The sequence below is a fragment of the Streptomyces atratus genome, from assembly GCF_900119365.1.
GTDB classification, from domain to species: domain Bacteria; phylum Actinomycetota; class Actinomycetes; order Streptomycetales; family Streptomycetaceae; genus Streptomyces; species Streptomyces atratus_B.
Window position 1 is genome coordinate 1 of the sequence record NZ_FPJO01000003.1, and the last position, 115033, is coordinate 115033.

Annotated in this window: 102 protein-coding genes, 2 rRNA genes and 4 pseudogenes (1 of these 108 cut by a window edge); 78 read left to right on the top strand and 30 right to left on the bottom strand. The window is 71.7% G+C overall.

Translation table 11 applies throughout. From position 1 onward, the window contains the following. The 4 genes from BT364_RS06880 to BT364_RS42220 form a co-directional block, all read left to right on the top strand. Positions 1-306, top strand: a 23S ribosomal RNA gene (locus BT364_RS06880); the annotation flags it as partial. 133 nt (positions 307-439) lie between these two features. Continuing rightward, positions 440-556, top strand: a 5S ribosomal RNA gene (rrf, locus tag BT364_RS06885). Positions 557-823: 267 nt separating this feature from the next. After that, entirely contained in the window at positions 824-1795 is a 972-nt protein-coding gene (locus BT364_RS43935) for a hypothetical protein (protein WP_218172408.1), read from the top strand. Further along, positions 1795-2478 carry a tetratricopeptide repeat protein gene (locus BT364_RS42220; RefSeq protein ID WP_218172409.1) on the top strand — a complete coding sequence of 228 codons (684 nt, stop codon included), beginning with the start codon at positions 1795-1797 and terminating at the stop codon, positions 2476-2478. The genes BT364_RS43935 and BT364_RS42220 overlap by 1 nt, the downstream gene beginning before the upstream one ends. Positions 2479-2553: 75 nt before the next feature. On the opposite strand, the gene BT364_RS06895 is transcribed toward BT364_RS42220, so the two are convergent. Continuing rightward, a complete protein-coding gene (locus BT364_RS06895; RefSeq protein ID WP_072484226.1) occupies positions 2554-3831 on the bottom strand; it encodes a DUF1015 domain-containing protein in 1278 nt (425 codons plus the stop codon). A gap of 72 nt (positions 3832-3903) precedes the next feature. Between BT364_RS06895 and BT364_RS06900 the strand changes: the two genes are divergently transcribed. Both BT364_RS06900 and BT364_RS06905 read left to right on the top strand, forming a co-directional pair. Then, positions 3904-4932 carry an HAD hydrolase-like protein gene (locus BT364_RS06900; RefSeq protein WP_072484227.1) on the top strand — a complete coding sequence of 343 codons (1029 nt, stop codon included), beginning with the start codon at positions 3904-3906 and terminating at the stop codon, positions 4930-4932. 112 nt (positions 4933-5044) lie between these two features. Beyond that, positions 5045-5887: an ABC transporter ATP-binding protein gene (locus tag BT364_RS06905; RefSeq protein ID WP_072484228.1), complete on the top strand. Its 843-nt coding sequence runs from the start codon at positions 5045-5047 to the stop codon at positions 5885-5887. A 32-nt stretch (positions 5888-5919) separates the two neighbouring features. Here BT364_RS06905 and BT364_RS06910 read toward each other — a convergent pair whose 3' ends face one another. Beyond that, positions 5920-6267 carry an SCP2 sterol-binding domain-containing protein gene (locus BT364_RS06910; RefSeq protein WP_072484229.1) on the bottom strand — a complete coding sequence of 116 codons (348 nt, stop codon included), beginning with the start codon at positions 6265-6267 and terminating at the stop codon, positions 5920-5922. A gap of 43 nt (positions 6268-6310) precedes the next feature. Between BT364_RS06910 and BT364_RS06915 the strand changes: the two genes are divergently transcribed. The 6 genes from BT364_RS06915 (at position 6311) to BT364_RS06940 (ending at position 12341) form a co-directional block, all read left to right on the top strand. After that, positions 6311-6649 (top strand): hypothetical protein, encoded by a 339-nt coding sequence (locus tag BT364_RS06915; RefSeq protein WP_177328047.1) that lies wholly within the window; start codon positions 6311-6313, stop codon positions 6647-6649. A gap of 7 nt (positions 6650-6656) precedes the next feature. Beyond that, positions 6657-7472, top strand: a complete 816-nt coding sequence (locus tag BT364_RS06920) for a TlyA family RNA methyltransferase (RefSeq protein WP_072484230.1) — start codon at positions 6657-6659, stop codon at positions 7470-7472. Then, positions 7469-8374: an NAD kinase gene (locus BT364_RS06925; RefSeq protein ID WP_072484231.1), complete on the top strand. Its 906-nt coding sequence runs from the start codon at positions 7469-7471 to the stop codon at positions 8372-8374. Before BT364_RS06920 ends, BT364_RS06925 begins: the two co-directional genes overlap by 4 nt. Before the next feature lie 125 nt (positions 8375-8499). Continuing rightward, positions 8500-10227, top strand: a complete 1728-nt coding sequence (recN, locus tag BT364_RS06930) for a DNA repair protein RecN (RefSeq protein WP_072484567.1) — start codon at positions 8500-8502, stop codon at positions 10225-10227. Positions 10228-10295: 68 nt separating this feature from the next. Further along, on the top strand, positions 10296-11123 hold the full coding sequence (locus BT364_RS06935; RefSeq protein WP_072484232.1) for a hypothetical protein: 828 nt from the start codon (positions 10296-10298) through the stop codon (positions 11121-11123). Between the two features lie 123 nt (positions 11124-11246). Next, positions 11247-12341 (top strand): glycosyltransferase family 4 protein, encoded by a 1095-nt coding sequence (locus BT364_RS06940; RefSeq protein ID WP_072484233.1) that lies wholly within the window; start codon positions 11247-11249, stop codon positions 12339-12341. A 17-nt stretch (positions 12342-12358) separates the two neighbouring features. On the opposite strand, the gene BT364_RS06945 is transcribed toward BT364_RS06940, so the two are convergent. Then, complete coding sequence (locus tag BT364_RS06945) at positions 12359-13984, bottom strand: PucR family transcriptional regulator (RefSeq protein WP_072484234.1); 1626 nt, start codon at positions 13982-13984, stop codon at positions 12359-12361. Between the two features lie 219 nt (positions 13985-14203). Here BT364_RS06945 and BT364_RS06950 point away from each other — a divergent pair, with 219 nt between their 5' ends. Beyond that, the gene (locus BT364_RS06950) at positions 14204-15067 is read left to right on the top strand and encodes a sulfurtransferase (protein WP_072484235.1); all 864 of its coding nucleotides are present in this window, start codon (positions 14204-14206) and stop codon (positions 15065-15067) included. A 46-nt stretch (positions 15068-15113) separates the two neighbouring features. Here the strand turns inward: BT364_RS06950 and BT364_RS06955 are convergent, their stop codons facing one another. Then, on the bottom strand, positions 15114-16940 hold the full coding sequence (locus BT364_RS06955; protein ID WP_177328048.1) for a glycoside hydrolase family 15 protein: 1827 nt from the start codon (positions 16938-16940) through the stop codon (positions 15114-15116). Positions 16941-17320: 380 nt separating this feature from the next. Here BT364_RS06955 and BT364_RS06960 point away from each other — a divergent pair, with 380 nt between their 5' ends. From BT364_RS06960 to BT364_RS07020, 13 genes are all read left to right on the top strand, one after another. Further along, the gene (locus tag BT364_RS06960) at positions 17321-19006 is read left to right on the top strand and encodes a CTP synthase (protein WP_072484236.1); all 1686 of its coding nucleotides are present in this window, start codon (positions 17321-17323) and stop codon (positions 19004-19006) included. A gap of 89 nt (positions 19007-19095) precedes the next feature. Continuing rightward, positions 19096-19722: an NUDIX domain-containing protein gene (locus tag BT364_RS06965; RefSeq protein WP_072484237.1), complete on the top strand. Its 627-nt coding sequence runs from the start codon at positions 19096-19098 to the stop codon at positions 19720-19722. Between the two features lie 216 nt (positions 19723-19938). Further along, a complete protein-coding gene (locus BT364_RS06970; RefSeq protein ID WP_072484238.1) occupies positions 19939-22002 on the top strand; it encodes a tetratricopeptide repeat protein in 2064 nt (687 codons plus the stop codon). A gap of 143 nt (positions 22003-22145) precedes the next feature. Beyond that, positions 22146-23261, top strand: coding sequence for an alanine dehydrogenase (gene ald / locus BT364_RS06975; protein WP_072484569.1), 1116 nt, complete (start codon positions 22146-22148; stop codon positions 23259-23261). Positions 23262-23630: 369 nt separating this feature from the next. Continuing rightward, entirely contained in the window at positions 23631-24749 is a 1119-nt protein-coding gene (locus tag BT364_RS06980) for a ParA family protein (RefSeq protein ID WP_072484239.1), read from the top strand. Next, positions 24746-25351 carry a hypothetical protein gene (locus tag BT364_RS06985; RefSeq protein ID WP_072484240.1) on the top strand — a complete coding sequence of 202 codons (606 nt, stop codon included), beginning with the start codon at positions 24746-24748 and terminating at the stop codon, positions 25349-25351. The genes BT364_RS06980 and BT364_RS06985 overlap by 4 nt, the downstream gene beginning before the upstream one ends. A gap of 109 nt (positions 25352-25460) precedes the next feature. Next, a complete protein-coding gene (locus tag BT364_RS06990; protein WP_072484241.1) occupies positions 25461-26483 on the top strand; it encodes a segregation and condensation protein A in 1023 nt (340 codons plus the stop codon). Beyond that, positions 26480-27127, top strand: coding sequence for an SMC-Scp complex subunit ScpB (scpB, locus tag BT364_RS06995; RefSeq protein WP_072484242.1), 648 nt, complete (start codon positions 26480-26482; stop codon positions 27125-27127). The genes BT364_RS06990 and scpB overlap by 4 nt, the downstream gene beginning before the upstream one ends. Then, positions 27127-28239 carry a pseudouridine synthase gene (locus BT364_RS07000; protein WP_072484243.1) on the top strand — a complete coding sequence of 371 codons (1113 nt, stop codon included), beginning with the start codon at positions 27127-27129 and terminating at the stop codon, positions 28237-28239. Before scpB ends, BT364_RS07000 begins: the two co-directional genes overlap by 1 nt. A gap of 127 nt (positions 28240-28366) precedes the next feature. After that, positions 28367-29020 carry a nicotinamide riboside transporter PnuC gene (pnuC, locus tag BT364_RS07005; protein ID WP_072484244.1) on the top strand — a complete coding sequence of 218 codons (654 nt, stop codon included), beginning with the start codon at positions 28367-28369 and terminating at the stop codon, positions 29018-29020. Beyond that, on the top strand, positions 29017-30096 hold the full coding sequence (locus BT364_RS07010) for an AAA family ATPase (protein WP_072484245.1): 1080 nt from the start codon (positions 29017-29019) through the stop codon (positions 30094-30096). The genes pnuC and BT364_RS07010 overlap by 4 nt, the downstream gene beginning before the upstream one ends. Continuing rightward, positions 30093-30827: an NUDIX hydrolase gene (locus BT364_RS07015; RefSeq protein ID WP_072484246.1), complete on the top strand. Its 735-nt coding sequence runs from the start codon at positions 30093-30095 to the stop codon at positions 30825-30827. Before BT364_RS07010 ends, BT364_RS07015 begins: the two co-directional genes overlap by 4 nt. Beyond that, complete coding sequence (locus tag BT364_RS07020; protein ID WP_072484247.1) at positions 30824-31846, top strand: ADP-ribosylglycohydrolase family protein; 1023 nt, start codon at positions 30824-30826, stop codon at positions 31844-31846. Before BT364_RS07015 ends, BT364_RS07020 begins: the two co-directional genes overlap by 4 nt. A gap of 36 nt (positions 31847-31882) precedes the next feature. Here the strand turns inward: BT364_RS07020 and BT364_RS07025 are convergent, their stop codons facing one another. Further along, on the bottom strand, positions 31883-32587 hold the full coding sequence (locus BT364_RS07025; protein ID WP_072484248.1) for a nucleotidyltransferase domain-containing protein: 705 nt from the start codon (positions 32585-32587) through the stop codon (positions 31883-31885). A 136-nt stretch (positions 32588-32723) separates the two neighbouring features. Here BT364_RS07025 and BT364_RS42590 point away from each other — a divergent pair, with 136 nt between their 5' ends. The 7 genes and pseudogenes from BT364_RS42590 (at position 32724) to der (ending at position 37852) form a co-directional block, all read left to right on the top strand. Then, positions 32724-32942 carry a hypothetical protein gene (locus BT364_RS42590; RefSeq protein WP_256259617.1) on the top strand — a complete coding sequence of 73 codons (219 nt, stop codon included), beginning with the start codon at positions 32724-32726 and terminating at the stop codon, positions 32940-32942. A 19-nt stretch (positions 32943-32961) separates the two neighbouring features. Further along, positions 32962-33150, top strand: a pseudogene (locus BT364_RS42595) (YidB family protein); the annotation flags it as partial. Between the two features lie 194 nt (positions 33151-33344). Then, entirely contained in the window at positions 33345-33707 is a 363-nt protein-coding gene (gene aroH, locus BT364_RS07035; RefSeq protein ID WP_072484249.1) for a chorismate mutase, read from the top strand. Then, on the top strand, positions 33704-34789 hold the full coding sequence (locus BT364_RS07040) for a prephenate dehydrogenase (RefSeq protein WP_072484250.1): 1086 nt from the start codon (positions 33704-33706) through the stop codon (positions 34787-34789). The genes aroH and BT364_RS07040 overlap by 4 nt, the downstream gene beginning before the upstream one ends. Positions 34790-34915: 126 nt before the next feature. Beyond that, positions 34916-35617 (top strand): (d)CMP kinase, encoded by a 702-nt coding sequence (gene cmk, locus BT364_RS07045; protein ID WP_072484251.1) that lies wholly within the window; start codon positions 34916-34918, stop codon positions 35615-35617. Next, positions 35614-36315 carry a lysophospholipid acyltransferase family protein gene (locus tag BT364_RS07050; RefSeq protein WP_072484252.1) on the top strand — a complete coding sequence of 234 codons (702 nt, stop codon included), beginning with the start codon at positions 35614-35616 and terminating at the stop codon, positions 36313-36315. Before cmk ends, BT364_RS07050 begins: the two co-directional genes overlap by 4 nt. A gap of 67 nt (positions 36316-36382) precedes the next feature. Beyond that, positions 36383-37852 (top strand): ribosome biogenesis GTPase Der, encoded by a 1470-nt coding sequence (gene der, locus BT364_RS07055; RefSeq protein WP_072484253.1) that lies wholly within the window; start codon positions 36383-36385, stop codon positions 37850-37852. Between the two features lie 68 nt (positions 37853-37920). Here der and BT364_RS07060 read toward each other — a convergent pair whose 3' ends face one another. Both BT364_RS07060 and BT364_RS07065 read right to left on the bottom strand, forming a co-directional pair. Further along, positions 37921-38295 (bottom strand): hypothetical protein, encoded by a 375-nt coding sequence (locus tag BT364_RS07060; protein WP_072484254.1) that lies wholly within the window; start codon positions 38293-38295, stop codon positions 37921-37923. Positions 38296-38432: 137 nt separating this feature from the next. Continuing rightward, a complete protein-coding gene (locus BT364_RS07065) occupies positions 38433-39227 on the bottom strand; it encodes a hypothetical protein (protein ID WP_072484255.1) in 795 nt (264 codons plus the stop codon). A 357-nt stretch (positions 39228-39584) separates the two neighbouring features. Between BT364_RS07065 and BT364_RS07070 the strand changes: the two genes are divergently transcribed. The 4 genes from BT364_RS07070 (at position 39585) to BT364_RS07085 (ending at position 43353) form a co-directional block, all read left to right on the top strand. Continuing rightward, positions 39585-40868: a glycosyltransferase gene (locus BT364_RS07070; protein WP_072484256.1), complete on the top strand. Its 1284-nt coding sequence runs from the start codon at positions 39585-39587 to the stop codon at positions 40866-40868. Continuing rightward, positions 40865-41704: a transferase gene (locus tag BT364_RS07075; protein WP_072484257.1), complete on the top strand. Its 840-nt coding sequence runs from the start codon at positions 40865-40867 to the stop codon at positions 41702-41704. Before BT364_RS07070 ends, BT364_RS07075 begins: the two co-directional genes overlap by 4 nt. Positions 41705-41765: 61 nt before the next feature. After that, on the top strand, positions 41766-42725 hold the full coding sequence (locus BT364_RS07080; protein WP_072484258.1) for a helix-turn-helix transcriptional regulator: 960 nt from the start codon (positions 41766-41768) through the stop codon (positions 42723-42725). 412 nt (positions 42726-43137) lie between these two features. After that, complete coding sequence (locus BT364_RS07085; protein ID WP_072484259.1) at positions 43138-43353, top strand: I78 family peptidase inhibitor; 216 nt, start codon at positions 43138-43140, stop codon at positions 43351-43353. 124 nt (positions 43354-43477) lie between these two features. On the opposite strand, the gene BT364_RS07090 is transcribed toward BT364_RS07085, so the two are convergent. Then, positions 43478-44482, bottom strand: coding sequence for a phosphatase PAP2 family protein (locus BT364_RS07090; RefSeq protein ID WP_072484260.1), 1005 nt, complete (start codon positions 44480-44482; stop codon positions 43478-43480). Between the two features lie 535 nt (positions 44483-45017). Between BT364_RS07090 and BT364_RS07095 the strand changes: the two genes are divergently transcribed. After that, the gene (locus tag BT364_RS07095; RefSeq protein WP_072484261.1) at positions 45018-46718 is read left to right on the top strand and encodes an MFS transporter; all 1701 of its coding nucleotides are present in this window, start codon (positions 45018-45020) and stop codon (positions 46716-46718) included. Between the two features lie 73 nt (positions 46719-46791). Then, positions 46792-47988, top strand: coding sequence for an acyl-CoA dehydrogenase family protein (locus tag BT364_RS07100; RefSeq protein WP_072484262.1), 1197 nt, complete (start codon positions 46792-46794; stop codon positions 47986-47988). Positions 47989-48016: 28 nt separating this feature from the next. On the opposite strand, the gene BT364_RS07105 is transcribed toward BT364_RS07100, so the two are convergent. Further along, entirely contained in the window at positions 48017-48454 is a 438-nt protein-coding gene (locus BT364_RS07105; protein WP_072484263.1) for a cell division protein SepF, read from the bottom strand. A gap of 308 nt (positions 48455-48762) precedes the next feature. On the opposite strand from BT364_RS07105, the gene BT364_RS07110 reads away from it, so the two are divergent. Beyond that, positions 48763-49992: a DUF5685 family protein gene (locus tag BT364_RS07110; protein ID WP_177328049.1), complete on the top strand. Its 1230-nt coding sequence runs from the start codon at positions 48763-48765 to the stop codon at positions 49990-49992. Positions 49993-50011: 19 nt separating this feature from the next. Here BT364_RS07110 and BT364_RS07115 read toward each other — a convergent pair whose 3' ends face one another. Next, positions 50012-50434 (bottom strand): hypothetical protein, encoded by a 423-nt coding sequence (locus BT364_RS07115; protein ID WP_371268299.1) that lies wholly within the window; start codon positions 50432-50434, stop codon positions 50012-50014. A 473-nt stretch (positions 50435-50907) separates the two neighbouring features. Between BT364_RS07115 and BT364_RS39870 the strand changes: the two genes are divergently transcribed. The 5 genes and pseudogenes from BT364_RS39870 (at position 50908) to BT364_RS07140 (ending at position 54381) form a co-directional block, all read left to right on the top strand. Further along, entirely contained in the window at positions 50908-51165 is a 258-nt protein-coding gene (locus BT364_RS39870; RefSeq protein ID WP_143166460.1) for a hypothetical protein, read from the top strand. Next, positions 51072-51707: pseudogene (locus BT364_RS07125) on the top strand (LLM class flavin-dependent oxidoreductase); the annotation flags it as partial. The gene BT364_RS39870 and the pseudogene BT364_RS07125, both read left to right, overlap by 94 nt. Positions 51708-51711: 4 nt before the next feature. Continuing rightward, positions 51712-52527 carry a DUF1684 domain-containing protein gene (locus BT364_RS07130; RefSeq protein WP_072484265.1) on the top strand — a complete coding sequence of 272 codons (816 nt, stop codon included), beginning with the start codon at positions 51712-51714 and terminating at the stop codon, positions 52525-52527. A gap of 258 nt (positions 52528-52785) precedes the next feature. Further along, the gene (locus BT364_RS07135; RefSeq protein WP_072484266.1) at positions 52786-53691 is read left to right on the top strand and encodes a S1 family peptidase; all 906 of its coding nucleotides are present in this window, start codon (positions 52786-52788) and stop codon (positions 53689-53691) included. 210 nt (positions 53692-53901) lie between these two features. Further along, positions 53902-54381 (top strand): hypothetical protein, encoded by a 480-nt coding sequence (locus BT364_RS07140; protein WP_072484267.1) that lies wholly within the window; start codon positions 53902-53904, stop codon positions 54379-54381. 36 nt (positions 54382-54417) lie between these two features. Here BT364_RS07140 and BT364_RS07145 read toward each other — a convergent pair whose 3' ends face one another. Further along, positions 54418-55344 carry a DUF4231 domain-containing protein gene (locus BT364_RS07145; RefSeq protein ID WP_371268302.1) on the bottom strand — a complete coding sequence of 309 codons (927 nt, stop codon included), beginning with the start codon at positions 55342-55344 and terminating at the stop codon, positions 54418-54420. A 237-nt stretch (positions 55345-55581) separates the two neighbouring features. On the opposite strand from BT364_RS07145, the gene BT364_RS07150 reads away from it, so the two are divergent. From BT364_RS07150 to fxsT, 5 genes are all read left to right on the top strand, one after another. Continuing rightward, positions 55582-56298 carry a hypothetical protein gene (locus tag BT364_RS07150; RefSeq protein ID WP_072484268.1) on the top strand — a complete coding sequence of 239 codons (717 nt, stop codon included), beginning with the start codon at positions 55582-55584 and terminating at the stop codon, positions 56296-56298. Between the two features lie 289 nt (positions 56299-56587). After that, on the top strand, positions 56588-56755 hold the full coding sequence (locus tag BT364_RS39875; protein ID WP_218172410.1) for an FXSXX-COOH protein: 168 nt from the start codon (positions 56588-56590) through the stop codon (positions 56753-56755). A gap of 30 nt (positions 56756-56785) precedes the next feature. Beyond that, positions 56786-59020, top strand: a complete 2235-nt coding sequence (gene fxsBH / locus BT364_RS07155) for a radical SAM/SPASM protein FxsBH, inactivated beta-hydroxylase extension form (protein ID WP_177328050.1) — start codon at positions 56786-56788, stop codon at positions 59018-59020. A 210-nt stretch (positions 59021-59230) separates the two neighbouring features. Then, positions 59231-60586, top strand: coding sequence for an FxsC protein (fsxC, locus tag BT364_RS07160; protein ID WP_256259638.1), 1356 nt, complete (start codon positions 59231-59233; stop codon positions 60584-60586). Further along, positions 60570-64508 (top strand): FxSxx-COOH system tetratricopeptide repeat protein, encoded by a 3939-nt coding sequence (gene fxsT, locus BT364_RS07165; protein ID WP_072484270.1) that lies wholly within the window; start codon positions 60570-60572, stop codon positions 64506-64508. Before fsxC ends, fxsT begins: the two co-directional genes overlap by 17 nt. 54 nt (positions 64509-64562) lie before the next feature. On the opposite strand, the gene BT364_RS07170 is transcribed toward fxsT, so the two are convergent. The 4 genes from BT364_RS07170 to BT364_RS07185 all read right to left on the bottom strand — a co-directional run bounded on the left by BT364_RS07170 (position 64563) and on the right by BT364_RS07185 (position 69778). Then, positions 64563-65438: an alpha/beta fold hydrolase gene (locus BT364_RS07170; protein WP_072484271.1), complete on the bottom strand. Its 876-nt coding sequence runs from the start codon at positions 65436-65438 to the stop codon at positions 64563-64565. Between the two features lie 367 nt (positions 65439-65805). Beyond that, positions 65806-67050 carry a vWA domain-containing protein gene (locus tag BT364_RS07175; protein WP_072484272.1) on the bottom strand — a complete coding sequence of 415 codons (1245 nt, stop codon included), beginning with the start codon at positions 67048-67050 and terminating at the stop codon, positions 65806-65808. Beyond that, entirely contained in the window at positions 67047-68321 is a 1275-nt protein-coding gene (locus tag BT364_RS07180; protein ID WP_072484273.1) for an AAA family ATPase, read from the bottom strand. The genes BT364_RS07175 and BT364_RS07180 overlap by 4 nt, the downstream gene beginning before the upstream one ends. Before the next feature lie 50 nt (positions 68322-68371). After that, a complete protein-coding gene (locus tag BT364_RS07185; RefSeq protein ID WP_072484274.1) occupies positions 68372-69778 on the bottom strand; it encodes a hypothetical protein in 1407 nt (468 codons plus the stop codon). Between the two features lie 215 nt (positions 69779-69993). Here BT364_RS07185 and BT364_RS07190 point away from each other — a divergent pair, with 215 nt between their 5' ends. Further along, entirely contained in the window at positions 69994-71082 is a 1089-nt protein-coding gene (locus BT364_RS07190; protein ID WP_072484275.1) for a hypothetical protein, read from the top strand. An 18-nt stretch (positions 71083-71100) separates the two neighbouring features. Here BT364_RS07190 and BT364_RS07195 read toward each other — a convergent pair whose 3' ends face one another. Then, the gene (locus BT364_RS07195) at positions 71101-72138 is read right to left on the bottom strand and encodes an ABC-2 transporter permease (protein ID WP_072484276.1); all 1038 of its coding nucleotides are present in this window, start codon (positions 72136-72138) and stop codon (positions 71101-71103) included. 190 nt (positions 72139-72328) lie between these two features. On the opposite strand from BT364_RS07195, the gene BT364_RS07200 reads away from it, so the two are divergent. The 4 genes from BT364_RS07200 (at position 72329) to BT364_RS07215 (ending at position 79551) form a co-directional block, all read left to right on the top strand. After that, on the top strand, positions 72329-75802 hold the full coding sequence (locus tag BT364_RS07200) for a DNA polymerase III subunit alpha (RefSeq protein ID WP_072484277.1): 3474 nt from the start codon (positions 72329-72331) through the stop codon (positions 75800-75802). Then, positions 75799-76806, top strand: coding sequence for a DNA polymerase Y family protein (locus BT364_RS07205; RefSeq protein WP_072484278.1), 1008 nt, complete (start codon positions 75799-75801; stop codon positions 76804-76806). Before BT364_RS07200 ends, BT364_RS07205 begins: the two co-directional genes overlap by 4 nt. Positions 76807-76989: 183 nt before the next feature. Continuing rightward, positions 76990-77883 (top strand): esterase/lipase family protein, encoded by an 894-nt coding sequence (locus tag BT364_RS07210; protein ID WP_072484279.1) that lies wholly within the window; start codon positions 76990-76992, stop codon positions 77881-77883. 120 nt (positions 77884-78003) lie between these two features. Beyond that, a complete protein-coding gene (locus BT364_RS07215) occupies positions 78004-79551 on the top strand; it encodes a trifunctional class I SAM-dependent methyltransferase/NUDIX hydrolase/VOC family protein (RefSeq protein ID WP_072484280.1) in 1548 nt (515 codons plus the stop codon). Positions 79552-79566: 15 nt separating this feature from the next. On the opposite strand, the gene BT364_RS07220 is transcribed toward BT364_RS07215, so the two are convergent. Both BT364_RS07220 and BT364_RS07225 read right to left on the bottom strand, forming a co-directional pair. Continuing rightward, positions 79567-80061: a ribonuclease FAU-1 family protein gene (locus BT364_RS07220; protein WP_072484281.1), complete on the bottom strand. Its 495-nt coding sequence runs from the start codon at positions 80059-80061 to the stop codon at positions 79567-79569. Continuing rightward, positions 80042-80962, bottom strand: coding sequence for a GNAT family N-acetyltransferase (locus tag BT364_RS07225; RefSeq protein ID WP_072484282.1), 921 nt, complete (start codon positions 80960-80962; stop codon positions 80042-80044). Before BT364_RS07225 ends, BT364_RS07220 begins: the two co-directional genes overlap by 20 nt. Before the next feature lie 80 nt (positions 80963-81042). Between BT364_RS07225 and BT364_RS07230 the strand changes: the two genes are divergently transcribed. Continuing rightward, entirely contained in the window at positions 81043-81420 is a 378-nt protein-coding gene (locus BT364_RS07230) for a GntR family transcriptional regulator (protein WP_072484283.1), read from the top strand. Between the two features lie 52 nt (positions 81421-81472). Here BT364_RS07230 and BT364_RS07235 read toward each other — a convergent pair whose 3' ends face one another. Continuing rightward, positions 81473-82567, bottom strand: a complete 1095-nt coding sequence (locus tag BT364_RS07235) for a DUF5925 domain-containing protein (RefSeq protein ID WP_256259619.1) — start codon at positions 82565-82567, stop codon at positions 81473-81475. Between the two features lie 228 nt (positions 82568-82795). Between BT364_RS07235 and BT364_RS07240 the strand changes: the two genes are divergently transcribed. The 3 genes from BT364_RS07240 to BT364_RS07250 all read left to right on the top strand — a co-directional run bounded on the left by BT364_RS07240 (position 82796) and on the right by BT364_RS07250 (position 85027). Next, the gene (locus BT364_RS07240) at positions 82796-83605 is read left to right on the top strand and encodes an SGNH/GDSL hydrolase family protein (RefSeq protein WP_072484285.1); all 810 of its coding nucleotides are present in this window, start codon (positions 82796-82798) and stop codon (positions 83603-83605) included. Between the two features lie 299 nt (positions 83606-83904). Beyond that, positions 83905-84168 carry a hypothetical protein gene (locus BT364_RS07245; RefSeq protein WP_177328053.1) on the top strand — a complete coding sequence of 88 codons (264 nt, stop codon included), beginning with the start codon at positions 83905-83907 and terminating at the stop codon, positions 84166-84168. A 250-nt stretch (positions 84169-84418) separates the two neighbouring features. Continuing rightward, positions 84419-85027 carry a TetR/AcrR family transcriptional regulator gene (locus tag BT364_RS07250; protein WP_072484287.1) on the top strand — a complete coding sequence of 203 codons (609 nt, stop codon included), beginning with the start codon at positions 84419-84421 and terminating at the stop codon, positions 85025-85027. An 18-nt stretch (positions 85028-85045) separates the two neighbouring features. On the opposite strand, the gene BT364_RS07255 is transcribed toward BT364_RS07250, so the two are convergent. After that, positions 85046-85873 (bottom strand): ABC transporter permease, encoded by an 828-nt coding sequence (locus tag BT364_RS07255; RefSeq protein ID WP_079179352.1) that lies wholly within the window; start codon positions 85871-85873, stop codon positions 85046-85048. Further along, positions 85870-86847 carry an ATP-binding cassette domain-containing protein gene (locus BT364_RS07260; protein ID WP_072484288.1) on the bottom strand — a complete coding sequence of 326 codons (978 nt, stop codon included), beginning with the start codon at positions 86845-86847 and terminating at the stop codon, positions 85870-85872. The genes BT364_RS07255 and BT364_RS07260 overlap by 4 nt, the downstream gene beginning before the upstream one ends. Before the next feature lie 64 nt (positions 86848-86911). On the opposite strand from BT364_RS07260, the gene BT364_RS07265 reads away from it, so the two are divergent. Further along, positions 86912-87619, top strand: a complete 708-nt coding sequence (locus BT364_RS07265) for a TetR/AcrR family transcriptional regulator (protein WP_072484289.1) — start codon at positions 86912-86914, stop codon at positions 87617-87619. Between the two features lie 13 nt (positions 87620-87632). Here the strand turns inward: BT364_RS07265 and BT364_RS07270 are convergent, their stop codons facing one another. From BT364_RS07270 to hmgA, 3 genes are all read right to left on the bottom strand, one after another. Further along, a complete protein-coding gene (locus BT364_RS07270) occupies positions 87633-88862 on the bottom strand; it encodes a type ISP restriction/modification enzyme (RefSeq protein ID WP_072484290.1) in 1230 nt (409 codons plus the stop codon). A 115-nt stretch (positions 88863-88977) separates the two neighbouring features. Continuing rightward, on the bottom strand, positions 88978-89754 hold the full coding sequence (locus tag BT364_RS07275) for a GntR family transcriptional regulator (RefSeq protein ID WP_072484291.1): 777 nt from the start codon (positions 89752-89754) through the stop codon (positions 88978-88980). Between the two features lie 49 nt (positions 89755-89803). Then, complete coding sequence (gene hmgA, locus BT364_RS07280) at positions 89804-91132, bottom strand: homogentisate 1,2-dioxygenase (RefSeq protein WP_072484292.1); 1329 nt, start codon at positions 91130-91132, stop codon at positions 89804-89806. A 122-nt stretch (positions 91133-91254) separates the two neighbouring features. On the opposite strand from hmgA, the gene BT364_RS07285 reads away from it, so the two are divergent. From BT364_RS07285 to BT364_RS07320, 9 genes and pseudogenes are all read left to right on the top strand, one after another. Further along, positions 91255-93339: a right-handed parallel beta-helix repeat-containing protein gene (locus BT364_RS07285; protein WP_072484293.1), complete on the top strand. Its 2085-nt coding sequence runs from the start codon at positions 91255-91257 to the stop codon at positions 93337-93339. Then, the gene (locus BT364_RS07290; protein ID WP_079179353.1) at positions 93336-94190 is read left to right on the top strand and encodes a cupredoxin domain-containing protein; all 855 of its coding nucleotides are present in this window, start codon (positions 93336-93338) and stop codon (positions 94188-94190) included. Before BT364_RS07285 ends, BT364_RS07290 begins: the two co-directional genes overlap by 4 nt. Continuing rightward, positions 94187-95470 carry a hypothetical protein gene (locus BT364_RS07295; protein ID WP_072484294.1) on the top strand — a complete coding sequence of 428 codons (1284 nt, stop codon included), beginning with the start codon at positions 94187-94189 and terminating at the stop codon, positions 95468-95470. The genes BT364_RS07290 and BT364_RS07295 overlap by 4 nt, the downstream gene beginning before the upstream one ends. 86 nt (positions 95471-95556) lie before the next feature. Next, positions 95557-96177: a TetR/AcrR family transcriptional regulator gene (locus BT364_RS07300; protein WP_072484295.1), complete on the top strand. Its 621-nt coding sequence runs from the start codon at positions 95557-95559 to the stop codon at positions 96175-96177. Between the two features lie 251 nt (positions 96178-96428). Next, a complete protein-coding gene (locus BT364_RS07305; protein ID WP_072484296.1) occupies positions 96429-97877 on the top strand; it encodes a CitMHS family transporter in 1449 nt (482 codons plus the stop codon). 7 nt (positions 97878-97884) lie between these two features. Beyond that, a pseudogene (locus BT364_RS44075) lies at positions 97885-98079 on the top strand (MFS transporter); the annotation flags it as partial. A gap of 50 nt (positions 98080-98129) precedes the next feature. After that, positions 98130-100031: an ABC transporter ATP-binding protein gene (locus BT364_RS07310; protein WP_072484297.1), complete on the top strand. Its 1902-nt coding sequence runs from the start codon at positions 98130-98132 to the stop codon at positions 100029-100031. Positions 100032-100116: 85 nt separating this feature from the next. Further along, a complete protein-coding gene (locus BT364_RS07315) occupies positions 100117-101505 on the top strand; it encodes an aldehyde dehydrogenase family protein (RefSeq protein WP_072484298.1) in 1389 nt (462 codons plus the stop codon). 51 nt (positions 101506-101556) lie between these two features. Next, positions 101557-102639, top strand: coding sequence for a Zn-dependent alcohol dehydrogenase (locus BT364_RS07320; RefSeq protein ID WP_072484299.1), 1083 nt, complete (start codon positions 101557-101559; stop codon positions 102637-102639). Positions 102640-102775: 136 nt separating this feature from the next. Here BT364_RS07320 and BT364_RS07325 read toward each other — a convergent pair. Both BT364_RS07325 and BT364_RS07330 read right to left on the bottom strand, forming a co-directional pair. After that, positions 102776-103063: pseudogene (locus tag BT364_RS07325) on the bottom strand (ArsR/SmtB family transcription factor); the annotation flags it as partial. A gap of 15 nt (positions 103064-103078) precedes the next feature. Beyond that, positions 103079-103753, bottom strand: a complete 675-nt coding sequence (locus tag BT364_RS07330) for a TetR/AcrR family transcriptional regulator (RefSeq protein WP_072484300.1) — start codon at positions 103751-103753, stop codon at positions 103079-103081. 65 nt (positions 103754-103818) lie between these two features. On the opposite strand from BT364_RS07330, the gene BT364_RS07335 reads away from it, so the two are divergent. From BT364_RS07335 to BT364_RS07345, 3 genes are all read left to right on the top strand, one after another. Then, complete coding sequence (locus BT364_RS07335) at positions 103819-104970, top strand: acyl-CoA dehydrogenase family protein (protein ID WP_072484301.1); 1152 nt, start codon at positions 103819-103821, stop codon at positions 104968-104970. A gap of 88 nt (positions 104971-105058) precedes the next feature. After that, entirely contained in the window at positions 105059-105349 is a 291-nt protein-coding gene (locus BT364_RS07340; protein WP_177328054.1) for a YiaA/YiaB family inner membrane protein, read from the top strand. Positions 105350-105430: 81 nt separating this feature from the next. Next, positions 105431-106054 carry a TetR/AcrR family transcriptional regulator gene (locus BT364_RS07345; protein ID WP_072484575.1) on the top strand — a complete coding sequence of 208 codons (624 nt, stop codon included), beginning with the start codon at positions 105431-105433 and terminating at the stop codon, positions 106052-106054. An 18-nt stretch (positions 106055-106072) separates the two neighbouring features. Here the strand turns inward: BT364_RS07345 and BT364_RS07350 are convergent, their stop codons facing one another. Then, positions 106073-106534, bottom strand: coding sequence for a MaoC family dehydratase (locus BT364_RS07350; RefSeq protein WP_072484303.1), 462 nt, complete (start codon positions 106532-106534; stop codon positions 106073-106075). Positions 106535-106666: 132 nt separating this feature from the next. Here BT364_RS07350 and soxR point away from each other — a divergent pair, with 132 nt between their 5' ends. After that, the gene (gene soxR, locus BT364_RS07355; RefSeq protein WP_072484304.1) at positions 106667-107140 is read left to right on the top strand and encodes a redox-sensitive transcriptional activator SoxR; all 474 of its coding nucleotides are present in this window, start codon (positions 106667-106669) and stop codon (positions 107138-107140) included. 63 nt (positions 107141-107203) lie between these two features. Here the strand turns inward: soxR and BT364_RS07360 are convergent, their stop codons facing one another. Continuing rightward, the gene (locus tag BT364_RS07360) at positions 107204-107815 is read right to left on the bottom strand and encodes a hypothetical protein (protein WP_072484305.1); all 612 of its coding nucleotides are present in this window, start codon (positions 107813-107815) and stop codon (positions 107204-107206) included. A gap of 229 nt (positions 107816-108044) precedes the next feature. Here BT364_RS07360 and BT364_RS07365 point away from each other — a divergent pair, with 229 nt between their 5' ends. Next, positions 108045-110867, top strand: a complete 2823-nt coding sequence (locus BT364_RS07365; protein WP_072484306.1) for a penicillin acylase family protein — start codon at positions 108045-108047, stop codon at positions 110865-110867. 58 nt (positions 110868-110925) lie between these two features. On the opposite strand, the gene BT364_RS07370 is transcribed toward BT364_RS07365, so the two are convergent. Further along, entirely contained in the window at positions 110926-112191 is a 1266-nt protein-coding gene (locus BT364_RS07370) for an exo-beta-N-acetylmuramidase NamZ family protein (RefSeq protein ID WP_072484307.1), read from the bottom strand. Positions 112192-112376: 185 nt separating this feature from the next. Between BT364_RS07370 and BT364_RS07375 the strand changes: the two genes are divergently transcribed. After that, positions 112377-113141, top strand: coding sequence for an SDR family oxidoreductase (locus BT364_RS07375; RefSeq protein WP_072484308.1), 765 nt, complete (start codon positions 112377-112379; stop codon positions 113139-113141). A gap of 119 nt (positions 113142-113260) precedes the next feature. Continuing rightward, positions 113261-113854, top strand: a complete 594-nt coding sequence (locus tag BT364_RS07380; RefSeq protein WP_072484309.1) for a TetR/AcrR family transcriptional regulator — start codon at positions 113261-113263, stop codon at positions 113852-113854. Between the two features lie 6 nt (positions 113855-113860). Here the strand turns inward: BT364_RS07380 and BT364_RS07385 are convergent, their stop codons facing one another. Next, positions 113861-114259 (bottom strand): LysR family transcriptional regulator, encoded by a 399-nt coding sequence (locus BT364_RS07385; RefSeq protein WP_256259620.1) that lies wholly within the window; start codon positions 114257-114259, stop codon positions 113861-113863. 74 nt (positions 114260-114333) lie between these two features. On the opposite strand from BT364_RS07385, the gene BT364_RS41375 reads away from it, so the two are divergent. Both BT364_RS41375 and BT364_RS07390 read left to right on the top strand, forming a co-directional pair. Next, positions 114334-114498: a hypothetical protein gene (locus BT364_RS41375; RefSeq protein WP_177328055.1), complete on the top strand. Its 165-nt coding sequence runs from the start codon at positions 114334-114336 to the stop codon at positions 114496-114498. A 66-nt stretch (positions 114499-114564) separates the two neighbouring features. After that, positions 114565-115033: the 5' portion of a HEAT repeat domain-containing protein gene (locus tag BT364_RS07390; protein ID WP_072484310.1), read on the top strand. 4121 nt of this gene lie beyond the right edge of the window; only the first 469 of its 4590 coding nucleotides appear in the window; the start codon lies at positions 114565-114567; the stop codon falls past the right edge of the window.

Genomic DNA, 115033 nt, shown 5'->3' on the forward strand with positions numbered 1-115033 from the left:
GTGAGACAGTTCGGTCCCTATCCGCTGTGCGCGTAGGAATATTGAGAAGGGCTGTCCCTAGTACGAGAGGACCGGGACGGACGAACCTCTGGTGTGCCAGTTGTTCTGCCAAGGGCATGGCTGGTTGGCTACGTTCGGAAAGGATAACCGCTGAAAGCATCTAAGCGGGAAGCCTGCTTCGAGATGAGTATTCCCACCAACTTGATTGGTTAAGGCTCCCAGTAGACGACTGGGTTGATAGGCCAGATGTGGAAGCCCGGTAACGGGTGGAGCTGACTGGTACTAATAGGCCGAGGGCTTGTCCTCAGTTGCTCGCGTCCACTGTGTTGTTCCCGGGTTGCGAACAGTCGCACCGGTTGAACAGCTTCACTACTTAATTGAAAAGTGTGCTTGTTCGCTAAGTGCCGATATCCCGCTTTGCGGGGTGGCCCGATAGTGTTTCGGTGGTCATTGCGTTAGGGAAACGCCCGGTTACATTCCGAACCCGGAAGCTAAGCCTTTCAGCGCCGATGGTACTGCAGGGGGGACCCTGTGGGAGAGTAGGACGCCGCCGAACAATCTTTCAAGGACCCTTGGTCCCAGCGTTCACGCTGGGACCAAGGGTCCTTTTGTTTTTGTCGAAGCGCGTCGGATGTCCGGCTGCGCCAGAATGTCTTGTAGTACCCGATGACAGGAGTCACACCGATGTCCACCAACTCTCCCGACGATCGTTCGGAGCGCGAGCCGCGTCGCCGGGACGGTGGTGACCGAGGCGGCTTCAGCGGCCGTCGTGACGACCGCTCCGGCGGACCGCGCCGGGACAACGACCGTGGTGGCTACCGGCGTGACGACAGCCGGCCCACCGGCGGAAGCGGTGGCGGCGGCTTCCGTCGCGACGACCGCGACCGCGATCGTGACCGAGGGCCGCGCCGTGACGACAGCCGTGGTGGCGGCCCCGCCGCTGGCTTCCAGCGCCATGACGACCGGCCGCGCGGCCCCCGCCGTGATGACGACAGCCGCGGTGGTGGCTACCGGCGCGACGACAGCCGTGGTGGCGGCTCCGGTGGTGGCTTCCGGCGTGACGACAGCCGCGGTGGTTCCGGTGGTGGCTTCCGGCGTGATGACAATCGCGGTGGTGGGTTCCGTCGCGATGACCGCGACCGCGATCGTGATCGTGGGCCGCGTCGGGACGATGAGCGTGGTGGGTTCCGTGGGCCGCGTCGTGATGACGACCGTGGTGGGCGTCCGTCGGCTGGGTTCGAGCGGCGTGACGACCGGCCGCGCGGCCCCCGCCGTGATGACGACAGCCGCGGTGGTGGCTACCGGCGCGACGACAGCCGTGGTGGCGGCTCCGGTGGTGGCTTCCGGCGTGACGACAGTCGCGGTGGTTCCGGTGGTGGCTTCCGGCGTGATGACAATCGCGGTGGTGGGTTCCGTCGCGATGACCGCGACCGCGATCGTGATCGTGGGCCGCGTCGGGACGATGACCGTGGTGGGCGTCCGTCGGCTGGGTTCGAGCGGCGTGACGACCGGCCGCGCGGCCCCCGCCGTGATGACGACAGCCGCGGTGGTGGCTACCGGCGCGACGACAGCCGTGGTGGCGGCTCCGGCGGTGGCTTCCGGCGTGACGACAGCCGGGGCGGGGGATACCGCGGCCAGCGGGACGATCGCGGTGGCCGGGGCGGCTACCGCGGGCGTGACGACCGTGGCGGGTACGAGCGTCGGGACGACCGGGACCGCGAGCCCATCAAGCGGCTTCCGATTCCCGAGGACGTCACCGGTGACGAGATCGACAAGGATGTGCGGCAGGAGCTGATGAGCCTGCCGAAGACCCTGGCCGAGGATGTCTCGCGCAACCTCGTCATGGTGGCCCGGCTGATCGACGAGGACCCGGAGCAGGCGTACGCGTACTCGCGGATCGCGCTCCGGCTGGCCTCGCGGGTGGCCGCGGTGCGTGAGGCGGCCGGGTTCGCCGCGTACGCCACGCAGAAGTACTCGGAGGCGCTGGCCGAGTTCCGGGCCGCCAAGCGGATGACCGGGTCCGTGGAACTGTGGCCCGTCATGGCCGACTGCGAGCGTGGGCTCGGGCGGCCCGAGCGGGCGCTGGCCATGGCCGGCGAGCCCGAGGTGCAGAAGCTCGACAAGGCCGGGCAGGTCGAGATGCGGCTGGTGGCCGCCGGGGCGCGTAGGGACATGGGGCAGCTCGACGCGGCCATCGTCACCCTGCAGAGCTCCGAGCTCGCGTCGAACGCCGTGCACCCGTGGACGGCCCGGCTGCGCTACGCGTACGCCGACGCGCTGCTGGCGGCCGGGCGCGAGGACGAGGCGCGTGAGTGGTTCGGGAAGGCCCTGGAGGCCGACAAGGACGGCTCGACCGATGCGTCCGACCGGCTCGCCGAGATGGACGGTGTCGAGTTCGTCGACGCCCTCGACGAGGATGAGGACGGGGACGAGAACGACGGGGACGACGAGGACAAGGGGCGTACGTCCGAGGCGTAAGGCGTGAAAAAGAGGGCGGCACCCCTTCCGGGGTGCCGCCCTCTTTTTTGTTGGCCGCTTTTTGTCGTCCGCGGGTCAGCCGAGGTCGAGGCTTCGCAGGACCAGGCCGGTGGCCGGCTTGGGGCCGAAGGAGGTCGACTTGCGGGGCATGGTGACGCCCTGCCGGGCGAGGTCCCGGACGACTTCTTCGCGTACCGGATGCATCAGGACCGCCGTCGCGTGGTGACGCTCGGCCTGTTCGACGGCGGCTGCGGTGTCGTGGATGTACGCGATGTGTTCCGGGGTGTCGGGGATCTGCCAGACGTGGTCGAGCAGGGCCGCGTGCAGGACCGTCGCGTCGAGGGTCTGCCAGGCGGCCGGGCGGTCGGTGGGGATCGTGCGGGACAGCAGGCCGGGGTCGGGGCGGTCGACGAGATGGAAGCCGCCGTCGCCGGCGAGCAGGAACGCGTTGCCCTCGGCGGCCGCCTCAGCGAGTGCGTCCAGGGCCCGGGGGAGCGGTCCGTCCAGGTCGCGGATGCGGAAGAGGCCGTCCAGTGCGGCGAGTGCGTCGGCGACCGGGAGGCGGTGCAGCAGTCGGTGTATGGCGCGGACCCGGAGCGGGTAGCGGGCCGTGTCGACGAGGAGGACCAGGCCGAAGTCCCAGGGGCCGGGAGTGGTGTGCTCCTGCTGGAGGCGGAGGTACGTGGCCCAGCGGTGGTGGCCGTCGGCGATCAGCGCCTGGTGGCGGGCGAGATCGGTCTCGATCTCGGCGCGTTCGGCCGGGTCGGTGACCGCCCAGAGCCGGTGGTGGTACCCGTCCTCGGTGGTGGTGGCGAGCAGCGGCGGGCGGTCCGTGGTCCGCTCGATGACGGCGGTCGCGCCCGGGCCGTCGCAGTCGCTGCGGTAGGTGAGCAGCAGGGGTTCGAAGTGGGCGGCCGTGGTGCGCATCAGGTCGGCCCGGTCCTCGACGACATGGGCCATCACGTCCTCGTGCGGCAGGACGATGCCGTCCGCGGGGGCCGAGAGCGCCAGCGCCCCGACGACGCCGCGTTGCAGGATTTCGGCGTCGCGCTGCTCGTAGACGTACAGCGCGGGCTCGCTGTCCGGCGCGAGGACGCCCTCGGCCAGCCAGCGGTTCAGGGTCTGTGCCGCCTGTTCGTGGCGGGCCGCGGCCGTTTCCGCCTGCGGGAGTATGAGCCGGACGATGTTGTACGGATCCGCCGACTCCAGGTGGTGCAGCCCGTCGGGCCGGACGACGACGTCGTACGGCGGTGAGGTCACCGCGGCAAGGCTGCCGACCCGCTCGGGGACGTATCGCAGTCCACGGAACGGAATCAGACGCAGTCCCTGGCCGGCCGGACCTGATGTGTTCATTTCTGCATCGTATGTGCGCGGACGGCATGCGCGATGATCGGAACAGAAAGCATGGGACGAGGAGCGCAAAGAATGAGTCAGGTGAGCAGGACCAGGCCGAGCGGCAGCAGCACCGCGCTGAACGAGGCGTACGACACGGCGCTGCTCGATCTCGACGGGGTGGTGTACGCGGGCGGTCACGCGATCGTCCATGCCGTCGACTCGCTGGCGGCGGCGCGGGACGGCGGGATGCACCTGGCGTACGTGACCAACAATGCCCTGCGGACACCTGCCGCGGTGGCCGGGCACCTGACCGAACTCGGTGTTCCGGCGGAGCCCGCCGATGTGATCACCTCGGCGCAGGCGGTCGCCCGGCTGATGGCCGACCAGCTGCCCGCCGACGCCCGGGTGCTGGTGGTGGGCGGCGAGGGGCTGCGGGTCGCGCTGCGGGAGCGGGGTCTGGTGCCGGTGGAGTCGGCGGACGACGAGCCGGTCGCGGTGGCGCAGGGGTACGGCGGGCCCGACATGGCCTGGGGGCGGTTCGCCGAGGCCGCGTACGCGATCGCGCGCGGGGTGCCGTGGTTCGCGTCCAACACGGATCTGACGATTCCGAGCGCCCGGGGAATCGCACCGGGGAACGGTGCGGCGGTGGAGGTCGTACGGATCGCCACCGGGGCCGAGCCCCAGGTCGCCGGGAAGCCGTTGCCGCCGATGCACCGGGAGACGGTGCTGCGGACCGGGGCCGAACGCCCGTTGGTGGTCGGTGACCGGCTGGACACGGACATCGAGGGCGCGTTCAACGGCGGCGTGGACTCCCTGCTGGTGCTCACCGGGGTGACGGACGCGGCGCAGCTGCTGGCCGCCGTGCCGAAGCACCGGCCGACGTATGTGGACGCGGACCTGCGGGGTCTGCTGACCGGGCAGCCCGGGGTGGCGCAGAGCGGCGAGGGCTTCGTGTGCGGGGGCTGGACGGCGTCGGCGCGCGGGGACGAGCTGGTGCTGGAGGGGGACGGGGACGTACTCGACGGGCTGCGGGCGCTCTGCGGGGCGGCGTGGTCGTACGCCGGGGACGGTTCGTGCGGGCTGGACACCGGGAAAGCGGTCGCCAGGCTGGGGCTGTAGCGGGAGGGCTCCCGGCGACACCCACGCAAAGGAGGGTAGGCTAACCTAACTTTGTCCTGCTCGGTGTGTCGTCGTCCCGCACCCGATCACCTGCGACTCCGGGAGTACGACCATGCAGCGCCTCACCGCGGACTCGGTGACCCTCGGCTACGACCGGCGGGTCATCGCGGAGAATCTCTCGGTCGAGATTCCCGACCACTCGTTCACGGTGATCGTCGGCCCCAACGCCTGTGGCAAGTCGACCCTGTTGCGCGCGCTCTCGCGGATGCTGAAGCCGGAGAGCGGGCGGGTGCTCCTGGATGGGCAGGCGATCCACGGGATGCCGGCGAAGAAGGTCGCCAGAACGCTGGGGCTGCTGCCGCAGTCCTCCATCGCGCCGGACGGCATCACCGTCGCCGACCTCGTCGGGCGCGGCCGGTACCCGCATCAGGGGCTGCTGCGTCAGTGGTCGCCGGACGACGAACGGATTGTCGAGGAATCGATGGCGGCGACCGGAGTCGGCGCGCTCGCCGATCGGTATGTCGACGAATTGTCCGGCGGGCAGCGCCAGCGCGTCTGGATCGCCATGGCGCTCGCCCAGCAGACGCCGCTGCTGCTGCTCGACGAGCCGACGACGTATCTCGACATCCAGCACCAGATCGATGTCCTCGACCTCTGCGCGGAGCTGCACGAGACGCAGGCGCGCACCCTGGTCGCCGTCCTGCACGACCTGAATCACGCGGCGCGCTACGCCACCCACCTGATCGCGATGCGGGAGGGCGAGGTGATCGCCGAGGGCGCACCGGGCGAGGTCGTCACCGCGGAGCTGGTGGAGCGGGTCTTCGGGCTGCGCTGTCAGGTCATCGACGATCCGGAGACCGGGACCCCGCTGGTGGTACCGGCCGCGCGCAGGCCGCGCGGCGACGGGGCGGGCGTACGGGGCAGGGCGCCCGCCGGGGCGTCGGCCGGGGGCTGAGCAGTGGTCGGCGGAAGGCCGGCCCGTACCGCCTACAGCAGCGACCTGAGTCTCAGCAGATCGCGGAAGCCGGCCTCCAGGCGGACCCGGCCCGAACCCCATGCCTTGGCGAAGTTCAGATCGCCGTCCACCATGGCCACCAGGTCGTCACCGGTCATCGCGAGCCGGATCTCGGCCTTCTCGCGGGGCGGGCCCTCGACCGTGTCCAGGACCTGGATCCGGCCATCGGCCAGCCGGCCGGTGAAGGTGATGTCGAGGTCCTTGATGTGGCAGCTCAGCGAGCGGTCGAGGGCAGCCGCGCTGCGCACGTCGCCGTCGGCCCCCGCGAGGCTGTCGGACAGTTTGTCGAGTGCGCTGCGGCACTCCGCCATGGTCGCCATTGTGATCGACGGTACCGCAGCCCTTCGCGGTAGCGTTTCCCGCATGAGCGACTCGACGCCGGAGCCGGGGACGGCAGCCGGAACACTGCCCGGGAGCGAGGCGGAGGACCCGTCCGGCGAGGGCACGGACCCGGCCGCCGGGACCCCGCTCGACCCCGCCGCGCCCGTGCCCCTCGGCGTCGCGCGCACCCCTACCGGCAACGCCGGGGTGGACGCGGGGCTGGAGCGTCTCGCCGATGCGGACCACCTCCCGGCGGACGGACACATCGAGGTGTACGAGGATGTACACCGTGGGCTGCGCGAAACGCTGACCGCGCTGGACGCCGGGCCCACACCCGCACCGGTACCCGCACCGATGCCCTCGTACGACAACAGGAGCTGAACCGAACGTGGCAGGAGTGGCACGTCGCCGCCTCGACGCCGAGCTGGTACGCCGTAAGCTCGCCCGCTCGCGCGAGCATGCGAGCCAGCTGATCGCCGCAGGGCGGGTGACCGTCGGCGGGAACACCGCGACCAAACCCGCCACCCAGGTCGAGACCAGCGCCGCCGTCGTCGTGATCAAGGACGACAGCGACCCCGAGTACGTCTCGCGCGGCGGGCACAAGCTCGCCGGCGCCCTCGCCGCCTTCGTACCCCTCGGACTGAAGGTCGAGGGGCGGCGGGCGCTGGACGCCGGGGCGTCGACCGGTGGCTTCACCGACGTGCTGCTGAGGGCCGGCGCCGGCCATGTCGTCGCCGTCGACGTCGGCTACGGGCAGCTCGCCTGGTCGCTCCGGTCCGATGAGCGCGTCACCGTCAAGGACCGCACCAACGTACGGGAGCTGACGCTGGAGGCGATCGACGGGCAGCCGGTGGACCTGGTGGTCGGCGATCTGTCGTTCATCCCGCTGGGTCTCGTACTGCCCGCCCTGGCGCGCTGCGCCGCCCCCGACGCGGACCTGGTCCTCATGGTCAAGCCGCAGTTCGAGGTGGGCAAGGAACGGCTGGGCAGCGGTGGTGTGGTGCGCAGCCCCGAGCTGCGGGCCGAAGCGGTACGGGAAGTGGCACGCCGGGCCTGGGCGCTGGGGCTCGGGGTGCGGGGGGTGACGGCGAGCCCGCTGCCGGGGCCCTCGGGAAATGTCGAGTACTTTCTCTGGCTGCGGGCAGGAGCACCTGAGCCGGATCCCGCAGATGTCGACCGTGCAGTGGCGGAGGGGCCTCGTTGACGACGAATGCGGCACGAACTGTCTTTCTTCTGGCACATACCGGCCGTCCGGCCGCGATCCGCAGTGCCGAACTGGTTGTACAGGGGCTGCTGCGCAGCGGCCTCGGCGTCCGGGTGCTGGCCACCGAGGCCGCCGATCTGCCGCTGCCGCCGTCCGTCGAGACGGTCACGGACACCACGCCCAAGGCCGTGGACGGCTGTGAACTGCTGATCGTGCTCGGCGGGGACGGGACGCTGCTGCGCGGCGCCGAGTTCTCCCGCGCCTCCGGGGTGCCGATGCTCGGCGTCAACCTCGGCCGGGTCGGCTTCCTCGCCGAGGCCGAGCGGGACGACCTGGACAAGGTCGTCGACCGGGTCGTCACCCGGGCGTACCAGGTCGAGGAGCGCATGACGCTCGACGTCCTCGTGCACAGCAACGGCGACATCGTCCACACCGACTGGGCGCTCAACGAGGCGGCCGTGCAGAAGGTGTCGCCCGAGCGGATGCTGGAGGTCGTCCTGGAGATCGACGGCCGTCCCGTGACCGGATTCGGCTGCGACGGGATCGTCTGCGCGACCCCGACCGGATCGACCGCCTACGCCTTCTCGGCGGGCGGTCCCGTCGTCTGGCCCGAGGTCGAGGCGCTGCTGATGGTGCCGATCAGCGCCCATGCGCTGTTCGCCAAGCCGCTGGTGACCTCCCCGACGTCGGTGCTCGCCGTCGAGGTCCAGCAGCACACCCCGCACGGGGTGCTGTGGTGCGACGGGCGCCGGACCGTGGAGCTGCCCGCGGGAGCGCGGGTCGAGGTGCGGCGCGGCGCGGTGCCCGTACGGCTGGCGCGGCTGCACCACGCCTCGTTCACGGACCGGCTGGTCGCGAAATTCGCACTGCCGGTCTCCGGGTGGCGCGGCGCACCGCACTGACCGGCGGACATTCCCCCGGAGGTGTTGTGGATGCCGGGCGGATACCCGGAAGGGTGAGCCCCGGGGACGGGGTCCGTCGCACATCGGGCTCCGGACCTCGTAAGGTCGTGTCCGTGTTGGAGGAGATGCGGATACGGTCGCTCGGAGTCATCGACGACGCGGTGGTGGAGCTGTCACCCGGCTTCACCGCGGTGACGGGCGAGACCGGCGCGGGCAAGACCATGGTCGTCACCAGTCTGGGGCTGCTGCTCGGCGGGCGCGCCGACCCCGCCCTGGTACGGATCGGGGCCAGGGCAGCCGTCGTCGAGGGGCGGATCACGGTGTCCGACGGCGACACCGTCGCCCTGCGGGCCGAGGAGGCCGGGGCAGAGATCGAGGACGGCGCGCTGCTGATCAGCCGTACCGTCTCCGCGGAGGGGCGCTCCCGGGCGCATCTCGGCGGCCGGTCCGTGCCGGTCGGCGTGCTCGCCGAACTCGCCGACGAACTCGTGGCCGTGCACGGCCAGACCGACCAGCAGGGGCTGCTCAAGCCCGCCCGGCAGCGACAGGCGCTCGACCGGTACGCGGGCGACGGTGTCGCCGTGCCGCACGCCGAGTACGCGGCGGCCTACCGGCGGCTGCGGGCGGTCGTCACGGAGCTCGACGAGCTGACGACGCGGGCCCGTGAACGCGCCCAGGAAGCCGATCTGCTGCGCTTCGGGCTGGGCGAGATCGCCGCGGTCGAACCCCTGGCAGGTGAGGACGGCGAGCTCGCCGCCGAGGCCGAGCGGCTCGGCCACGCGGAGGCGCTGGCCTCCGCCGCGGCCCTCGCGCACACCGCGCTCGCGGGCAATCCGGAGGACCCGGAGGGCGTCGACGCGACGACCGTGGTCGCCGCCGCCGGACGCTCCCTGGACGCCGTGCGCGCCCACGACCCGGCACTGGCGGCGCTCGCCGACCGGATCGGCGAGATCTCGATCCTGCTCTCCGACGTGGCCGGTGAACTGGCCGGGTACGCCGACCAGTTGGACGCCGACCCGCTGCGGCTCGCCGCGGTGGAGGAGCGCCGCGCCGCGCTCACCGCGCTCACCCGGAAGTACGGCGAGGACATCGGCGCCGTGCTCGCCTGGGCCCGGGAGGGCGCCGCCCGGCTCACCGAACTGGAGGGCGACGACGACCGGATCGGTGAGCTGACGGCCGAGCGCGACGCGCTGCGGGCCGAACTCTCCGGCCTAGGACAGGCGTTGACCGACGCGCGCAACCGGGCGGCCGCGCTCTTCGCCGAGGCGGTGACCGCGGAGCTGGCCTCGCTGGCCATGCCGCACGCCCGGGTCTCCTTCGACATCCGGCAGACCGAGGCGGCCGACGAGGCGTCCGGCATCGAGATCGACGGACGGAGCGTGGTCTACGGGCCGTCCGGCGCCGACGAGGTCGAGCTGCTGCTGGCCCCGCACCCCGGCGCCCAGCCCCGGCCGATCGCCAAGGGCGCGTCGGGCGGTGAGCTGTCCCGGGTGATGCTCGCCGTCGAGGTGGTCTTCGCGGGCGCCGACCCCGTACCCACGTACCTCTTCGACGAGGTCGACGCGGGCGTCGGCGGCAAGGCCGCGGTCGAGGTCGGGCGGCGGCTCGCGAAGCTCGCCAGGTCCGCCCAGGTCGTCGTCGTCACGCACCTGCCGCAGGTGGCGGCCTTCGCGGACCGGCAGCTGCTGGTCGAGAAGACCGTCGACGGATCGGTGACCAGCAGCGGGGTCACGGTCCTGGAGGGCGAGGACCGGGTGCGTGAGCTGTCCCGGATGCTCGCGGGCCAGGAGGACTCCCAGACTGCACGGGCCCACGCGCAGGAACTGCTGGCCGCGGCCAGGTCGGACGGGTAGGGCCTACGGGCTACGGGCACGGGCTCCCGCCCGGCCGCAGCGGCGGTCCGCTGCGTAGTCTGGCGCGCATGGGAGCAGCGTTCAGCAGGGCCGTGACGTCCGGTACCGTCGCCGCCGCCGTGGCGGGGGGTGTGTACCGGACGCTGCGGGCCCGGCCCCGCCCGCACCGGCGGCGCGCCAACTACGCGGGCCGCGCCGTCGATCTGTACGCGGGTCCGGCCGCCGTCCTCGGCGCCGCGGCCGGAACGGCCGTTCTGCCGCTGCCGGCCCGTACCCGGTGCGCCACCGCGCTCGCCGTACTGGTGGCCGGTGGCTGCGGTGCGTACGACGACCTCGTCGGTGCGGACGATCCGCGCCGCGGATTCCGCGCCCATCTGGGGGCGCTGCGGGAGGGCGAGGTGACCAGCGGTGCGGTGAAGCTCTTCGGGGTCGGGGCCGCCGGGCTGGCGGCCGGCGTGCTGCTCAAGGAGCGGCCCGTCGACCGGATGCTCGCCGCGGTCGTGATCGCCGGAACCGCCCATCTCGTCAATCTGGTGGACGTGCGGCCCGGCGCGGCCGCCGCCACCGTGCTCGCCCTCGGGGCCCCGGGCCTGCCGCAGGGGGGCCTCGCCGCCGCGCCGATAGGTGCCGTGGCCGCGCTCGTCGCCGACGACCTGGGGGAGCGGACCATGCTCGGGGACACCGGGGTCCATGCCCTGGGGGCCGCGCTCGGGGTCGCGATCGTCGCGGGACGCGGCCGGGCCGGACTTCTCGCGCACGCCGCCGGACTGGCCGCGGCGGCGGCGTACGGGGACCGGATCAGCCGGCTCGTCCGGGTGCTGTCGGAGCGCCGACCGAGAAGGCCGTGGGGCGCGGCGGGCAACAGCGCGCCGGTTTCTCACCCGTGCGAGTGGTAGGCCGCGTCCGGTAGTTGCCGCGCGGGCCGCAACGACGGCCTGATTGTGCCGGAACGTGCGTACGGACTGGCATCCTTGGCGATGCAATCACCGCCGACTCGGGAGCCCCGGGAGCCATTCAACGTGTCACAGCTGCGTACGGTCCAAGTCCTGGGCGGCGGCAGCGCGGGCAGCAGTGCCCACGTCAGCTCGCTGGCCGCGGGACTGGTGGCGAGAGGCGTGCACGTCACCGTCTGCGCCCCGGCCGAACTGGACCACGCCTACGACTACTCCGGTACGGGGGCTCGTTTCGCGCCCGTACCCCGGCGCAGTGACCCCGTCTCCGTCGCCGCCCTGCGCGCCGCCTGCCTGACGGCGGACGTCGTCCACGCGCACGGCCCGCACGCCGCCGTGCGCGCCGCCCTCGCGCTCGGCGGCCGGCGCGTTCCGCTGGTCGTCACCTGGCACGCCCGCGCCCATGTCGAAGGGGCCCGCAGCCGGCTGATCCGGCTGATGGAGCGAAGGGCCGCCCGTGCGGCGGCGGTTGTGCTCGGCACGACATCGGACCTGGTCGACCGGGCACGGCGCCGAGGGGCGCGCGACGCGCGGCTCGCGCCGGTCTCCGCCCCCGTACCCCAGCTGCCCGCCGCCGCCCACGAGGGCAAGGCGCGGGCCGAACTCGGTGCGGTGGAAAGGCCGTTGATCATCGCCTGCGGGAGCCTCGTACCGCATCACGGGTACGGCACCCTGCTCGACGCCGCGCGGCTCTGGCGCGAACTGGACCCCGCACCGCTCCTGGTCGTCGTGGGCGAGGGGCGGGAACGGGCCGCTCTGCAGCGCCGGATCAGGAACGAGGACCTGCCCGTCCGGCTCGTCGGCAGCCGCGACGACCGCGCCGAGCTGCTCGCCGCGGCGGATCTGGCCGTACTGTCCAGCAGCTGGGAGGCGCGTTCGGTGGCGGCGCAGGAAGCGCTGCGGCTCGGCGTCCCGTTGGTCGCCACCGCGGTCGGCGGGGTGCCCGAACTCGTGGGGGACGCCGCGGAACTCGTGCCGTACGGCAACGCGGAGGCGCTGGCGCGGGCGGTGGCCAGGCTGCTCGGGGACCCCCGGCGGCGCGGGGAGATGTCGGCCGCCGGGCTGGCGCAGGCGGCGAGTTGGCCGACCGAGGACGACACGATCGCCCAAGTGCTCAGTGTGTACGACGAGTTGACCCAGCCGCTGGCGGCGCGGGCGCGCTGAGCCGCTCGACCGGCCCGCTACGAGGTGTGGCGGCGGGCCCGGAGAGCCAGGCTCAGCGCCAGCACCGCCTGGGGGTCGTCCAGGTCGGTGCCGAGCAGCTCACCGATCCTGGCCAGCCGGTTGTACAGCGTCTGACGGTTCAGATGCAGCTCCCGCGCAGTCTCCGCCTTGCGGCCCGCGTGAGCCAGATACGTCTCCAGCGTCGGCAGCAGCGCCGGGCGCGAGGTGCGGTCGTGATCGCGCAACGGGCCGATCGCCCGTTCCACGAAGGCCGCCAGATCCGGGTGGTCCCGCAACCGCCACAGCAGCAGGTCGATGTCGAGGCGCCGGGCGTCGTACCAGGGCCGGTCGCTGAGGCCGTGCGCGGCCGTCGCCGTCTCCGCCGCGTGCCGCAGCCCCGCCCCGGCCGCCGCCCAGCCGCCCGCCACGCCCACCACCACGACCGGCGGATGCGAACCGGCCCGCTCCAGCCCGGCCCGCTCCACACCGGCCCGCAGCGCCGCCGCGACCCGGTCCGCGACCGCCGTGCGCTCCGACTCGGACCGCAGCCCGAGGAGCACCGGAACCCGGCCCTCCACGGGCCGTACGCCCAGCAGCACCGGCACACCCACCGACGAGAGCTCCTCCAGCACCGCCCGCGCCAGCAACGCCCAGTTCCCGGACACCGAGAGCTCGGGGGCCAGCCGCATCACGACGGGCAGCAGCGGCATGTCGGCCGGCCTGAACCCCAGCACTCGGGCCTGCGCGGGCGCGTCCTCCGGCGTGATCCGGCCTTCCGCGAGATCGGTCAGGAAGTCGCCCCGGCCGCGCGCCGCGAGCTCCTCCTCCTGGCGGGCCTGCATCAGCACGACGGCGAGGATCCCCGCCGCCCGCTCCGCCGCCATCCGGTGCACGGTCACCAGCGGCCCGGAGACGGCCAGCAGCACCAGCCTGGCCCGTACCGAACCGGTGCCCGGACCGCCGCCCGGCACATCCACCAGCACCGAACCGGTGGGCGGTGTCTCACGGGCCGCCCGGCCGCCGCGCATCCCGTCCCACACCTGGAGCGGATCGGCACAGACCGGACCGGACCCGGGGCCCGCCGCATACAGCAACTGGCCGTCCGCCGTCTCCAGGAAGACCGGGTTGGCCGCGAAGTCCGCCAGGATGCCGAGCACCTGGGGCACCCCGCCACCGCCGAGCAGCGCCTTGGTGCACCGCCGGTGCACGTCCTCGGCCTGCCGCAGCAGCGCGTAGTGACCGTTGACGATCTCGGTGTGGATCTCCTCGGTCACCGTCACGAAGGGCACCTCGCGGTGCAACTGCACCAGCGGCAGCCCCGCGGTGCGGGCGGCGTCCACTATCGACGCCGGCAGCCGGCTGAAGCGCGGCCCGAGCTCCACCACCAGGGCGGCGATCTGGCGGTCGGCGAGCCTGCGGACGAAGGCGCGCTGCTCGGCGGGGCGGGTGCCGAGCCCGAGGCCGGTGGTGAGCAGCAGTTCGCCGCCCTTGAGCAGCGAAGCGATGTTGGGGACCTCGCCCGCGTGCACCCAGCGCACCGTACGGTTCAGCCGGTCCGCGCCGGCCACCACCTCCGGGAGCCCACCGCGCAGCCCCGGCAGCTCAAGGGCTCGCTGCACGGTGATTCCGCCTTGCGTCTCCACTGGCTCTGGCCTCGCGCTTCACTCGGGTCCAACGGGCGGTCGCCCTGATTCAGGAAGGTACCGGCCCCGGACGCCCGAGGCGTCGTCGGGGGAGCCACCGGGGGAGTCCGGGGGCCGCGGAACCGCTGTTGACACGGGACGAGCGCCGCTGCGATCTTGTGGGCGCCGCGCGGTTCGGGCCGAGTGGCCCTCACATCCGGATCAGGAGCTGGAGCAGCCGTGGGCGACGACGTATCGGTGTACGCGAGCAGTCAGGAGCTTCCCGGCCCGCTGGTCGGGGCCGACTGGCTGGCGCGGCGGCTCGGCCGGCCGGGAACGGTCGTCCTCGACGCCTCGGTCGGCGCGCACCGGGGCGGCGAGCTGCGGATTCCCGGAGCGCGGGTCTTCGACATCGACGGGGCGCTGTCCGACCACTCGGGGCCGCTGCCGCACACGATGCCCGACGCCGGCCGGTTCACCGAGGAGCTGCGCTCCCTCGGCGTGAACGGCACCGACACCGTCGTCGCGTACGACGGCGCGGGCATCTACTCCAGCGCGCGGGCCTGGTGGATGCTGCGGGCGATGGGCTTCGACCGGGTCGCGGTCCTCGACGGCGGCCTGCCCGCCTGGGCCGGGGCCGGGCTGCCGCTGGAGAGCGCCGGGCCGGTGCCCGCCGCGACGCCCGGTGACTTCACCGCATCCCCGCGCGCGGGGATGTTCGTCGGCAGCGAGGAGGTGGCGGCGGCCCTGGCCGACCCGGCCGCGGTGGTCCTCGACGCCCGCTCCCGGGACCGGTTCACCGGAGCCGCCGCCGAACCCCGGCCGGGGCTGCGCGGCGGGCACATGCCGGGGGCGGTCAGCCTGCCCTTCGGCGAGCTCCAGCGCGACGGGCGGATGCGCCCGGCCGATGAGCTGCGCACCGTGTTCGCCGCTCTCGCCGGGGAACACGAGCGGCTGGTCGTCAGCTGCGGATCGGGTGTCACCGCGTGCGTTCTGGCACTGGGGGCCGAGCTCGCCGGGTACCGGGGACAGGCCGTGTACGACGGGTCCTGGAGCGAGTGGGGGCTGCCGTCGGAGCTGCCGGTCGTGACCGGGGCGCAGTGAGACCTCACGGGGCGGGCGGCTCTGTGCCCGCCCCGTGACCCGGGGGTCAGCCGACGTACGCCCCGCTCGCCGTCAGGCGCAGCGCCGTGTCGATCAGCGGCACATGGCTGAAGGCCTGCGGGAAGTTCCCCACCTGGCGCTGCAGCCGGGGGTCCCACTCCTCCGCGAGCAGGCCCAGGTCGTTGCGCAGGGCCAGCAGCCGCTCGAAGAGCTGACGCGCCTCGTCGACCCGGCCGATCATCGCCAGGTCGTCCGCCAGCCAGAACGAGCAGGCCAGGAACGCACCCTCGTCGCCCTCCAGGCCGTCGACGCCCGCGTCCTCGCCCGAGGTGGGGTAGCGCAGCACGAAGCCGTCCTCGGTGGACAGCTCGCGCTGGATCGCCTCGATCGTGCCGATCACGCGCTTGTCGTCCGGCGGCAGGAAGCCCATCTGGGGGATCAGCAGCAGCGAGGCGTCCAGTTCCTTCGACCCGTAGGACTGGGTGAAGGTGTTGCGCTCCGGGTCGTAGCCCCGCTCGCAGACATCGCGGTGGATTTCGTCGCGCAGCTCGTGCAACCGCTCCAGCGGCCCTTCCGCGTCCCCGGACTCGATGAGCTTGATGGTGCGGTCGACGGCGACCCAGGCCATCACCTTCGAGTGGACGAAGTGGCGGCGCGGCCCGCGTACCTCCCAGATGCCCTCGTCCGGCTCGTCCCAGTGCTTCTCCAGGTACTCGATCAGCTTGAGCTGGAGGCCCGTCGCGTAGTCGTTGCGGGTCAGACCGGTCATGTGGGCGAGGTGGAGTGCCTCGGTGACCTCGCCGTACACGTCCAGCTGGAGCTGGCCCGCCGCGCCGTTGCCGACCCGGACCGGGCCGGAGTTCTCGTAACCGGGCAGCCAGTCCAGCTCGGCCTCGCCCAGCTCGCGCTCGCCCGCGATGCCGTACATGATCTGCAGGTTCTCCGGGTCGCCGGCGACCGCCCGCAGCAGCCACTCGCGCCAGGCGCGGGCCTCCTCGCGGTAGCCGGTGCGCAGCAGCGAGGAGAGCGTGATCGCGGCATCGCGCAGCCAGGTGTAGCGGTAGTCCCAGTTCCGGGAGCCGCCGATGTCCTCCGGCAGGGAGGTGGTCGGCGCGGCGACGATGCCGCCGGTCGGCGCGTACGTCAGGGCCTTGAGGGTGATCAGGGAGCGGACCACCGCCTCGCGGTAGGGCCCGTGGTACGTGCACTGCTCGACCCATTCGCGCCAGAAGTCCGCGGTCGCGTCCAGCGAACCCTCCGGGTCCGGCAGGGCGGGCGGCTCGTGGTGCGAGGGCTGCCAGCTGATGGTGAACGCGATCCGGTCACCCGGCGCCACCGTGAAGTCGGAGTACGTCGTGAGGTTCTCGCCGTACGTGTCGGCGGGGGTGTCCAGCCAGACGGAGTCCGGGCCCGCGACGGCGACCGTGCGGCCGTCGACCTTGTGCACCCATGGGGTGACCCGGCCGTAGCTGAACCGCATGCGCAGCTCCGAGCGCATCGGCACCCGGCCGCTGATCCCCTCCACGATCCGGATCACCTGCGGCGCGCCGTCACGCGGCGGCATGAAATCGGTCACTCTGACCGTTCCGCGCGGTGTGTCCCACTCCGATTCCAGGATGAGGGAGTCCCCGCGGTAGCGGCGGCGGTCCGCGGACGGCGGCTGTGTCCCGTCGGCCCGCGCGGGTCCCAGGCGCCAGAAGCCGTGCTCCTCGGTACCCAGCAGTCCCGCGAAGACGGCGTGCGAATCGAAGCGGGGAAGGCACAGCCAGTCCACTGTGCCGTCCCGGCAGACCAGGGCGGCGGTCTGCATGTCTCCGATGAGTGCGTAATCCTCGATGCGCCCGGCCACGTGCATCTCCAGTCGAACGGCCATGTCGCCCCGTAGGGCATTACTGCGGGTAAAGAGGTCGTCGCAAGGGGTTGTTGTGGGGGATCCTGCGAACGCGTCACCTCGCCCTGGGCGAGTGTCCGAGCAGGATACGACGCACCCCGATGATCCGCGCGACGGTCTCAGCAACACGTCCGACCCGAACGAGTGTGTGTACGAGTACTCGTGGTGATCATGCGAGGTGGACGTCGGAATGCGGCCGGAAGCGGGCTCCCCTCGGCGCTGATACCCTGGTAGCCCGTGGACCGGTGGTCGTCCGCAACCGCAGACGAGGCCCCCGAACCGCAGCGACGGCGCCTCCGGAGTCTCCGGACGAAACGCCGGTACGCACCTCACGATCGCGACCACGGGAGCCCCCTTTGGCTATGCAGCCCACATCCACGACGACCAAGCACATCTTCGTCACCGGGGGTGTCGCCTCTTCCCTCGGCAAGGGTCTGACTGCCTCCAGCCTCGGTGCCCTGCTCAAGGCGCGCGGCCTTCGGGTCACGATGCAGAAGCTCGACCCGTACCTCAACGTCGACCCGGGCACGATGAACCCCTTCCAGCACGGTGAGGTGTTCGTCACCAACGACGGCGCCGAGACCGACCTGGACATCGGTCACTACGAGCGCTTCCTCGACGTCGACCTCGACGGCTCCGCCAACGTCACCACCGGCCAGGTCTACTCGCAGGTGATCGCCAAGGAGCGGCGCGGCGAGTACCTCGGTGACACCGTGCAGGTCATCCCGCACATCACCAACGAGATCAAGCACCGCATCCGCCGCATGGCCACCGACGACGTCGACGTCGTCATCACCGAGGTCGGCGGCACGGTCGGGGACATCGAGTCGCTGCCGTTCCTGGAGACCGTCCGCCAGGTCCGCCACGAGGTCGGCCGGGACAACGTCTTCGTCGTGCACATCTCGCTGCTGCCCTACATCGGCCCGTCCGGCGAGCTCAAGACCAAGCCGACCCAGCACTCCGTCGCCGCGCTGCGCAACATCGGTATCCAGCCGGACGCCATCGTGCTGCGCGCCGACCGCGACGTACCGACCGCCATCAAGCGCAAGATCTCGCTGATGTGCGACGTCGACGAGGCCGCCGTGGTGGCCTGCGTGGACGCCAAGTCGATCTACGACATCCCGAAGGTGCTGCACACCGAGGGCCTGGACGCCTACGTCGTGCGCAAGCTCGACCTGCCGTTCCGCGACGTCGACTGGACGACGTGGGACGACCTGCTGGACCGCGTCCACAACCCCGACCACGAGATCACCGTCGCGCTCGTCGGCAAGTACATCGACCTGCCCGACGCCTACCTCTCGGTCACCGAGGCCATCCGGGCCGGCGGCTTCGCCAACAAGGCGCGGGTCAAGGTCAAGTGGGTCGCCTCGGACGACTGCAAGACCGCGGCGGGTGCCGCGAAGCAGCTCGGCGACGTCGACGCGATCTGCGTCCCCGGCGGCTTCGGCGACCGCGGTGTCAACGGCAAGATCGGCGCCATCCAGTACGCCCGCGAGAACAAGGTGCCGCTGCTCGGCCTCTGCCTCGGCCTCCAGTGCATCGTGATCGAGGCCGCGCGCAACCTCGCCGAGATCCCCGACGCCAACTCCACCGAGTTCGATGCCGCCACCGCGCACCCCGTCATCTCGACGATGGAGGAGCAGCTGGCGTACGTCGAGGGCGCGGGCGACCTCGGCGGCACCATGCGGCTCGGCCTGTACCCGGCGAAGCTGGCCGAGGGCTCGCTGGTCCGCGAGGCGTACGACGGCCAGCCGTACGTGGAGGAGCGCCACCGCCACCGCTACGAGGTCAACAACGCCTACCGGGCCGAGCTGGAGAAGAAGGCCGGTCTGGTCTTCTCCGGCACCTCCCCGGACAACAAGCTCGTCGAGTACGTCGAGTACCCGCGCGAGATCCACCCCTACCTGGTCGCCACCCAGGCGCACCCGGAGCTCCGCTCCCGCCCGACCCGCCCGCACCCGCTCTTCGCGGGCCTGGTGAAGGCGGCCGTCGAGCGCAAGACGGGCGCCGCGGCCGGTGACGGCAAGGGCAAGCCGTCGGGCAAGTAGTCCGGCGCCGCACAGGCGTTACCGTTGACCGGGGTACGCATCCTTCGAGGATGCGTACCCCGGTTTCTGTTTTTCGTGGGAGGACGTAGATGGGTTTCCAGGACACGCCCGAGGAGTGGCAGGTCACCGCGACCGAGACGCCCTTCACCGGCAACAAGACCAGCGTCCGCACCGACGAAGTGGTGATGCCGGACGGCACGGTCGTCCGCCGCGACTACCAGGTCCACCCGGGCTCGGTCGCCGTGCTCGCGCTCGACGACGACGGCCGGGTCGTCGTGCTGCGGCAGTACCGCCACCCGGTGCGCCACAAGCTCTGGGAGATCCCGGCCGGACTGCTCGACGTCCCCGGCGAGAACCCGCTGCACGCGGCGCAGCGCGAGCTCTACGAGGAGGCGTACGTCAAGGCCGAGGACTGGCGGGTGCTGACCGACGTCTACACCACGCCGGGCGGCTGCGACGAAGCCGTACGGATCTTCCTGGCCCGGAACCTCTCCGAGGCCGACGGGGAGCGCTTCGAGGTCTCCGAGGAGGAGGCCGACATGGAGCTGGCCCGGGTGCCGCTCCAGGAGCTGGTACGGGGTGTGCTCGCGGGGGAGCTGCACAACAACTGCCTGGTGGTGGGCGTCCTCTCGCTGGCGGCGGTCCTCGCCGGTGACGGGATCGAGTCGCTGCGTCCGGCCGAGGCGCCGTGGCCGGCCCGCCCGTTCGAGGCCTGACGGGCCGTAGGGAAGGACCGGCGGTCCGAGGGCCGGCGGTGGCCCGCGGGGCCGCTGAACGGTTCACCGGGGTCCTTCGATCGGAAAAGATGCTGATCCGATCGGGGGACCTCCGCGCCGTGCTCCAGGGAAATCGTCCACACGCCTGAACTACGCTCGGAATGCCCTGACCGGAGTCCCGGCGGGCGACGCGTGCAGCGAAGTGGAGCGTGGCCCGTGACGGATCAGGCGGTGGACACCAGCGGCCCGGCCAAGGCAGCGGGAACCGAGGAGCCGTCCGGCACCGCCCCACCCCAATTCTTCGGCCGCGAGCGCGAGTTGAAGCAGCTGCGGACCGACATCGAAAGAGCCGGCCTGGACACCCTGGCCGGCCGCAAGGCCGCCCGCGCCCGGGTCCTGCTGATCGCCGGACGCCCCGGCTCCGGACGCACCGCACTCGCCGGTGAACTCACCCGCAGGCTGCTCGCCGCCGGCGACCACCCCGACGGACTGCTCCGCGCCCGGCTCACCGATCCCGGCGGCGCGGCGGTGCCCACCGAGCGCACCGCCCGCGAGCTGCTCGACCAGCTGGGTGTCACCGGGCCGCCCGGCGCGGACGGGGACGAACTCTCCGAGATGGTCCGCAAGGAGCTCGCCGGACGCCGCGCCCTGCTGCTCCTGGACGACGCGGCGGACGCGGAGCAGGTCGACCCGCTGTTGCCGGACAACCCGGACTGCCTGGTCGTCGCCACCTCCGGCGGCCCGCTGACCGGCATCCCCGGCGTCCGCCCCTGCACCATCGGCGGCCTGGACGCGGGCTCCGCCGTACGGCTGCTCGCCCCCGTCATCGGAGAGGTCAGGATCACCGTCGACCCGCGGACCGCCGAGACCCTCGCCGAGGAGTGCGCAGGGCTGCCGGCCGCCCTGGTGATGGTCGGGGGCTGGCTCGCCGCCCGCCCCATGGCATCGGTCGCCGATGTCACCAAACGACTGCGCGAACTGCCTGACGACACGGAGCAGTCCACCGGCTCCCGCCCGCTGGCCCGCGCCTTCCGGCTGGCCCACGACTCGCTGCCGCCGACGGCCGCCCGGATACTGCGACTGCTCGCCCTCGCCCCCGCCGGACTCGCCGACGCCCACACCGCGTCCGCGCTGGCCGGCTGCTCCGTCTCGGCCGCCCAGACGACCCTCGACGACTTCGTGGCGCTCGGGCTGCTGCACAGCAACGGCGCGGACCAGCCGCAGTACGAGGTGCCCGGCTGCCTCGCGCCACTGCTGCGGGCGCTGCTGGAGGCCAGGGACAGGCCGGCGGAGATCCAGCTCGCCAGGGCCCGGATGCTGGAGCGGACCGTACGGCTGCTGCAGTCCTGCCGGGCGGTCACCGAACCCGAGGGTTCCCCGGCCCGCCGCAAGCTCGCCGGGCTGCCGCGTTCGCTGCGCTTCCCCGGCCCCGATGCGGCCGCCGAATGGCTGCGGATCCGCCGGCCCGCCCTGCTGGCCTCGGCCCGGATCGCCGTCGAGGACGGTGAACTCGACACCCTGGCAAGGCGGTTGGTGGCCGCGCTGGTGCGGGCGCTGGCCGTGCACCGGGGCACCGAGGCCGCCGCGCCCGAGCTGTACGGACTGCACGGTCTGGTGCTGGCCGTCGCCGAGCGGCGGGAGTTGCCGCGCGAGCGGGCCGCCGCGCTGCTCAACCTCGCCGATCTCGACGCCAGGACCGGCCGCACCCGGGAGGCGCTGGCCCGCTACCGGGCCGCGCTGGACGCCGGACGCGCCGCGAAGGACCCGTACGCCACCGGCCGTGCGATGGAATCCGTAGGTGGCGCCTACGCCGAGCTGGGGGACTTCCAGCGGGCCTCCGACTGGTACGGCCGCGCGCTGGCGCAGCGGCTCACCCAGGGGGAGCGGGCCGACGAGGCGCGGCTGTACGGGCGGCTCGGCGCCGTCCACACCTATGCCGGGCGGTACGGCGAGGCGCTGCGGAACTGGCGCGCCGCGGCGGCCGGGTACCGCAGGCTCGGCGACGTGCCGGCCCAGGCGCGGGCGCTCAGCGAGGCGGCGCGGGTGCAGGAGTACGCGGGCCGGCCGCACGAGTCCCTGCACACCTGCCAGGAGGCCGTCGAGTGGGCCAGGCGGGCGGGGGACGTACGGCTACAGGCGGCACTGGAGCTCCGGCTGGCCGACACCCTCGACAGGCTCGGTGACCCGGCAGCGGCCGGGTTGCACCGGGGTCTGGCCGACAGATTGCTGAACCAAGAGGGCGTGGCCTGCGAAATCCGTAGTACGGCAACAGAAAAATAATGCTTTGTAAGGCTAGACAGCGCGAAACCCTTCATTAGAATGGCTCTGCCGCGTGTGCTCGCGGTGTCTCCATTTACGTAGTGTCTATCCGGGTATGTATAGCTATGTCCGGGTAACCCTCTGAGCCAAGGACCGTGATCGACGTGAAGGTCGGCATCCCCCGCGAAGTCAAGAACAACGAGTTCCGCGTGGCGATCACGCCCGCCGGTGTGCACGAGCTCGTCCGCCACGGCCACCAGGTCGTCATCGAGGAGAACGCCGGTGCCGGCTCCTCCATCACGGACGAGGAGTACGTCGCCGCCGGGGCGCAGATCCTCCCCACCGCCGACGAGGTCTGGGCCACCGCCGACCTGCTGCTCAAGGTCAAGGAGCCGGTCGCCGAGGAGTACCACCGCCTCCGCAAGGACCAGACGCTCTTCACCTACCTCCACCTCGCGGCCTCCCGCGAGTGCACCGACGCGCTGATCGAGTCGGGCACCACGGCCATCGCCTACGAGACGGTCGAGACCGCGAGCCGCGCCCTCCCGCTGCTCGCCCCGATGTCCGAGGTCGCGGGCCGGCTGGCCCCGCAGGTCGGCGCCTACCACCTGATGCGCTCGGTCGGCGGCCGCGGCGTGCTGCCGGGCGGCGTCCCGGGCACGGCGCCCGCCGAGGCCGTCGTCATCGGCGGCGGTGTCTCCGGCTGGAACGCGACGCAGATCGCGGTCGGTCTCGGCTTCCACGTCACGCTGCTCGACAGGGACATCAACAAGCTCCGCGAGGCCGACAAGGTCTTCGGCACCAAGGTGAAGACCGTCGTCTCCAACGCCTTCGAGCTGGAGAAGGCCGTCATCGAGGCCGACCTCGTCGTGGGCGCGGTGCTCATCCCCGGCGCGAAGGCGCCGAAGCTGGTCACCAACGAGCTCGTCGCCAAGATGAAGCCCGGAAGTGTTCTTGTCGACATTGCGATCGACCAGGGCGGCTGCTTCGAGGACTCCCACCCGACGACGCACGCCGAGCCGACCTTCAAGGTCCACAACTCGGTCTTCTACTGCGTCGCGAACATGCCGGGCGCGGTTCCGAACACCTCCACGTACGCCCTCACCAACGCCACGCTGCCGTACATCCTGGAGCTCGCCAACCGCGGCTGGGTCGAGGCGCTGCGCCGCGATGCCGCGCTGGCCAGGGGCCTCAACACCCATGACGGGCAGGTCGTTTACCGCGAGGTGGCCGAGGCGCACGGCCTGGAGCACGTCGAGCTGAGCTCGCTCCTCGGCTGACGGGTCAATTCCTTCCGTCAACCCCATGCGTACGGCCGGACCTTGCCGAGCAAGGTCCGGCCGTACGCATGTCGGGCCCCTTCGGTGGTCCCGTTCAACTCGTCTCGAACGTAACCCTTTAACCGATTCGTACACCCGTTAAATCTGCGCCCCGATGGCCGCACGCCCTTGACAGGGGCGTGTTCGATTGCCGACACATCGGGCCGGGTCCGGCGGATTGTGTTGCTGCGGAGCGGTGACACGCCATAGAGTCGCCAATCGTCGGCATGGTGCCACGCTGACCTATCGATAAGTTTCCTGGTCACGTCCAAGGAGGTAAGACGACTTGTGAATGAGTCGACATTTACTCCCGGGGGTGTTCATCCAGGGATGCCTGCACGGGGCCAGAGCCCGCACGGGCTGGAGGCTGTCGGCTCCGTCGCTGTCCGCACCTTCGCCACCCAACAGCACATGACGACAGCCCCCCAGATGATGGACGGCCTACACGTGAACGCCATGGCCGGCAACGAGAGTGGCCGGGAGACCGCCCGCTTCGCCGACTTCGACGAGGTGCCCCAGGGGCACTTCTACGACCCCGACGCCGAGTACGAGCCCGACCCGGAGTACGCGGCCACTCTCGCGCCCGACGCCGCCCGCCAGCGCCGCGAGCGGATCGGCCCGACCGGTCGCCCCCTGCCCTACTTCCCGATCCCGGGCCCGCTGACCGATCACGGTCCCGCGAAGATCATCGCGATGTGCAACCAGAAGGGCGGCGTCGGCAAGACCACGTCGACCATCAACCTGGGCGCCGCGCTCGCGGAGTACGGGCGGCGCGTCCTGCTCGTCGACTTCGACCCGCAGGGAGCCCTGTCGGTCGGGCTCGGCGTCAACCCGATGGAGCTCGACCTCACGGTCTACAACCTGCTCATGGAGCGGGGCATGTCGGCCGACGAGGTGCTGCTGAAGACCGCGGTCCCGAACATGGACCTGCTGCCCAGCAACATCGACCTGTCGGCCGCCGAGGTGCAGCTGGTGAGCGAGGTGGCCCGGGAGTCCACGCTGCAGCGTGCCCTGAAGCCGCTGATGTCCGACTACGACTACATCGTGATCGACTGTCAGCCCTCGCTCGGCCTGCTCACCGTGAACGCCCTCACGGCTGCCCACAAGGTCATAGTGCCGCTCGAGTGCGAGTTCTTCGCGCTGCGTGGTGTGGCGTTGCTCACCGAGACCATCGAGAAGGTCCAGGAGCGCCTCAACCCCGATCTGGAGCTCGACGGCATCCTCGCCACCATGTACGACTCCCGTACGGTGCACAGCCGTGAGGTCCTCGCGCGCGTCGTCGAGGCATTCGACGACCACGTCTACCACACGGTCATCGGGCGCACCGTGCGCTTCCCGGAGACCACGGTCGCCGGTGAACCCATCACCACGTACGCCTCCAACTCGGTCGGTGCCGCCGCCTATCGCCAGCTCGCCAGGGAGGTGCTCGCCCGGTGTCACGCCGAGTGAGTCTGCCCGGGGCCGACGAACTGTTCCGTACCACCGGAGGAATGGGGCTCCAGGCCTCGTCCCCGGCCGACCGGCGGCGCAAGGCGAACGGTGAGGCCCGGGTGCCCGGTCCGGCCGGCGAGAGCGATTCCGGGGCGGACGGAGCCGGGGCGGACCCGGCGCAGGCCACCGAAGGCTCCTCGCGCGAGGAGCACTCCGCGGCCGACGCCGACGCGGCGGAATCGCGCACCCGCGGCGGCGACCGGGTCGCGATGGCCGCGCAGGCGGGCCGCAGGCCCCAGCAGCTCGCACCGGCGGCCGCCTCACCCGCCGCGCAGGAGGCGGTCCCCGCCCCCGCAGTCCAGCAGCAGCGCGGGCGCGGAGCCGGGCGCGGGGCGAACCGGCGGCCCAGCGGCCGCGAGCGCCACGACGAGAAGATCACCGTCTACGTCTCGGCCGAGGAACTGATGGACCTCGAACACGCCCGCCTCGTACTGCGCGGGGAGCACGGGCTCGCGGTCGACCGTGGACGGATCGTCCGTGAGGCGGTCGCGGTGGTGCTCGCGGATCTGGAGTCGCGGGGCGACGCGAGCATCCTCGTACGGCGGCTGCGCGGCCGCTGACGGGCGAGGCGCCGGTAGCCTGCCCGGTGGGCGACCGCCGAAGGAGCGGCCCGGCCCCTCCCGTACGGGCCTCGGCCCGCCGCCCGTATCCCGCTGCCCCTGGACCTTCATGCCGACGACCGACGAGCCCGCCCGCACCCCCCGCCGCCCCCTGGGGCGCGGTCCGGGCGGCCGGTCCGGGCAGCCGGAGCCGACGGACGGCGGGGGCGCCGACGCAAAGGCCCCTGCCCCGCCGCCCGTCGAGGCGCCGGGCGAAGCGCCCGTGGAAGCGCCCGACGGGGCGCCTGTCGCGGCGCCCGGGCCCGCCGGGCTCTCCGAGCCCTCCGACGGGCGGTTCACCGTCCGGCTGGCGAACTTCGAGGGGCCGTTCGACCTGCTCCTCCAGCTCATCGCCAAGCACAAGCTGGATGTGACCGAAGTCGCGCTGTCGAAGGTCACCGACGAGTTCATGGCGCACATCCGCGCCATGGGGCCGGACTGGGACCTGGACCAGACCACCGAGTTCCTCGTCGTCGCCGCGACCCTGCTCGACCTGAAGGCGGCCCGGCTGCTGCCCGCCGCCGAGGTGGAGGACGAGGCGGATCTGGCGCTGCTCGAAGCGCGGGACCTGCTCTTCGCCCGGCTGCTCCAGTACCGCGCGTACAAGCGCATCGCGGAGATCCTCAGCGACCGGCTGGTGTCGGAGGGGCGGCGGTTCCCGCGGACCGTGGGGCTGGAGCCGCACCACGCCGAGCTGCTGCCCGAGGTCGTGATCAGCATCGGGGCGGAGGGCTTCGCCGCGCTGGCCGTGAAGGCGATGCAGCCGAAGGCCGAGCCGCAGGTGTACGTCGACCACATCCACGCCCCGCTGGTCAGCGTGCGGGAACAGGCCGAGATCGTGGTGGCGCGGCTGCGGGAGGCGGGGGAGGCCAGCTTCCGCACCCTCACCGAGGACGCCCCGGACACCCTCACCGTCGTCGCCCGGTTCCTCGCGCTGCTGGAGCTGTACCGGGAGAAGGCCGTCGCGCTCGACCAGGACGAGGCGCTCGGGGAGCTCCTGGTGCGCTGGGCCGGGGGAGAGGGGGCCGGGCCCGTCGTCACGGACGAGTTCGACCCCGAGACGCAGGACGTCCAGGAGGATGTGAAGGCATGAGTCAGCAGGAGAGCACCGGCTCCACCGTCGCGGATCTCGACCTCGGGCCCGCGCTGGAGGCCGTCCTCATGGTCGTGGACGAACCCGCCACCGAGGAGCACCTCGCCAAGGTGCTGGAGCGGCCCCGCCGGGCCGTCGCCGACGCGCTGCGCGAGCTGGCCGACGAGTACACCGTGCAGCGCCGCGGTTTCGAGCTGCGGCTGGTGGCGGGCGGCTGGCGCTTCTACACCCGCCCCGAGTACGCGGCGGCCGTGGAGGCCTTCGTCCTGGACGGCCAGCAGGCCCGGCTGACCCAGGCGGCGCTGGAGACCCTCGCGGTGGTCGCGTACCGCCAGCCGGTCAGCCGCTCCAGGGTCTCCGCGGTCCGCGGCGTGAACTGTGACGGGGTCATGCGGACCCTGCTCCAGCGGGGTCTGGTGGGGGAAGCGGGCGCGGAACCCGAAACAGGTGCGATCCTGTACAGGACGACGAACTACTTTCTGGAGCGGATGGGCCTGCGTGGCCTGGATGAGCTCCCGGAGCTCGCGCCCTTCCTCCCCGAGGCGGACGCGATCGAGGCTGAGACGCTAGAGGGTGTGCCGTCGTTCGATCCGGACGCACCGGACACCCCGGATACCCACGCAGACGACAAGACGGAATTTTGATGCGAAGCAGTGGCAGGAACAGCGGAAGCGGCAGCGGCGGCGGCAGGAGCGGCGGCAGCCGGAACCCTCGCGGTGCCGGCGCCGGCGCAGGGCGCGACGGCAAGCAGGAGCAGCGTCCCCGCCGGCCCCGGCCCGAGGAGCGCCGCTACGACGTGGGCTCCACCGGGGAGACAGGCGGCGACGGCCCCCGCAAGGGACGCGGCGCGGCGGCCCGCGGCGGTGCCAAGGGCGGCCCGAAGCCCGCACAGGGCGGCAGGAGCGGTGGTCCGCGCCGCCAGGGCGCCCCGTCCCGTCCGCGTGAGCTCGACGCCAAGATCGAGCAGCGCAACCGCGACCGGTACGCGAACAAGCCCGACATCAGGACGCCCAAGACCCACCCGGGCGCCGAGCAGGAGGGCGAGCGGCTGCAGAAGGTCCTCGCCCGGGCCGGCATGGGCTCGCGCCGAGCGTGCGAGGAGCTGATCGAGCAGGCCCGCGTCGAGGTCAACGGCGAGATCGTCCTTGAGCAGGGCATGCGCGTCGATGTGAACCGGGACGAGATCAAGGTCGACGGTCTGACCGTCGCCGCCCAGTCCTACCTCTTCTTCGCGCTGAACAAGCCCGCCGGTGTCGTCTCCTCGATGGAGGACCCGGACGGCCGCCAGTGCCTCGGCGACTACGTCACCAACCGTGAGACGCGGCTCTTCCACGTCGGCCGGCTGGACACCGAGACCGAGGGCATCATCATGCTCACCAACCACGGCGAGCTGGCCCACCGCCTGACCCACCCCAAGTACGGGGTGAAGAAGACCTACCTGGCCGCCATCCAGGGACCGCTCCCGCGCGACCTGGGCAAGCGGCTCAAGGACGGCATCCAGCTGGAGGACGGGTACGCCCGTGCCGACCACTTCCGGGTCGTCGAGAACACCGGCAAGAACTACCTGGTCGAGGTGACCCTCCACGAGGGCCGCAAGCACATCGTCCGCCGGATGCTGGCCGAGGCCGGCTTCCCGGTCGAGCGGCTCGTACGGACGTCCTTCGGGCCGATCCCGCTGGGCGACCAGAAGTCCGGCTGGCTGCGCCGCCTCACCAACACCGAGGTGGGCATGCTGATGCGCGAGGTCGGTCTGTAACCCTCCTCCGTCCGCTCCACGGCCCGCGGCCGGTTCCTGTTCTCGAATCCCGAACAGGAACCGGCCGCGGGTCTTTTGCTGCGCCCGTTCCACCTTTATAGTCAGAGTGACTATTAAGGAGGCGGGCGTGAGTCTCGCGGATTTCCTCGATCCCCTGCAACAACCCCTGGTGACGGTGCTCGACACCCCGGTCAGCTGGACCGAGGTGCTCGGCTTCGGCAGCGGGGCGCTGTGCGTATGGCTCGTGGCCCGCCAGCACCTCGCCAACTGGCCGATCGGCATCGCCAACAACCTCTTCTTCATCCTGCTGTTCACCCAGTCCGGTCTGTACGCCGACGCCGGCCTCCAGATCGTCTTCATCGCCCTCGCCGCGTACGGCTGGTGGACCTGGACCCACGGGGGCGGACCGGGCTCGCCGGAGCTGCCGGTGCGGCGCACCACGCGCGCCGAATGGACCTGGCTGCTCGCGGCGGGGGCGGTGGGGACCCTCGCACTCACCGTCCTGCTCGACCGCGCCACCGACTCGACCGTGCCCTTCTGGGACGCCCTGACGACCGCGCTGTCCCTGACCGCGACGTACGGACAGTGCCGCAAGCTCGTCGAGTCCTGGTGGCTCTGGATCGCCGCCGATGTGGTCTACATCCCGCTGTACGCGTACAAGGAGCTCTATCTGACCTCGCTGCTGTACGTCGGCTTCCTGACGCTCTGCCTGATCGGCCTGCGCAACTGGAAGCGTGATCTCGCCGGGCAGCGGCCGCAGTTGGCGGAGGCGACGGCATGAAGAGCTACGGACACGGGCTGGTCCTCGGCAAGTTCTACCCGCCGCACGCCGGCCACCACCACCTCGTCCGCACCGCGCGGGACCGCTGCGAGCGGCTGACCGTCCTGGTCTGCGCCGCCTCCGTCGAGTCCGTGCCGCTCGCCGACCGGGTGGCCTGGATGCGGGAGGTGCACCCGGACGTACGGGTCGTCGGCGCCGTCGACGACATCCGGATGGACCTCCACGACCCGGTGATCTGGGACGCGCACATGGCCGTCTTCACCGGGGCCGTGCCCGAGCCGGTGGACGCCGTCTTCACCTCGGAGTCGTACGGGGACGAACTCGCCCGCCGGTTCGGCGCCGAGTCCGTCTGCGTCGACCCCGACCGCACGGTCTTCCCGGTCTCCGGCACCGCCGTCCGCAAGGACCCGGTCGGCTGCTGGGACTTCCTGGAGCCGCCCGTACGGGCCGCCCTCGCCCGCCGGATCGTCGTCCTCGGTGCGGAATCCACCGGTACCACGACGATGGCCCGCGCCCTCACCGGCCACTACCGCGGGCGCGGCGGCGTCTGGGCGCGGACCGGATACGTCGCCGAGTACGGGCGGGAGTTCAGCGAACAGAAGCTGGCCGCCCTGCGCGAGCGGTGGCCCGGGGCCCAGTGGGAGGACGTCGCCTTCACCACCGACGAATTCCCGCTGATCGCCGAGACCCAGAACGCCAAGGAGGAGGCGGCCGCGCGCACCGGGTCGCCGGTGCTCTTCTGCGACACCGACTCCTTCGCCACCACCGTCTGGCACGAGCGGTACATCGGCGGACGCAACCCGCTCGTCGAGGAGACCGCCGACCGGGCCGCCCACCACCTGTGGCTGCTCACCGACCACGAGGGCGTCGCCTTCGAGGACGACGGACTGCGCGACGGCGAGGAGCTGCGGCCCTGGATGACCGACCGCTTCCGGGCCGAGCTCACCCGTACCGGAAGGCGGTTCATCGAGCTCACCGGAAGCCATGAGGAGCGCCTGGCCACCGCGGTCGCCGCCGTCGACGCGCTGCTCGCCGACAGTTGGAAGTTCGCCGCGCCCCTGCCGGAGCACCGATGAGCACAGCCGCCCCCGCGGGCTACGACCCGCACGCCTTCGAACCCTTCGCGGTCACCGTCGACCTGGCCGTCTTCACGGTCCGCGGTGGCCGGCTGCACGTCCTGCTCGTCGAACGGGGCGAGGACCCGTACAAGGGGCACTGGGCGCTGCCCGGCGGCTTCGTACTGCCCCGCGAGTCCGCCGAGTCCGCCGCCCGCCGGGAGCTCGCCGAGGAGACCGGACTGACGGAGGACACCGCGGGCGCCCTCCACCTGGAACAGCTGCGCACCTACAGCGACCCGGACCGCGACCCCAGGATGCGGGTGGTCTCCGTCGCGTACGCCGCACTCGTGCCCGACCTGCCCGAGCCGCGCGGCGGCGGCGACGCGGCCGGCGCCCGGTGGTGGGACGCCGGGGCGCTCGGCCCGCTCGCCTTCGACCACGACCGCATCCTCGCCGACGCGCACGACCGGATCGGCGCCAAGCTCGAGTACAGCTGTCTGGCCACCGCCTTCTGCCCGCCCGAATTCACCCTGGGGGAACTCCAGCAGGTGTACGAGACGGTCTGGGGCGTCGAGCTGGACCGCCCCAACTTCCGGCGCAAGGTCCTCACCACGCCCGGCTTCGTCCAGGCCGTGGAGGGATCGCCGCGCCGCACCGGCGGGCGGGGAAAGCCTGCCGCGCTCTACCGGGCGGGTGCCGCCACCGCCCTGCACCCTCCACTGCTGAGACCGGAAGGAAGAAGCACGTGATCGTGACCAGGACCATCACCAAGCAGGCCGCCACCGGCGCGCTGACCGGGCTCGCGCTCGGCGACGCCCTGGGCTTCCCGACCGAGTTCAACAACGTGCCGTCGATCCTCGCCAAGTGCGGGCCGTGGCGCACGATGCGGCTGCCGAAGCCGGCACACGTCACCGACGACACCCAGATGACACTGGCCCTGGGGCGGGGCATCCGCACCGCCATGGACCGCGGGCTGCTCACCCCGCTGCGGCTGACCCGCCCGGTGCGCGAGGAGTTCGTCGACTGGTACCACTCGCCCGACAACAACCGCGCCCCCGGCCGCACCTGCATGACCGCCTGCCGCCTGCTCGACAGCGACCGGCTCTGGCAGGAGGCCAGCCAGACCGGCTCCAAGGGCTGCGGCGCCAACATGCGGGTCGCGCCGGTCGGACTCGTACCCGGACTGAGCGACGAACAGCGCTCCGGCGCCGCCCAGTTGCAGGCGGCCCTCACCCACGGCCATCCGACCGCGCTCGCCGCGTCCGACCTGACGGCCCGCGCGGTGCACCTGCTGGCGCAGGGGGCGGAGCCGATGGGCCTGATCGGGCAGCTGCGTTCGTACGCGTACGAGAACAGCGGCCGCTACCTCACGCGCTGGCTCGGAGACCTCTGGCGGTACGCGGGCGACTCCTCGCCCGAGCTGTACATCCAGCGCGGCTGGGACGAATGCCTCACCGCCCTGGCCCGCGTCCAGGACGCGCTGCGCGACCCGTCCCCGGAGACCGACCCCTGCGAGCTGACCGGCGACGGCTGGATCGCGGAGGAGGCCCTGGCCACGGCCCTGCACTGCTTCCTCCTCTTCCCCGAGGACCCCGTCACCGCACTCCGCCGCGCCGCCTGCACCCGGGGCGACTCGGACTCCCTCGGCTGCCTGACCGGCGCGTTCGCCGGGGCGCACCTGGGAGCCGGGGCCTGGCCCAAGGAGTGGGCGGAGCGGATCGAGTACCGCAGCGATCTGCTGTCGCTGGGGGCGCTCTGGGATTCTTGAGCCATTACGGAGCGGCGAATGCGCCGGACGTGGCGCTCAGCTTGCGTCGGGCCAGGAGACGGACGCCCGGCGGGTGCGGATCAGGAAGTCCTCCACCCTGGCCCGGTCCGGCTCCGCGGGGAGTGGGGAGTCCCTCGCGGCCTCGTCGTTCTCCTCGGCCAGGCGGTTCATCCGGCGTTCGATCTCCGCCCACGGAACCTCGCCCCGCTTCACCGCCAGCAGCTCCTCGCGGGCCGCGCCCACCCCGATCGTGAGCTCGCCAGTGCGCAGCAGGTCCCGGCCGGAGGCCAGCAGCCGCAGCAGGTGCATGGCGTGCTTCCAGCGCGGCGCCCCGTGCAGCCGTACGTCCGCCTCCAGCTTCCTGCGCTGGCCCAACGCGTAGCGCACGAAGGTCCGGTGGGCCAGCCGGGAGAGGAACGCGCCGCGCAGGGAGAGGAGTTCACGGCCCGCGGCGTCGACGTGCTCCACCAGCGGTGAGTACAGGCACTCCAGCACATTGGGGTTGGCGCGCAGCGCCAGCTCGCAGAAGCGCTCCAGCTCCCACGAGAACTGCTCCTGCGCCGGGCCCTCGACATGCGTCGGCGGCTTCTCGAACCGCCAGAACAGCGGGGTCGGTACGAGGAACACGCCGCGCCGGTCGGTGTCGCTCCCCTCCGTGGCGAGCCCGAAGGCGCGTGAGCCCATCACGCAGGAGTAGACCGTGTGGTCGCGTACGAGAGCCTCGGGATCAGGGGTGATCATGCCGGCGAGAGTACGTGAGCGAAAACGGGTTGCACCGGGAATTGCGGGAGCGCCCCCAGGCGCCCCGCTCAAGTGGCAGAAGGCCGGGCTCTGATCGGCATTGTCGATAAATCACTCTCTCCGGAAAAGCGGAACCATGGCAGGAAACGATCTCGGCAGCCTGCTGGGCAGCTTGCTGGGCGGCGGCTCGGGCGGCCCGGGCGGCGCGGGGAACATCCTCGGCGCGCTGCTGGGCGCGCTCGGCGGCGGCCAGGGCGGAACGGGCGGCGGCGGCGACGCGCTCGAAGGGCTGATCGGGATGCTCACCAGGTCCCGGCCTCGTCGACCAGGCGCAGTCCTGGGTCGGCACAGGTGAGAACCAGGCGGTCAGCGGCGCCCAGATCAGTGAGGCGCTGCCGGACGAGACCCTGCAGAAGGTCGCCCGGGAAGCGGGGGTCACCCCGCAGCAGGCGGCCGACGAGATCGCCCGGTCGCTGCCGACGGCGGTCGACAAGCTGACTCCGTCGGGGGAGGTGCCGGAGGGCCGCTCGATCGAGGACCTGGTCCGGGAGCAGCAACTCTGACAGCGCAAGCGGCCCGAGGGGCCCGTCCGGCGGACCAGTGCCGGGCGGGCCCCGGGCCGTGACCGTGTGCCGCCCCGTCTCACGGACAGAGCACCCCGGACCGCCGGCCCCGCCGCCCCTCTAGGCTGACCGGGCAGAGAGATCACGCAGGCGGACAGCAGGCGCGAGACGTACGAAGAACCGAGGAGCACGACGTGGCGGTACGAGCGGTCCGCGGAGCCGTCCAGCTGGAGCAGGACGAGGCCGGGCACATGGACGAGCGGGTCGGCGCCCTGCTCACCGCCGTCCTGGAGCGCAACAGCCTCGTCGCGGACGATCTGATCAGTATCTGGTTCACGGCCACCCCCGACCTGCACAGCGACTTCCCGGCCGCCGCCGCACGCGGGCTCGGTATCGTCGACGTGCCGCTGATCTGTGCCCAGGAGCTGGACATCACGGGGGCCATGCCCCGTGTGGTGCGCATCCTGGCGCACGTCGAGACGTACCTTCCCAAGTCCGAGATCGCCCACGTGTACCTCGGTGCCACCGCCGCACTTCGCAAGGACATCGCCCAGTGAGAACCGTCGTCGTCATCGGAACGGGCCTCGTCGGCACTTCCGCAGCCCTCGCCCTCGCCGGGCGCGGCATCCAGGTCCATCTCGTCGACCACGACCCCCAGTCGGCCCGCACCGCCGCCGCGCTGGGCGCCGGTACGGACGAGGCGCCCGAGGCGCGCGTGGACCTGGCGATCATCGCCGTGCCGCCCGCCCATGTGGCCTCGGTGCTCGCCACCGCCCTGCGGGACGGCATCGCCCGCGGCTACCTGGACGTCGCCAGCGTGAAGGGCGGCCCGCGCCGCGAGCTGGAGGCCCTCGGCCTCGACCTCACGCCGTACATCGGTACGCACCCCATGGCCGGCAAGGAGCGGTCGGGTCCGCTCGCCGCCACCGCGGATCTGTTCGAGGGCCGGCCCTGGGTCCTCACCCCGACCCGTGACACCGACACCGAGGTCCTCAACCTCGCCCTGGAACTGGTCGCGCTCTGCCGTGCCGTCCCGGTCGTCATGGACGCCGACGCGCACGACCGGGCCGTCGCCCTGGTCTCCCACACCCCGCAGCTGATCTCGTCGATGGTCGCCGCCCGCCTGGAGGAGGCCGACGAGACCGCCGTACGCCTCTGCGGCCAGGGCATCAGGGACGTCACCCGGATCGCCGCCTCCGACCCCCGGATGTGGGTGGAGATCCTCTCAGCCAACCCCGGTCCGGTCGCCGACGTGCTGGCCGGGGTCGCCGCCGACCTCGACGAGACGGTACGGGCGCTGCGCGGCCTGCAGTCCGACGACGACGCCAGGCGCCGCGAGGGCACCGAGGGCATCGAGGACGTGCTGCGCCGCGGCAACGCGGGCCGGGTCAGGGTGCCGGGCAAGCACGGGACCGCCCCCACCGCGTACGAGATGGTGTCCGTGCTCATCAGCGACCGGCCGGGCGAACTGGCGGGGATCTTCGCCGACGCCGGACGGGCCGGGGTCAACGTCGAGGACGTGCGCATCGAGCACGCCACCGGACAGCAGGCCGGCCTGGTCCAGCTGATGGTCGAGCCGAGCGCGGCCCCCGCACTGAGCGCGGCGCTGCGCGAGCGGGGCTGGTCGATACGGCAGTAGGCCCGGGGCGGAGAGACCGGGAGGCCGTTGTCCACAGGGGTGCAGAGACCCGCTCCGGCACTCGGTAACCTTGTGCGGGGCGGGTTCGCACGCGCCCCCGTCCCGCCCACCCCGTGTATCAGGAAGGTGTCCACCACCGTGGAAACCCGTACGGCCCCGGCCGCAGTGATCGTCGCCATCGACGGGCCCTCCGGCACCGGCAAGTCGAGCACGTCCAAGGCCGTCGCCGCGCAGCTCGGTCTGAGCTACCTGGACACCGGCGCCCAGTACCGGGCGATCACCTGGTGGATGCTGAACAACGGCATCGACGTGCAGGACGCGATGGAGGTGGCGACCGCGGCCGCCAAGCCGGTCATCGTCTCCGGTACGGACCCCGCCGCCCCGACGATCACCGTCGACGGCGAGGACGCCTCGGGCCCGATCCGCACCCAGGAGGTCACCTCCAAGGTCAGCGCCGTCAGCGCGGTCCCCGAGGTGCGCACCCGGATCACCGAGCTCCAGCGCACCATCGCCGCCGCGGCCGAGCGGGGCATAGTGGTCGAGGGCCGGGACATCGGCACCACCGTGCTGCCCGACGCCGACCTGAAGATCTTCCTCACCGCTTCCCCGGAGGCCCGTGCCGCCCGTCGCAGCGGAGAGGTCAAGGGCTCCGACCTCGCCGCCACCAAGGAGGCGCTGATCAAGCGGGACGCGGCCGACTCCGGCCGCAAGACCTCCCCACTCGCCAAGGCGGACGACGCGGTCGAGGTGGACACCACCGAGCTGACCCTTCAGCAGGTCATCGAGTGTGTCGTCACCCTCGTCGAGGAGAAGCGGGCCACGAAGTGACCCAGGCCACGGGCTCGCCCTCGCCGCGCGGTGCGGCGGTCGGGCGCGGGATCGGCATCGGGCTGATGTATGGGCTGTGGAAGCCCCGCGTCCTCGGTGCGTGGCGGGTTCCCGCCTCCGGACCCGTCATACTCGCGGTGAACCACTCGCACAACATCGACGGTCCGATGCTGATGGGCACCGCGCCCCGGCCCGTCCACTTCCTGATCAAGAAAGAGGCGTTCGTCGGCCCGCTCGACCCGTTCCTGCGCGGAATCGGGCAACTGAAGGTGGACCGTACGACCGCCGACCGCACCGCCATCACCCACGCCCTCGGCGTGCTGGAGAAAGGCGGGGCGCTCGGCATCTTTCCCGAGGGCACCAGGGGCGAGGGCGACTTCGCCTCCCTGCGTGCCGGGCTCGCGTACTTCGCGGTACGCAGCGGCGCGCCGATCGTGCCCGTGGCCGTCCTGGGAAGCACCGAGCGCCGCGGACGGTTGATATCGGCACTGCCCCCGTTGCGCAGCCGGGTCGACGTCGTCTTCGGTGATGCCTTCGAGGCGCAAGAGGGGGCGCGCAGCTCGGACAAGGGCGGTGGTGGGCGACGGGTGGGCGGCAGCGGGCGTCGTACGCGCAAGGCGCTGGACGAGGCGACGGTACGGATCCAGGCGCGGCTGACCGCCCATCTGGACGAGGCCAGGCGTTTCACCGGGCGCTAGGTAAGACTTGAGTAGTGGGCCGCGCAGTCGTGGCCCATCGATGATGATGCAAAGAGGAACGGACTTCATGAACGACCAGATTCACTCCGACGGCTCGGACCACGAGCACGGAGCGCTTGGCGACGCCGAGTACGCGGAGTTCATGGAGCTCGCCGCGGAGGAGGGCTTCGACCTCGAAGAGGTCGAGGGCGCGATCGACGAGGCCGGACACGGCCCGCTGCCCGTGCTCGCCGTCGTCGGCCGCCCCAATGTCGGCAAGTCGACGCTGGTGAACCGGATCATCGGCCGCCGCGAGGCGGTCGTCGAGGACAAGCCCGGCGTCACTCGCGACCGCGTCACCTACGAGGCCGAGTGGGCGGGCCGCCGCTTCAAGGTCGTCGACACCGGCGGCTGGGAGCAGGACGTGCTGGGCATCGACGCCTCCGTCGCCGCCCAGGCCGAGTACGCGATCGAGGCGTCCGACGCGGTCGTCTTCGTGGTCGACTCGACGGTCGGCGCGACCGACACCGACGAAGCCGTCGTCAAGCTGCTGCGCCGGGCCGGCAAGCCGGTCGTGCTGTGCGCCAACAAGGTCGACGGACAGAGCGGCGAGGCGGACGCCACCGCGCTGTGGTCGCTGGGTCTCGGCGAGCCGCACCCGGTCTCCTCGCTGCACGGCCGCGGCACCGGCGACCTGCTCGACGCCGTGCTCGAAGCGCTTCCCGAGGCCCCGGCCCAGCGCTTCGGCACCGCGATCGGCGGCCCGCGCCGAATCGCGCTCATCGGCCGTCCGAACGTCGGCAAGTCCTCGCTGCTGAACAAGGTGGCGAACGAGGACCGCGTCGTCGTCAACGAGCTCGCCGGCACCACCCGCGACCCGGTCGACGAGCTGATCGAGCTCGGCGGCATCACCTGGAAGTTCATCGACACGGCCGGCATCCGCCGCCGCGTCCACCTCCAGGAAGGTGCGGACTACTACGCCTCGCTGCGCACCGCCGCCGCCGTGGAGAAGGCCGAGGTCGCCGTCGTCCTGATCGACGCCGGCGAGTCCATCAGCGTCCAGGACCAGCGCATCATCACCATGGCCGTGGAGGCCGGGCGTGCCCTGGTGATCGCGTACAACAAGTGGGACAAGCTCGACGAGGAGCGCCGCTACTACCTGGAGCGCGAGATCGAGACGGAGCTCGCGCAGATCGCGTGGGCACCGCGGGTCAATGTCTCGGCCGTCACCGGCCGACACATGGAGAAGCTCGTCCCGGCGATCGAGACCGCCCTCGCCAGCTGGGAGACCCGCGTCCCCACCGGCCGGCTGAACGCCTTCCTCGGCGAGATCGTCGCCTCCCACCCGCACCCCGTCCGCGGTGGCAAGCAGCCCCGGATCCTCTTCGGCACCCAGGCCGGCACCAAGCCGCCGCGCTTCGTGCTGTTCGCCTCGGGCTTCCTGGAGCACGGCTACCGGCGGTTCGTCGAGCGCCGGCTGCGTGAGGAGTTCGGCTTCGAGGGCACCCCGATCCATATCTCGGTGCGGGTCCGCGAGAAGCGCGGCCGCAACAAGTAACCGGCAAGGGCGTACGACAGAGCCCCGGACCGTCTCGCATCCGAGACGACCGGGGCTCAGTCGTACGCTCAGGCTCCGCGCGAGCCCGGGGGCAGGGCCGCCGGCTGTGTGCGCCCGGAGTGTCGGCCCACCCGCTGCCAGGAACCGGAACCGCCGGTGTGTGTGCCGGTGCCACTGTCGGCGCCACTGTCGGTACCGCTGCTGTGTCCGGTGGCCCCGCCCGTGACGGCGAGACCGGTGGAGAAACCGGCGGAGTGGCCGGAATGGCCGCTCAGCGGGAGACGGCTGCCGAAGAGCCCGGCGCCGAAGGCCACGAAGCCGAGATTCTCCTCGCCGCTCCGATCACCCGGCAGCGCCCGGAACGAACGGCGGTACTCGCAGTACAGCGCGTCGTAGATCGGGGTGTGGGACGGACCGCCCGAGGGGTCCTGCGAGGGGCGCATGGAAGGGATCGGGCTCGGGCGCTGGTGGGAGGAGTCGTATGAGTGCACGTATGTGCCAACGACCCCAGTGTCCGTCGGATGCGGGCGCGGCGGAGAAATAGCTGTTCGCCGCCGGTGCGAGGGGCCGGCCGTCATGATCAGGTACCGGCCAGCGGCATCGCGGCGGCGACCAGGAGCCCTGCGGCCGCGGCCCGGTCCAGGGCGTCGCGCAGCAGGTCCTCGCGGGGCTGCTGGCCGATCGACCCGGCCGGGGCGGCGAAGACGAGAACGGTCTGGGACTTGTTGGCCGCGGTCCGCCAGCCCTCAGTGACCTGGAGCGGTGCGTGCGCCTGCCACCAGGCGACCGGTGCGCCGCCGCCGGTGCCCGGCTGGAGCACGGCGTGCAGCTGGCCCATGGCGAGCAGGATCGACCAGCCGTGCAGCACGGCGGGCACCTGGTCCATCCGGTGGACGGGATGGAAGCCCTGCTCCAGCAGCAGCTGGAGGAATTCGTCGCCCCGGCTGCCGTCCGTGCCCGGACGGGCGATGGCACCGGTCGGCTCGACGACGAGGGCCGGGTGGAGCTCGTCGTCGATCAGGACGAGGCCGCTGGTGATCCCGAGGACGGCCTGCTCGGTGGACGGGCCCTGCGGCTGCGCCGCGCCGCCGGAGCCGTCGTCGCCGGTGATGCTGCGTACGGCGCCCTGCAGCTGCTCCTCCGCGACCTGGACGACCTGCGAGGGGATGCACGTCGCATGGGCGAAGGCGAGGACGGCGGTCTCGTCGCCGACGAAGAGCACCGTGCTGGTGCGTTCCTGCTCGGAGTGGCCGGGGGTGCGGCAGGAAGTGCAGTCGTAACTGCCCGGGGCGTTGTCGCCGACGAGCAGCCGGTCGGCTTCGGCGTCGCCGATCTCGGCGCGTACGTCCTCGCTGACGTCGAGCATGCGCGGCACGGGTGGCTCCTCGAACTCGGTACGTGCGCCGGGCGGTTCCCGGCTCATGGAAATGACAACGGGCGAGCCGCGGCCGGGGTCACGCGAGAAAGGGAACGTAATCGAACCAACCGGCGCAGAGGGTGAATCTCAGGATCCCGACGACCGATCGGTGGTTGTTTGTCCCGATCTGGCGGGGCGCGATGTGGTCGACTCGATCACGCACCGGTGCACTGATACATCGACAAAGTGGGAAACCGGGCGAGTTTACAGTTGACCGAATTTCGCCCCTACGTGGAGTGAACCGTCGGCGGGCCCGTGCCGTCATGCCAAGTGCAGCCTGCCGCTGATCAGCCGAACCGGGAGATATGGCGTTTCATGCACATTTCTTTCCTGCTCCACAACGCCTACGGAGTCGGGGGCACGATCCGCACGACGTTCAATCTCGCCGGAGAGCTGGCCGGGCACCATGACGTCGAGATCGTGTCGGTCTTCCGGCACCGCGACGTCCCCGCGCTGGGCGCCCCCGAAGGGGTGCGCATGAGCCACCTCGTCGACCTGCGGAAGAAGAGCCCGACGTACGACGGCGACGCGGCCGAATACGCCCGTCCCGCGACCGTGTTCCCGCGCGGCGACAGCCGGTACCGGCAGTACAGCAGGCTGAGCGACGCACGGGTGGCGGACCATCTGCGCTCCCTGGAGGCGGACGTCGTGGTCGGGACCCGGCCGGGGCTCAATGTGCACATCAGCAGGCAGGCCCGCCGCGGCCCGGTCCGGATCGGGCAGGAGCACCTCACCCTCGACAGCCACGGCTACCGGCTCCGCCGCGAGATCGCGCACCGCTACACCCTGCTCGACGCGATCACCACCGTCACCGAGGCCGACGCCCACGCCTACCGGACCGGGTTCAAACTGCCCGGCGTACGGATCGAGGCCATTGCCAACAGCGTGCCCGCGCCGACGGTCCCGCCCGCCGACGGCGACCACAAGTGGGTGATCGCCGCGGGCCGGCTGCACAAGGTCAAGCGGTACGACCTGCTCGTCCGGGCGTTCGCCGACGTGGTTGCGGTCCGCCCGGACTGGCGGCTGCGCATCTACGGCGGCGGCGACGCGACCGGGAACGAACGACAGGCGCTGCTCACGCTCATCGGCGAACTCGGGCTGCACGACCACGTGTTCCTGATGGGGCCGGTCAATCCGCTGGAGGCCGAGTGGCCCAAGGGGTCGATCGCCGCGGTCACTTCGGACCGCGAGTCCTTCGGCATGACCATCGTCGAGGCGATGCGCTGCGGACTGCCCGTCGTCGCCACCGACTGCCCGCACGGCCCCCGCGAGATCATCGACGACGGCACCGACGGACGACTGGTGCCCGTCGGTGACACGGCGGCGGTGGCCGACGCCCTGCTCGCACTGATCCAGGACGACGACGCACGGCACCGCGCGGGGCTCGCCGCACTGGCCGCCTCGCAGCGCTTCGATCCGTCGCGGATCGCCGAACGTCATGAACGGCTCTTCACCGAACTCGCCTCGCGCGGCCCGCGCGACCGCTCGCACGGCGCGATGAGCACCACGCTGCACCGCGCCCGGGGCGCTGTGCTGGACGGGGCGTACGCCCTGCGCTACAAGGCAGCCGCCGCGATCCGCAAGGGGAAGACCGCATGACCGCCTCCGCAGTGCGAAGGACGCCACGGGCCGACTGCACCGTGGGACCCGACGGCGGGATCACCTTCGATCTCGACCTCCGCCGCGAGGACGAGGAGGCGCCCGAACTGCTGCTCCGGCTCCGTGGCGCCAAGAGCCCGGACCGCGACGCCGGGGCCGTACGGCTGTCGCTGAGCCCGCTGCGCGACGGACGGCTGCGCGCGGTGCTGCCGGGGACCACGCGGTCCGCCGAGGGCCGCTGGGACGTGTATCTGCGGGAGCCGGGCGGGGACGACGACGGGGCGGTGGCCGTCGAGCCCGGGATCAGGGACCTGCGCCTGCTCGTCGACCGCGCACCGGCGAGCGGGCCGATCGCGGTCCGCATCCCGTACCCGACCCTCGACGGCCGGCTCGCCGTCCGCTGCTGGCTGCGCGCACCGCACGCCGAGGCCGGACCGGTGACCTTCGACGGGGCCGGGATGACCGTCGAGGGCACGCTGTACGGGACCGGCCTCGGCACCGACGCCCGCGTCGAGGCACGGCTGCCCGGTGCCGACGGCCGGGTCCTGCGGGTGCCGGTCACCGGGCAGGAAGGCACCTTCGCCTTCACGCTCCCGTTCGACCGGCTGGCCGACGGCTCCGTCACCGCACAGCAGCTGTGGACGCTCTGGCTGGTCCCCGGGGCGGCGGAGGGCGAGCCGGCCGGCGGCGTACGGATCTCCCGCATCCTCGACGACGTCTGGGACCGCAAGAAGATCTTCGTCTACCCGGGCCGCAGCGCGGGGGAGGGTGTCCGGGCCACTCCCTGCTACTCCACCGACAACGACCTCTGCGTACGGCTCGAACCGGCACCTTAGAGCCTGTCCGGTGCAGGGCTTGCGGACACAGGCTGTCCGCAAGCCCTGGCAGACTCGCCCCATGTTGGAGACCTCGGCACGACTGCTGCGTCTGCTCTCACTGCTCCAGGCACACCGCGACTGGTCCGGAGCCGATCTCGCCGACCGGCTCGGCGTCACCCCGCGGACCGTCCGGCGCGACGTCGACAAGCTGCGCGAACTGGGCTACCCGGTCAACGCCAGTCCCGGCACCGGCGGCGGGTACCAGCTCGGCGCCGGTGCCCAGCTGCCGCCGCTGCTCCTGGACGACGAGGAGGCCGTCGCCGTCGCGGTCGGCCTGCGCATCGCGGCGGGCAACGGCGTCGAGGGCATCGGCGAGACCTCCGTACGCGCCCTGGCCAAGCTGGAGCAGGTGCTGCCGGACCGGCTCCGGCGCCGGGTGAACGCGCTGAACACCTTCACCGTGCCGTTGCTCCGCGGGCCCGTCGCGTCGGTCGCCGACGCGGGTGTCCTGACCGAACTCGCCGGGGCCTGCCGGGACGCCGAACGGCTGCGCTTCGAGTACCGGGACCACTCCGGCTCCGTCTCGCGGCGGACCGTCGAACCGCACCGGCTGGTGTGCACCGAGCGCCGCTGGTACCTCGTCGCCTGGGACCTGGACCGCGCGGACTGGCGTACGTTCCGGGCCGACCGGATCACCCCCACACCGCCGCACGGCCCGAGGTTCACCCCGCGTGACGCACCTGCGGAGGATCTGGCGGCCTATGTCTCGAAAGGGATCTCCACGTCCGTGTACCCGACGCGGGCGGTGGTCCGGCTGAAGGCGGGGATCGAGCGCGCGGCCGAGCGGATCTCGCCCTCGTCCGGGGTGCTGGAGGCGGTCGACGCCGACACCTGTCTGCTGCGCACCGGGGCGGCCACCCTGGACGTGCTGGTCATCCACGTGATGATGCTGGGATTCGACTTCGAGGTGGTCGAACCACCGGAGCTCCAGGACGCGATCAGGGCATCCAGGGACCGGCTGACCAGGGCCCTGGAGTGAGCCCCGCCTGCGACAACGCCATACGGACGGCCGGGGTCGCCCGCTATACCAGTGACAGCCGACGGCCGTCCCCGTACCGCATCGCGGATATTGTGACCAGAGGATAAGGCTGCCATAAGGAAGCGTGAATTCCTGGCGACCTGCTCATTTACGCAGGTTATTCGGCAAGGGAATTCCATCCGCTCGGCACGGGATATTCCATTCCGATTCCGGGCCTTCCGCGTGATCGCTTTCCGGCTTGTGTGATTACTGTGTGTCCGGTCCCCTGGGGCGTGTTCGAGTGGCGTGATTCATACGGCAGGCGTGTCGTGATCCTGTGACAGAAGTGTGACCGGCGGGGAACGTGAGGATGCCCGGCGGCCGCGGGCGCCCCGGCTTCCGCCGTCGCCCGCGGCCGCCTACGGTGAGGGGCATGGCACCCATACCGACCCCTCCTGTCCAGCCCGACGACGCGCCGGGTGAGTACGTCGGCCTCGCCGCCGACGCCGCCGAACGGCGGGCCCGCAGCCGTGGCTGGAGCACCGTCAGATCCCTGCCGCCGGGCGCGATCATCACCATGGAGTTCCGGAGCGGACGGATCAACTTCGAGGTCGACGCCGCCGTCGTCACCCGCTGCTGGGTGGGCTGAGACTCCCGCGACCGCGATCCGGGCGTCCGGCCCCGGACATGAGTGAAGGCCCCGACCGGAGTCGGGGCCTTCACTCATGTCCGGGGGAGCGGCTGTGCGTACCGGCCCCGTGATCGCCGGGGTCTCAGCCGCCGGCCACCGGGCGGGCGGGGCTCGTGCCGCCGCGCGGTGTGCGGTCGGCGTGCGGCGGCCGCCGGCTGCCGGCCGGGGTGACCGGAGTCCGCTCCGAGCGCACCACATGCGCCGGATGCGAGGCGTGCGCGCGCGAGCGGGTGGCGGTGCCGCCCGCGGCCGCCGCGACGGCCGGCTCCAGCGCCGGGGTGTCGCCGCCGTCCGGCCGCGGCCGCAGCGCGGCCCTGGGGCCGCCGGCCGCGACGGGCATGGAGGGAACGGGGCGGCCGAATCCCCGCAGGTTGTCGCGCTGGGCGAAGATCCAGGCCTCCGCCCGGGTGATCAGCGGCTCGACCCAGGGCAGGCCCAGCATGATCAGCAGCCCCGCCGCCCAGCCCAGCAGGACGTCGCTGAGCCAGTGCGTACCGAGATAGACGGTGGTGAGGCCGACGCCGAGCGAGACGATGGCCGACATGGCCGACAGATAGCGCCGGGCTCGCGGGGTGGTGGCCAGATAGGCGAGGATTCCCCAGGTCACGACCGCGTTGGCGGTGTGGCCGGAGGGGAATATGTCGCCGCCGGCGAAGAGTTCCGCGGAGCCGATCTGGGTCGCGTAGTGCGGGCCGAGGCGCCCCAGGCCGATCTTGACCGCGCCGACCGTCACATTGAGTAGCAGCAGCGCCGCGCCCAGCGTCAGCAGCGGTCGCAGCGTGTGCTGCCGCCAGGAGCGCCAGCCGAGCCAGCAGGCGACCATGGTGGCGGTGGGTCCGCGCTGGCCGAGCACGATGTAGTAGTCGAGGAACGCATGGATTTCCGGCCACTGCTGATAGGGCCGGAAGAGCATGACCTTCCAGTCCAGGGTCACCAGCGAGGACGAGACCAGCACGGCAATGACGATGGCGAGATAGAACGCCAACGTCCCGCCGAAGAGCGCGATGCGGTGACGGCTCATCCGCGGTGGCTCTATCTTCGGCGGCTCCGGCTCCCGGTCCAGCCGGGCAAAGATGTCGGTACGCACCCAATCGACGTTACAGCGAGTTAGTGCGGGACCAGGTCGATCCGGTCTCTTTGTGATGACGATGTGATGTGGACTATGTCTCAGCGGGGCCTTAATTCCCGACCCTCGTGAGCATCTCGAAGCGCCTTCACGCTATTGATTTCGCACGCATTTCGGAAGGGTGTTTGGGAGCGGGCGGAAAAGCGCAGGAGGTGCCGGTATGAATTTATCCGGGCCCGGCAGGAGGTGGAACGGACGGTGCCGGTCCGGTCACCGGCCGCTTTCGGCGCGGGCCCGGCGGGTGCCGCGCGGGGGCGGCCGAGTACCGTCCTGTGCCGGGTGCGGAGCGCGTCCCCGCAGGTCCGGGCGGCGGGTCGGCGTGGCGTACGCCACACCCCGTGGTCCGACCGGGTATGAGGTGGACCACGTGGGAGGGCTCCGAACTCGCGTACGCTGACGGATCACTCGCCCGTCGATGCCGGGCCATGAGGAGCGGCGAACCGCCGCGTCCCCGGTTGGCCCGCCGAGCGCGAGGGACCTTTTGGGAGGTACATGCATGTCCGGGACGACCACAGCCCGAATCCGGCTGCGCTCAGCAGCCGACGGTGCCAATCGATGGGTCGTCCTCGTCGTCCTCTGCCTCAGCCTCCTGCTCGTGGCACTCGACGCGACCGTGCTCCACGTCGCTGTACCCGCCGTCACCGAGGACCTGCGGCCCAGCGCGGTCGGTCTGCTCTGGATCGTCGACGCCTATCCGCTGGTCTGTGCCTCGCTGCTGATTCTCTTCGGCACCCTCGGGGACCGGGTCGGCCGCCGCCGCGTGCTGCTGCTCGGCTACGCCCTCTTCGGTGTCGCCTCCGCGATCGCCGCGCTGGCCGGCAGCCCCGGCGTGCTCATCGCGGCGCGTGCCCTGCTCGGGGTCGGCGGCGCCATGATCATGCCGGCGACGCTGTCGATCCTCCGGCAGGTCTTCCCCGACCGGCGTGAACGGGCCGTGGCGATCGGCGTCTGGACCGCGGTCGCCGCCGTGGGCGCCGCCACCGGTCCGGTCATCGGCGGCTTCCTCGTCGAGCACTTCTGGTGGGGTTCGGTCTTCCTGATCAATGTCCCGCTGATGGCGCTGGTCCTGCCGGTCGGACGGCTGCTCCTGCCCGAGTCGCGCGGCAGCCACGACGGCCCGTGGGACGTGCTGGGCGCGCTGATGGCCGCGGCCGGAGTGCTCGGGATGGTCCTCGGGGTGAAGCGGGCGGGCGCCGGTGAGGTGCTGAGCCCGGCCACGCTCGTCCCGCTGCTGATCGGTGCGGTGCTGCTCATCGTGTTCGTGCGCCGTCAGAAGCGGCGTCCGCATCCGCTGATCGACATCGGGCTGTTCGCCAGGCCCGCCTTCTCCACCGCGGTGGGCTGCATCATCCTCGCCATGCTGGCCCTGGTCGGTCTCGAGCTCATAGCCGTGCAGTACCTCCAGCTCGTCCTCGGCCTGAGCCCGCTCCAGACCGGTCTGCGGCTGCTGCCGCTCACCTTCGCCGCCATGGCCGCGGGCGCCACCGGCTCGTACACCCTGCGCCGCGTCGGACCGCGCCGGATGGTCGGCTGGGGCTTCGTGCTCACGGCCGTCTCGGTGCTGATCCTGACCGCGATGGGACAGCACGACCGGCCCGCACTGCTGACGGCGGCCTTCGTCGCCCTCGGCTTCGGGCTCCAGACCACGCTCTTCGGGGCGTACGAATCCATGCTCAGCGAGGCCCCCGCCGACCAGGCGGGCGGGGCGGCGGCGATCGGCGAGACCTCGTACCAGCTGGGCGCGGGCATGGGGATCGCCCTGCTCGGCAGTGTCATGAACGCCGCCTACGCCCCCGGGCTCTCGAAGCTTTCCGAAGCGGGTGTCCCGGCCGGGGCCCGCGCGGCCGCCGCCCATTCTCTGGGCGAGGCCTACCAGGTGGCGGACCGGCTGGGCGGTCCGCTGGGTGCGGTGCTGCGCTCCACGGCGCGCCACTCCTTCATCACGGGACTGCATGTCACGCTGCTGGTCAGCGCCGCTCTGCTGCTGGTCGGCGCGCTCGCCGCGCTGCGGCTGCCGCGGGCGATGGACTGCCCCGCGCCGGTGCCCGACGACCCCGGCCAGTCCGACGCGAGCGCGGTGCGCGAACACCGCACCGCGCACGAGACCCCCGCCCCGGGCCGTGCGCAGCAGCCCCTGCCGCGGCCGGCCCGGCGCCGACCCGCCGAGGCGACCGGCTCTGGACGGGCGGCACACTGAGCCGTAACGTCGGTGCGAGGCCATAACTAACACTGCTAGTTTTAGCATCGCGCGAGCCGTCGGAGGCATCCTCATGTCCACCACCGAGTCCTCGAAGCTCCCACCGTTCGACCCCGCCGACCCGATCGGCATCGACGATCTGCTCAGCGCCGAGGACCTCGCGATCCGCGGGACCGTACGCGACTGGGCCGCCGACCGCGTCCTGCCGCACATCGCCGAGTGGTACGAGAACGGCGAGCTGCCCGGCATCCGCGAGCTGGCCCGCGAGCTCGGTTCGCTCGGCGCGCTCGGCATGTCCCTCCAGGGATACGGCTGCGCGGGCGCCACCGCCGTCCAGTACGGACTGGCCTGCCTGGAGCTCGAAGCGGCGGACTCGGGGATCCGCTCCCTGGTCTCCGTGCAGGGATCGCTCGCCATGTACGCCATCCACCGCTTCGGCTCCGAGGAGCAGCGCCGGCGCTGGCTGCCGGGCATGGCGGCCGGCGAGATCATCGGCTGCTTCGGCCTCACCGAACCGGACCACGGCTCCGACCCGGCCGGGATGCGCACCTTCGCCAAGCGCGACGGCGGGGACTGGGTGCTCACCGGCCGCAAGATGTGGATCACCAACGGCTCGGTCGCCGGGGTCGCCGTCGTCTGGGCGCAGACCGACGACGGAATCCGCGGATTCGCCGTGCCGACCGACACCCCGGGCTTCTCGGCGCCCGAGATCAAGCACAAGTGGTCGCTGCGCGCCTCGGTCACCAGTGAGCTGGTGCTCGACGAGGTGCGGCTGCCCGCCGACGCGGTGCTCCCGGGCGTCACCGGTCTGCGCGGCCCGCTCGGCTGCCTCAGCCACGCCCGCTACGGGATCGTCTGGGGGGCCATGGGCGCGGCCCGCGCCAGCTTCGAGGCGGCCGTGGAGTACGCGAGGACCAGGGAGCAGTTCGACCGGCCGATCGGCGGCTTCCAGCTCACCCAGGCCAAGCTCGCGGACATGGCCGTGGAACTGCACAAGGGCATCCTGCTCGCCCACCATCTGGGCCGGCGGATGGACGCGGGCAGGCTCCGCCCGGAGCAGGTCAGTTTCGGAAAACTCAATAATGTGCGGGAGGCGATCGACATCTGCCGTACCTCGCGCACCATCCTCGGCGCCAACGGGATTTCGCTGGAGTACCCGGTGATGCGCCATGCGACGAATCTGGAGTCGGTGCTCACCTACGAAGGGACCGTGGAGATGCACCAGCTGGTGCTGGGCAAGGCGCTCACCGGTCTCGACGCGTTCCGCTAGAGGCCAAAACGTCCGGCGAGCGCCCTGCTCAGCTCTGGTTGAAGAAGCCGTCGGTAGGCCGGCCGGCGGCCTCGGTGACCACCTGGGTGTCGGCCGGGGTCAGCAGGAAGACCCGGGTGGCCACGCGCTCGATCGAGCCGCGCAGTCCGAAGATCAGCCCGGCGGCGAAATCCACGACACGCTTCGCGTCGGTGGGGTCCATGGTCGTGAGGTTGACGATCACCGGAACACCGTCCCGGAAGAGCTCTCCGATGGCCCGTGCGTCCCGGAAACTGTCCGGAGTGACGGTGGCGATCCGGCGGCCCGTCTCCTCGGCCGCCTCGGACGCGGTCTGCACCCGGGGGTCGGTCACCCAGGCCTGACCGGTCCCGGTCTGCGGGCCCTCGGCGTACTCGTCGTCGTAGTACCGCTCGTCGTTGTCCTCCACGAGGCCCAGCCAGGCACTCGCCTTGCGCACCGATCCCATGGACGCCTCCTCTCACCGCGGTTCCGTCTTGTTCCGCATCTCTTTCGTCTCCCTATGGTCGTCCATGATGCGGATCGTGCGCCAAGTGGATAGTCGGCGCGCAGGGGATTCGTGACGGTACTGGCACAGAAGATGTGGCGATTCGTCAGGGTTTCTCCCGCATAAGGAGTCTGAAAGAAAGAAAATATGACGCCCCGGGCCGTACGGGTGATGTGGGGGACGTACGGGTGAACGGGGCGCTCGGTACGATGCACCTCGCGCAGCCGTACGAGCCCGGCGCGAAGGTGAACGACTCTCGGGGGATCGTCGTGTTCGGAATAGTCAGGCCCTGTGCCCATCGGTTGTCCGAGGGGCTCAGGACCGAATGGATGGCCCATCTCTGCGGGCTCTGCCTCGCACTTCGCTCCGATCACGGGCAATTCGCCCGGATCGTTACGAACTATGACGGTCTGATTGTTTCTGTTCTGACGGAGGCTCAGTCCGAGCGCACCACCGGATGGCGCCGCACGGCGGGGCCCTGCCCGCTGCGCGCCATGCGGACCGCCCCGGTCGCCCGCGGCGAGGGAGCCAGGCTGGCCGCTGCCGTCTCCCTGGTACTGGCCTCGGCGAAGGTCCGGGACCACGTCGCGGACGGGGACGGCCTGTTGAGGCGCCGCCCGGTCGCCGCCGCCGCGCGCAGGGTTGCCGCGGGCTGGGACCGGGCCGGCGCGCGCACCGGCGCACAGCTCGGCTTCGACACGGCGCTGCTCGTGGACGCCGTCGACCGGCAGACCGGCATCGAGCTGATCGCCGGGCCCGGCACCCCGCTGCTCACGGTCACCGAACCCACAGAGACCGCCACCGCAGCCGCCTTCGCGCACACCGCGGTGCTCGCCGGCAGGCCGCAGAACGCGGCGCCGCTCGCCGAGGCCGGCCGCCTCTTCGGGCGCCTGGCCCATCTGCTGGACGCCGTGGAGGACCAGGAAACTGACGCCGCGTCGGGCGCCTGGAACCCGCTCACCGCGACCGGCACCTCGCGGACGGAGGCCCGGCGGCTGTGCGACGACGCGCTGCACGGCGTACGGCTGGCGCTGCGTGACGCGGAATTCACCGACGGCAAGCTGGCCCATGTGCTGCTGGCGCACGAGCTGCGCCAGTCGGTGGACCGGGCCTTCGGCACCACCTCGTGCTCGCACCAGGCGGGCGGCGTGCTGCTGGACGGAGCCGGCGCCCCGTCGGACTCCCGGCAGACCGGGTCCTTCGGGCCGCCGCCGGGCAATCCGTACGCACCGAGCCCCGGCGGCCCGGCGGGCCCGCCGCAGCCCCCGCCCGAGCCGCCGCGCGACCGGCGTGGTCTGATCGCGGGCTGCCTGGTGTGGGCGGGGCTGGCCTGCACCTGCCAGATGTGCTGCGGCACGTTCGACGACCCGTGGAGCCATCAGCGCCGCGAGGGACTCTGCAACCAATGCGACTGTGGGGACTGCTGCGATGCGTGCGACTGCTGCAGCAACTGCGGGGACTGCTGCGATGGGTGCGACTGCTGCGACTGCAGCTGCTGAGCCGGACGCCCGGCCCGGATCACTTGATCTCGGGCGGCGAGATCTGCGAGGTCCTGATCGCCGAAGCGCCGATGCCCCACTTCTTCAGGATCCGGTCGTAGGTGCCGTCCGCCTTCAGGGCCACCTCGCGGGTGAACCTCAGCCCGAGCTTCCTGGCCACCGCGTCCGCGAAGTCGATGTCCGTACCGGCCACCGTCCTCCCGTCCGCGAGGTAGGTGGCGCCGGGCGGGTTGCTGACGGCGGCGGCGATGTCGAGGGTCCCGGCCAAGCGGACGCCGGCGGGCAGCAGCTTCGCCGCGGCCTCGTCCTTGCGCACCGACGAGACGACATCGGTCGTCGGCACCTTTCCCCTGGCGGCCCCGTCCCCGGCGGCGTCGGCCGGTGCGGACGCCGGATGGCCGGAACCGCACACGGTGAGGGCGAGAGCGGCGACGGTGATCAACGCGAAGGCAGCGGCCGGCGCCGCCGGGGACGGGGCATGAGGCGGTTCTCCGGAGTCGTCGGCCGTGAGCGGGCGCGACCGCGGCAGGGCAGCACACGGCGACCCCGTGGCCGGGGCGAGGAAGGACGGCGGAACGAGGGGAGGGGAGAGCGGCGTTGTGTTTGAAGGCACGCAGGGAGAAATGCTCAGACGCCGGAAACGGCGCGAGGCCAAGACGCGGGGAGACGCAGGGGGTCAGCTCAACAGGAGGAGGACCACACGCGACCGAAGTCGATGTGGGAGCGCTTGACCAGCCACTGCTGCGAATGCATGGCCCAAGTGGAACAGGCATCCGGTGGTCCGTCAACTGAACTGAGACGTAAGGCTCATAGTGTGGACAGGCTTGACAACGCGCGGCGAACAGCGCTTACCGCGGAGGCGGACCGGCGCTGAGGGGCCCGGTCCACGTTGTGTTCCGGCTGAAGGCACGCCCCGTGTTCGATCTCACCATCGGCCACCTCGAAGCCGAACCCGAGCCGGAACAAGTCGAGTTGGCCCACTTCGCCGACCGGCACGGACTCGTCCACCTGCCGCCGGACTTCACCGCCGACACCGATCTGACCGAGGTGCCCGCGGGTGAACCGGTCATCGTACGGGCTTCACCCGGCGCGGCACCCTGGAGGCGGGCCGCACCTTCTACGCCGACGTCAAGGCGCGGCTGGCCAAGTACGGCCGGGAACCCGACGAGCTGAAGATCATGCCCGGGGTCACCTTCGTACTCGGCGACAGCGACGCCGAGGCCCAGGAGCGGGCGGCCGGGATCCGCCTCCAGCAGGTCTCCCCGCAGAACGCGCTGCTGGCCCTGGAACAGATCTGGGGCCGCGACCTGCCCTCCTACGACCCCGACGGACCGCTGCCCGAGATCGACCCGGACCCCGGGTCCTCGCTGGTCCAGGGCCGGGTCAAGCACGGTGATGTCCTCGCCGTCGCGGCGCGCCGGCGTGCGCTGTCGAAGGAGAAGGGGCTGTCCATCCGGCAGACCGTCATCGAGGCGACCGGCCGGCAGTCCTTCATCGGCAGCCCGCGGACGGTCGCGGAGCAGCTCATCGAGTTCGTCGCCGCCGACGCCGCCGACGGATTCATTCTCGTACCGCACCTCACCCCGGGCGGTCTGGACGACTTCGTCGACCGGGTCGTCCCGCTCCTCCAGGAACGCGGGGTGTTCCGCTCCGAATACACCGGTCTCACGCTGCGGTCGCATCTCGGGCTCGCCGAGCCGGTATGGAAAGGTTGATCGCATGAGCACGGACGCACCCCAGCCGCACGGTTTCGAGCAGGCGGCACAGGACTGGAAGCACTGGCACGAGGAGCGCACCGCCACGGTCGCCGGCCCGTACGGACCGCTCTCCCTCACCGGCACCCACTGGCTCTCCGACTACCCGGAGGGCCACATCCCCGAGGTACCCGGGCAGTGGCGGGAGGACGGCGACGAGCTGGTGCTCAGCGCGTCCGCCGCGGACGGGCTGACCGTCGACGGCGAGCCCTTCGCCGGCCAGGTCCGGCTCACCGCCGACCGCGGCCCGATCGACGAGTCCCGCGTCGCGCACGGCGGGCGGCGGCTGGTCGTGCTGAGCCGCGAAGGGCTCTGGGCGGTACGGGACTTCGACCCGGACTCCCCGGCGCGGCGCGCCTTCCGGGCCGTCGAGGCCACCCCGTACGACGCCCGCTGGGTGCTCCCGGGCACCTTCCGCCCGTACGACAGCGCCCGTACGGTCCGGGTCGAGAACGCCGACGGGGTCGAGCGCGGTCTCGGACTCGCCGGTGAGATCGTCTTCGAGCTCGGCGGTACGGAACACACGCTGCAGGTCGCGGTCGAGCCCGACGGCTCGCTCTGGGCGGTCTTCGCCGACGCCACCAGCGGGAACAGCAGCTACCGCTTCCGGTTCCTGCGGCCCGCGGCGCCCGCCGAGGACGGCAGCGTGACGGTCGACCTCAACCGCGCGCTGCTGCCGCCGTGCGCCTTCGCGGACCACTTCATCTGCCCCTTCCCGCCCCCCGGCAACACCCTGTCCGTCGCCGTCGAGGCGGGGGAGCGCAACCGCGTCGACAGCTGACGTTCAGTCACATTTCTCCGGGACGGCGGCCCCGGCAGCCCGTGCGCTGCCGGGGCCGTTCCTGTGACGGCGCGACAAGTTCAGGCCAAAGGGCCCTCTTGCGCCACAAGTTGACGCCCTTGAATACTCCCGATCAGCGCTTGTCAGGAGCACGGCATGCCCGCATTCGCGGGCGCACGGCCGTGTGATCGACTGCGCCTCACGGGTCCGACCACCCCACAGGCGGACCCCCGATTTCCCCTCGGGAGGAATGACAAAGTGAGGATCAAGCGCACCACCCCCCTCAGCGGCACCGCGAGACGTACCAGGGTCGTCGCCATCGCCGCAGGCCTCGTAGCCGTCGCCGCCCTGGCCGTCCCCAGCGCTCAGGCCGACACCAACGCCAACACCACCTTCAGCGCCTCGCAGCTCTCCGCCGCCGGCGACGCCGTGCTCGGAGCCGATGTGGCGGGCACCGCGTGGAACGTCGACCCGGCGTCCGGCAAGCTCGTCGTCACCGTCGACCGCACGGTCTCGCAGGCCGAGATCGAGCAGATCAAGCAGTCCGCCGGAGCCAACGCCGGCGCCCTGAAGATCGAGCGCACCCCCGGGAAGATCAGCAAGCTGCTCTCCGGCGGCGACGCGATCTACGCCCCCGGCTGGCGCTGCTCCCTCGGCTTCAACGTCCGCAGCGGCAGCACCTACTACTTCCTGACCGCCGGTCACTGCACCGACGGCAACCCGCCCTGGTACACCAACTCGTCGAACTCCACCAGCATCGGCCCGACGGTCGGCTCCAGCTTCCCGACCAACGACTACGGCCTGGTCCGGTACGACAACGCCTCGGTCTCCCACGAGGGCGCCGTCGGCAGCGTCGACATCACCAGCGCGGCCGATGCCACGGTCGGCATGTCCGTCACCCGCCGCGGCTCCACCACCGGCACCCACAGCGGCTCCGTCACGGGCCTCAACGCCACCGTCAACTACGGCAACGGCGACATCGTCTACGGCATGATCAAGACCAATGTCTGTGCGGAGCCCGGTGACTCCGGCGGTCCGCTCCACTCCGGTTCCAAGGCGATCGGTCTCACCTCCGGCGGCAGCGGCAACTGCTCCTCCGGCGGCACCACGTTCTTCCAGCCGGTCACCGAGGCGCTCAGCGCGTACGGGGTCAGCGTCTACTGACACCCCGGCCCCCCGGACCGGCCTTCGAACAAGCGACCGACCGAGGCGGAGCCCCTGCCCGAATCCTGGGCGGGGGCTCCCGCTCACCCCGCGGCTTTTGAGAGGATGTGGGGCAGGTCGGTCACGCAGGAGCAACGGGGGCGGGTGCTGCGCCAGCCGGGGGATGCCCCTCCGGGACCCCCGGCAGACACCTCAGGGGGTTCCAGATCCGTGAAACGCATCGGAGTGACCGGTCATCGCACCATCCCGCAGGAGGCCCACGCCCATGTGCTCGCGGGGTTACGGGCGGCGCTGTGCGGCCTCGAGGGCTCCTTGGAGGCCCTCTCCAGTCTGGCGGTGGGGGCGGACCAGCTCTTCGCCGATCTCGCCCTGGCCTGCGGCGCGGACCTGACGGTGGTCATCCCGAGCGGCGACTACGAATCCTGCTTCGCCGACGCGGCCGAACTCGCCCGCTACCGCGCCCTCAAGGACCGGGCGGTGCGGGAGGTCCGGCTGGACTTCCCGCACTCCACCGACGAGGCGTACTACGCGGCGGGCGCGTACATCGCCGACCACTGCGACCGGCTGCTCGCGGTGTGGGACGGCCGGCCGGCCCGTGGCCTCGGCGGCACCGGGGACATCGTGACGTACGCCCGGAGACTGGGCCGCCCGGTCACGGTGATCTGGCGCGAGGGCGTGGAGCGCACCTGACCGCCGACGCGGCCGCCCGTCATCGCTGACTTCACGTCACATCTGGTGCCGGGCCAGCCAGTCGGTGTGCTGGGGCGAGACGATGCGCTCGGTCTCGAACACGGCCCCCGGCCACTGACGCTCGGTCAGCGTGGTCTCCATCGCCACCTGCATGGCCTCCAGGTCCTGCTCCACCAGCGAGTGCGCCGAGATCAGCGGATGGTGACGGCGCATCTCGCTCCACGCCAGACAGGCGGCCGCCGCGGCCGACAGCACCCCCGTCACGGCGAAGGACTGGGTGACGGAGAACGTCCTCAGCAGGGCGAACACCAGGGCGAGCGCGGTCAGCGCGGCAATGGTGGTCGACCAGACCAGGGTGGCCCGCCGGGAGACCTCCTGGCGCCTGCGGTACCAACTTCTCTGCTCGATAAGACGGTCCCGCACGTACGTCTCCTTGCGTACGGTGAACGCCTTCTCCCGTAACTCGCGCATCGATTCGGTGATCAGCCCGCCCGAATCCGCCGTCAGGTCGCGAGGGTCGGCCCACCCCACTTTGCGCAGTTCCTGAAGGCCCTCCTCGAGACGATTCGCGAACACCGCCTCGGGGTGCTGGGTACTGGTGTCGAAAGGTGAGCCGTGCACCGAGTATCGCCAGCACATCGACTTGATGAACTCTGCCGCCGAGCGGTTGAGTTGCCAATGCGACTTTGCTTTGCGCCGGGCGGAGAGGTACGACGTGATCAGGACACCCAGGTAGGCCAACACGGCTGCCGCGTCAGCGAGTTGAAACGAGTCACCCAGCTCGGCTTGCCACGGGAGCGCGGCCGGGACGGTCCCCGTGACCAGGAGAATCAGTTGAATGCGGGTGGTGTTGACGGCCTCGCGCTGCCTGGCGACGGCTATCTCGTCCGTGTGGTGAAAGAGCGCCGGGAGGTCGGCGTTCCTGAAGACCATGCTCTGGAGCGGCCCGGGAATCGCCGTCATGGTCACTCCCGTCTGCGGTTGTAGGCAGGCTCGATCGGTGAGCCGAATGGGGGGCACGAGCGTAGAGGTGCACCCTCGGGCACGCAATGGACCTGGGCCGGCAACGGTGCTTTTCGGTCCCCGGCAAGGCCCCCTCGTGCGATCCGGGACACTGTGGCAATGTGGTCCAACAGACCTTGTGGCGAGGTGTGTTGCTGTCCGGTGCATGTCTCGCGACTTACTGACGGGGGGCCGGGGATGAGTGAGGTATACGGCGAGAACGAGGATCCGCAGTCCGACGCTCAACGTCGGATCCGCCGAAGTCCTCTGCTGTTCACCACGCCGCTCGTGCTCCTCGGCCTGCTGACCGCACTGCTCCTCTGGGAAGCGATCCGGGTCAACGTGTCGCCCGAGGCGCTGGGCGAGTGGCCGTGGCGAATGCAACTGATCGACGGGCAGGTGCTGGGAAGCCTGCTGGCGGTCTCGCTGGGGGCCGTACTGGCACGCGCGCAGTATGCCCGCACGGTCAGACCGTACCTGGGCTGGCGGGCCGCCTGGACGAATGGACTGCTGGCCACCCGGGCGCCTGCGTGGCGCGTCGGCATACTCAACGGCGGCCAGCACATGGCCGTGATCGAGTCGTGGGACGTCAGGGTGGTCATGCAGGACGCGGACGACTCCGACGACGCGCGGTGGAGCAGCGTCTCCGACACCGTGGCCGAGCTGGTCGAGGCCGGATTCGTCGTCGGGGAGGACTTCCGGCTCATCGGGTTCGGCGCCGGATTCCCCCTGATAGGAGCCGTGGGCGGTCATGACACGGTGCTCGTGGGCGCGTTCTCCGAATCCTTCGCCCAACGGGTCCAGTCGGTCTATGTGCGTGTCAGGGTCACGGATGTCGTGGGCGACACCCACGAGCGGACCATGGACTGCCTGAAGGGCGTATGGACGGACAAGGCCGCTCCACCGGCCGGCTGACGCCTGCCGAGATGTGGGCCGCCCGTGCGGGCGGATCCGGGTTCGCCCCCGACGGCCTGCCCCACCTCGTGATTCTCTTGCGTCTCACTCGCGTTTCCCGCGACTCGCATGGCGTGATGAGGGCTGTTCGGGCCGGAGGAGCAAGTCCCGTACTGCATCAGGACGAAGGGAGGATCACCGCGGTGCGTTGGCCGGGTCAGGGGGGTAAAGTCGTGCCGCCGGGCACTGTGGTCATACAGAAACTGGCTGCATTTCTCCATGATCCGGAAAACTCCCCTCAAGGACGGCCGTGAAGATCTCTGAATCCCCTCGCCCCTTCGCTGTTGCGAAGAAGGAATCGGTGCCGCTCTCCAAGATCGACACCCGCACCGCAGAAGCCACCAGGAAGCTCGGCCGGGTATTTTCTGCCTCGGCCGATCGCCACAGCATGGCGTCGACCTTCAGTTCTGCGCTCTGATTCGCGTTGCATGCTGGCTAGACTGAGGGAATGACAGGACCCCTGGTCCCATTCCGCGAAATTGTGCTCAAAGTGCACAGCAGGTGCGATCTTGCCTGCGATCATTGCTACGTCTACGAACATGCAGATCAGAGCTGGCGTACCCGCCCTAAAGCAATCTCTGACGACGTCATCTTCCGGACAGCTCAGCGCCTGGTTGAGCATGCCAAAACGCATGCGTTGCCCTCCGTGTCAGTGATCCTGCACGGAGGGGAGCCCCTGATGGCGGGCCCCGCGCGACTGCGACGCGTCTGTGAAGAACTCACCTCCGCCTTCGAGGGCGTCGCGGAGCTCGACCTCCGCATCCACACCAATGGACTCCAGCTCAGTCCGCGCTATCTCGACCTCTTCGACGAGTTCGGCGTCAGGGTCGGCATCTCCCTCGACGGCGACCGGGCCGCCAACGACCGGCATCGCCGCTACGCCGACGGGCGCAGCAGCCACCCCCTGGTCCTCAAGGCCGTCGAGCTGCTCCGGCAGGAGCGTTACCGCCATCTCTATCTCGGGCTCCTGTGCACCGTCGACATCGAGAACGACCCGCGCGCGGTTCTCGACGCGCTCGCCGAGCTCGACCCGCCGCTCATCGACTTCCTGCTCCCGCACGCCACCTGGGACGATCCGCCACCCCGCCCGAACGGTTCCCCCACTGCCTACGCCGATTGGCTTCTCGCGGTCTTCGACCACTGGCAGGAGCGGGGACGTCCGGTGCCGGTGCGGCTGTTCTCCTCGGTGCTGTCCACGCTGAGCGGCGGCCCCAGCCTCACGGAGTCCCTGGGGCTCGCCCCCACGGACCTCGTCGTCGTCGAGACCGACGGCCAACTGGAGCAGGTCGACTCGCTCAAGAGCGCCTACGAAGGCGCGGCGGCCACCGGGTTCGATGTCTTCACCCATGCCTTCGACGAGGTCGCGTCGCACCCCGGGGTGCGGGCCCGCCAGCTCGGGCTGGCCGGCGTCAGTGAGACCTGTCGGCAATGCCCCGTCGTGCGTTCGTGCGGAGGCGGCCTGTACACGCACCGGTACAGCTCCACGGGGCCGTCCGGCGCATTCGACAACCCGTCCGTGTACTGCGCCGATCTGGCCGCCCTGGTGCGCGGCATCGAGATGCGCACGGCGGCGGCCCTCGTCGCTCCCGCGGTGACCGAGCCCGTCGAAATGGTCGCCGCCCAACAGGATCTCACCCGCACCCTGCTCGCCCTGCTCAACGTCGACATCGGACAGCACGGCGGCGAGCAGTGGGAGGCCGCCTGGGAACTGGCCGCCCGCATCGAGGCGTCCGAGGAGGGCGCCCGCGGCCTGAACGAGGTGCTGGCGCACCCGTACACGCGCACCTGGCTGCTGGATGCGATGGAACGGGTCCACGAGCGGCCCGGGGCCGTGCAGGTGACGCGCCGGATGTCGGCGTACCTCGCGGCCGCCGTCGTAAGGACCGGCCTGGATCTGTCCGTACGGGTGCCGTTCTCGGGGGGCCGTGTTTTCCTCCCCGGCCTCGGTGAGTTGCGGGTCGCGGACGAGGGGGCGGGCGGCACGGCGCTCCTGCGCGCCACCGAGGACGGCTTCCTCGTCCGGCGGGAGGACAGCGCCGCGGCCGAGCGCCGCATCGTACGGCCGGAGGCGGCCGGTCCCGGCTGGCGGCCGCTGCACCGGATCCCGGCACCCGGTTCGGCGGCGGGCTTCGTGCTCGACGACCTCGACCCGTACCGCGACTGCTTCTCCCTGCCCGCCGCGGGCGCGCTCGACGAGCGGGCCGCCGCCGGCCTGGCGGCCAGGGTCGGCGAGGCCTGGGCGCTCATCGGGACGAAGGCTCCCGGGCGCACCGAGGAGATGGCCGGCCGTCTCACCACCCTCACTCCGCTGACCGGCCTGGCCCCGGCGGAGCCCGCCGTGGGGCGGCACGGATACGGCGCGCTGGGGATCGCCCCGGACGGAAGTTCCGAGGAACTGGCATTCGCTCTGTTGCGTGGTTTCCGGCGGGCCGAATTGTGCGCGCTTCGGGATGTCACGGATCTTTACGCGGCGGACGGCTCCTGGGAACATCGGATGCCCTGGCAGGAACAGCCAGTTCCGTTTTCCCGGTTGCTGGCCGACACCTATGAGCGGATGGCGCTGGGGGCTTTCGACCCGCGCTACCTGGAGGACGTACCCCAGGCCCTCGATGCTCTGGAAGGTGCCGCCGAACTGACCATCGATGGGAAACGGCTGCTGGACCGGATGCGAAAAGAGATCTGAGGGTCGCATTCTGGTTCGGCCGGGCCGTCCGTACGCGCAGGACAACCGGGAGGAACAGGCGCAGATCCGATTCGATCAAGGAATGTTCGACGGAATCGGGGAACCTATGACTGAAAAGTGGCGTTGAATGACCGAACGCCATGGGGGTGGAGCAACGTCCGCTCCGGAATGATGAATTCGCTCGCATTCACTATCACTCCTCGGGTGCGGGTGCTCACACAGGACGGGGGTCGTGTGCACGCAACAACGCAGCAGCGAGCGGCGGACCATCGGCCGTACTTCTTCTTGAGTTATGCGCATACACCGGGGTACGGCGGTGGAACGGACCCCGACATGTGGGTCGAGCGGCTCTTCCAGGATCTCTGCGGCCATGTGATGGCCCTGACCGATCTCCCCGCGGGCGCGCCCGCGGGGTTCATCGACCGCGAGATACGCTCCGGCGAAGGCTGGTCGGAACGGCTCGGTGAGGCGCTCGCCACCTGCCGGGTGTTTGTTCCGCTGTTTTCGCCGCGCTACTTCGCGAGCGAGATGTGCGGCAAGGAGTGGTACGCCTTCGCCCAGCGCGCCATCCATCACCGGGCCCGTTCCAACCAGAACGCCGAGGCGATCGTCCCGGCGCTCTGGGTGCCCGTACCACCGATCCAGCTTCCGGGACCGGCCGAGCGATTACAGTTCAACCACCGTGACTTCGGCGACCGTTATGTCAGTGACGGGCTCTATGGGCTGATCAAACTCAAGATCTTCGAGGAAGAGTACGAGCGTGCGGTGTACGAACTCGCCAAGCGCATCGTCACAGTCGCCGACACCATAAGGCTCGGCACCGGCCGTCCCGTCGACTACCGGCTGGCCCCCAGCGCCTTCGGCCCGCCGAACAGCGGAGTGGGCGGACCCCGTCCCATGCAGGTGACCATCGCCGCCCCCACGAGGCACGACCTGCCCGAGGGACGCAACGCCGAGTACTACGGCGACAATCCGCAGGACTGGAACCCCTATCACCCGGCCGCTGCCCGCCCCCTGGCCTATGTTGCCCAGGACCTGGTGCGCTCCCTCAACTACCAGGTCACCGTCTCCTCCTTCGACGAGGAGTCCGGGCACTCGGAGGGCAAACAGCCCCCCAGCAGACCGGAGATCCTGCTCGTCGACCGCTGGGCCCTGCAGGACGAGGAGCGTCGAAGGCGGCTCGCCGCCTTCGACGCCGAGAACCGACCCTGGGTGACGATGGTCGTGCCGTGGAACCGCGATGACCCCGAAAGCAGGGCTTTCGAGGCCGAGTTGACCGAGAAACTCGAACAGACCATGCCGGCCAAGATGCGTCAGGGGCGGGCCTACTGCCGCGTCGCAGCCAAGGGCGTACCCAGCATGGACGCCTTCGGGCGGATCCTGCCGCAGGTGGTCGAAGCAGCGGCCCAGCAGTACTTGAGACATGCGGCGGTCTACCCGCCCGCCACTGGTGGCGGGCACACCGAACGGACACGGTTGATGGGGCCGATGGCGCAGATGAACGACATCCCCGAGACACACGACCCTGCGACGGATGCGGAGGACACGGATGACGGCCAGTCGTGACGGGCGCATCGTCACCTTCTACTCGTACAAGGGCGGCACCGGGCGCACCATGGCCCTGGCCAACACCGCCTGGATACTCGCCGCCAACGGAAAGCGGGTACTGGCCGTCGACTGGGACCTGGAGGCACCGGGGCTCCACCGGTTCTTCCACCCGTTCCTGGACCCGTCGACACTCGGCGCCACCACCGGAGTCATCGATCTGATCACCGAGTACGCGTGGGCCGCGACCAGCCCCGTCCAGCGCGCCGACGACTGGCACCGCGACTACGCCCGCATCCAGCCGCACGCCGTGTCGCTCACGCCCGAGACGCTCGGGTGGGAGTTCCCGCACGGCGGGACCCTCGACTTCGTCTCCGCCGGACGGCAGAACCGCGAGTACTCCGCGACCGTCTCCACCTTCGACTGGGACAACTTCTACGACCGGCTCGGCGGCGGCCACTTCTTCGACGCCCTGCGCGACGACATGAAGGCCAACTACGACTACGTCCTCATCGACAGCCGCACCGGCCTCAGCGACATCGCCGACATCTGCACCGTCCACCTGCCCGACGTCCTTGTCGACTGCTTCACCCTCAGCGACCAGTCGATCGATGGCGCCGCCTCCGTGGCCCGGCAGATCTCCGAGCGCTACACCGGCCGTCCCATCTCCATCTTCCCCGTCCCGATGCGCATCGACGAGGGCGAGAAGGAGAAGGCCGATGCCGGACGGGCACTGGCCCGGCTGAAGTTCGACCGGCTGCCACGCGATCTGTCCGGCGACGAACTCACCGCGTACTGGGGCGCGGTGGAGATTCCGTACCGCCCCTACTACGCGTACGAGGAGACCCTCGCGACCTTCGGCGACGAGGCGGGACTGACCAACTCCCTGCTCTCCGCCTTCGAGCGGCTCACCTCCGTCATCACCGACCAGCAGATCACCTCGATGCCGCCGGTCGGCGAAGAGGTGCGGCTGCGCATCCGTGACGCGTTCACCAGGCGCAGGCCCGCGCTGCCCGCCGATCTCTTCCTCAGCTACGTGGCGGAGAACCGAATGTGGGCCGACTGGATCGAATCCGTGCTCACCCGGGCCGGGTTCCGCGTCGTCCCGCGCGACGTGTCCGCGGAGCGGGAGACCGGGGAACCGGTGGAAATCACCACCGAGAACGCGACCCGCACCGTGGTGCTGCTCTCCAGCGCCTATCTCAAGTCGCAGCGCGCGGTGAACCTCTGGGACCGGGCCGTCGCGGAGGATCCCGGCGGCGGCCGGCGCCATCTGCTGCCGCTCAGGGTGGGTGACGTACGGCTCTCCGCGCCCTACATCGACCGCAACCCCGTCGATCTCTTCCGGCTCGACGAGGTGCACGCCACCGCCGCCCTGCTGCGCGCCCTGGACCGGCCCGTACAGCTCACCGACGCCGTGTCGCCCGGACCGCGCTTCCCGGGCACCGTACCCAGGATCTGGAACGCCCCACCGCGCAACCCCGGCTTCACCGGCCGCTCCCTGGTCCTGGAACGGATGCGCGACCAGCTCGGCGGCGGCATGGCCGTCGTGCTGCCGCAGCCGCAGACCCTGTACGGACTCGGCGGCGTCGGCAAGACCCAGGTCGCCCTGGAGTACGTACACCGCTTCATGGCCGACTACGACCTGGTCTGGTGGATATCGTCCGAGCAGACCGACGACGTGGTGGCCGCGCTCGCCGAGCTCGCGGTCCGGCTGGGCGCCCAGGGCGGCGACGACATGGCGGCATCCTCCCAGGAGGCCGTCGACCTGCTGCGGCGCGGTGTGCCCTCGGACCGCTGGCTGCTGGTCTTCGACAACGCCGACGATCCCGAACGGCTCCGGCGCTACTTCCCGCAGGGGGGTTCCGGCCACATCCTGGTCACTTCGCGGAACCAGGCCTGGTCCCAGCACGGCGACGCGCTGCCCGTCGACGTCTTCCTGCGTGAGGAGTCCATCGAACACCTTCAGCGCAGGGCCCCGGGGCTGAGCGACGAGGACGCCGCCCAGGTGGCCACCGCGGTCGGTGACCTGCCGCTGGCCGTCGAGCAGGCGGCGGCCTGGATCGCGGAGACCGCCACCCCGATCGACACCTATCTGGAACAGCTGGCCCGGCAGGCCCCGGAGGTCCTGGCGCTCAACCAGCCGGCCGGATACCCGGAGCCGGTCGCCGCGACCTGGAACATCTCCATCCAACGGCTCAAGGAGCGCTCGCCCGCCGCGGTGCGGCTGCTCCAGCTCTGCGCCTTCTTCGCCCCCGAGCCGATCTCCGGGAACCTCCTGTACAGCAAGGAGATGATCGATGCGCTGAAGCCGTACGACGCTTCGCTCCAGGAGAAGCTGGTGCTGGGCCGGGTCATCCGGGAGATCGGCCGGTTCGCCCTCGCCAAGGTGGACCAGGTATCCAACTCCATCCAGGTGCACCGGCTCGTCCAGGCCGTCATCCGGGCGCAGCTCACCGAGGAGGAACAGCAGGACGCCCGGCACGCCGTCCACCGCATCCTGGCGGGTGCCCGGCCCGACGACGAGAACGAGCCGATCGACAACCCCGCGAGCTGGCCGCAGTTCGCCACGATCTGGCCGCACCTCGGCCCGTCGGATGCCCGCAACTGCAAGGAGCCCGAGGCCCGCAGGCTGCTGATCGACCGGGTTCGCTATCTCTGGAAGCGAGGTGACTTCAGGACCGCCGCCGCTCTCGGTGAGGAACTGCGTGCCCTCTGGAAGGAGACGCTGGGGGAGCGGGACATCCAGTACCTCTACCTCTGTTTCCACCTCGCCAACGTCTACCGTTCGCGCGGCCGTTACGTGGAAGCGAGGGAGCTCGACGAGATCACCCTGGCGATGCAGCAGGAGGTCCTGGGCCCGGAGCACCCGCACACGTACATGAGCACCAGCAGCCTGGCGACCGACCTCGGCACGCTGGGTGAGTACACCAGGGCGATCGAGCTGGCGACGGAGGCGACCGACGGGTTCAACCAGATCTTCCACGACTCGCACCCGAGGACCCTGGCGGCGGCCAACAACCTGGCGTTCACCCTGCGGTCCATCGGGCAGTACGCCAAGGCCAGGGAGATCGACCAGGACGTCTTCGACAAGCGGGTCGAGGTGCTCGGCGCGGAGCATCCCTACAGCCTCTCCTCGGCCATGAATCTGGCCCGCGACCTGCGTGACGTCGGGCGGTACGAGGACGCGGTCGGCATCCTCAGCCGCACGTACGACAGCTACAAGGCGACGCTCGGCCGGGCCTTCCCCGGCACGCTGAGCGCGGCGAAGAGCCTGGCGGTGTCGCTGCGCCGGGCGGGCAGACTGGAGGACGCCCGCAGGCTCACCGCGGCCACCCGTGCCAGGTACCGGGCCAAGTACACCGCCGCCAACCCGGAGTCACTGGCCTGTGACCTCAACATGGCCGCCGACCTGTACGCGGCAGGCGAGGCGACCGAGGCCAGGGACACCGCGCAGGAGGTCGTCGACCAGTACATGAAGGTGCCGGGGGAGAAACACCCGTACACCTTGGCCGCCCTGAACAACCTCGGCGTGTACCAGCTGGGGGCCGGCGAGGTGGAGGAGTCGGAACGGGTGCTGACCCGGGTGGTCGCTTCGATGCGCGAGGTGTACGGGCCGGAGCACCCCAACACCCTGTTCTGCGTGATGAACCTGGCCAACGCGACGGCCGAGACGGGCAATCTCGACATCGTGCTGGAGACCGAACGGAAGGTGGCCGGACAGCTCAGGCGCGTCCTCGGGGCGCACCACCCGGAGACGCTGGCCATGATGTCGAACATGGCGGTCACGCTCGACGCGATGGGACGCAAGGACGAGGCGATACGGCTGCGGGCGGAAACGGTCGAGGAGCTGTCCCGGCAGCTCGGCGAGGACCACCCGATGAGCCGGATCGCCCGGGACGAGCGCCGGTTCGAGCGTGAACTGGAACCGATGGCGGTATGAGTCCGAGGAGCGTCCGGCCGCCGCCGGACGCTCCTTCGCCTGCCCGCCCGTCGCTCAGCAGGCGGGCGGGTCCAGCAGCCAGTTCAGGATCCTGGGCAGTGCGTGCAGGGCGTCGAAGTGCGCTGCCGCCGGTTCCACCACGACGGTGGAGTTCGGGATGCGTTCGGCCAGCCAGCGGGAGTGGCCCACCGGGGAGAACACGTCCTTCTCGCCGTGCCACAGCATCACGGGACCCGTGATGTCCGCGGGGTCGAACCCCCACGGATTGCTGAACGCGATCGCGTCGTCGATCCAGCCCCAGGCGGAAGTGCGCAGCCCCTCACGGTAGTTGCGCAGCAGCATGGTGCGGACCCCGGCGTCGTTGACCACCATCCGGTCGGATTCGGTCAGCTCCTGGCGCAGATCGTCGATGAGCCGGACCGGGTTCTTCCTGATCACCGCGGACCGCGAGATGAACGACTCCGCGAGCCCGTCCGGATCGGCCGCAGCGGTGGAGTACGCCAGCACATTGGAGGCGGCCATCCCGTCGAACCAGTCGAGACCGTCGGCCCCCCACGGGGCCAGTCCGACCAGCGCGGCGGTACGGGTCACCCGCTCGGGCATCAGCGCCGCGCAGGCCAGGGCGTGCGGGGCGCCACCGGAACGGCCCACCACGGCGAAGCGATCGAGACCGAGGTGGTCCGCGATGGCCCGCACGTCCTGCACGGCATCGGCGACACAGCGGCCCGGCAGCCGGTCGGACTCGCCGTAGCCCGGCCGGTCGTAGGTGATCAGCTGGGTCTTGCGCTGGTACAGGACCATGCCGCGCGGAGCCGGACCGAGCCTGCTGCCGGGCATTCCGTGCAGCAGGAATACCGGTCTGCCACGGGGATCCCCGAGACGCTCCACCACCAGATGCCGCCCGTCCACCGCGCGCACCCGACTACGCACTTGGCGCCTCCTCCGTATGGTGCGGGCACCGCGTGCCCGACTTTTCCCACCCGATGTGATGATGGCTCATCAGAGCCCTTACCGGGATGGTGTGTTGGGAAACCGCAAGAGGTGTTCGGGGCGCGCTCGATATTCCACCGCACCATGTCCGCCGGTGGCTGACCCTGCGGACAGCCGGCTGCGACCTGCGGGGTACTGAGCGCCCACGAGGTGCCGCTGCTCCGGCTGTTCCCGTTGGTGCCGCTGCCGGAGGACCCGCCCTGGGCAGTGGGGGGCGGCAGGGCCGTCGGACGAATCGGCGGAACCCGCAGGCCGACACCAGGGGCAGTCCTGGCAGTACGACCGGTCAGCGGCGTCGGTCGTGGGTTCACCGCCTGCCGGGAGCCGCCCCGATGACCACCGTGCGCGCCCACTCGGGCGGGGAGCCCGGGACGTAGTAGGGATCGTCCTCGTCCCACACCCGGGGGAACAGGCCCACCACCGTCCGGCACGACGGCTGTGCACTCGGCCACGGGGTCTGGCCGTCGGTCAGGACCACGACGACATCGGGTCGCGGCTGCAAGCGGAGGGCCCTGGCGAAGCCCGAGCGCAGGTCCGTGCCCCCGCCGCCGACCAGCGGGATTCCCTCGGCACGGCACAGCGGATGCGCGACCCGGGCCGCCGCGTCGCACGGGAGGACGGTGACCAGGTCGCGGCGGCCGCCGACGGCGCGGGAGATCCCGGCGACCTCCAGGAGCGCGCTGCCCAGTTCGGTGTCACTGACCGAAGCGGACGTGTCGATGACCACGGCGACCCGGGGCGGTGTGCGTCTCAGGCTCGGCAGAACGGCGCCGGGCACACCGGCCGAGCGCCGTGACGGTCGGCCGTACGTGTAGTCATCGCCCGCGCCGGACCCGGAGGCGGCCGAGCGTACCGCCGCGCCCAGCAGCTCCCGCCACGGCTGCGGCGGGTGGAACGCCTCCTCCGCCCACCGCTTCCACCCCTTCGAGGCGTTGCCCGGACGGCCGGTGATGCCCTGCGCCACCCGGAACCGGACCGCGTCCCGTTCCTGCTCGCTGAGGCCGTGTGCGCCGTCCGGCCCGAGGTCCCACTCCCGCTCCAGCCCGTCGGCGCCACTGCCGCAGTCCAGCCAGGCCAGGTCCTGTGTATGCGGCCCGAGCCGGAACTGACGCAGATAGTCCTCCATGAGCTGCCCCTCGGGGAGCCCCAGGGAGGCCGGATCGACGGCGCCCTCCGGCCGGGCCAGGCCCTCGCCGAACACGTCGTCGTTGATCTCGCAGTCGGCGGCGATGTTCATCCGCAGCCGTTCCGCGGGGCCGGTCAGCCCGCGCTCCCGCGCGACCCGGTCGCTGCGCCCGTGGTGGTCGCGCAGCAGGTGCGACACCTCGTGCACCCAGACCCCGGCCAGTTCCTCCACCGGGGTCCTGTCCACGAAACCGGGCGAGACATAGCACCGCCAGTGCCGGTCGACGGCCATCGTCGGTACCCGCCGTGACTCCACGACCCCCAGGGCGAACAGGGCCGTCGCCAAGTAGGGGCGGGCCCGGACGGCTTGCAGCCGGGCGGCGAAGAGCTTGTCGAGGTCGAGCGCCCCCGGCTCGTCGGGTGTCATCGGCCGGCCCTCGCGGCGACCGCTTCCCGGTCCGCCGTCCGGGCCGCCGCCCGGTCCGCCCGCCGGGACAGGGACACCGCTCCGGCGAGCTGCTCGATCGACGCCGGGACGTCCCAGTCCTCCCGGCGCAGCGAGGCGAGCGTGGTCGCGGGGACGACCACCACGTCCGGGGCCCCGGTCTCCAGCGCCCGGACCAGGAGCGCCCATGCCGCGTCCCAGCGGGACTTCTCCGGGCGGTTGCGGACCGCCGCCACCACACCGTCGAGCACGGCCTGCCGCAGATCCCCGCGCTCGGGCAGGTCGGCCCCCGCCGGGTCGGCGAGCAGCGTCTCGGGGTCCGGCAGGTCCATCCGGTCCAGGCTCGCCAGCAGCTCCAGCCCCGGACCGTCCCCCACGGTGCCCCTGACCAGCTGGGAGAGTACGTCTCTGGAGGAGCCGGCCGCGGTCGCGAACGCGATCAGGGACAGCGTCATGTCCCAGCTCCGGGGCGACGGCCAGGGGCCGCCCCGGCGCGTCTCGTTGCCGGGCAGCCGGTGCACGAGCGCCGGGCGGGCGGTGAGGAGCCCGCACACCGCGCGGCGGGCGAAGTCCACGGCCTCCGGCAGCCGTTCGGGGGCGAGCCGGGGCAAGGTCGCCCTGGGCCAGGTCCCGCCGAGGCCGCGCACCACGACCTCGTGGTCGTGGGTCCACTGGAGGTGTACGAACCGGTTGGCCAGCGGCGGACTCAGCTCCCAGCCGTCGGCCGCCGAGGAGCGCGGATTGGCGGCGGCCACGATCCGGACGCCGGGCGGCAGTCGCAGGGCGCCGATCCGCCGTTCCAGTACGAGCCGGAGCAGGGCGGCCTGAACGGCCGGCGGCGCGGTGGACAGCTCGTCCAGGAACAGCAGCCCCCGGCCGGCCCGCACCAGGCGCACCGCCCAGTCCGGCGGCGCCATCGGGACGCCCTGTTCGGCGGGATCGTCCCCGACGATGGGCAGCCCCGAGAAGTCGGACGGCTCATGGACGCTGGCGATGACCGTGGTCAGCGGAAGGTCCAGGGAGGCGGCGAGCTGGGTGAGGGCGGCGGTCTTGCCGATGCCGGGCTCGCCCCACAGGAGTACGGGCAGATCGGCGGCCACGGCCAGGGTCAGGGCCTCCAGCTGGGTGTCGGGGCGGGGTTCGGTGGTGGTGTCGCGCAGCAGAGCCGTCAGCTCACCGGCGATGTCGAGCTGGGAGACGGGGTCCCGGCCGGCGGGAGCTTCGGGCATGACGAAAGGGGTGCGTACAGGCATGGGTGATCACCTTTGGGTCGTGGTGAGCGTGCAGAGGTCGGGGGACCGGGTCAGCGACGGACCGCGTGGCGCGGGTGCGAGCGGCGGTGGGCGGGGCGGCTGCGGTACGGGTGGAGGCGGTCGGGTCCTTCGACCAGGCCGGCCCGGAACAGCCCGTAGGTGATCCGCTGCCGCGCGGCCGCCTCCAGCTCGTCCCGCAGTTCGCCGCTGCGCAGCAGTGCGCCGGGGCCCAGCAGGCCCTCGACGACGGCCAGCGCACCGGCGATGTCGCCGTGGTCCAGGCGTTCGCGTACACCGGTGAGGCAGTCCGGACGGCGGTGCGCCTCGTCGATGGCCTGGAGGCAGGGCAGCGGGGTGCCGGTCAGCGCGACCAGCAGTTCCTCGCGGCGGATCTCGTCCGGGTCGTGGTCGAGCGGGGCCAGCACCCCGTCTACCAGGCCGATCCGGTGCTGGGCGCCCCGGCATTCCACGAGGCGTGGCTGTCCTGCCCGGTCCGGAGGCCGTGCCGGGCCGGCCGGTGGACGGTCCGGTGCCAGCGCCGCGGCGACCAGCGGATGCAGCCGGCCGGCCTCGATCGCACCGGTACGGAGCAGATCGAGGTCCGGCAGCACCCAGGTCGCCGCGTCGGGCAGGACGGGCGGGGCAAAGGTGCCGCCGTCCGTGGCCGAGGAAGCGGACGCGACCCGCAGCGCGGGCGGCCCGGAGCCGTCCCCGTCCGGGGCCAGATCCAGGAGCAGCCGGTGTCCGGCCCCGAACCGCACGGCGACGGTACCGTCGGTCCGTCCCTCGGCCCGGAGCAGGATCCCCGCCTCGGCCGCCCACCGGTCGACGGCGCAGCGGCGCCCCGGCGGCACCGTCTCCAGTACCTCCGAAGGCACCGGGGGACGGCCGTCGGCGGCCGGCCCGTCGGACCCGGACCGGATCCGCAGCTCACCGGCCCTGCGCGCGTCCCACAGATGGCGGTGCAGGTCCAGGCGGAACCGAGAGTTCGGGCGGTGGTGCGGATAGCGGCGGGCATCGGCCCCGGAGTCGGATCCGTCCCACAGCGCGAGCCCGATCCGCTGACCGGCATCCGCCCAGGCAGGCGGAGTCCGCACCACCAGGTGCACCGGGCGCACACCGCCGGGCCCCTCGGTGTCGTACCGGGCCAGAGAGATTGTCAGGCCCGGACGCAGCAGTCCGCGAGGGGCGATCCTCGGCATGTGCCAGCGCAGCAGGTCAGGAGCCAGATGGCGCAGATCGTCCCGGATCCGGGACGCGAGTTCCCGGCCGTGGGTGCGTGCCACGGACCGTGGATTGAGATCGACGTCGACGCCTGCGGCGGCACAGGCCCCCGACCAGTCGCCGGCATGACGGCGGGCGGTCGCGGTCTCGATCATGGAGGGCGCCACGGCGAACTCTCGCACGCGCAGCCAGAAGGAAAGGCGGGAATCCTCGTTCGCGGTCTGAGTGAGCATCAGCACTCACCTTGCGCGGACGGGTCCCCCGATCTGATATCGAAGTGAGTTGTCATCGCTGGCAGCGTAGTTCCTCCTTCCCCGATCCGCCAGGTGCTTCTGCCGGGGCGTACGGGCGCGAATCGGTATTCGCTGTGAACTGTGCGAACGAAGCGCATGCTTCAATATCTGCACTGGTGGGGTGGATCGTGTGAATTGTTCGGGGGAGGGGCCTCATGGCCGAATCGGATCACCGGCTGGTGCAGACCGCGGTCATAGGCAGTGCCACATCGGGTCTGGGCATCGTCCTGCCGCAGGAGGCCGACGAGCTCCGGCGTCTGCGGCGGCGGCATCCGACGTACACCTACTGGTGCGGCACCCAGCTCGGCGGTTGCGGCAACAAGTTGTCCGACCGGCTCTGTGCGGACAAGGTCTGCCACTTCGCCCACGCGCCGAATGCCTCCTGCCACCGCAAGGCCAACGGCGCGAACAGCGCGGACCACCTCTTCATCAAGCAGGACCTCGCCCGCTGGGCCCGCGGGAGCGGTGTCGACGCGCGGGCCGTACTGCGTGATCTGGGTTCGGGTCCGGGCGACGCCGTCGACTTCCGGGTCCGTGGCAGCCGGCAGCGGGTGCGCTTCCAGTTCCGGAGGCTGACGCACCCCCAATGGCGTTCCGCGGGCGAGGAGTTGGAGCGCGATGCGGCGAGCCTGGACTGGGTCTTCGGGCCGGGTTCCGCCCACCCGGAAACCGTGGCGGAGATGTACGGGAGGTTCGGCCACGTACTCCGCTTCCGTTTCGAGACCGAGGGTGTGGCGCGGCGTATCCGGATCAGGGCGGAGGAGGCGCGGAGCAGTACCGACTGGGTGCCGCTCGACGCCTGCGCGATGACGCCTGAGGGCCTGCGGGTTCCGGGTGTGGAGAGGCGAAGGCGCACGAGCCGCCCCGTCGTGGCGCCGCGGACTCCGCCGGGCGGTGCTGCCCCTGCCCGAGTGCCCGTTGCTCCGGGTGCTCGGGCGTCCGTCGCTCCCGGGCGGGGCTCTTCGGCGGACGCTCCCGATCGGCGGGCCGACGCCGGTGCGGGCGCCAGCCCGCTCGTGCGGAAGGTCCAACGCCTGGTGGAGGAGCTGAACGTGCTCGCGGCGCCGGCGGAGGCCGACATACGGATGAAGGCCGAGCGGCTGGACCGCGAGGCGGCGTCGTGGGCCGTGCGGTACGGGCGGCTGACGAGCTCGGACTTCTGGTCCGGCAAGGCCACGAAGGTCGCAGCCCAGGGAGATTCGCTGGCCGGCCGGCTGGAGAAGCTGGCGCAGCACCTGAAATGACGCGCCCGCGAGGCCCGGTCAGGCGGGATTCGAGCCGAACGGCGGCCGTTCGCCGGTGAGTTCCTCCGGTTTGCGGCGCATGGCGACCAGGAGTGTGACGGCCGTGCCCACCACCGCCCACGCGGACAGCACCAGCAGGGGGCCGGTGACCGCGTTGCCCTTGAAGTAGGCGATCGAGCGCGCCACCCAGGTACCCGCCCCGGGCGGCAGTGCGGGACCGATCGCCCGCCAGAAGTCCGGGATCATCGGCAGCGGGTAGGCGCCGCCGGCGCTCGGGTTGCCCGCGATCACCACGATCAGGACGGCCAGGCCGATGCCGACGATGCCGGTGAGGGCCTGGAGGGCGAGGGTGATCATGCCGACCGCGAAGACGGTCAGCGCGCCCAGGCCCGACAGGCCCCAGAAACTTCCGGGCAGGGCGCCGAGGATCGGGCCGATGATGATCGCGCCGCCGATTCCGCCCACGATCGAGTACAGCGCCATGACGCCGGTCCGGATCACCGCGCGCTGACGGTTGGCGGGCTTGGTGCCCGCGCTGATCGCCAGGATCGAGGCGCAGAGGTAGCCGCCGACGCACCAGCCCACGACCAGGTAGAACGAGGAGATCCCGTTGAAGTCCTGGTCGGAGGCGGGGGCCAGGTCCACGGTCCGTACGGTGCGCTGCTGGGTCCGGTCGACCTCCGTGATGATCTTCGTCAGGCTGGTGGCCAGCGAGGTGCCGCTGCCGGAGGCGACCAGCAGGGTGTCGGTCGTGCCCTGAGGGCTGACGATCAGGGCACCGTCGATCTCGCGGTCGAGGATCTGCTCCCGGGCCGTGGCCGCGTCGGCGACCGTGCGGGGGTCCAGCGGGCCTCCGGGGAGGTCCTTCAGCTCGGTGAGGAGCCGCGCGGAAATCTGCTGGGGCGCGACGAGGCCGAAGGGTACGTCCGTCGGCTTCGGTCTGTGCAGCGCCCCGACGTAGGACGCGATGAACAGCAGCTGCAGTCCGAGCACACCGATGACGAGCAGTGCGGCCCGTGGAGTGACGGCGTTCTTCACCTCGTCAGCGAAAGTCATGTCCCCACGCTCCGGGGCGTCGGCCGTTCGTGCAGTCGGGGCTGGACCGAATGGCTGACGGGACCCCTTGCCGATCACCGGCCCGGGTCCGGGCGGCCGTTCCGCGCTCCGGGTATCGTACGAATGTTCGAAACTTGGTCTATGGTGGAGAGCGAGGGGGTGATGAGTACGGTCGGTTCAGGAGGTGCGGGTGCCCGGGTTCACGCATCTGCATACCGTTTCCGGGTTCTCCCTGCGGTACGGGGCATCGCACCCGGAGCGGCTGGCGGAGCGCGCCGCCCAGCGGGGGATGGACGCTCTGGCCCTGACCGACCGGGACACGCTCGCGGGCGCGGTCCGCTTCGCCAAGGCCTGTGAGGGCGCCGGAGTGCGGCCGCTCTTCGGGGTGGAGCTCGCGGTGGATTCCGCGGCGGCGGAGCATACGAGAGAGGGCGGGCGTACGCATCGGCTGCGGACCCCGGTCCGCGGCGGCGCCTTCGTCGACGAATCCGCACCCCGGGCCACCTTCCTCGCCCGGGACGGCGCCCGGGGCTGGGCGGAGCTGTGCCGTCTCGTCACCGCCGCCCACGGCCCCGCGCCCGACAGTGCGGGGCAGCCTCTGGTCGGCCGGTCCGAACTGCCCGCCGAAGGGCTCACCGTGCTGCTCGGCCCCGCCTCCGACGTCGGCAGGGCACTGACCGCCGGCCGCCCGGACCGGGCCGCCGCGCTGCTCGCCGGCTGGCGGGAGATCTACGGCGACGACCTGCGCCTCGAAGCCGTCCACCACGGCCGCGAGGGCACCGGGCCCGGATCGCTGCGGCTCGCCGCCCGTACCGTCGGCTTCGCCGCCGAGCAGGGAGTGCGGGCCGTGCTGACCAACGCCGTCCGGTACGCCGACGCCGGGCAGGGCCCGGTCGCCGACGTACTCGACGCAGCCCGCCGGCTGGTGCCCGTCGACCCCCGCCGCGCCCCGCTCGACAGCGGGGAGCGCTGGCTGAAGGACGCCCGCGCGATGGCGGAGACCGCCGGGCGGATCGCCTCGGCCGCCGGTCTCGGCCGGGATGCCGGGGAGCGGCTGCTCGTGGAGACCCGGCGCACCGCCGACGCCTGCGTCGTCGGCCCCGAGGGCGACCTCGGCCTCGGCTCCGTCCACTTCCCCGAACCGGAGCTCGTCGGCGCCGGGCGGCGCACCGCCCAGCGGGTGCTGGCCTCCCGCGCCGCCGCCGGCATGGTGCTGCGCGGCTACGACCGCAGGCGCGACTACTGGGAGCGGATGCACCAGGAGCTGGACATCATCGCCCACCACGGCTTCGCCTCTTACTTCCTGACGGTTGCTCAAGTAGTCGATGACGTAAGGGCGATGAAGGTACGGGTCGCCGCCCGGGGCTCCGGCGCGGGCTCCCTGGTCAACCACCTTCTCGGGATCGCGCACGCCGATCCGGTCGAGCACGGGCTGCTGATGGAGCGCTTCCTGTCCAGGCGCCGCTTCGTGCTGCCCGACATCGACATCGACGTGGAGTCCGCCCGCAGGCTCGACGTCTACCGCGCGATCATCGGACGCTTCGGCACCGAACGGGTCGCGACCGTCGCCATGCCCGAGACCTACCGGGTGCGCCACGCCATCCGGGACGTGGGCGCCGCGCTCTCCATGAACCCGGCCGAGACCGACCGGCTCGCCAAGGCCTTCCCGCACATCCGGGCCCGCGACGCCCGCGCGGCCATGGAGGAGCTGCCCGAACTGCGTGAAGTGGCACGGGAGAAGGGCCGGTACGGACGGCTCTGGGAGCTGGTGGAGGCGCTGGACGGGCTGCCGCGCGGCATCGCCATGCACCCGTGCGGGGTCCTCCTCTCGGACGCCACGCTGCTGCGCCGCACCCCCACCGTGCCCACCAGCGGTGACGGCTTCCCGATGGTGCAGTTCGACAAGGAGGACGTGGAGGACCTGGGGCTGCTCAAGCTCGATGTGCTGGGTGTGCGGATGCAGTCGGCGATGGCGCACGCGGTCGCGGAGATCGGGCGGGCCTCGGGGCAGGACGTGGACCTGGACGCGGTGGAGCCGGACGACCCGGAGACGTACCGGCTGATCAGGAGCGCCGAGACGCTGGGCTGCTTCCAGATCGAGTCGCCGGGCCAGCGCGACCTGGTCGGCAGGCTCCAGCCGGCCGGCTTCCACGATCTGGTGGTCGACATCTCGCTGTTCCGCCCCGGGCCGGTCGCCGCCGACATGGTCCGGCCGTTCATCGAGGCCCGGCACGGCCGGACCCCCGCGCGCTACCCGCACCCCGATCTGGAAGGACCGCTGCGCGAGACGTACGGAGTGGTCGTCTTCCACGAGCAGATCATCGAGATGGTCGACATCATGACCGGCTGCGGCCGGGACGAGGCCGACCGGGTGCGGCGCGGGCTCTGTGACCCCGAATCGCAGGGCCGGATCAAGGTGTGGTTCGCGCAGCGGGCGGCGGAGAAGAAGTACGGCGCCGAGGTGATCGCCCGGACCTGGGAGATCATCGAGGCGTTCGGCAGTTACGGCTTCTGCAAGGCGCACGCGGTGGCCTTCGCCGTGCCGACGTACCAGTCGGCCTGGCTCAAGGCGCACCACCCGGCGGCCTTCTACGCCGGGCTGCTCACCCATGACCCCGGGATGTACCCGAAGCGGCTGCTGCTCGCGGACGCGCGCCGGCGCGGGGTGCCGGTGCTGGGACTGGACGTGAACCGGTCGTCGGCCACCCATCGAATCGAACTGGTGTCCGATGATGAGAAAGGGAAGGGCATCTGGGGGGTGCGGCTCGCGCTCTCGGACGTCCATGGCATCGGCGAGGCCGAGGTCGCCCGGATCGAGGCCGGACAGCCCTACGCCTCGCTGCTGGACTTCTGGCAGCGGGCCAGGCCGGGCAGACCGGCCGCCGAACGGCTGGCCCGGGTGGGCGCGTTGGACGCGTTCGGCACCAACCGGCGCGATCTGCTGCTGCACCTGTCCGAACTGCACCGCGCCCAGCGGGGCACGGGCTCCGGCGGCTCCGGCGCACAGCTCCCCCTCGGCGGCGGGCACCGGACCGGCTCCACAGGTCTGCCCGACCTCAACGACGCGGAACGGCTCAGTGCCGAGCTGGGCGTCCTGAGCATGGATGTCTCCCGCCATCTGATGGACGATCACCAGGCCTTCCTGGAGGAGCTGGGCGCGGTCTCCGCCAAGCGGCTGCGCGAGGCACGGCACGGCGAGACCGTGCTGGTCGCGGGCGCCAAGGCGGCCACCCAGACCCCGCCGGTCCGCTCCGGCCGCCGGGTCGTCTTCACCACCCTGGACGACGGTACGGGCCTGGTCGACCTGGCCTTCTTCGACGACAGCCACGCCGCCTGCGCGCACACCGTCTTCCACTCCTGGCTGCTGCTGGTGCGCGGAGTGGTGCAGCGGCGCGGACCGCGGAGCCTGAGCGTGGTCGGCTCGGCCGCCTGGAACCTGGCGGAGCTGGCCGAGCTGCGGCGTACCGGCGGACTCGACGCGGTCGCGGACCGGCTGGCGGCGCAGCCCCCGGCCGAGGACGCTCCCGGCGACGGTGACAACGGCCGCCGCATCCAGCTGCCGACGGGGTACGAGATGAACCCCTGGTCCGACCTCCAGCCGCCCGGCGAGGGCGTCGCCACCGGCAGGAAGCTGTGGCACCAGAGCCCGGGGAGCGCGGGATGAGCACCGCACCCGACGCACCGGGAATCCTGTACCTGCGGTTCCGCAAGATCGGCGGCGGCCTCCCGGACGGCGCCGGTTACGAGGGGCTGCTCGCCCTGCTCGGCGCGTTCACCCCGGTGGTCGAGGCGGTCCCGCCCGACGGGGCGCTCGCCGATGTGCGCGGCGCGCTGCGCTACTTCGGGCGGGACGCGAGGGGGCTGGCCTCGGTGATCCGGATCCGCGCGCTCGCCCTGCACGGCGTGGACTGCGCGATCGGGGCGGCGGAGAACCCGATGCTGGCCCGGATGGCGGCACGGCAGGCCGCACCCGGGGCGACCTTCGTGGTGCCCGGCGGCGGGGGAGCGGAGTTCCTCGCGGACCGGCCGGCCGCGGCGCTGGACGGTGTCGGTGCGGCGACGGCCCGCACCCTGTGCGGATACGGGCTCGACTCCGTCGGCCGGATCGCGGCGGCCCCGCTCGGCACCCTGCAGCGGATCACCGGCGTACGGACCGGACGCGAACTGTGGGAGCGGGCGCGCGGCATCGACCGTACGGCGGTCGTGCCGGGCTCCGCGGCCCGGTCGATCGCAGCCGAACGCTCCTTCCCGCGCGACGAGCTGGACCGGGAACGGCAGCGCCGCGCACTCATGTCGCTCGCCGAGGAGCTGGGGGCCAGGATGCGCGGGGACGGCCAGGTCTGCCGCGGCCTAGCGGTCTTTGTGCGCTACGCCGACCGCACCGGATACTCGACGCTGACCCGCAGCCGTACGCTCCGGGAACCCACCGCCCACTCCGCGGCGCTCACCGCACTCGCGTACCGGATCCATGATTCGTTCGCCCTGCAACGGGCCCGGGTGCGGGGGATCGGGTTGCGCGCCGAGGGGCTGACGGACGGCGAGCGGGCCACGCACCAGCTCTCCTTCGACCCGGTGGACGAACGGGCGCGCCGGATCGAGGCGGTGGCGGACCGGCTGCGGGCCAGGTACGGCCCACGGGCCGTGATGCCGGGGCGGCTCGCTGCCTGAACCCTCCCCAGGGTTACTCCGATTGATGGTTCGTCACTTTTTACCGACGCGTAACTTCCCACGCCACCTTACTCGCGCGTAATTTGACCCGGGAACACAGAAGAACCAGCAGTCAGAACTTGTGGTCCGGGCCGCAGGGTGTACAGACATCGCAACTCCCTTGAGCCGCAAGGAGACCACACGATGCTGCCCTGGACACGTGCGCCGCGTACCCCACGTGCGCGGAGGACCCTCGCCGCACTGCTCCTCGCCGTCGCCGCAGTCGCCACCCCCACGGCCACTGCCGCTGCAGCCGCCCCCACCGCCGCCACGACCGCCTCCCGCGGCTGGAACGACTACTCCTGCAAGCCCTCCGCAGCCCATCCCCGCCCCGTCGTCCTGGTCCACGGAACCTTCGGGAACTCGATCGACAACTGGCTGGTCCTCGCCCCCTACCTCGTCAGCCGGGGCTACTGCGTCTACTCGCTCGACTACGGGCAGCTGCCCGGTGTGCCGGTCTTCAACGGCCTCGGCCCGGTCGACAGGTCGGCCGGACAGCTCGCCTCGTTCGTCGACAAGGTGCTCGCCGCCACCGGCGCGGACAAGGCCGACCTGGTGGGCCACTCCCAGGGCGGCATGATGCCGAACTACTACCTGAAGTTCCTCGGCGGGGCCGCCGAGGTGAACGCCATGATCGGGATCGCACCCGACAACCACGGCACCACCCTGCTCGGCCTGACGAAGCTGCTGCCGTACTTCCCGGGGGTGGAGGACCTGCTGAACGCCAACACACCCGGTCTCGCCGACCAGGTGGCGGGCTCCCCGTTCATCACCAAGCTCAACTCGCTCCCCGACACCGTGCCCGGAGTGCACTACACCGTCATCGCGACCAGGTACGACGAGGTCGTGACCCCGTACCGCACACAGTTCCTGGACGGGCCGGACGTGCGCAACGTCCTGCTCCAGGACCTGTGCCCGGTCGACCTCTCCGAGCACGTGGCGATCGGCACCGTCGACCGGATCGCCTTCCACGAGGTGGCGAACGCCCTGGACCCGTCACACGCCACCCCCACCACCTGCGCCTCGGCCGTCGGATAGCACCGACGCGCGGGAAGCAGCGGTACGAGGGGCCAAGAGCCCCGGCCGGGGGATCCCTCGTACCGACGATCCCCCGTACCGGGCGGCCCGGATGTCAGCGGCGGCTGGCACGATCTACCCATGACGACGATCGACTGGGACTCCGCAGCCGACTCCTTCGACGAGGAACCCGACCACGGGCTGCTCGACCCGGCCGTCCGGCACGCCTGGGCGCAGCGGTTGGAGAGCTGGCTGCCCGGTGGGCGCTCCGAGGTGCTCGACCTGGGATGCGGCACCGGGAGCCTGGCCCTGCTCGTCGCCGGGCAGGGCCACCGGGTCACCGCCGTCGACCGCTCCCCGCGCATGGTGGAGCAGGCCCGCGCCAAGCTCACCGGCACGGGCACCGAGGTGCTCGTCGGCGACGCGGCGCGGCCGCCGGTCGGCAAGCAGCAGTTCGACGTGATCATGGTCAGACATGTGGTGTGGCTGCTGCCCGACCCGGCCGGGGCCCTGCGCCACTGGTTCACCCTGCTGCGGCCGGGCGGCCGGCTGATCCTGATCGAGGGCGTCTGGGGCGGCGTCGGCCTCTGTGCCGAGCGGCTGACCGGACTGCTCTCGGAGTTCACCGAACGCATCCACCACGAGCGGCTCTCCGACGATCCGGCGCTGTGGGGAAAGCGGGTCGACGACGAGCGTTACGCGCTGGTGGCCCGCGCCCAGCCGCCGCACCGGCACACCGAGGTCGTCGATGTGCATCTGATCCTCCGCCGCGGCCCGGAGGTCCTGCTCGCCCGCCGGGCCGGCACGGGGTACGCGGACGGGCTGTTCAACGGCCCGTCCGGACATGTCGAGGACGGCGAGGACGTCCGCGAGGCGGTGATCCGGGAGGCCGCCGAGGAGATCGGTGTCGAACTCGGCCCGGACGAGCTGCGGGTCGCCCTGGTCATGCAGCACCGCGGCCCCGGCGGCAGGCCCAGGACCGGCTGGTTCTTCGAGGCGGAGTACGACCCCGGCCGCGAGCCGTACAACCGTGAGCCGGACAAGTGCTCCGAGCTGGCATGGTTCCCGCTGGACGCCCTGCCGGACGACATGGTCGCCTACTCCCGGGCGGCGCTCGACGGCTACCGCGCCGGCGAGCACTTCCTGATCCACTGGCACGAGGACGGCGACACCGTGGCGTACCAGCCGCACGGCATCCGCCGCGCCGTCCCGCTGCCGGCCGGCGGGGCGGGCACCGGCGGGGTGCACCACATCGAGCTGTGGGTGCCCGACCTGGCGGTGGCCGAGCGGGGCTGGGGCTGGCTCCTCGGCGAGCTGGGCCATCTCCCGTACCAGCGCTGGGAACACGGGCGGAGCTGGCGGCGCGGCGACAGCTATGTGGTGGTCGAGCAGTCGCCCGACCTGACTCCGGGGCCGCACGACCGGCGCCGCCCCGGGCTCAACCACCTCGCGTTCCACGTCAGTGACCGGGCCACCCTCGACGCCCTGGTGGCCAGGGCCCCGGAGCACGGCTGGCGGCCGCTCTTCGAGGACCGCTACCCGCACGCGGGCGGTGACGGACACATCGCCGCCTACCTGGAGGACACCGCGGGGTACGAGGTGGAGCTGGTCGTCGGAGCCCGGCAGCCCCGCCCGGCACCGGAGGAACCGGCGCCGTACACCGATGTGTGGGCGCGGCGCCGGGACTAGAGCTCCTCGCCCGGATCAGACCAGCAACGACGCGAGGCCCTCCGTACGGGCCAGGTGTTCCAGCTCGTCCAGCGCCCGGCGCGCCGCGTCGGCCGCCGCCGGATCGCGTCCGGCGAGACCACTCTCCTCGAACTCGTCCTCGTCCAGCCGCAGTACGGACGAGCCGTCCGCCGACACCCACAGATCGAGGTCCAGGTCCTCCACCAGGAGCTGTCCGTCCCGAAGCACCGCGGGGCGGGTGATGTCGCAGTACCAGCCCTTGAGCCCGCCCTCGCCGGTACGGACCTCCTTCACGGCGAACCAGCGGTCGCGCCAGTAGTGCTCGGTGAAGACATCGCCCGGCTCGAACCGGACGAAGCCGAAGTCACGGACCCCCGGCGCCGCCCACGGCGCACGCACCGTGACCCGTACCCCGTCGTCGCGGACCACGTCCGCCGGATACCGGATCTTGGTCCGCCCGGCCTTCACCAGGGCGACCTCCAGCGTGGTCTCAGCCGAGCCTGCGGACATGGCGCACCTCCGTGGCACAGATCTCGTAACCGAACCACTGATTGACCGCCAGCATCGGGCCGTTGTCCGCGTCATTGCCGGTGTACGCGTCCGTGTACCCGGCGGCGCGTGCCCGGTGCAGCGAGTCGTTCTTGGCGAGCTTGGCCAGGCCCCGGTTGCGGTACGCCCGGCGGGTGCCGGTCATCCCGGACATGTACCGGGTCAGGCCGTCGGTCTCTGCGGCGCTGAACGCCGCCACCTCCCCGTCCACCACCGCGACCGAGGTGAGCTCGTGGTCGAGCGCGGGGGAGCGCCAGGTGTGGTTGAGCCAGTCCTCGTAGTCGGACAGCTCCATCGGGGTGTCGCTCGGCTCGTCGGCCGTGGTCTCGGCGTCCGCCTCGAAGAGCGGGCGCGGGTCGTCCGCGAAGTCCGCGGCGGTACGCAGCTCGACGCCGGGCGGCAGCTCCTGACGGGGCGGCAGCGATCCGCCCGCCAGGTCGAGGTGGAGGAAGTGCGCCGGACGGCTCGGCGCATAGCCGTGCTTCTCGGCGAACGCCAGGTTCGACGGGGTGTCGAGCACCCAGGTGTAGACCGAGGTCGCGCCCTCCCGCGCCAGGTACTCCTCGGCCGTGCGCAGCAGCAGCGCACCCGCCCCGCGCCCGGTGCGGTCCGGATGCGTGTACGTGTTGCAGAAGCCCTGACCGGGTTCGGGGCTGTCGTGGACGAGGCCGACCTGCGCGGTCCCGATGAGCTCACCGTCCTCCTCGGCGACCAGCAGCCGGGCGCGCTTGTCCGGGTGGGCCGAGGCCAGTTCGAAGGTGACGCCCTCGGGCGTCGTCACCATGAAGGGCAGGGCGGCGCGCCGGATCCGTACCCAGTCCTGCGCGTCGGCGGGGAGGAAGTCGCGAACGATGACAGTCATGGGCCGGACGTTACGCGGGGGCCGCCACCGGTCGCCCCTGATTTTCCGGCGGCGGGGCGGACGTGGGGGAGAATCGGGGCGTGACCCTGAAGATCGTTCTTGATCCCGATGCCGGTACCGCCCCGTACGAGCAACTGCGCACGCAGATCTCCGAACTGGCCCGCTCCGGCGCGCTGCCCGTCGGCTTCAGACTCCCGACGGTACGCGGCTTCGCCGAGGAGCTCGGCCTCGCCGCGAACACCGTCGCGAAGGCGTACCGCGCGCTGGAGGCCGACGGGGTGATCGAGACCCGCGGGCGCAACGGCACGTTCGTCGCCGCCGCCGGTGACGCGGCGGACCGTCATGCGGCGGCCGCGGCACAGGAGTACGCGGAGCAGGCGCGGCGGCTGGGCCTGTCCCGGGACGAGGCGCTGTCCCTGGCGCAGGACGCGGTACGGGCGGCGTACGGGTCGGGGTGAGCCCGGAGCGGGGCGGGCGCGCCGGGTCCGGAGCCGCGGGCCCGCGCCGGGTTCACAGATACAGGCCCGCGTCCGCCCCGGAGTCCTGCTTCGGCACCGACGCGGGACCGCTTCCGCGCCGCAGCGCGTACAGCTCGGCGAGTGTCGCGCCCTCGCGGCCGCACCCTTCCTCCGTGCCCAGCCAGGCCACCGCCTCCTTGCGGGTCAGTGAGCCCACCTCGATCCTGGCGAGGCAGCGGCCGGGCCTGACCACGGCCGGATGGAGCCGCTCCAGGTCCTCGTTGGTGGTGACGCCCACCAGCACATTGCGGCCCTGCCCGAGCAGCCCGTCGGTGAGGTTCAGCAGCCGGGACAGCGCCTGGCCCGCGGTGTGCTTGGCCTCGCCGCGGATCAACTCGTCGCAGTCCTCCAGGAGCAGCAGCCGCCACCGGCCCTTGGACGTGCCGTCGTCCTCGCCGATCGCGATGTCCATCAGATAGCCGACGTCGTTGAAGAGCCGCTCGGGATCGAGCACGCAGTCGACCTGGCACCAGTCCCGCCACGAGCGCGCGAGCGTGCGCAGCGCGGAGGTCTTGCCGGTGCCCGGCGGCCCGTGCAGCAGGAGCAGCCGGCCCGCGATGTCGTCGGGCGTGACCTTCATCAGCCGGTCCATGGCATCGGCCACCGGCGCCGTGTAGTTGCCCCGGACCTCGTCCCAGGTGCCGGCGGCGATCTGCCGGGTGGTGCGGTGCGGGCCGCGGCGCGGGGAGACGTACCAGAAGCCCATCGTCACGTTCTCGGGCTGGGGTTCGGGCTCGTCCAGGGCGCCGTCCGTCGCCTGGCCGAGGATCTGCTGGGCCAGCTCCGGGCTGGTCGCGGTGACCGTGACATCGGCGCCGCGGTTCCACCGCGAGACGAGCAGCGTCCAGCCGTCGCCCTCGGCGAGTGTGGCACTGCGGTCGTCGTCGCGGGCGGCGCGCAGCACCTTGGCGGCCGGCGGCAGCAGGGTCGCCCCGGCCTTGACGCGTTCCAGGGAGGAGCTGTGCGAGTACGGCTGCTCGCCCGTCGCGAAACGGCCGAGGAACAGGGCGTCCACGACATCCGACGGGGAATCGCTGTCGTCGACGTTGAGCCGGATCGGCAGCGCGGACTCAGGGGTGGCGGACATGGTGCCCATGATCCGGCACGGGGGTACCCGGCGCACCAGGGTTTCACTGCCTTCCTCCCCTTTTCCGGCAGCGGCCCCGGACATGACGGGGGCTCAAGGGAGCGCGTAGGGGAGCTCGAGCCATGGAGGGCAAGTTGGCATGCACACTTCCGGTGGGGGTGCCGGTACTGCTACCACGGACTCGGCAGACCGCGCGGAGATCCCACCGGTCGGTCCAAGGGAGGTTCCATGAAGATGTCCAGACTCGCGGCGCTCTCGTCCTCGCTCCTGCTCGGTGCCGTACTCGCTCTGACCGGAGCGGCCACCGCCAGCGCCGCCACGTCTGTTCAGGCCGTCGACTACGTCGCCCTCGGCGACTCGTACTCCTCGGGTGTCGGATCCGGCAGTTACGACAGCGCCAGTGGTGACTGCAAGCGCAGCGCCAAGGCGTATCCGGCCCTCTGGGCCGCCGCCAACTCGCCCGCCTCGTTCTCCTTCGCCGCTTGCTCGGGCGCTCGTACGGGTGATGTGAAGGCCAATCAGCTCGGCCCCCTCAGCTCCTCGACCGACCTCGTCTCGATATCCATCGGCGGCAACGACGCCGGCTTCGCCGACGTCATGACGACCTGTGTCCTCCAGTCCGAGGCCACCTGCCTCAACCGGATCGCCACCGCCCGCAGCTATGTCGAGTCCACCCTGCCCGGCAACCTGGACTCGGTGTACACGGCGATACACGCCAAGGCGCCGTCCGCCCGTGTCGTCGTCCTCGGCTACCCGCACTTCTACAAGGTCGGCGGCAGCTGTGCCGTCGGCCTGAGCGACAAGGTGCGCACCGCGATCAACGGGGCGGCCGAGTTCCTCAACACGACGACCGCCAAGCGCGCGGCCGACCACGGCTTCTCCTTCGCCGATGTCGCGGGCAAGTTCACCGGCCACGAGATCTGCTCCGGAAGCGCCTGGCTGCACAGCGTCAACTGGCTCAACATCGGCGAGTCCTACCACCCCACCGCCGCCGGACAGTCGGGCGGCTACCTGCCCGCCCTCAACTCGGCGGCCTGACACCGCCAGCGCTTCCGCCGGGCCCGTCCGGCCGTCCGACGGGCAGGAGACCCCAGTTCGCCGGGGTCTCCGTCCGGCGAACGCAAGGACGGCCCGGGGCCCGGGGCGGGACCGCGGCCGGAGTGCCTCCATCCGCTTCCGTTCTGTCCAAGTCGCCCTGAAATCGGGAGGATTCATGAATGAGGTGTCAACCTCTGTATGACTGTGCGCAATCTTGCGCCCGGGATACACGAGTGTCGTCGCGGGGCGATAGGGTTAACCTGCCCGGGCCGGGTGCCCTCGTACGGGTGGGGAGTGACATGGAACAGATAGCGATGCGGAGCAGGCCGCGTGTGCCTGCCATCACCTGCGGGAGCGGTGCGACGAGTTCGCGCCTCGACCGCCATCTCGCGGTGCTCGGCGGCCCTGCCGTGCCGCAGCGGGAAGCCGCGGAGGCGACACTGCTGATGCGGGAGCTCACCTCGCGCGACGCCGCCCACCATCGCCGGAGCAAGAGCGCGCGCGTCTCGCTCTTCGCGCCGCTGCGACGACTGAGGCGTTCACTCTTCGGCAGCCGCCGCTGACCCGACGGCCCGTCACGACCGCCCGTCGGCCCTCCGCCCGGGCTCCCCGGCCAGGGTCCGCCGCCCGGCCTCCCGCTCGGGGCCGTGTGCGAGCACACCGTCCCGGCGCTGCGCTGCTGTCCGCCCTCCCGTCATCCCCAGGGCCCACGGCAGCGCTTCGGTGTGTGCACCGGGCGCCGGAGGGTGATGGCCCGGATCCCCGAAGACACTTCGCCGAAGCACTTCTGGGCTGCGCTTCTAGACTGTACGTATGTCCGAAAAGCGAGCTGCGCGCCTGAGCCCCGACGAACGGAGGGCCCAGCTGGTCGCCATCGGCCTGGACATGCTCGCCGACCGGTCGCTGGACGAACTCTCCACGGACGACGTGGCGCGGCGGGCCGGTATCTCGCGGGGGCTGCTCTTCCACTACTTCGACTCCAAGCGCGACTTCTACCGCGCCGTGGTGCAGCAGGAGTGCGACGACTTCGTCGCAGCCACGGAGCCGGACCCCTCGCTGGGGCCCGTCCCCTGGCTGCGGTCGTTCATCGCCGGCTTCGTGCGGTACGTACTGGAGCACCGCAAGGTCTATCTCGCCCTGGTCCGCGGCGCCGCGGGCAGTCACCCCGCGGTGGAGGACATCGTCGACGGAACCAGGGCCACCCTCGCCCGGCGGGTGGCGGAGGGGCAGCGGCGGCTCGGGATGCCGGACTCGCCGCGGCTGGCCGTCGCCGCCAGGGCCTGGACGGCGTTCGCCGAGGAGGCCGTGACCAGCTGGCCGCGCGGTGGACCGGAGGCGCCGGCGGAGCTCGGGGCGTTCCTGGAGTCGAGCTTCATCAGCCTGCTCGGTGCCCTGGACCGGCCCTGTGCGCTGCCCCGGTGAGCGGAGCGCGCGGGGCCGTCACTCGCCGCCGCGCGCGTAACGCCGTACGGACAGCGGCACGAACACCGCGAGGAGCACCGCCGACCAGGCGAGCGTCCCGGCCACCGGGTGGGCGACCGGCCAGGCGGCGTCGGCCGCCGGGGACGCGTTGCCGAACAGGTCACGGGTGGCCGAGGCCATGGCGCTGATCGGGTTCCACTCCGCGACCGTCCGCAGCCAGCCCGGCAGATTGTCGGTCGGGATGTACGCGCTCGACAGCAGCGGCAGGATGAACGTGGCGCTGCCCAGCTGACCGGCGATCTCCTCGTTGCGGATCAGCAGGCCCAGCCAGCAGCCCAGCCACGACGTGGCGAACCGCAGGAGCAGCAGCAGCCCGAAGGCGCCCAGGGCGGCGAGCGGCCCGCCCTCGATCCGCCAGCCGACCGCGAGTCCGACGAGGATCAGCGGGACCATGCCGATGGCCGTGGTCAGCAGATCGGCGGCGGTCTGGCCGAACGGCACGGCGGGCCGGCTCATCGGCAGCGTACGGAACCGGTCCATCACTCCGCGGTGGCAGTCCTGCGAGGCCTGGAACATCCCGACCATGATGCCGTTGGCCGCCGTCGCCGCCAGCAGGCCCGGCACCAGGAACGCGCGGTACTCCTGGCCGGGCATGGCCAGCGCGCTGCCGAACACGTACCCGAAGAACAGCAGCATCGTGATCGGCATGGTCTGGGTCAGGATCACCACGCCCGGCGCCGCCTTGATCCGCTGGAGGTGGCGGCCCAGTACGGCCAGGGAGTCGGCGACGGGGGTGCTCGTGGCGGTCGTGGCGGGCCGCTCCTGGACCAGTGTCGTGCTGCTCATGCTGCCGTCTCCTTCAGTGGCGGGGAGGTGCGGCCGTCGCCGCGGTCGGTCAGGCGGAGGAAGACCTCGTCGAGCGTCGGCGGACGCAGGCTCGCGTCGATCACCGGGACGCCCGCCGCGTCGAGTTCGCGGACGATACGGGGGAGGGTGAGCGTGCTGTCGGACGCGACGGCTCCCACGGTGCGGCGCTCGTGGTCGAGCACCGGTTCGGCGCCGGTGAGCTGGTCGAGCACGCCGGCCGCCGGGACCAGCGCCGACTCATGGGAGACGACCACTTCGGCGTAACTCCCGATCCGGGACTTCAGCTCGGCGGGGGTGCCGCGGTGGGCGGCCCGGCCCCGGTCGATCAGCACGATGTCGTCAGCCAGCTGATCGGCCTCCTCCAGATACTGCGTGGTGAGCAGGACGGTGGTGCCCCGGCCGGCCAGCTCCCTCACCGCCGCCCAGATCTGGTTGCGGCTGTGCGGGTCGAGGCCGGTGGTCGGCTCGTCCAGGAAGAGCACCCGCGGGCGGGTCAGCAGGCTGGCGGCGAGGTCGAGGCGGCGGCGCATGCCGCCCGAGTAGGTGCGGGCCGGGCGGTCGGCCGCCTCGGTCAGCTCGAAGCGCTCGAGGAGTTCGTCGGCGCGGGTGCGTGCCGCCTGGCCGCGGAACCGTTGCAGCTTGGCGAAGAGCCGCAGATTCTGCCGGCCGGACAGCTCGCCGTCGACCGAGGCGTCCTGCCCGGTGACGCCGATCGCGGCGCGGACCGAGGCCGCCTCGCGCACCACGTCGTGGCCCGCGACCAGGGCGCTGCCGCCGTCCGGTGCCGTCAGCGTGGTGAGCACCCGGACGGCGGTGGTCTTGCCCGCGCCGTTCGGCCCCAGCACTCCGCAGACGGTGCCCTCGGTGACCGCGAGGTCGAGCCCGCGCAGCGCGTGGACATCGCCGTAGCGCTTCTCCAGACCTTCACTAAGTACAGCGTACGTAGTTGTCATACGGTCCACCGTACTGCACTACGTACGGTGTACGTAACTACGATGGTGGGCGAGGTGATGATCGATGGTGGGGCGACCCGCTGTACCCGAAGTGATCTGGGCGCGCCCCGAGCGTGCGGGCCGGGGCCCCAGGCCCGCGTTCAGCCGAGCGGACATCGCGGCGGCCGCCGTCCGTATCGCCGATGCGGAGGGCCTGGACGCGGTGTCCATGCGCAAGGTCGCGGCGGAGCTCGGCTGCGGCACGATGTCGCTCTACAACTACGTGCCGCGCAAGGAGGACCTGTACGAGCTGATGTTCGACGCGGTCAGCGGGGGGTACGAGTACCCCGAACCGTCCGGCGACTGGCGCGCCGACCTCGTCGCACTCGCCCACCAGGCCCGCGCGATGATGCACCGCCACACCTGGGCTCCCCGGCTGATGTCACCCGTGTACGGCTTCAGTCCGAACGCCCTGCGGTACCTGGAGTACGCGCTCAGCTGTCTGGACGGGGTCGACGCACGGTTCGGCGAGAAGATGGAACTCATCGCGATGGTCAACGGTGTGGTCACCACCTATGTGGCCAACGAGATCGCCACGGCGGAGCGCAGCCGGTCGCTGCCCTGGTCCGAGGAGCAGGAGAACGCCGTGCGCACCGGCTATCTGATCAGCCAGATCGCGACCGGGAAGTATCCGCGGATGGCGGCGGGATTCGCCGAGGACCCGGGGCCGATCGATCTGGACGGGGTCTTCGACCGGGCGCTCCAGCGGGTGCTGGACTCCTTCGACCGGTAGCCCTGCCCGGCATTCACAGCAGCGCGAACTGCCCGTCCGGGCCCTCCTCCTGATGGCCGAGCACCGACGCGGGCCGCCGGGCGGTGGCCGGGACGGGCAGGACGCCCGCCGTGCGGAGATCGGCGGCCGTGATCCGCGGGCCGTCGGCAATTCCCTCCTGCCGGGGCCGGAGTCCGTCCAGCAGGGCGAGCAGCGTGATCAGCTCCAGCAGCTCCGAGGTCCACTCCTGGGGCCAGGCCCGGGGCCGGACCGCCTCCAGGCCGTCCGCGCCCTCCGCCCCGGCCGCCGACCGCCGCTCGAACCAGAGCTCCAGCATCCGCACCCCGCCCACCCGGAACTCCCACGCCCCGGCCGACACCGGCGAGATCCGGCCCGTGCCCAGCGTCAGCGCCTCGCCGTCCGGGTCGTACGCCAGGCCGGCCGGTACGGGCGGAATCGCGGCCCGCACATAGGGCCGCCGCCCGCCGGGCAGCCGCGGGCGCTCCCCGCCGCGGGCACCCCGCAGCTGCAACCGCAGCAGCTCCTGCCCCAGCTCCACCCCGGCCGACCAGCGCGCGGTGTCGGCGGGCAGCGGGACCACGCATCCGGCGGGGGAGCGGCGGGCCGCCGCGAGCGCCCACGCCAGCACCGAACGGGCGGTCACCGACTCCCCGTGGCGGGCGCGCAGCAGGCCGAGCAGCCCGGGGGCCAGATTGGGTTCGTGGCCGTCGGGGCGCCGGTAGAGCGGCCGGATCCGGCCGGGCCGGCCCGCGGGGGAGTGGCCGTCCGGCAGCAGCGCCGTCACGGACAGGGCGGGGCCGGTGTCCTGCGGCACGTACCCGTGCTCCACCGCGAAGAGCTGGTGCCCGTCGGCGACCCGCCACAGCTCGGGGCGGGCGGCGTCGATCAGCCGGTGGTCGGGGAGCAGCCACTGCTCGTCGAACGGGCCGTGCGCGATCCGTACCGGCTCGGGGCACGGCCCCTCCTCGCGGGCGAACCGGCCGGTACCGGTGGCCTGTCCGGGCAGCGCGGCCACCGGGGTCTGCGGGGTACGGGCACGGGTCGCCCGGAACAGCCGCTCACGCTCATCGGCCGGGGCCCGGACCAGCCGCTCCCAGCGTGCTCTGAGGGAGGCGGCGTCGGGGGCCATCACCCAGGGACGGCCGGTGCGCAGCGGCCGTACGGACCAGGGCATGAGGTCGTCGAGGAGCGGGGCGTCCGCGTCCTGGCCGTCACCGGAGCCGTCCGCCGCCCGTGCTGCCACCGTGTCGTCCTCCCCGTCGCCACGTCCGCCCGCCTTCCGGCATCGTAGCCGCGCCCCTGCGGCACGAGGCAGTGCGTCAGTGGCCCTCCGGGTGGTCAGCACCCTTCCGTGGTGGTCAGTGCGCTTCCACGGTGACCGAGAAGGAGAAGCGGTCGCCCCGGTAGCGGATCTGCGCCACGTCGACCACCTGGCCGCTCTCGTCGTACGTCACGCCCGTGTAGAACAGGATCGGGCTCAGCAGCGGGACCTGGAGGAGTCCGGCGGTCGCCGGGTCGGCCAGGCGCGCCTCGACCGTGTCGGTGATGCGCGCGATGCGGACGCCGACCCGGTCGCGCAGCACCTTGGTCATCGGCCAGCGTTCGAGATCGGCGACGTCGAGGCGGTCCGCGATCTCGGGACGCACCACGTTCTCCGCCCAGTTGGTGGGCTCGTCGCTCTCCCCGTCGCGGCGCAGCCGGCGGTAGCTCACCAGTTCCGCGCAGTCGGGGAAGTACTCGGCGAGATCCCCCGGCACGGCGACCGGGCCGTGGCCGAGCACCGAGGCCCGCTCGCCCGACTGCTGGGCCACGATCGCGTCGATCGAACCCAGCAGCCGGACCGGCGACACCCGGCGGGCGCGCGGCTCGATGAAGGTGCCGCGCCGCCGGTGCCTGCTGATCAGCCCTTCCGTCTCCAGCTCCTTGAGCGCCTGGCGCATCGTCAGGACGCTGACGCCGTAGTGCGCGGCGAGCTGCTCCTCGGTCGGCAGCCGCGTCGAGGCGTCCTTGGCGCGGCCCAGTATCGAGGCGCGCAACGACTGCGAGACCTGGTACCACAGCGGCAGCTTGCGGTTCAGGACCAGCGAGTCGGGGGCGAAGGCCGGCCCCGTGGGGATCTTGGGCGTCTGAGGCACCTGGGGCCTTTCGTTCGGATCGGGCCGGGGCGGGAGCGGCGGGTGTCTCCTACGGCCTGAAGTTGCGGCTCAGACCCTGCCACACGTCGTCGTAGCCGTGCTGCAGGTGGCCGGCGGTCGCCGCCTGCTCCGTCGCCGTCACCGGCCAGCGGGTCTCGAACATGAAGGCGAGGCCGTCGTCGATCTTCTGCGGTTTCAGCTCCGCCTCGCTCGCCCGGTCGAAGGTCTCCCGGTCCGGGCCGTGCGCCGACATCATGTTGTGGAGCGAGCCGCCACCCGGTACGAAACCGCCCTTGCCGGCCGTCTTCGCGTCGTACGCGCCCTCGATCAGGCCCATGTACTCGCTCATCACATTGCGATGGAAGTACGGCGGCCGGAAGGTGTCCTCGCCGACCAGCCAGCGCGGCGCGAAGACGACGAAGTCGACACCGGCCAGACCGGGGGTGTCGGACGGCGAGGTCAGCACCGTGAAGATCGACGGGTCGGGGTGGTCGTAGCTGATCGAGCCGATGACATTGAAGCGGCGCAGGTCGTAGACGTACGGGGTGTGGTTGCCGTGCCAGGCGACCACATCGAGCGGCGAGTGGTCGTAGGTCGCCGACCAGAGGTTCCCGCAGAACTTGTTGATCACCTCCACCGGGCGGTCGTCGTCCTCGTACGCGGCGACCGGGGCGAGGAAGTCCCGGGCGTTGGCGAGGCCGTTGGCGCCGATCGGACCGAGGTCGGGGAGGGTGAACGGCTGGCCGTAGTTCTCGCAGACATAGCCGCGGGCGGTGGCGTCGAGCAGCTCCACGCGGAAACGGACGCCGCGCGGGATCAGCGCGACATGCCCCGGTTCGGCACGCAGCAGGCCCAGTTCGGTACGGAGCAGCAGACCGCCGCGCTCCGGGACGATCAGCAGCTCGCCGTCCGAGTCGCTGAACACCCGGTCCGTCATGGAGGTGTCGGCGTGATAGAGGTGCACGGCCATGCCGGTGCGCTGCGCCGCGTCGCCGTTGCCGCCGAGGGTCCACAGGCCCGCCAGGAAGTCCGTCCCGGGCGTGGGCTCGGGGAGCGGATCCCAGCGCAGCCGGTTGGGGTCCGGCACGGATTCGGTGAACGGGGCGGTCCGGATCGCCCCGTTGCCGATCCGGGTGAACGGGGGATGGGCGGCCGACGGGCGGATCCGGTAGAGCCAGGAACGGCGGTTGTGGGCCCGCGGTTCGGTGAAGGCCGAGCCGCTCAGCTGCTCCGCGTAGAGCCCGAGGGGCGCGCGCTGGGGGGAGTTGCGGCCGTGCGGCAGCGCCCCCGCAACCGCCTCCGAGCTGTGCTGATTGCCGAAACCGGCGGAATGCTCCAGTGCTTCCGCCGTCTTCCTCGCCTGCTCGTTGCCGCTCATGTGCGCTCCCGGTGCCGAAGGATTCCTATGGGTAACCGTAGGAATCAGATCGGGGTGAGTCAACGGCATTCGTGATGCACGAGGGGGTTCAATAAGTTGAACAATGCTCTACTCTCCCGCACATGTCGTGGACACGAAGACTTCTGGTGGTCCTGGCAGCGCTGGCCGCCGCCCTCCTCGCGGCCCCGGCCGCCCAGGCGCACGAGGAACGCCCGGTCACCCTGCCCGATGGAACCGGCAGCGTCCCCGTGTACCGCACCGGGGAACCCGATCTGCTGGTCTGCAAGAGCGACCGGGCGGACTTCGAGCGCCGGGTGTCCGGCTTCCCGGACGCGCTGCGGGCCCGGAACCTGAAGCTCTTCGAACGGTGCCGGAAGTCCGGCTACCGACATCTGCAGCAGGCCGTCGACGCGGTGGACCGGCCCGGCATGAACATCGCCGTCCTGCCCGGCCTGTACGAGGAGGAGCCCTCGCTGCCCAAGCCGACGGGGGAGTGCGCCCGGCTGAAGGCGCCCGAATCCCAGCTCGGCTACCAGATCCTGTCGTACGCCCAGCAGGCGCGGTGCCCGCACAATCAGAACCTGGTGGCCATCCTCGGCAAGAAGAACCTCCAGATCGAGGGCACCGGCGCCGAGCGCACGGACGTGGTCGTCGACGCCAAGTACCAGAAGCTCAACGCGATCCGCGCGGACGGCTCCGACGGCATCTACTTCCGGAACTTCACCGCCCAGCGCACCACTTTCAACTCCCTGTACGTGCTGGCCCAGGACGGCTTCGTCATCGACTCCGTCCTCACCCGGTGGAACGACGAGTACGGCTTCCTGACCTTCGCGAGCGACCACGGGCTGTACAAGAACTGCGAGTCGTACGGGAACGGCGACTCCGGCATCTACCCCGGTAGCGCGTCGAACATCAACGACGCCTACGGCTATGACGTGCCGCGCTACTCCATCGAGATCACCGGCTGCCGAAGCCACCACAACATGGTCGGCTACTCCGGCACCGCGGGCGACTCCGTCTATGTCCACGACAACGAGTTCGACCACAACATGGGCGGCGCCTCGATGGACAGCGCCTTCCCCGGCCACCCCGGACTGCCCCAGAACCACGCCCGCTTCGAACGCAACCTGATCCACGACAACAACGCCGACTACTACCCCTACGTCGCCGACGGCACCTGCGCCAAGCCGCCGGTGGACCGGGGCTACGAGGAGGGGGTCGTCTGCCCGCAGATCTCCATGCCGCCCGGCTCCGGCATCATCACCGCGGGCGGCAACTGGAATCTGTACGAGAACAACTGGATCTACGGGCAGCAGCGCGCCGCCTTCGTCCTGACCGCCGTGCCCGCCTTCATCCGCGGTGAGGGCGCGATGGCCAAGCAGGCCGACACCTCGCACCACAACCGGTACGCGGGCAACCACCTCGGCAGGGACAAGGCGGGCAACTCCCGGCCCAACCGCACCGATGTGTGGTGGGACGGCCAGGGCGAGGGCAACTGCTGGCAGGCGGACGCCGGGCCGTCCTCCCCGCGCGCCCTGCCCGCCTGCGGTTCCGCGCGCGGTGAGGTGTCCGTGCGCACCGACCGGCTCGTCGGCGAACCGGTCAAGCTCGCCCAGCTGCTGGTCTGCGCCGACTACAACGTGCAGGCGCGCCGGCTGCCGGCCGGCTGCGACTGGTACGGGGCGCGGGGCATCGAGCGCATCGAGGTGCAGATGGCGCTGGCGGTCGCGGTGGTGCTCGTGCTGGTCGGCGGGGTGCTGTGGTGGCGCAGGCTGCGCGGCAGCAGGCTCGCCGCGGTGGCCACGGGGCTCGGCGTGATCGGCCTCGGGCTCGACGTGGCCGGATCGACGACGGGGCTGGCCGCCACCCATGTGCCCGCGCTGGCGCTGCTGCTGACGGGGCTGTGGTGGACCGGCATCGGTCTCGTACTCCGGAGGGAACGGCCCTGGCTGGGCTGGACCACGGTGGTGCTGGGTGCGCTCACGCTGCTGGACGCCGTGGACAAGGCCTTGTTCATGATCCCGTGGATTCCGCTCAGCCCGGCCTGGGTGCGGGGACTGCTCGGCGTGGTCTGGGTGGTGTGGGCCGTGATCGCCGCCGCCCGCCACGGAGACCGCACCCCGCCGGAGGAGACCGGGACCCCGGCCCCGGACCTCGCCCCGACTTCCCCGACTCCCGGTTCCGCGCCGGAAGGAGACGCATCGTGAAGCGTTCCAGCACACCGTCGCGGCCCGGCCGGCCGCTTCGGCCCACCCGCCCGGTCGCCGCCGCCGTCACCGTGCTCACCGCGGGCGCCCTCGTGTTCGGTGCGAGCGCCTGCGGCGGGCGGGCCACCACCCACCACAAACCCGGCACCAGCCATGAGCAGGCCGGCGGCAGCGTCGGCCGGCTGCTCGCCGCCGACGACGGCTCCGGCAACCGGCTGCGCCAGGTCGACGCCGAGGGCGCCCCCGCGGTGACGGTCGCCGTACGACCCGACTCCGAGGACGGGTGGAACGTCCATCTCTCTGTACGGAACTTCAGGTTCACCCCGGACAGCGTGGGCGGCGCCGCGCTCCCCGGGCGCGGCCACGCCCGGCTGTTCCTCGACGGCCACCCCCTCGCCCGCGTCTACGGCTCCTGGTTCCACCTCCCCGCCTCCCTCGTCCGCGCCGCCGGCGGCGGCACCGGCCTCACCGCACGGCTCTACGCCGACGACCACACCGCCTGGGCCGTGAACTCCACCCCCGTCCAGGCCACCGCCTCCCTTTCCGCTCCCTCCGCCCCCGAGGAGAGCCGATCGGCAACACCCCGTCCCGACACCACACTTGAGATCGTCGTCTCCCACGGCAAGGTCAGCCCGGACCCCGGCCGCACCGAGATCGAGAAGGGCCGGACCGTCGAACTCCGGGTCCGCAGCGATCGCGCCGACACCCTGCATGTCCACGGCTACGACAAGGAGGCCCGGCTGCCCGCGGGCAAGACCGTCACCCTCACGTTCACCGCCGACCGCAGCGGGCTCTTCGAGGCCGAGACCCATGAATCCGACCTGCTCCTGACCCAACTCGTCGTACGGTGAGCGTCCTCGCCCACGGCATCGGCGCCCAGCACGACCTCCCGCTTTCCCCCTTCTACGCCTTCGCCGGTGCATTCGCCGCGCTCTTCGTCTCCTTCCTCGCGCTCGGCCTGCTCTGGTCCGCCTCCCGGTTCCGCGGCGACCGGGCGGGCCGCCCGCTCCCGTCCGCCCTCCAGCGCCTCGCCGACGCCCGCCCCACCCGTATCGCGCTGCGCGCGCTCGGCCTCGCCGCCGCCCTGTACGTCACGCTCAACCTCCTCCTCGGCCCGGACGACCCTGACCGCAACCCGGGCCCCGGGGCCGTATACGTACTCCTCTGGGTCGGGCTGGTGCCCGCATCGCTCCTCCTCGGTCCCGTCTGGCGGCTGCTCAACCCGCTGCGCACCGTCCACCTCCTCGGCTGCCGCGCACTGGGCCGCGACCCCGCCGCGGGCCGGCCCTTTCCCGTACGGCTCGGTCTGTGGCCCGCCGCCGCCGGGCTCCTCGCCTTCACCTGGCTCGAACTCGTCGCCCCCGACCCCGCGTCGGCCACCGCTCTCCTGCTCTTCCTCTCGCTCCACACCGCCGTCCACCTCGCGGGCGCCGCCCGCCACGGCGCCGGGTGGTTCGACCGGGCGGACGCCTTCGAGGTCTACTCGGGGCTGCTCGCCCGGCTCTCCCCGCTCGGCCGCCGCCCCGCCGACCGCCGCCTCGTGCTCCGCTCCCCGTTCAACGGACTCGACGCCACCCCGCAGCCCCCCGGACTCGTCGCCACCGTCTGCGTCATGCTCGGCTCCACCGCCTACGACGGCTTCTCCGACTCCCCGTCCTGGATCACCACCGTCCAGACCTCACCCCTGGGCCGCACCACCGCGGCCACGCTCGGACTCCTGGGCGCCGTCGCCCTCGTCGCCGCCCTGTACGCCCTCTGCACCGGCGCCGTCCGGCTGATCTCCGGCCAACTGAGCCACCCGCTCACCGCCTTCGCCCACTCGCTCGTCCCGATCGCGCTCGGCTATCTCGTCGCCCACTACTTCACGCTCTTCGTCACCGAAGGACCACGCACAGTCATGGTGGCATCCGGCACTGACAATCCGGCCCCGCCCGAGCCGCTCCTGGGGCCCGGTGGGGTCGCCACGCTCCAGGTCGCCGCGATCGTCCTCGGCCACGTACTCGGCGTCATCGCCGCCCACGACCGGTCCGTGCGCCTTTTCCCGCCCGGCCGCGCCGTCGCGGGGCAACTCCCGCTGCTGGTCCTGATGATCACGTACACCATCGGCGGGCTGTCGCTGCTCATCGCGTGAGAACCGCGCCGGATTCCGGTGGTCACCCGCCCGCCGCCCGCCCCGGAACCCACCGGCCACCCGCAGCAGAGGAGACCCACGGCATCATGGAGCCCGTGCCCCATGCGAACACGAACCTCCGCCGCGCCCCCGTGCAGCAGCGCAGCGCCGAGCGCCTCGCCCGGATACTCGACGCCTGCGCCGAACTCCTCGACGAGACCGGCTACGAGCACCTGTCCACCCGGGCGGTGGCCATCCGTGCCGGGGTCCCCATCGGCTCCGTCTACCGGTTCTTCTCCAACAAGCGCGCGCTGACCGACGCGCTGGCCCGGCGTAATCTGGACAGCTACGCCGAGCGCATCACCGCCCGCCTCGCCGTCATCCCGACCGCCGACTGGCGCGGCGCCATCGACGCCGTACTGGACGAATACCTGGCGATGAAGCGCTCCGTGGCCGGATTCGCCCTCGTCGACTTCGGTGCGCCCGCCCCCGAGGACGACCCCGCCGGCGACGCCAACCAGCGGGTCGCCGGCCGGCTCACCGAACTGCTCTCCGGGCACCTCGGCCGCGCCCCCGACGAGGATCTGCTGCGCACCGTCCTGGTCTGCGTCGAGGCCGCCGACGCCCTCCTCCGGCTCGCCTTCCGCGCCGACCCGTCGGGCGACCGGGCCATCGTCGTCGAGACCCGCATCCTGATCCGGGCCTACCTGGCGTGCGTCCTGGACTGACCGGTCTGCACCGGGCGGCACCGGACGTCTGCACTTCGCAGAGGGACCCCGCCGATGCGCCCCGCCGATGCACCCCACCGGTGCGGCCCGGCGGGGCGCCGGTTGTGCCCAAGCCGTGACCCCCGCGTTGACCTGGGGTTTTGCTCGTATTGCTCGCATGTCAACATCTTGTTAACGCTGCGAGCCGCGCCCTAACGTCATCCGCACCGCCGAGTCCGGCGGGAGTTCAAGGGTGAGCGATAGGTATCCACATGCTGACAATCCTCGGCTTCGCCATGATCGCGACCTTCCTGGTCCTGATCATGATGAAGAAGATGTCGCCGATCGCGGCGTTGGTCCTGATCCCCGCGCTGTTCTGCGTCGCCGTCGGGCAGGGCGCGAAGCTCGGTGACTACGTCATCGAAGGCGTCGGCAATCTCGCCCCGACCGCCGCGATGCTGATGTTCGCCATCGTCTACTTCGGCGTGATGATCGACGTCGGCCTCTTCGACCCGATCGTGCGGGGCATCCTGCGCTTCTGCAAGGCCGACCCGATGCGGATCGTCGTCGGTACGGCCGTGCTCGCCGCCATCGTCTCCCTCGACGGTGACGGCTCCACCACCTTCATGATCACCGTCTCGGCGATGTATCCGCTCTACAAGCGCCTCAAGATGAGCCTGGTCGTGATGACCGGTGTCGCCGCCACGGCGAACGGCGTCATGAACACCCTTCCCTGGGGCGGTCCCACCGCCCGCGCCGCCACCGCGCTCAAGCTGGACGCGGGCGACATCTTCGTCCCGATGATCCCGGCGCTCGGCATCGGGCTGGTCGCGGTCCTGCTCCTCGCCGTCGTGCTGGGCCGGCGCGAGCGCAAGCGGCTCGGCATGCTCAGCCTCGACGAGGTGCTGGCCACCGGAACGGCCGCCGAGCCGGAGACCGTTCTCCTCGGAGCGGGCGGCGGTGGCGGCGACCGTACCCGCAAGAACTCCGGCGGAGCCGGTACCGGAACGGACGGCGACGCGGCGCAGAACGCGGGAGCGGACGCGGACAGGGACGGGGACGGGGACGGGGACGAGGGCTTCAAGGGGCTGGACCCGAACCGGGCCACCCTGCGCCCCAGGCTCTACTGGTTCAACGCCGGCCTCACCGTCGCCCTGCTCACCGCGATGATCATGGAACTGATGCCGATCCCGGTGCTCTTCCTGCTCGGCGCGGCCCTCGCCCTCACGGTCAACTTCCCCCACATGCCCGAGCAGCGGGCCCGGATCGCCGCCCACGCCGACAACGTCCTCAACGTCTCCGGCATGGTCTTCGCGGCCGCCGTCTTCACCGGCGTCCTCTCCGGCACGGGCATGGTCGAGCACATGGCCGACTGGCTCGTCGGCGCGATCCCCGACGGCATGGGCCCGCACATGGCGGTCGTCACCGGCATCCTCAGCATCCCGCTGACGTACTTCATGTCCAACGACGGCTTCTACTTCGGCGTCGTCCCGGTGCTCGCCGAGGCGGGTGCCGCCCACGGTGTCTCCCCGCTGGAGATCGCCCGCGCCTCCCTGGTCGGCCAGCCCCTGCACATGTCCTCCCCGCTGGTCCCGGCCGTCTACGTGCTGGTCGGCATGGCGAAGGTCGAATTCGGCGACCACACCAGGTTCACCGTCAAGTGGGCCGCGCTCACCTCGCTGGTGGTCCTGTGCGCCGGGCTCCTGTTCGGCATCATCTGACCGGGCGCACCGTCCAGGAGCCCGGCAGGAGCGGGCTGCTGCGCCTCGTCATCGCCTTCGCCTTCGCCTTCGCGCAGGGGGTGTCTCCGCGACCGACATCCTCACCGCGTACCCGCCCGTCGTCGGCGAACACCGGGGCATCGCCCCCGCCACCATCGGACTGCTGCTCAGCCTGCGAGCCGCCGCGGCCATCGCCTGCCGCCGGAACCCGGCCGTTGACCTCAAGTCCACTGGAGGTCGTACGTTCCTCCCATGAGCATGGAAACCACGGCGTGGACACAGCTCCACAACGTCATGAACGCGCAAGCGGACCGACGCCCCTTCGACCGGAACACCCTGCGGCGCATCGCCGCCTTCGCCCGCCCGCACCGGCGCCGCGTCGCCCTCTTCCTGATCCTGAGCGTGGCGACGGCACTGCTCGCGGTCGCCACCCCCGTCCTCGCCGGCCGCGTCGTGAACGCGATCGTGAGCGGCAAGGAGTCGGGCACCGTCACCCGGCTGTCCCTCCTCATCGCCGTGATCGCCGTCGCGGAGGCCGCACTGGGCCTGGTCAGCCGCTGGCTCTCGGCCAATCTCGGCGAGGGCCTGATCCTCGATCTGCGCACCGCCGTCTTCGACCATGTGCAGCGCATGCCGGTCGCCTTCTTCACCCGGACCCGCACCGGCGCGCTCGTCAGCCGCCTCAACAACGACGTCATCGGGGCCCAGCGAGCCTTCAGCAACACGCTGTCCGGGGTCGTCAGCAATGTCGTGACGCTGCTGCTCACCCTCGGTGTCATGCTCTCCATCTCCTGGCAGATCACCGTGCTCGCGCTGGTGCTGCTGCCAGTGTTCGTGCTGCCGGCCCGGCGGATGGGCACCCGGATGGCGCGGCTCCAGCGGGAGGCCGCCGCCCACAACGCCGCGATGGGCACCCGGATGACCGAGCGCTTCTCCGCCCCCGGCGCCACCCTGATCAAGCTCTTCGGCCGCCCCGCCGACGAGTCCGCCGAATTCGCCGTCAGAGCCGGCCGGGTGCGCGACATCGGCGTACGCACGGCCATGGCCCAGTCCGCGTTCATCACCGCCCTCACCCTCGTGTCCGCGCTGGCCCTCGCCCTGGTCTACGGGCTCGGCGGGTTCTACGCACTGCGCGGGCAGCTCGACGCGGGCGCGGTCGTGGCCCTCGCCCTCCTGCTGACCCGGCTGTACGCACCGCTCACCGCACTCGCCGGGGCGCGCGTCGAGGTGATGAGCGCACTCGTCAGCTTCGAGCGGGTCTTCGAGGTCCTCGATCTCAAGCCGCTCATCGACCAGAAGCCGGACGCGCGGACGGTCCCGGACGGACCGGTGTCCGTCGAGTTCGACCGGGTGCGGTTCGGCTACCCGTCCGCCGACAAGGTCTCGCTCGCCTCGCTGGAGGATGTCGCGAGCCTCGACACCCGCGGCGGCGGAGAAGTGCTGCGCGGAGTCTCCTTCCGCGCCGAGCCCGGCCAGACCGTGGCACTCGTCGGCTCCTCCGGCGCGGGCAAGTCGACCATCGCCCAACTGCTGCCGCGGCTGTACGACACGGACGAGGGCGCGGTACGCATCGGCGGCGTCGACGTACGCGACCTGACCGCCGACACCCTGCGCGACACCCTCGGCATGGTCACCCAGGACGGCCACCTCTTCCACGAATCGGTGCGCGCCAACCTGCTGCTCGCCCGCCCCGACGCCGCCGAGGAGGACCTCTGGGACGCGCTGCGCCGCGCCCGCCTGGACGGTCTCGTCGCCTCGCTGCCCGACGGGCTCGACACCGTCGTCGGTGAACGCGGCTACCGGCTCTCCGGCGGCGAACGCCAGCGCCTGACCATCGCCCGGCTGCTCCTGGCCCGCCAGCGCGTCGTCATCCTCGACGAGGCCACCGCCCACCTCGACAACACCTCCGAGGCGGCCGTCCAGGAAGCACTCGCCGAGGCGCTCGCCGGTCGCACCGCGGTCGTGATCGCCCACCGGCTCTCCACGGTACGGACCGCCGACCTCATCCTGGTCGTGGAGGACGGGCGGATCGTGCAGCGGGGCACGCACGACGAACTCCTCGCGGCGGGCGGCCGGTACGAGGAGCTGTACCGCACCCAGTTCGAGAACCCCGGTGCGCAGCACGGGGAACTCGACCGGCAGCCCCTGGCGTGACGGGCGTCTCTGGCGCCTGAAAACTAACAGCGCTAGTTTGGATTGCGGACGACCCCGTCCGCAACGGTGACCGGGAGGAACAGCGATGAAGGCCCACGACGGCATGTACATCGACGGGGCCTGGCGGCCCGCCGCGGGACGGGACACGATCGCGGTGGTGAATCCGGTGGACGAACAGGTCATCGCCGAGGTCCCGGCGGGCACCGTCGAGGACGTGGACGCCGCGGTACGGGCCGCCCGCGCCGCGCTCCCCGCCTGGGCGGCCACCGCGCCCGCCGAGCGGGCCGCGCGGATCGCCGCCCTGCGTGACGTGCTCGTCGCCCGCAAGGACGAGATCGCCGAATCCGTCACCGCCGAACTCGGCGCGCCGCTGCCCTTCTCGCAGGCGGTGCACGCGGGCGTGCCGATCCTGGTGGCCGGTTCGTACGCCGAGCTCGCCGCCTCGTACGCCTTCGAGGAGAAGGTCGGCAACTCCACCGTGTACGCCGAGCCGGTCGGCGTCGTCGGCGCGATCACCCCGTGGAACTACCCGCTGCACCAGATCGTCGCCAAGGTCGCCCCCGCGCTCGCGGCGGGCTGCACGGTCGTCCTCAAGCCCGCCGAGGACACCCCGCTGACCGCCCAGCTCTTCGCCGAGGCGGTCCATGAAGCGGGCGTCCCCGCAGGCGTGTTCAACCTGGTCACCGGCCTCGGCCCGGTCGCCGGACAGGCCCTGGCCGAGCACGAAGGCGTCGACCTGGTCTCGTTCACCGGCTCCACCGCCGTCGGCAGGCGGATCGGCGCCACGGCCGGCGCAGCCGTCAAACGCGTCGCCCTCGAACTGGGCGGCAAGTCCGCCAACGTCATCCTGCCGAGCGCGGACCTCGCCAAGGCCGTCGCCGTCGGCGTCGCCAACGTCATGGGCAACTCCGGCCAGACGTGCAGCGCCTGGACCCGGATGCTGGTGCACACCTCACAGTACGACGAGGCGGTCGCGCTCGCCGCGGAGGCGGCCGCCAAGTACGGCGACCGCATCGGCCCGCTCGTCAACGCCAAGCAGCACGCGCGGGTGCGCGGCTACATCGAGAAGGGTGTGGCGCAGGGCGCCCGCCTCGTCGCGGGCGGCCCCGAAGCCCCGCGCGAACAGGGCTACTACGTCAGCCCCACCGTGTTCGCCGATGTCACCCCGGAGATGACCATCGCCCAGGAGGAGATCTTCGGCCCCGTCGTCTCGCTCATCCGCTACGAGGACGAGGACGACGCCCTGCGCATCGCCAACGGCACCGTGTACGGCCTCGCGGGCGCGGTCTGGGCGGGCGACGAGGCGGAGGCGGTGGCCTTCGCCCGGCGGATGGACACCGGTCAGGTCGACATCAACGGCGGCCGGTTCAACCCGCTCGCCCCGTTCGGCGGCTACAAGCAGTCCGGCGTCGGCCGCGAACTCGGCTCCCACGGGCTCGCGGAGTACCTCCAGACCAAGTCCCTCCAGTTCTGACCGCCCCGCACCGCCCCGTTTCCCCGCTGCCGATCGTCAAGGAGCCTGTTCGTGGTCCGCGCCGCCGTACTGCCCGCCGTCAAAGCTCCCCTGGAGATCACCGACATCGAACTCCCGGAGCCCGGCCCCGGCCGGGTGAGGGTCGCCCTCGCCGCCGCCGGCGTCTGCCACTCCGACCTCTCGCTGTCCGACGGCACCATGCGGGTGCCCGTCCCCGCCGTCCTCGGCCATGAGGGCGCGGGCACCGTCGTCGCGGTCGGCGAGGGCGTCACCCATGTCGCGCCGGGCGACGGCGTCGTCCTCAACTGGGCTCCCTCCTGCGGCAGTTGTCATGCCTGCGCGCTGGGCGAGGTCTGGCTGTGCGCCAATGCCCTGAACGGAGCGGGCGCCGTGCACGCCCGGCGCGCCGACGGCGGCGGCGAGCTGCACCCCGGTCTCAACGTCGCCGCGTTCGCCGAGGAGACGGTGGTCCCGGCGGGCTGCGTCCTGCCCGTCCCGGGCGGCATCCCGCTCACCGACGCCGCCCTCCTGGGCTGTGCGGTCCTCACCGGATACGGCGCCGTGCACCACTCGGCGCGGCTGCGCGAGGGCGAGACGGTGGCCGTGTTCGGCGCCGGGGGAGTGGGGCTGGCCGCGCTCCAGGCCGCCCGTATCGCCGGAGCCTCGCGCATCGTCGCGGTCGACGTCTCCCCGCAGAAGGAGGAGCTGGCCCGCCGGGCGGGCGCCACCGACTACGTGGTCGCCTCGGAGAACACCACCCGCGAGATCCGGGCCCTCACGGACAAGCAGGGGGTGGACGCCGCCATCGAGTGCGTGGGCCGCGCCACCACCATCCGCACCGCCTGGGAGTCGACCCGCCGCGGCGGCCGGACCACGGTCGTCGGCATCGGCGGCAAGGACCAGCAGGTCACCTTCAACGCCCTGGAGATCTTCCACTGGGGACGCACCCTCTCCGGCTGCGTCTACGGCAACTCCGACCCCGCGCGGGACCTGCCGGTGCTGGCCGCCCATGTCAGGGAGGGGTGGCTCGACCTCGGCGCCCTGGTGACCGAGCGCATCACCCTCGACGGCATCCCGGCCGCGTTCGAGAACATGATCGCGGGGAAGGGAGGGCGGGCTCTGGTGATCTTCTAGGGCGCGTCCGGGAGACCGCCACCCCGGCCAGGCAGAGCAGCCCTCCGGCGACCGCGAGCGGCGCGGGCACCTCGTCCAGCAGCAGCCAGGACATCAGCACCACCAGGGCCGGTACCGCGTATGTGGTGGCGCCCATCCGCCCCGCCAGGTTCTCGACGAGGTGCGCGATCCGTTCGTCGGCCAGCCGCAGATAGCGGTGGCGGCCCTGCCGCTCCTCGGCCAGCAGCCCGCCCGCGACGAGCTTGCCGAGGTGTTCGCTGGCGGTCGACGGCGCCACGGAGGCGTACCGGGCCAGTTCCCCGGCGGTCCAGGCCCGGCCGTCGAGCAGGGCCAGGCAGAAGGCGGCGCGGGTCGCGTCGGCGAGGAGCGCGGCCAGGGCGGCCAGCCGGGGTGCGGCCGGGTCGGGGTGTGCCATGCGTGCCATGGGAACCAGGATGCGTCAGGAACGCTTCGGTGCCGGCCGAACCGTTCCGCCCGGTGACAGGAGTTCGTACTGCAGCGAGAGGCCGTCGACCAGGGCCCGCAGCCCGGTCTCGAAGGCCCCCTCGTCGACCTTCTGGCGCCGTTCGGCCAGCAGATGGGCCTGGCCGAGGTGCGGGTAGTCGGCGGGGTCGTACGCCGTCTCGTCGTCGACGAAGCCGCGGGCGAAGGAGCCCAGTGCCGAACCGGTGATGAAGTACCGCATCAGGGCCCCGATGTACGTCGCCTGGGCGGGCGGCCAGCCGGCCCGGACCATCGCGCCGAACACCGCGTCGGCGACCCGGAGACCGGCCGGCCTGCGGCCCGGCCCCTGGGCGAGCACCGGAACGATGTGCGGGTGCTCGGTGAGCGCCGCACGATAGGAGACGGCCCAGTCGTGCAGGGCGGCACGCCAGTCGCGGGTGTCCGGCTCGTCGAACATCGACAGATCGACCTGCGCGGACACGGCGTCCGCGACCGCGTCCAGGATCTCGTCCTTGTTGCGGAAGTGGTTGTAGAGCGAGGGTCCGCTGACCCCGAGTTCGGCCGCGAGCCGACGGGTGGACACGGCGTCGAGCCCCTCGGAGTCCACGAGTGCGCTCGCCGCCTCGACGATGCGGTCTCTGCTGAGGAGGGGCTTGCGCGGTCGGGCCATGCGGCACATAGTAGGGCCTGCAAGCGAAAAACTAGCAGTGCTAATTAAAAGTGGGGAGTCGAAGGATGAACCTGGAGCTCGGCGAGGAGCAGGAAGCCGTCCGGCAGCTCGCCAAGGACTTCGTCGCCCGCGAGATCGCCCCGCACGTCGTGGAGTGGGACCGGGCCGAGAGCGTCGACAAGTCGATCGTGAAGAAGCTGGGCTCCGTCGGCTTCCTCGGGCTGACCGTCCCCGAGGAGTACGGCGGCTCGGGCGGCGATCACCTCGCGTACTGCCTGGTCACCGAGGAGCTCGGGCGCGGCGACTCCTCGGTCCGCGGCATCGTCTCCGTCTCCCTCGGCCTCGTCGCCAAGACCATCGCCGCCTGGGGTGACGAGAAGCAGAAGCGGCACTGGCTGCCCGGGCTCACCGCGGGCGAGGTGATCGGCTGCTTCGGCCTCACCGAGCCCGGCACCGGCTCGGACGCCGGGAACCTGACGACGAGGGCCGTCCGGGACGGTGACAACTACGTCGTCAACGGCAGCAAGATGTTCATCACCAACGGCACCTGGGCCGATGTGGTGCTGCTTTTCGCCCGCACCGACGACACCCCCGGCCACAAGGGCATATCCGCCTTCCTGGTCCCCACCGACACCCCCGGCCTCAGCCGCCGCACCATCCACGGCAAGCTCGGCCTGCGCGGCCAGGCCACCGCCGAGGTGGTCCTGGAGGACGTCCGGGTGCCCGCGTCGGCGCTCCTGGGCCCGGAGGGCAAGGGCTTCGCCATCGCCATGTCCGCCCTGGCCAAGGGGCGGATGTCGGTCGCGGCCGGCTGTGTCGGCATCGCACAGGCCGCCCTCGACGCCGCCGTGGGCTACGCGGGCGAGCGCGAGCAGTTCGGCAAGTCCATCGCGAGCCACCAGCTCGTCCAGGAGCTCATCAGCGACATCTCCGTGGACGTCGACGCCGCCCGGCTGCTGACCTGGCGGGTGGCGGACCTCATCGACCGCGGCGAGGACTTCGCCACCGCCGCCTCCAAGGCCAAGCTCTTCGCCTCCGAAGCCGCCGTCCGCGCCGCCAGCAACGCGCTCCAGGTCTTCGGCGGCTACGGCTGCATCGACGAGTATCCCGTCGGCAAGCTGCTGCGCGACGCCCGTGTGATGACGCTGTACGAGGGCACCAGCCAGATCCAGAAGCTGATCATCGGCCGCGCGCTGACGGGGGTCTCCGCCTTCTGACCCGCACCGCCGCTCGAACGGACGTCTGAGTACCGGCTGAGTACCGGAGCGGATGTGGCACACGCCACGTCGGCCGATGCTGGGTGCCATGAGTGAGACAGCATCGGTCAAGCAGCAGAGCACCGCGGCCTTCTACGGCCAGGCCGTCGCCTCCTTCGGGGTGGCGATCGGCGCCGTGGCTCTCGGTATCTACTTCCTCGACGCCGACGCCTGGGTCCGCGGATTCCTCGCGATCGGCGTCCTCTACCTCGTCACCTCCTGCTTCACCCTGGCCAAGGTCATCCGTGACCGCCAGGAGGCGGGACAGATCGTCAGCCGGGTCGACCAGGCCCGGCTGGAGAAGATCCTCGCCGAGCACGACCCCTTCCAGAAGCTCTGACGGTCCCGCCGGACGGGCCCTAAGCGCTTGCTCAGGTTCGGGGTATGGTGTTCGTCCTGCTGACGAGAGGGGCGAGTGACGATGAGCACGGCGGAGGAGACCGACGGCGACAGCGCGCCGTGGGCCGAGGTGACGCCCGAGGCGGCCCGGCGGCTGCTCGTCGCCGCCGTCGACGCCTTCGCCGAGCGCGGGTACCACGCCACCACCACCCGCGACATCGCGGGCCGGGCGGGGATGAGTCCCGCCGCGCTCTACATCCACTACAGGACGAAGGAAGAGCTGCTCCACCGGATCAGCAGGATCGGCCACGACCGCGCCCTGTTCGTCCTGGAGGCCGCCGCCGACGGCGGGGGCACGGCGGCCGAGCGGCTGGCCGAGGCCGTACGGTCCTTCGTCCGCTGGCACGCCGAGCGGCACACCACCGCCCGCGTGGTCCAGTACGAGCTCGACGCCCTCGGCGAGGAGCACCGCGCCGAGATCGTCGAGCTGCGCCGCAGGAGCGACGCGGTGGTGCGCCGGATCATCGGTGAGGGTGTGCGGGCGGGGGAGTTCGACGTCCCCGACGTCCCCGGCACCACGCTCGCGGTGCTCTCGCTCTGCATCGACGTGGCGCGCTGGTTCAACGCGCAGGGCAGCCGGACGCCGGACGAGGTCGGCGAACTCTACGCCGACCTCGTGCTGCGCATGGTCGCCGCCAAGCGGTAGCGGCGGCGGTCCGCGTCGTCAGAAGTAGTAGCGGGACACCGACTCGGCCACGCACACCGGCTTGTCGCCGCCCTCGCGCTCGACCGTGACGGCGGCGGTGACCTGCACCCCGCCCCCGGCCTCCTCGACGCTCTTCAGGACGGCCGAGGCGCGCAGCCGTGAGCCCACGGGCACGGTGGACGGGAAACGGACCTTGTTCGTCCCGTAGTTGATGCCCATCTTCATGCCCTCGACCCGCATGATCTGCGGTACGAGCGCCGGCAGCAGCGAGAGCGTGAGATAGCCGTGGGCGATGGTCCTGCCGAACGGCCCGGCGGCGGCCCGCTCCGGGTCCACATGGATCCACTGGTGGTCGCCGGTGGCCTCGGCGAAGAGGTCGATCCTCTTCTGGTCGACCTCCAGCCAGTCGCTGTGCCCCAGCTGCTCGCCCACCCCGTCGCTCAGCTCCTGCGCGGACGTGAAGATCCTCGGCTCTGCCATGTCCCTGGTCCCTGCCCTTCCCGCTCCGGTCCATCCTCCGTCGCGCTGTCTAAGCGCTTGCTCAGCATGGTTGGCGGGTGCGTTCCTGTCAACGGCGGACCGGCCGGAGGGCGGGCCAGTAGGGTTGGAGGGGTGCCCCAGATCCCACAGACACTCCATGAACTCACGGTCGGACAGCTTTCCGCGCGCAGCGGCGCCGCCGTTTCCGCCCTGCACTTCTACGAGGCCAAGGGCCTGATCAGCAGCCGCCGCACCAGTGGCAACCAGCGCCGCTACAGCAGGGACGCGCTGCGCAGGGTCGCGTTCGTCCGTGCGGCGCAGCGGGTCGGCATCCCGCTCGCCACCATCCGGGACGCCCTCGCCGAACTCCCCGAGGAGCGCACCCCGAACCGCGAGGACTGGGCACGGCTCTCCGCGGCCTGGCGCTCCGAACTGGACGACCGCATCGAGCAGTTGGGGCGGCTGCGGGACCATCTCACCGACTGCATCGGCTGTGGCTGTCTGTCGTTGGGGAACTGTGTGCTCTCCAACCCGAACGATGTCTCGGGCCGGCGGATCAGCGGCTCGCGCCTGATGCCGGAGCGCCCGCCGGCGGAGCGCGCGTAGCGCCGGGCGCCGCCCGTCCGGGTGCCGGGCGGGCGTGGCCGGGGCGGACGCCCTCGTCGCGCGTCACGCCGCCGATGCCAGGTCCCGCCGCGGTGTGCTCCGGGCCTTCGCCAGTGCCCGCGGGGTCAGTACCGGCTGCGGCACCACGATCCCGCACCCCGTGCAGACCGGCCCCGCCCACGGGGCGCACCGCAGATCCTGCCGCCAGCGGATCCCGGCGCCCGCGCACACCGGGCAGACCGTGCCCGGCTCCGACTCCAGCGCCGTGATCAGCCGGCTCAGCACCTCGGCGAGCGGCGCCGACGGATGCACCGCCGGGTCCTCGCAGCGGGCGACCCCGTGGCCGCCCCAGGTGCGCCGGTGCCAGTCGTCGAAAGCGCCGGGCCGACGCAGCCCGTCGTGCTTCTCCCGCCTGCGGCGCTCGGCGAACCCCGCTTCGTAACCGAGCCAGACCGTCCGCGCCGCCTCCAGCTCGTCCAGCGCGCGCGTCAGCCGCGCCGGATCGGGGGACCGGTCCTCGGGCCCGATTCCGTGCCGGGTGCACAGATGGTCCCAGGTCGCCCGATGTCCGTAAGGGGCGAACCTCTCCAGGCACTTGCGCAGCGAATACCGCCGCAGTGCCAGGTCGCTCCGCGGGTCGCGCACCTGTCTCGCAAGACTCCGGAATCCCGCCACCGCACCGTCACCTCCGTCGCTCGTACTTCGGCGTCAAGGGATGGACGTACGACTGCCCCGTTCGGATCCCGCGAAGACTGATGTTGTCCGGAATTCGGCGTGGCCCACCGGTGCGGCGCCGCCGCGGAAGACGCCATGTGACGATTCGGAAAAGGTGACGGTTACTCATCTTATCGACGGGTCGTACCGCCAGTAACCTCCGGCGCATCGGCCTCTCGGAGGAGCACGCATGCCCCCACGCACCGTCAAGTTCAGAGCCGCCACCGTCGCGGCGGTCCTCGCGCTCGGCACCACCCTGCTCGCGGCCTCGCCGCAGGCCGGTGCCGCGGAACCCGACCCCGTCACCGACTACTGCCAGGGGCAGTGCGACGACATCCTGCCGCCCGGCGAGAACGGCAACGCCACCCTCGTCGAGATCCTCGGCAACAAGGCGTTCGGCACGCACCCCAAGCACAGCGACGACCAACTCGACCGTTACGACGGCCTGGTGGCCGGACACACCGGTCTCACCGACCAGAAGCTGACCGACTTCTTCAACGACGCCTCCTTCGGTGTGCCCGAGGATCAGGTCGAGTCCGTCGCCTCGCCGCGCGACGACGTCACCATCACCCGCGACAAGGCCTCCGGTGTCCCGCACATCAAGGGCACCACCCGCTACGGCACCGAGTTCGGCGCCGGATTCGCCGCCGGGCAGGACCGGCTCTGGCTGATGGACCTCTTCCGGCACATCGGACGCGGCGAACTGACCTCGTTCGCCGGCGGCGCCCTCGCCAACCAGGGCCTGGAGCAGCAGTTCTGGCCGCAGGCCCCGTACACCGAGGCCGATCTCGAAGCCCAGGTCGAGTACATCAGGACCCACGAGGGTGCCCGCGGCGAGCAGGCCATGGCGGATGCCCAGGCATACGTCGACGGCATCAACGCCTACCGGGAGAAGTCCAAGAACGGCCGCTACTTCCCGGGCGAGTACGTCCTCACCGGCAAGATCGACGCCATCACCAACGTCGGTGAGATCCAGCCGTTCAAGCTGACCGACCTGATCTCCATCGCCTCGGTCGTCGGCGGTCAGTTCGGCGGCGGCGGTGGCGGCGAGGTGCAGGCAGCGCTCTCGCTGCTGGCCGCCCAGCAGAAGTACGGCGTGGCCGAGGGCACCAAGGTCTGGGAGTCGTTCCGTCAGCGCGAGGACCCCGAGGCGGTGCTGACGGTCCACGACGGCACCTCGTTCCCGTACGCGGGCAAGCCCGACAAGGCCCGCGGCACCGCGCTGCCCGACTCCGGGTCCGTCACCGCCGAGCCCCTGATATACGACCGCACCGGCTCCGCGGGCACCGACAAGAAGGCCCCGGTCAAGGCCCCGGCACCGCTCAAGAAGGCCCAGGGCATCTACGACGACGGCGTCATCCCCGAGGGCTCGCTGCCCGGATCCGGCTCCGGCGCCCAGAAGCGCGGCATGTCCAACGCCCTGCTGGTCTCCGGGAAGCACACCGCGAGCGGAAACCCCATCGCCGTGTTCGGCCCGCAGACCGGCTACTTCGCCCCGCAGCTGATGATGCTCCAGGAACTCCAGGGGCCGGGCATCAGCGCCCGCGGTGTCTCCTTCGCGGGCGTCGGCATGTACATCCAGATGGGCCGCGGCCAGGACTACGCCTGGAGCGCCACCTCGGCCGGCCAGGACATCACCGACACGTACGCCATCGACCTGTGCGAGCCCGACGGCTCCACGCCGACCAAGGACTCCACGCACTACCTCCACCGCGGCACCTGCACCGCCATGGAGACGCTGGAGCACACCAACTCCTGGAAGCCGACCGTCGCCGACTCCACGGCGAAGGGCTCCTACCGGATGCAGGTCCGGCGCACGAACTACGGCGTCGTCACTCACCGCGCCACCGTGGGCGGCAAGCCCGTCGCGTACACCTCGCTGCGCAGCACCTACCGCCACGAGGCCGACTCGATCATCGGCTTCCAGATGTTCAACGATCCGTCGTACGTCAAGGACGCCGCCTCCTTCCAGCGGGCGGCGAGCAATATCGACTACGCCTTCAACTGGTTCTACGCCGACTCCCGCACCGCCGCCTACTACAACAGCGGCATGAACCCGGTGCGCGCGACGGGCGTCGACCCGGCGCTGCCGGTGCGGGCCGAGCGGGCCTACGAGTGGCAGGGGTACGAACCGGCCGCCAACACCGCCGCGTACACCGCGTTCGCCGAGCACCCGCACTCCAGCGGGCAGGACTACTACGTCTCCTGGAACAACAAGCAGGCCAAGGGGTACGCCGCCGCGGGCTTCGGTCTCAGCGCCGTGCACCGGGGCGACCTGCTGGACGACCGGGTGGCGAAGCTGGTCGAGGAGGGCGGGGTGACCCGCGCGTCCCTCACCCGGGCCATGGCCGAGGCCGCCGTCACCGATCTGCGCGGCGAGCAGCTGCTGCCCGAACTGCTGAAGGTGATCCGCTCCCGGCCGGTGACCGACCCCGAACTCAACGGCGCCGTCCAGCAGTTGGAGTCCTGGCGGGCGGCGGGCTCGCAGCGCCGGGAGAGCAGCCCCGGTTCGCACGCCTACAGCCACGCCGACGCGGTGCGGATCATGGACGCATGGTGGCCGGAACTGGTCGAGGCCGAGTTCGAGCCGGGGCTCGGCGACGGTCTGTACGCGGCGCTGACCGCCAACCTCGCCACGGACGAGTCCCCGGCGGCGAGCCACGGACCCAGTGGGGCGCACAGCGGATCCGCGTTCCAGTACGGCTGGTGGGGCTTCGTGGACAAGGATCTGCGCCAGGTCCTCGGGCAGCCGGTCAAGGGGCCGCTGGCCAGGACGTACTGCGGCAACGGCGATCCGGACAGCTGCCGTGACGCGCTCCTCGCGTCCCTGAAGCAGGCCGTGGCCCGGCCGGCGACGGAGGTCTATCCGGGCGACGGCAGCTGCAAGGCGGGCGAGCAGTGGTGCACCGACTCGATCGTCCACCGGCCGCTCGGCGGGATCGGCCAGAAGGCCATCCACTGGCAGAACCGCCCGACGTACCAGCAGGTGGTGGAGTTCCCCGCCCACCGGTAGGGGGTTGAACCGCTGAGCCGGGCGGGTCCGGACTCCTTCGGGCCCGCCCGGCGCCGTCTCACCGGTACTGGAGATACCGCTTCCGTACGGCACGGAACGCGGCGAGATCCTCCGACCAGGCCCCCACCACCTCGTCCGTGTCCGCCCCGGCGTCGATCATCGTGCGGACCCGGGTGTTGCCGGTGAGCTTGTCGATCCAGTTGTCCGAACGCCAGGCGAACCCGTTCCAGGTCCGCTTCGCCGTCACCAGCAGCGCGATGCCCGTGCGTACCGGATCGAAGGCCTCGCGGTCATGGACGTGCAGCTGCACACCACCGACCGTCTTCCCCTGGAACTTGGAGAACGTCGGCGCGAAGTACGCCTCGCGGAACGCCACCCCGGGCAGGCCGAGCGCGTTCGCGGCCGCCGCCCAGCGGTGGTCGATGCCCTCCGCGCCGAGCAGTTCGAACGGCCGGGTCGTGCCGCGCCCCTCGGAGAGGTTCGTGCCCTCGAACAGGCAGGTACCCGAGTAGACGAGCGCGGTGTCGGGCGTCGGCATGTTGGGGCTCGGCGGCACCCACGGCAGCCCGGTCGCGTCGAAGAAGTCCGAGCGCTTCCAGCCGGACATCTTCACGATGCGCAGGTCCACCGGCCGGTCGGCCAGGAACCGGGCGTTGAAGAGCAGGGCCAGCTCGGTGACCGTCATGCCGTGCGCCTGCGCGATCTCCCGGCGGCCCACGAACGTGCCGAACGCCGGGTCGAGGACCGGGCCGAGCGCCGCCCGCCCGGTCACCGGGTTCGGCCGGTCCAGGACGACGAACCGCTTCCCCGCGCGCGCCGCCGCCTCCATGCAGTCGTACAGCGTCCAGATGTACGTGTAGAAGCGGGCGCCCGCGTCCTGGATGTCGAAGACGACCGTGTCCACGCCGGACGCCGTGAAGACATCGGCGAGCGGCTGACCGCTCTTCAAGTACGTGTCGTAGACCGGCAGTCCGGTCGCCGGGTCGTCGTACCGCCCCTCCGAACCGCCCGCCTGCGCGGTGCCCCTGAAGCCGTGCTCGGGCCCGAAGACGGCGATCAGGTCCACCCGCTCGTCCGGGTGCATCACATCGACGATGTGGCGCACGTCGGAGGTGATCCCGGTCGGGTTGGTGACGACCCCGACCTTCTGGCCCTTCAGCAGCGCGTAGCCGTCCGCCGCCAGCCGGTCGAAGCCGGTGCGGACCCGGCCGTGCCCCTTGCCCGCGGCGGGGGCGGCGCTCGCGGCCCCGGTCCCGGCGGCCGTCGCCGCGAGGGCCCCCACCGCACCACCGGCGGCCAGCAAACCACGTCTGGTCAGGCTCATTCGGCTACCTCCATGATCGCGACGTCTGTCATGGTCACGCACGCTAGCGCGCGATCAGGCCATACGGAACGAGCCTGACGTGACGGGTGTGACGGGAGTGCTTCCCGGGCGGTGTCCACCCCTTCCGCTCCGGCATACCGACTGGTTAGTCTGCCGGTGCAGTCGGCTGAGGGAGGCGGGACCCGATGAGTGCGGTGCAGGGCGCGGGCGTGGTGGTCACAGGGGCCGGAGGCGGCATCGGCGCCGCACTGGCCCGCCGGTTCGCGGCGCAGGGCGCGCGGGTCGTGGTCAACGACCTCGACGAGGCGAGGATCAAGACGCTGGCCGAGGAGATCGGCGGCATCGCCGTCGCCGGTGACGCCTCGCGGATCGTGGACGCCGCCAGGGACGCGCTCGACGGCACCGTCGACGTCTACTGCGCCAACGCCGGCCTCGCCTCGCCCGGCGACGTCTTCGCGGACGAGGAGGTCTGGGCCGCGGCCTGGGACGTCAATGTGATGGCCCACGTCCGCGCGGCCGGGGCGCTGCTGCCCGGCTGGCTGGAGCGCGGCAGCGGACGCTTCGTCTCGACCGCCTCCGCCGCCGGACTGCTGACGATGATCGGCGCCGCGCCGTACAGCGTCACCAAGCACGGCGTCGTCGCCTTCGCCGAATGGCTCTCGCTCACCTACCGCCACCGCGGCATCAAGGTCCACGCGATCTGCCCGCAGGGGGTGCGTACGGACATGCTCACCGCCGCCGGATCGGCCGGGGAGCTCGTCCTCGCCCCCAGCGCCATCGAGCCCGAGGCGGTCGCCGACGCGCTCTTCGACGCCATGGCCGAGGACCGCTTCCTGGTCCTGCCGCACCCTGAGGTCGCCGGGTACTACCGGGCCCGCGCCAAGGACACCGACCACTGGCTCGGCAGCATGAACCATCTCCAGCAGAAGTGGGAGGAGACCGGCGCATGACCGAGTCGCGCGAGGTCGAGATCCTGAGCGAACTCCCGAAGACGGCGAGTGGGAAGATCCTCAGGCGGGAACTGCGTTCCCCCCGATAGACCGATTCACGCGGAAGGAAGGTGGCGGCAATGGCCAAGGCGACGGACGGGGACACGGCTCCCGTCCCTCAGCGGCTGCTGGCCGCCGCCACCCGGCTCTTCGCCGAGCAGGGCTACGACCGCACCTCGGTCCAGGAGATCGTCGAGGCGGCCGGCGTCACCAAGGGCGCGCTCTACCACTACTTCGGCTCCAAGGAGGACCTCCTCCAGGAGGTCTACGCCCGGGTGCTCCGCCTCCAGCAGGAGCGCCTCGACGCCTTCGCCGACGCCGACGCCCCGGTGGAACAGCGGCTGCGCGACGCCGCGGCCGACGTGGTCGTCACGACCATCGAGAACCTCGACGACGCCTCGATCTTCTTCCGGTCCATGCACCACCTGAGCCCGGAGAAGAACAAGCAGGTCCGGGTGGAGCGGCGGCGCTACCACGAGCGTTTCCGGGCCCTGGTGGAGGAGGGCCAGCGCAGCGGGGTGTTCTCCACGGCCACCCCGGCCGACCTGATCGTCGACTACCACTTCGGTTCGGTCCATCATCTGTCCACCTGGTACCGCCCCGACGGCCCGCTCAGCCGGCAGGAGGTCGCCGACCACCTGGCCGACCTGCTGCTGCGGGCGCTGCGTCCCTAGACGCCGTCAGCCGGTCGAGGAGTGCCTCCGCCGCCGGGTTGCGCGGCCCGGGCGCCCGCCCGGCGAGGACCACGGTCCGGCCAGTCTCCGTACCGCGGTCTCCAGCCCGGTGCCCGCACGGAAGTCCACGAACGGCTCGTCGGCGAGATCCTTGATCAGGGTGCGCCCGGCGGTCGCCAGTCGATGGCCCGGCGCGGTGATCAGTACCAGGTCCTCGTGCCAGTCGCGAACCCGGCGATGCCCTCGGGCAGTTCGGCAGTTCGGCAGCTCGGCCCCCAGCCCCCGTTCGAGGTTGCGCACGGAGGTGCTCGGCGCGGACTGCACGATCAGCTCGGCACCGGCGGCGGCGGTGAAACCGCCGTGCGTGACCACCGCCATGAAGTGGCGGAGTTGGCGTAGCTCCATCCATCCACGCTATCGATCGCAGCCGGCTGAACCATCTGTTGGACCGATCACGGACGCGGGCCGAAGCTGGAGGTATGACTCACATCCAGCCGTCCGCGCACGTCCCCGCACTCTGGACCGCGGCGTACGGCCCCCACCACGCGCCGGCCGTGCGCTTCGCCGCCCGGTGCCTGCTGAGGGTGAGGGCCTTCGTCCGCGAACTGGCCCTGGCGGACCACGTGGGTTCCGGCGGCTACTGAGGCGGCCGGGAGCGCAGGCCCGAAACCCGTTGGTGGGGCCGGAGAGTGCCCGGCTAGCATCCGACGATGCAGACGCCGGCCGACGAACAGTTCCACGCCCTGGGGCGACTGATCGGGCACGAGGACCCCGGGCAGCGTCATCTCGGGCTGGTCCTGCTCACCGAGCGCGTCACCGGGTGCCCTCCGTCCGACGACCGGGAGACGGACGGGCTCGCCGGGCTGCTGCCCGCATCGCTGACCGGACTTCCGGAGGCCGATCTCCTCCTGGCCGGGCTCTACGAGCGGCTCGGCCACCGCCTCAGGGGCCGCCCCCGGCCGCCGTGGCGCACGGCCGGGCAACTGCCGGCGGGGGTACGGATCGCCTGGCTGCGCGCCGATGTGCTCCACGATCCCGAGGTGCTCCGCGACGAGGCCCCGGGCGAACTCCTGTACCAGGCCGTGCGGGGGGCGGGCATCACCGGTACGCACCGGCCGGCGCGGCTCGTGGACGAGCTGGCGGGCAGCGGCGACCCGGTGCTCCAGGCCGAGGCACTGC

Coding starts and splice junctions, on each gene's coding strand:
- BT364_RS07070 (WP_072484256.1), top strand. CDS start 39,585: ATGCACATTTCTTTCCTGCTCCACAACGCCTACGGAGTCGGGGGCACG.
- BT364_RS07205 (WP_072484278.1), top strand. CDS start 75,799: ATGAGCACCGCACCCGACGCACCGGGAATCCTGTACCTGCGGTTCCGC.
- BT364_RS07285 (WP_072484293.1), top strand. CDS start 91,255: ATGTCGTGGACACGAAGACTTCTGGTGGTCCTGGCAGCGCTGGCCGCC.
- BT364_RS07225 (WP_072484282.1), bottom strand. CDS start 80,962: ATGACTGTCATCGTTCGCGACTTCCTCCCCGCCGACGCGCAGGACTGG.
- BT364_RS07240 (WP_072484285.1), top strand. CDS start 82,796: ATGAAGATGTCCAGACTCGCGGCGCTCTCGTCCTCGCTCCTGCTCGGT.
- BT364_RS07025 (WP_072484248.1), bottom strand. CDS start 32,587: ATGATCACCCCTGATCCCGAGGCTCTCGTACGCGACCACACGGTCTAC.
- hmgA (WP_072484292.1), bottom strand. CDS start 91,132: ATGAGCGGCAACGAGCAGGCGAGGAAGACGGCGGAAGCACTGGAGCAT.
- BT364_RS07095 (WP_072484261.1), top strand. CDS start 45,018: ATGTCCGGGACGACCACAGCCCGAATCCGGCTGCGCTCAGCAGCCGAC.
- BT364_RS06895 (WP_072484226.1), bottom strand. CDS start 3,831: ATGAACACATCAGGTCCGGCCGGCCAGGGACTGCGTCTGATTCCGTTC.
- BT364_RS06965 (WP_072484237.1), top strand. CDS start 19,096: ATGGGTTTCCAGGACACGCCCGAGGAGTGGCAGGTCACCGCGACCGAG.
- BT364_RS07185 (WP_072484274.1), bottom strand. CDS start 69,778: ATGCTCACTCAGACCGCGAACGAGGATTCCCGCCTTTCCTTCTGGCTG.
- BT364_RS07315 (WP_072484298.1), top strand. CDS start 100,117: ATGAAGGCCCACGACGGCATGTACATCGACGGGGCCTGGCGGCCCGCC.
- BT364_RS07245 (WP_177328053.1), top strand. CDS start 83,905: ATGGAACAGATAGCGATGCGGAGCAGGCCGCGTGTGCCTGCCATCACC.
- BT364_RS07385 (WP_256259620.1), bottom strand. CDS start 114,259: ATGGAGCTACGCCAACTCCGCCACTTCATGGCGGTGGTCACGCACGGC.
- BT364_RS07335 (WP_072484301.1), top strand. CDS start 103,819: ATGAACCTGGAGCTCGGCGAGGAGCAGGAAGCCGTCCGGCAGCTCGCC.
- BT364_RS07330 (WP_072484300.1), bottom strand. CDS start 103,753: ATGGCCCGACCGCGCAAGCCCCTCCTCAGCAGAGACCGCATCGTCGAG.
- BT364_RS07100 (WP_072484262.1), top strand. CDS start 46,792: ATGTCCACCACCGAGTCCTCGAAGCTCCCACCGTTCGACCCCGCCGAC.
- BT364_RS07000 (WP_072484243.1), top strand. CDS start 27,127: ATGCGAAGCAGTGGCAGGAACAGCGGAAGCGGCAGCGGCGGCGGCAGG.
- fxsBH (WP_177328050.1), top strand. CDS start 56,786: ATGACAGGACCCCTGGTCCCATTCCGCGAAATTGTGCTCAAAGTGCAC.
- BT364_RS07215 (WP_072484280.1), top strand. CDS start 78,004: ATGACGACGATCGACTGGGACTCCGCAGCCGACTCCTTCGACGAGGAA.
- BT364_RS07190 (WP_072484275.1), top strand. CDS start 69,994: ATGGCCGAATCGGATCACCGGCTGGTGCAGACCGCGGTCATAGGCAGT.
- BT364_RS06910 (WP_072484229.1), bottom strand. CDS start 6,267: ATGGCGACCATGGCGGAGTGCCGCAGCGCACTCGACAAACTGTCCGAC.
- BT364_RS42590 (WP_256259617.1), top strand. CDS start 32,724: ATGGCAGGAAACGATCTCGGCAGCCTGCTGGGCAGCTTGCTGGGCGGC.
- BT364_RS07085 (WP_072484259.1), top strand. CDS start 43,138: ATGGCACCCATACCGACCCCTCCTGTCCAGCCCGACGACGCGCCGGGT.
- BT364_RS07255 (WP_079179352.1), bottom strand. CDS start 85,873: ATGAGCAGCACGACACTGGTCCAGGAGCGGCCCGCCACGACCGCCACG.
- BT364_RS07380 (WP_072484309.1), top strand. CDS start 113,261: ATGGCCAAGGCGACGGACGGGGACACGGCTCCCGTCCCTCAGCGGCTG.
- BT364_RS07300 (WP_072484295.1), top strand. CDS start 95,557: ATGGAGCCCGTGCCCCATGCGAACACGAACCTCCGCCGCGCCCCCGTG.
- BT364_RS07265 (WP_072484289.1), top strand. CDS start 86,912: ATGGTGGGGCGACCCGCTGTACCCGAAGTGATCTGGGCGCGCCCCGAG.
- BT364_RS07105 (WP_072484263.1), bottom strand. CDS start 48,454: ATGGGATCGGTGCGCAAGGCGAGTGCCTGGCTGGGCCTCGTGGAGGAC.
- BT364_RS07210 (WP_072484279.1), top strand. CDS start 76,990: ATGCTGCCCTGGACACGTGCGCCGCGTACCCCACGTGCGCGGAGGACC.
- BT364_RS06900 (WP_072484227.1), top strand. CDS start 3,904: ATGAGTCAGGTGAGCAGGACCAGGCCGAGCGGCAGCAGCACCGCGCTG.
- BT364_RS06905 (WP_072484228.1), top strand. CDS start 5,045: ATGCAGCGCCTCACCGCGGACTCGGTGACCCTCGGCTACGACCGGCGG.
- BT364_RS06915 (WP_177328047.1), top strand. CDS start 6,311: ATGAGCGACTCGACGCCGGAGCCGGGGACGGCAGCCGGAACACTGCCC.
- BT364_RS06980 (WP_072484239.1), top strand. CDS start 23,631: ATGCCTGCACGGGGCCAGAGCCCGCACGGGCTGGAGGCTGTCGGCTCC.
- BT364_RS07350 (WP_072484303.1), bottom strand. CDS start 106,534: ATGGCAGAGCCGAGGATCTTCACGTCCGCGCAGGAGCTGAGCGACGGG.
- BT364_RS07175 (WP_072484272.1), bottom strand. CDS start 67,050: ATGACACCCGACGAGCCGGGGGCGCTCGACCTCGACAAGCTCTTCGCC.
- BT364_RS07345 (WP_072484575.1), top strand. CDS start 105,431: ATGAGCACGGCGGAGGAGACCGACGGCGACAGCGCGCCGTGGGCCGAG.
- BT364_RS07260 (WP_072484288.1), bottom strand. CDS start 86,847: ATGACAACTACGTACGCTGTACTTAGTGAAGGTCTGGAGAAGCGCTAC.
- BT364_RS07250 (WP_072484287.1), top strand. CDS start 84,419: ATGTCCGAAAAGCGAGCTGCGCGCCTGAGCCCCGACGAACGGAGGGCC.
- BT364_RS07180 (WP_072484273.1), bottom strand. CDS start 68,321: ATGCCTGTACGCACCCCTTTCGTCATGCCCGAAGCTCCCGCCGGCCGG.
- BT364_RS07220 (WP_072484281.1), bottom strand. CDS start 80,061: ATGTCCGCAGGCTCGGCTGAGACCACGCTGGAGGTCGCCCTGGTGAAG.
- BT364_RS07305 (WP_072484296.1), top strand. CDS start 96,429: ATGCTGACAATCCTCGGCTTCGCCATGATCGCGACCTTCCTGGTCCTG.
- BT364_RS06990 (WP_072484241.1), top strand. CDS start 25,461: ATGCCGACGACCGACGAGCCCGCCCGCACCCCCCGCCGCCCCCTGGGG.
- scpB (WP_072484242.1), top strand. CDS start 26,480: ATGAGTCAGCAGGAGAGCACCGGCTCCACCGTCGCGGATCTCGACCTC.
- BT364_RS41375 (WP_177328055.1), top strand. CDS start 114,334: ATGACTCACATCCAGCCGTCCGCGCACGTCCCCGCACTCTGGACCGCG.
- fxsT (WP_072484270.1), top strand. CDS start 60,570: ATGACGGCCAGTCGTGACGGGCGCATCGTCACCTTCTACTCGTACAAG.
- BT364_RS07015 (WP_072484246.1), top strand. CDS start 30,093: ATGAGCACAGCCGCCCCCGCGGGCTACGACCCGCACGCCTTCGAACCC.
- BT364_RS06960 (WP_072484236.1), top strand. CDS start 17,321: ATGCAGCCCACATCCACGACGACCAAGCACATCTTCGTCACCGGGGGT.
- BT364_RS07310 (WP_072484297.1), top strand. CDS start 98,130: ATGAGCATGGAAACCACGGCGTGGACACAGCTCCACAACGTCATGAAC.
- BT364_RS07365 (WP_072484306.1), top strand. CDS start 108,045: ATGCCCCCACGCACCGTCAAGTTCAGAGCCGCCACCGTCGCGGCGGTC.
- BT364_RS42220 (WP_218172409.1), top strand. CDS start 1,795: ATGAGCCTGCCGAAGACCCTGGCCGAGGATGTCTCGCGCAACCTCGTC.
- BT364_RS07080 (WP_072484258.1), top strand. CDS start 41,766: ATGTTGGAGACCTCGGCACGACTGCTGCGTCTGCTCTCACTGCTCCAG.
- BT364_RS06955 (WP_177328048.1), bottom strand. CDS start 16,940: ATGGCCGTTCGACTGGAGATGCACGTGGCCGGGCGCATCGAGGATTAC.
- BT364_RS07195 (WP_072484276.1), bottom strand. CDS start 72,138: ATGACTTTCGCTGACGAGGTGAAGAACGCCGTCACTCCACGGGCCGCA.
- BT364_RS07375 (WP_072484308.1), top strand. CDS start 112,377: ATGAGTGCGGTGCAGGGCGCGGGCGTGGTGGTCACAGGGGCCGGAGGC.
- der (WP_072484253.1), top strand. CDS start 36,383: ATGAACGACCAGATTCACTCCGACGGCTCGGACCACGAGCACGGAGCG.
- BT364_RS07130 (WP_072484265.1), top strand. CDS start 51,712: ATGAGCACGGACGCACCCCAGCCGCACGGTTTCGAGCAGGCGGCACAG.
- BT364_RS07010 (WP_072484245.1), top strand. CDS start 29,017: ATGAAGAGCTACGGACACGGGCTGGTCCTCGGCAAGTTCTACCCGCCG.
- BT364_RS07235 (WP_256259619.1), bottom strand. CDS start 82,567: ATGTCCGCCACCCCTGAGTCCGCGCTGCCGATCCGGCTCAACGTCGAC.
- BT364_RS06935 (WP_072484232.1), top strand. CDS start 10,296: ATGGGAGCAGCGTTCAGCAGGGCCGTGACGTCCGGTACCGTCGCCGCC.
- BT364_RS07075 (WP_072484257.1), top strand. CDS start 40,865: ATGACCGCCTCCGCAGTGCGAAGGACGCCACGGGCCGACTGCACCGTG.
- BT364_RS07340 (WP_177328054.1), top strand. CDS start 105,059: ATGAGTGAGACAGCATCGGTCAAGCAGCAGAGCACCGCGGCCTTCTAC.
- BT364_RS07150 (WP_072484268.1), top strand. CDS start 55,582: ATGAGTGAGGTATACGGCGAGAACGAGGATCCGCAGTCCGACGCTCAA.
- BT364_RS07060 (WP_072484254.1), bottom strand. CDS start 38,295: ATGCGCCCCTCGCAGGACCCCTCGGGCGGTCCGTCCCACACCCCGATC.
- BT364_RS07145 (WP_371268302.1), bottom strand. CDS start 55,344: ATGACGGCGATTCCCGGGCCGCTCCAGAGCATGGTCTTCAGGAACGCC.
- BT364_RS07370 (WP_072484307.1), bottom strand. CDS start 112,191: ATGAGCCTGACCAGACGTGGTTTGCTGGCCGCCGGTGGTGCGGTGGGG.
- recN (WP_072484567.1), top strand. CDS start 8,500: ATGCGGATACGGTCGCTCGGAGTCATCGACGACGCGGTGGTGGAGCTG.